General features: G+C 61.5%; 105 protein-coding genes (2 of these 105 only partly in view). 67 read left to right on the forward strand and 38 right to left on the reverse strand.

Features of this window, described 5'->3' with window-relative positions; all coding sequences use genetic code 11:
• The 3 genes from N5A93_RS03165 to N5A93_RS03175 form a co-directional block, all read left to right on the forward strand.
• Nucleotides 1-1,086, forward strand: partial view of a type I secretion system permease/ATPase gene (locus N5A93_RS03165; protein ID WP_268953610.1) — the 3' portion only. It extends 654 nt beyond the left edge of the window; the window shows 1,086 of its 1,740 coding nt (coding positions 655-1,740); its start codon lies beyond the left edge, outside the window; its stop codon occupies nt 1,084-1,086.
• On the forward strand, nt 1,083-2,396 hold the full coding sequence (locus N5A93_RS03170; RefSeq protein ID WP_268953611.1) for an HlyD family type I secretion periplasmic adaptor subunit: 1,314 nt from the start codon (nt 1,083-1,085) through the stop codon (nt 2,394-2,396). The genes N5A93_RS03165 and N5A93_RS03170 overlap by 4 nt, the downstream gene beginning before the upstream one ends.
• A gap of 171 nt (nt 2,397-2,567) precedes the next feature.
• Complete coding sequence (locus tag N5A93_RS03175; protein WP_268953612.1) at nt 2,568-3,971, forward strand: efflux transporter outer membrane subunit; 1,404 nt, start codon at nt 2,568-2,570, stop codon at nt 3,969-3,971.
• A 17-nt stretch (nt 3,972-3,988) separates the two neighbouring features.
• Here N5A93_RS03175 and N5A93_RS03180 read toward each other — a convergent pair whose 3' ends face one another.
• The 3 genes from N5A93_RS03180 to N5A93_RS03190 form a co-directional block, all read right to left on the reverse strand.
• Entirely contained in the window at nt 3,989-4,651 is a 663-nt protein-coding gene (locus N5A93_RS03180) for a rhomboid family intramembrane serine protease (protein ID WP_268953613.1), read from the reverse strand.
• Between the two features lie 84 nt (nt 4,652-4,735).
• Nucleotides 4,736-6,040: a hypothetical protein gene (locus tag N5A93_RS03185; RefSeq protein WP_268953614.1), complete on the reverse strand. Its 1,305-nt coding sequence runs from the start codon at nt 6,038-6,040 to the stop codon at nt 4,736-4,738.
• Nucleotides 6,041-6,152: 112 nt separating this feature from the next.
• Nucleotides 6,153-6,767, reverse strand: coding sequence for a polysaccharide biosynthesis/export family protein (locus tag N5A93_RS03190; protein WP_268953615.1), 615 nt, complete (start codon nt 6,765-6,767; stop codon nt 6,153-6,155).
• 314 nt (nt 6,768-7,081) lie between these two features.
• On the opposite strand from N5A93_RS03190, the gene N5A93_RS03195 reads away from it, so the two are divergent.
• On the forward strand, nt 7,082-7,306 hold the full coding sequence (locus N5A93_RS03195) for a hypothetical protein (RefSeq protein WP_268953616.1): 225 nt from the start codon (nt 7,082-7,084) through the stop codon (nt 7,304-7,306).
• A 347-nt stretch (nt 7,307-7,653) separates the two neighbouring features.
• Complete coding sequence (locus N5A93_RS03200) at nt 7,654-8,304, forward strand: VPLPA-CTERM sorting domain-containing protein (protein ID WP_268953617.1); 651 nt, start codon at nt 7,654-7,656, stop codon at nt 8,302-8,304.
• Nucleotides 8,305-8,627: 323 nt separating this feature from the next.
• Here the strand turns inward: N5A93_RS03200 and N5A93_RS03205 are convergent, their stop codons facing one another.
• On the reverse strand, nt 8,628-11,042 hold the full coding sequence (locus N5A93_RS03205; RefSeq protein ID WP_268953618.1) for a tetratricopeptide repeat protein: 2,415 nt from the start codon (nt 11,040-11,042) through the stop codon (nt 8,628-8,630).
• Between the two features lie 165 nt (nt 11,043-11,207).
• Nucleotides 11,208-11,936, reverse strand: coding sequence for a sugar transferase (locus N5A93_RS03210; protein WP_268953619.1), 729 nt, complete (start codon nt 11,934-11,936; stop codon nt 11,208-11,210).
• A gap of 494 nt (nt 11,937-12,430) precedes the next feature.
• Between N5A93_RS03210 and N5A93_RS03215 the strand changes: the two genes are divergently transcribed.
• The 3 genes from N5A93_RS03215 to N5A93_RS03225 are packed head-to-tail and all read left to right on the forward strand — an operon-like array spanning nt 12,431 to nt 16,072.
• Entirely contained in the window at nt 12,431-13,630 is a 1,200-nt protein-coding gene (locus N5A93_RS03215; protein WP_268953620.1) for an ExeA family protein, read from the forward strand.
• Entirely contained in the window at nt 13,630-15,189 is a 1,560-nt protein-coding gene (locus tag N5A93_RS03220) for a GumC family protein (protein ID WP_268953621.1), read from the forward strand. Before N5A93_RS03215 ends, N5A93_RS03220 begins: the two co-directional genes overlap by 1 nt.
• Nucleotides 15,190-15,205: 16 nt before the next feature.
• Nucleotides 15,206-16,072 carry a CpsD/CapB family tyrosine-protein kinase gene (locus tag N5A93_RS03225; protein ID WP_268953622.1) on the forward strand — a complete coding sequence of 289 codons (867 nt, stop codon included), beginning with the start codon at nt 15,206-15,208 and terminating at the stop codon, nt 16,070-16,072.
• Between the two features lie 3 nt (nt 16,073-16,075).
• On the opposite strand, the gene N5A93_RS03230 is transcribed toward N5A93_RS03225, so the two are convergent.
• The 3 genes from N5A93_RS03230 to N5A93_RS03240 all read right to left on the reverse strand — a co-directional run bounded on the left by N5A93_RS03230 (nt 16,076) and on the right by N5A93_RS03240 (nt 18,933).
• Entirely contained in the window at nt 16,076-16,687 is a 612-nt protein-coding gene (locus N5A93_RS03230; protein WP_268953623.1) for a sulfotransferase family protein, read from the reverse strand.
• Nucleotides 16,688-16,772: 85 nt separating this feature from the next.
• On the reverse strand, nt 16,773-18,350 hold the full coding sequence (locus N5A93_RS03235; protein WP_268953624.1) for a hypothetical protein: 1,578 nt from the start codon (nt 18,348-18,350) through the stop codon (nt 16,773-16,775).
• A 55-nt stretch (nt 18,351-18,405) separates the two neighbouring features.
• Nucleotides 18,406-18,933, reverse strand: a complete 528-nt coding sequence (locus N5A93_RS03240) for a serine O-acetyltransferase (protein WP_268953625.1) — start codon at nt 18,931-18,933, stop codon at nt 18,406-18,408.
• A gap of 273 nt (nt 18,934-19,206) precedes the next feature.
• Here N5A93_RS03240 and N5A93_RS03245 point away from each other — a divergent pair, with 273 nt between their 5' ends.
• Entirely contained in the window at nt 19,207-20,985 is a 1,779-nt protein-coding gene (locus N5A93_RS03245; RefSeq protein ID WP_268953626.1) for an ABC transporter ATP-binding protein, read from the forward strand.
• An 11-nt stretch (nt 20,986-20,996) separates the two neighbouring features.
• Here N5A93_RS03245 and N5A93_RS03250 read toward each other — a convergent pair whose 3' ends face one another.
• From N5A93_RS03250 to N5A93_RS03260, 3 genes are all read right to left on the reverse strand, one after another.
• The gene (locus N5A93_RS03250) at nt 20,997-21,743 is read right to left on the reverse strand and encodes a WecB/TagA/CpsF family glycosyltransferase (RefSeq protein ID WP_268953627.1); all 747 of its coding nucleotides are present in this window, start codon (nt 21,741-21,743) and stop codon (nt 20,997-20,999) included.
• A gap of 257 nt (nt 21,744-22,000) precedes the next feature.
• Complete coding sequence (locus tag N5A93_RS03255; RefSeq protein WP_268953628.1) at nt 22,001-23,023, reverse strand: glycosyltransferase family 61 protein; 1,023 nt, start codon at nt 23,021-23,023, stop codon at nt 22,001-22,003.
• A gap of 7 nt (nt 23,024-23,030) precedes the next feature.
• Entirely contained in the window at nt 23,031-24,587 is a 1,557-nt protein-coding gene (locus N5A93_RS03260; protein ID WP_268953629.1) for a hypothetical protein, read from the reverse strand.
• 265 nt (nt 24,588-24,852) lie between these two features.
• Here N5A93_RS03260 and N5A93_RS03265 point away from each other — a divergent pair, with 265 nt between their 5' ends.
• From N5A93_RS03265 to N5A93_RS03280, 4 genes are all read left to right on the forward strand, one after another.
• Nucleotides 24,853-25,842, forward strand: coding sequence for a glycosyltransferase family 2 protein (locus N5A93_RS03265; RefSeq protein ID WP_268953630.1), 990 nt, complete (start codon nt 24,853-24,855; stop codon nt 25,840-25,842).
• Nucleotides 25,843-25,845: 3 nt separating this feature from the next.
• Nucleotides 25,846-26,697, forward strand: coding sequence for a sulfotransferase domain-containing protein (locus N5A93_RS03270; protein ID WP_268953631.1), 852 nt, complete (start codon nt 25,846-25,848; stop codon nt 26,695-26,697).
• Nucleotides 26,687-27,664 (forward strand): glycosyltransferase family 2 protein, encoded by a 978-nt coding sequence (locus N5A93_RS03275; protein ID WP_268953632.1) that lies wholly within the window; start codon nt 26,687-26,689, stop codon nt 27,662-27,664. Before N5A93_RS03270 ends, N5A93_RS03275 begins: the two co-directional genes overlap by 11 nt.
• Nucleotides 27,665-27,944: 280 nt before the next feature.
• Nucleotides 27,945-28,736, forward strand: coding sequence for a glycosyltransferase (locus N5A93_RS03280; protein ID WP_268953633.1), 792 nt, complete (start codon nt 27,945-27,947; stop codon nt 28,734-28,736).
• 1 nt (nt 28,737) lies between these two features.
• On the opposite strand, the gene N5A93_RS03285 is transcribed toward N5A93_RS03280, so the two are convergent.
• Entirely contained in the window at nt 28,738-29,535 is a 798-nt protein-coding gene (locus N5A93_RS03285; protein WP_268953634.1) for a sulfotransferase family 2 domain-containing protein, read from the reverse strand.
• Complete coding sequence (locus N5A93_RS03290; RefSeq protein ID WP_268953635.1) at nt 29,517-30,392, reverse strand: glycosyltransferase family 2 protein; 876 nt, start codon at nt 30,390-30,392, stop codon at nt 29,517-29,519. Before N5A93_RS03290 ends, N5A93_RS03285 begins: the two co-directional genes overlap by 19 nt.
• Before the next feature lie 256 nt (nt 30,393-30,648).
• Here N5A93_RS03290 and N5A93_RS03295 point away from each other — a divergent pair, with 256 nt between their 5' ends.
• Genes N5A93_RS03295 through N5A93_RS03310 form a run of 4 tightly spaced genes read left to right on the forward strand, consistent with a single transcriptional unit; the run spans nt 30,649 to nt 35,203 of the window.
• Entirely contained in the window at nt 30,649-31,788 is a 1,140-nt protein-coding gene (locus N5A93_RS03295; RefSeq protein WP_268953636.1) for a Gfo/Idh/MocA family protein, read from the forward strand.
• Nucleotide 31,789: 1 nt separating this feature from the next.
• Nucleotides 31,790-32,854, forward strand: coding sequence for a Gfo/Idh/MocA family protein (locus tag N5A93_RS03300; RefSeq protein WP_268953637.1), 1,065 nt, complete (start codon nt 31,790-31,792; stop codon nt 32,852-32,854).
• A 4-nt stretch (nt 32,855-32,858) separates the two neighbouring features.
• On the forward strand, nt 32,859-34,121 hold the full coding sequence (locus tag N5A93_RS03305; RefSeq protein ID WP_268953638.1) for a glycosyltransferase family 4 protein: 1,263 nt from the start codon (nt 32,859-32,861) through the stop codon (nt 34,119-34,121).
• On the forward strand, nt 34,118-35,203 hold the full coding sequence (locus tag N5A93_RS03310; RefSeq protein ID WP_268953639.1) for a glycosyltransferase family 4 protein: 1,086 nt from the start codon (nt 34,118-34,120) through the stop codon (nt 35,201-35,203). Before N5A93_RS03305 ends, N5A93_RS03310 begins: the two co-directional genes overlap by 4 nt.
• 9 nt (nt 35,204-35,212) lie before the next feature.
• Here N5A93_RS03310 and N5A93_RS03315 read toward each other — a convergent pair whose 3' ends face one another.
• Entirely contained in the window at nt 35,213-37,822 is a 2,610-nt protein-coding gene (locus N5A93_RS03315; protein WP_268953640.1) for an AMP-binding protein, read from the reverse strand.
• A gap of 130 nt (nt 37,823-37,952) precedes the next feature.
• Between N5A93_RS03315 and N5A93_RS03320 the strand changes: the two genes are divergently transcribed.
• From N5A93_RS03320 to N5A93_RS03330, 3 genes are all read left to right on the forward strand, one after another.
• Nucleotides 37,953-39,257 (forward strand): glycosyltransferase family 4 protein, encoded by a 1,305-nt coding sequence (locus N5A93_RS03320; protein WP_268953641.1) that lies wholly within the window; start codon nt 37,953-37,955, stop codon nt 39,255-39,257.
• 174 nt (nt 39,258-39,431) lie between these two features.
• On the forward strand, nt 39,432-39,689 hold the full coding sequence (locus N5A93_RS03325; protein WP_268953642.1) for a hypothetical protein: 258 nt from the start codon (nt 39,432-39,434) through the stop codon (nt 39,687-39,689).
• Between the two features lie 558 nt (nt 39,690-40,247).
• Nucleotides 40,248-43,670, forward strand: a complete 3,423-nt coding sequence (locus N5A93_RS03330; RefSeq protein WP_268953643.1) for a G8 domain-containing protein — start codon at nt 40,248-40,250, stop codon at nt 43,668-43,670.
• A 52-nt stretch (nt 43,671-43,722) separates the two neighbouring features.
• On the opposite strand, the gene N5A93_RS03335 is transcribed toward N5A93_RS03330, so the two are convergent.
• From N5A93_RS03335 to N5A93_RS03355, 5 genes are all read right to left on the reverse strand, one after another.
• Complete coding sequence (locus N5A93_RS03335; RefSeq protein ID WP_268953644.1) at nt 43,723-44,655, reverse strand: sulfotransferase family protein; 933 nt, start codon at nt 44,653-44,655, stop codon at nt 43,723-43,725.
• A 26-nt stretch (nt 44,656-44,681) separates the two neighbouring features.
• Entirely contained in the window at nt 44,682-46,283 is a 1,602-nt protein-coding gene (gene xrtD, locus N5A93_RS03340; RefSeq protein WP_268953645.1) for a VPLPA-CTERM-specific exosortase XrtD, read from the reverse strand.
• A gap of 261 nt (nt 46,284-46,544) precedes the next feature.
• A complete protein-coding gene (locus N5A93_RS03345) occupies nt 46,545-47,174 on the reverse strand; it encodes a VPLPA-CTERM sorting domain-containing protein (RefSeq protein WP_268953646.1) in 630 nt (209 codons plus the stop codon).
• A gap of 399 nt (nt 47,175-47,573) precedes the next feature.
• Nucleotides 47,574-48,125, reverse strand: coding sequence for an ActR/PrrA/RegA family redox response regulator transcription factor (locus N5A93_RS03350; protein WP_268953647.1), 552 nt, complete (start codon nt 48,123-48,125; stop codon nt 47,574-47,576).
• Nucleotides 48,126-48,207: 82 nt separating this feature from the next.
• Nucleotides 48,208-48,834: an SCO family protein gene (locus N5A93_RS03355; RefSeq protein WP_268953648.1), complete on the reverse strand. Its 627-nt coding sequence runs from the start codon at nt 48,832-48,834 to the stop codon at nt 48,208-48,210.
• Nucleotides 48,835-48,924: 90 nt separating this feature from the next.
• Here N5A93_RS03355 and regB point away from each other — a divergent pair, with 90 nt between their 5' ends.
• From regB to N5A93_RS03430, 15 genes are all read left to right on the forward strand, one after another.
• Complete coding sequence (regB, locus tag N5A93_RS03360; protein ID WP_268953649.1) at nt 48,925-50,319, forward strand: sensor histidine kinase RegB; 1,395 nt, start codon at nt 48,925-48,927, stop codon at nt 50,317-50,319.
• Nucleotides 50,320-50,390: 71 nt separating this feature from the next.
• Nucleotides 50,391-51,920, forward strand: coding sequence for a PAS-domain containing protein (locus tag N5A93_RS03365; RefSeq protein ID WP_268953650.1), 1,530 nt, complete (start codon nt 50,391-50,393; stop codon nt 51,918-51,920).
• Nucleotides 51,921-51,960: 40 nt separating this feature from the next.
• On the forward strand, nt 51,961-52,449 hold the full coding sequence (tsaE, locus tag N5A93_RS03370; RefSeq protein WP_268953651.1) for a tRNA (adenosine(37)-N6)-threonylcarbamoyltransferase complex ATPase subunit type 1 TsaE: 489 nt from the start codon (nt 51,961-51,963) through the stop codon (nt 52,447-52,449).
• Nucleotides 52,442-53,467, forward strand: coding sequence for an aminoglycoside phosphotransferase family protein (locus tag N5A93_RS03375; protein ID WP_268953652.1), 1,026 nt, complete (start codon nt 52,442-52,444; stop codon nt 53,465-53,467). Before tsaE ends, N5A93_RS03375 begins: the two co-directional genes overlap by 8 nt.
• Nucleotides 53,443-54,135, forward strand: coding sequence for a nucleotidyltransferase family protein (locus N5A93_RS03380; RefSeq protein ID WP_268953653.1), 693 nt, complete (start codon nt 53,443-53,445; stop codon nt 54,133-54,135). Before N5A93_RS03375 ends, N5A93_RS03380 begins: the two co-directional genes overlap by 25 nt.
• Nucleotides 54,128-57,064, forward strand: a complete 2,937-nt coding sequence (gene addB / locus N5A93_RS03385; protein ID WP_268953654.1) for a double-strand break repair protein AddB — start codon at nt 54,128-54,130, stop codon at nt 57,062-57,064. The genes N5A93_RS03380 and addB overlap by 8 nt, the downstream gene beginning before the upstream one ends.
• Nucleotides 57,064-60,429 carry a double-strand break repair helicase AddA gene (gene addA / locus N5A93_RS03390; RefSeq protein WP_440590569.1) on the forward strand — a complete coding sequence of 1,122 codons (3,366 nt, stop codon included), beginning with the start codon at nt 57,064-57,066 and terminating at the stop codon, nt 60,427-60,429. Before addB ends, addA begins: the two co-directional genes overlap by 1 nt.
• A 58-nt stretch (nt 60,430-60,487) precedes the next feature.
• Nucleotides 60,488-60,808, forward strand: a complete 321-nt coding sequence (gene trxA / locus N5A93_RS03395; RefSeq protein WP_268953655.1) for a thioredoxin — start codon at nt 60,488-60,490, stop codon at nt 60,806-60,808.
• A 79-nt stretch (nt 60,809-60,887) separates the two neighbouring features.
• Entirely contained in the window at nt 60,888-62,036 is a 1,149-nt protein-coding gene (locus N5A93_RS03400; RefSeq protein WP_268953656.1) for an amidohydrolase, read from the forward strand.
• Nucleotides 62,037-62,096: 60 nt separating this feature from the next.
• On the forward strand, nt 62,097-62,651 hold the full coding sequence (gene hslV, locus N5A93_RS03405; RefSeq protein WP_268953657.1) for an ATP-dependent protease subunit HslV: 555 nt from the start codon (nt 62,097-62,099) through the stop codon (nt 62,649-62,651).
• Nucleotides 62,648-63,955 (forward strand): ATP-dependent protease ATPase subunit HslU, encoded by a 1,308-nt coding sequence (hslU, locus tag N5A93_RS03410; protein ID WP_268953658.1) that lies wholly within the window; start codon nt 62,648-62,650, stop codon nt 63,953-63,955. The genes hslV and hslU overlap by 4 nt, the downstream gene beginning before the upstream one ends.
• Nucleotides 63,956-64,444: 489 nt before the next feature.
• The gene (locus N5A93_RS03415; protein WP_268953659.1) at nt 64,445-65,272 is read left to right on the forward strand and encodes a hypothetical protein; all 828 of its coding nucleotides are present in this window, start codon (nt 64,445-64,447) and stop codon (nt 65,270-65,272) included.
• A 384-nt stretch (nt 65,273-65,656) separates the two neighbouring features.
• Entirely contained in the window at nt 65,657-66,346 is a 690-nt protein-coding gene (locus N5A93_RS03420; RefSeq protein ID WP_268953660.1) for a phosphatidylserine decarboxylase, read from the forward strand.
• Nucleotides 66,343-67,095, forward strand: coding sequence for a CDP-diacylglycerol--serine O-phosphatidyltransferase (gene pssA, locus N5A93_RS03425; RefSeq protein ID WP_268953661.1), 753 nt, complete (start codon nt 66,343-66,345; stop codon nt 67,093-67,095). The genes N5A93_RS03420 and pssA overlap by 4 nt, the downstream gene beginning before the upstream one ends.
• A gap of 3 nt (nt 67,096-67,098) precedes the next feature.
• A complete protein-coding gene (locus N5A93_RS03430) occupies nt 67,099-67,719 on the forward strand; it encodes a class I SAM-dependent methyltransferase (RefSeq protein ID WP_268953662.1) in 621 nt (206 codons plus the stop codon).
• A gap of 3 nt (nt 67,720-67,722) precedes the next feature.
• Here N5A93_RS03430 and N5A93_RS03435 read toward each other — a convergent pair whose 3' ends face one another.
• The 3 genes from N5A93_RS03435 to N5A93_RS03445 are packed head-to-tail and all read right to left on the reverse strand — an operon-like array spanning nt 67,723 to nt 70,012.
• The gene (locus tag N5A93_RS03435) at nt 67,723-68,319 is read right to left on the reverse strand and encodes a Smr/MutS family protein (protein WP_268953663.1); all 597 of its coding nucleotides are present in this window, start codon (nt 68,317-68,319) and stop codon (nt 67,723-67,725) included.
• On the reverse strand, nt 68,316-69,353 hold the full coding sequence (mltA, locus tag N5A93_RS03440; RefSeq protein WP_268953664.1) for a murein transglycosylase A: 1,038 nt from the start codon (nt 69,351-69,353) through the stop codon (nt 68,316-68,318). The genes N5A93_RS03435 and mltA overlap by 4 nt, the downstream gene beginning before the upstream one ends.
• Complete coding sequence (locus tag N5A93_RS03445; RefSeq protein WP_268953665.1) at nt 69,350-70,012, reverse strand: Tim44/TimA family putative adaptor protein; 663 nt, start codon at nt 70,010-70,012, stop codon at nt 69,350-69,352. The genes mltA and N5A93_RS03445 overlap by 4 nt, the downstream gene beginning before the upstream one ends.
• Nucleotides 70,013-70,119: 107 nt before the next feature.
• Here N5A93_RS03445 and N5A93_RS03450 point away from each other — a divergent pair, with 107 nt between their 5' ends.
• Both N5A93_RS03450 and secB read left to right on the forward strand, forming a co-directional pair.
• Nucleotides 70,120-70,611 carry an FxsA family protein gene (locus N5A93_RS03450; protein ID WP_268953666.1) on the forward strand — a complete coding sequence of 164 codons (492 nt, stop codon included), beginning with the start codon at nt 70,120-70,122 and terminating at the stop codon, nt 70,609-70,611.
• Between the two features lie 60 nt (nt 70,612-70,671).
• On the forward strand, nt 70,672-71,175 hold the full coding sequence (secB, locus tag N5A93_RS03455) for a protein-export chaperone SecB (protein WP_268953667.1): 504 nt from the start codon (nt 70,672-70,674) through the stop codon (nt 71,173-71,175).
• Here secB and dnaQ read toward each other — a convergent pair whose 3' ends face one another.
• From dnaQ to N5A93_RS03475, 4 genes are read right to left on the reverse strand one after another with little or no spacing between them, the layout of a single operon-like run.
• Complete coding sequence (dnaQ, locus tag N5A93_RS03460) at nt 71,176-71,910, reverse strand: DNA polymerase III subunit epsilon (RefSeq protein ID WP_268953668.1); 735 nt, start codon at nt 71,908-71,910, stop codon at nt 71,176-71,178.
• Nucleotides 71,903-72,496, reverse strand: a complete 594-nt coding sequence (coaE, locus tag N5A93_RS03465; RefSeq protein ID WP_268953669.1) for a dephospho-CoA kinase — start codon at nt 72,494-72,496, stop codon at nt 71,903-71,905. Before coaE ends, dnaQ begins: the two co-directional genes overlap by 8 nt.
• Complete coding sequence (locus N5A93_RS03470) at nt 72,493-73,326, reverse strand: shikimate dehydrogenase (protein ID WP_268953670.1); 834 nt, start codon at nt 73,324-73,326, stop codon at nt 72,493-72,495. Before N5A93_RS03470 ends, coaE begins: the two co-directional genes overlap by 4 nt.
• Entirely contained in the window at nt 73,323-73,919 is a 597-nt protein-coding gene (locus tag N5A93_RS03475; RefSeq protein WP_268953671.1) for a Maf family protein, read from the reverse strand. Before N5A93_RS03475 ends, N5A93_RS03470 begins: the two co-directional genes overlap by 4 nt.
• 409 nt (nt 73,920-74,328) lie before the next feature.
• Here N5A93_RS03475 and hemJ point away from each other — a divergent pair, with 409 nt between their 5' ends.
• The 7 genes from hemJ (at nt 74,329) to N5A93_RS03510 (ending at nt 81,703) form a co-directional block, all read left to right on the forward strand.
• Complete coding sequence (gene hemJ / locus N5A93_RS03480; RefSeq protein WP_268953672.1) at nt 74,329-74,778, forward strand: protoporphyrinogen oxidase HemJ; 450 nt, start codon at nt 74,329-74,331, stop codon at nt 74,776-74,778.
• Nucleotides 74,779-74,911: 133 nt separating this feature from the next.
• Nucleotides 74,912-76,183, forward strand: a complete 1,272-nt coding sequence (rho, locus tag N5A93_RS03485; RefSeq protein WP_268953673.1) for a transcription termination factor Rho — start codon at nt 74,912-74,914, stop codon at nt 76,181-76,183.
• Nucleotides 76,184-76,208: 25 nt separating this feature from the next.
• Entirely contained in the window at nt 76,209-77,495 is a 1,287-nt protein-coding gene (gene mnmE, locus N5A93_RS03490; protein WP_268953674.1) for a tRNA uridine-5-carboxymethylaminomethyl(34) synthesis GTPase MnmE, read from the forward strand.
• A gap of 12 nt (nt 77,496-77,507) precedes the next feature.
• Nucleotides 77,508-79,370 carry a tRNA uridine-5-carboxymethylaminomethyl(34) synthesis enzyme MnmG gene (mnmG, locus tag N5A93_RS03495; RefSeq protein ID WP_268953675.1) on the forward strand — a complete coding sequence of 621 codons (1,863 nt, stop codon included), beginning with the start codon at nt 77,508-77,510 and terminating at the stop codon, nt 79,368-79,370.
• Nucleotides 79,367-79,978, forward strand: a complete 612-nt coding sequence (gene rsmG, locus N5A93_RS03500) for a 16S rRNA (guanine(527)-N(7))-methyltransferase RsmG (protein ID WP_268953676.1) — start codon at nt 79,367-79,369, stop codon at nt 79,976-79,978. The genes mnmG and rsmG overlap by 4 nt, the downstream gene beginning before the upstream one ends.
• Nucleotides 79,971-80,780, forward strand: coding sequence for a ParA family protein (locus tag N5A93_RS03505; RefSeq protein WP_268953677.1), 810 nt, complete (start codon nt 79,971-79,973; stop codon nt 80,778-80,780). The genes rsmG and N5A93_RS03505 overlap by 8 nt, the downstream gene beginning before the upstream one ends.
• Nucleotides 80,781-80,791: 11 nt before the next feature.
• Complete coding sequence (locus tag N5A93_RS03510) at nt 80,792-81,703, forward strand: ParB/RepB/Spo0J family partition protein (protein WP_268953678.1); 912 nt, start codon at nt 80,792-80,794, stop codon at nt 81,701-81,703.
• Here the strand turns inward: N5A93_RS03510 and N5A93_RS03515 are convergent.
• From N5A93_RS03515 to rph, 4 genes are read right to left on the reverse strand one after another with little or no spacing between them, the layout of a single operon-like run.
• Nucleotides 81,687-82,040: a YbaN family protein gene (locus N5A93_RS03515; protein WP_268953679.1), complete on the reverse strand. Its 354-nt coding sequence runs from the start codon at nt 82,038-82,040 to the stop codon at nt 81,687-81,689. The two genes, N5A93_RS03510 and N5A93_RS03515, sit on opposite strands and share 17 nt — an antisense overlap.
• A gap of 3 nt (nt 82,041-82,043) precedes the next feature.
• Nucleotides 82,044-83,231, reverse strand: coding sequence for a radical SAM family heme chaperone HemW (hemW, locus tag N5A93_RS03520; protein ID WP_268953680.1), 1,188 nt, complete (start codon nt 83,229-83,231; stop codon nt 82,044-82,046).
• Nucleotides 83,194-83,802, reverse strand: coding sequence for an RdgB/HAM1 family non-canonical purine NTP pyrophosphatase (gene rdgB, locus N5A93_RS03525; RefSeq protein ID WP_268953681.1), 609 nt, complete (start codon nt 83,800-83,802; stop codon nt 83,194-83,196). Before rdgB ends, hemW begins: the two co-directional genes overlap by 38 nt.
• Entirely contained in the window at nt 83,795-84,511 is a 717-nt protein-coding gene (gene rph, locus N5A93_RS03530) for a ribonuclease PH (protein ID WP_268953682.1), read from the reverse strand. Before rph ends, rdgB begins: the two co-directional genes overlap by 8 nt.
• 119 nt (nt 84,512-84,630) lie before the next feature.
• Here rph and hrcA point away from each other — a divergent pair, with 119 nt between their 5' ends.
• Together hrcA and N5A93_RS03540 are read left to right on the forward strand one after the other, a co-directional pair.
• Nucleotides 84,631-85,695: a heat-inducible transcriptional repressor HrcA gene (hrcA, locus tag N5A93_RS03535; RefSeq protein WP_268953683.1), complete on the forward strand. Its 1,065-nt coding sequence runs from the start codon at nt 84,631-84,633 to the stop codon at nt 85,693-85,695.
• A gap of 9 nt (nt 85,696-85,704) precedes the next feature.
• Nucleotides 85,705-86,265 (forward strand): nucleotide exchange factor GrpE, encoded by a 561-nt coding sequence (locus N5A93_RS03540; RefSeq protein ID WP_268953684.1) that lies wholly within the window; start codon nt 85,705-85,707, stop codon nt 86,263-86,265.
• An 80-nt stretch (nt 86,266-86,345) separates the two neighbouring features.
• Here N5A93_RS03540 and mutS read toward each other — a convergent pair whose 3' ends face one another.
• Entirely contained in the window at nt 86,346-88,958 is a 2,613-nt protein-coding gene (gene mutS, locus N5A93_RS03545; protein WP_268953962.1) for a DNA mismatch repair protein MutS, read from the reverse strand.
• 179 nt (nt 88,959-89,137) lie between these two features.
• On the opposite strand from mutS, the gene N5A93_RS03550 reads away from it, so the two are divergent.
• Nucleotides 89,138-91,393, forward strand: a complete 2,256-nt coding sequence (locus tag N5A93_RS03550; RefSeq protein WP_268953685.1) for an NADP-dependent malic enzyme — start codon at nt 89,138-89,140, stop codon at nt 91,391-91,393.
• A 7-nt stretch (nt 91,394-91,400) separates the two neighbouring features.
• Here N5A93_RS03550 and msrA read toward each other — a convergent pair whose 3' ends face one another.
• Nucleotides 91,401-92,063 carry a peptide-methionine (S)-S-oxide reductase MsrA gene (msrA, locus tag N5A93_RS03555; RefSeq protein ID WP_268953686.1) on the reverse strand — a complete coding sequence of 221 codons (663 nt, stop codon included), beginning with the start codon at nt 92,061-92,063 and terminating at the stop codon, nt 91,401-91,403.
• Between the two features lie 156 nt (nt 92,064-92,219).
• Between msrA and N5A93_RS03560 the strand changes: the two genes are divergently transcribed.
• Nucleotides 92,220-93,128: a D-amino acid aminotransferase gene (locus tag N5A93_RS03560; protein WP_268953687.1), complete on the forward strand. Its 909-nt coding sequence runs from the start codon at nt 92,220-92,222 to the stop codon at nt 93,126-93,128.
• Nucleotides 93,128-93,841, forward strand: a complete 714-nt coding sequence (locus N5A93_RS03565; RefSeq protein WP_268953688.1) for a sulfotransferase-like domain-containing protein — start codon at nt 93,128-93,130, stop codon at nt 93,839-93,841. Before N5A93_RS03560 ends, N5A93_RS03565 begins: the two co-directional genes overlap by 1 nt.
• A gap of 89 nt (nt 93,842-93,930) precedes the next feature.
• Here N5A93_RS03565 and N5A93_RS03570 read toward each other — a convergent pair whose 3' ends face one another.
• Nucleotides 93,931-95,157 (reverse strand): argininosuccinate synthase, encoded by a 1,227-nt coding sequence (locus N5A93_RS03570; RefSeq protein WP_268953689.1) that lies wholly within the window; start codon nt 95,155-95,157, stop codon nt 93,931-93,933.
• Nucleotides 95,158-95,300: 143 nt separating this feature from the next.
• On the opposite strand from N5A93_RS03570, the gene ilvA reads away from it, so the two are divergent.
• Nucleotides 95,301-96,539, forward strand: a complete 1,239-nt coding sequence (gene ilvA, locus N5A93_RS03575) for a threonine ammonia-lyase IlvA (protein WP_268953690.1) — start codon at nt 95,301-95,303, stop codon at nt 96,537-96,539.
• Here the strand turns inward: ilvA and N5A93_RS03580 are convergent.
• On the reverse strand, nt 96,536-96,871 hold the full coding sequence (locus tag N5A93_RS03580) for an Hpt domain-containing protein (RefSeq protein WP_268953691.1): 336 nt from the start codon (nt 96,869-96,871) through the stop codon (nt 96,536-96,538). The genes ilvA and N5A93_RS03580 overlap by 4 nt on opposite strands.
• A 151-nt stretch (nt 96,872-97,022) precedes the next feature.
• Here N5A93_RS03580 and N5A93_RS03585 point away from each other — a divergent pair, with 151 nt between their 5' ends.
• The 6 genes from N5A93_RS03585 (at nt 97,023) to N5A93_RS03610 (ending at nt 102,930) form a co-directional block, all read left to right on the forward strand.
• Nucleotides 97,023-98,300: a PP2C family protein-serine/threonine phosphatase gene (locus N5A93_RS03585; protein ID WP_268953692.1), complete on the forward strand. Its 1,278-nt coding sequence runs from the start codon at nt 97,023-97,025 to the stop codon at nt 98,298-98,300.
• Nucleotides 98,301-98,401: 101 nt separating this feature from the next.
• Complete coding sequence (gene hslO / locus N5A93_RS03590) at nt 98,402-99,379, forward strand: Hsp33 family molecular chaperone HslO (protein WP_268953693.1); 978 nt, start codon at nt 98,402-98,404, stop codon at nt 99,377-99,379.
• Nucleotides 99,372-99,971: a CoA pyrophosphatase gene (locus tag N5A93_RS03595; RefSeq protein WP_268953963.1), complete on the forward strand. Its 600-nt coding sequence runs from the start codon at nt 99,372-99,374 to the stop codon at nt 99,969-99,971. Before hslO ends, N5A93_RS03595 begins: the two co-directional genes overlap by 8 nt.
• Complete coding sequence (locus N5A93_RS03600; RefSeq protein WP_268953694.1) at nt 99,968-101,119, forward strand: CCA tRNA nucleotidyltransferase; 1,152 nt, start codon at nt 99,968-99,970, stop codon at nt 101,117-101,119. The genes N5A93_RS03595 and N5A93_RS03600 overlap by 4 nt, the downstream gene beginning before the upstream one ends.
• A 9-nt stretch (nt 101,120-101,128) precedes the next feature.
• Complete coding sequence (locus N5A93_RS03605) at nt 101,129-102,349, forward strand: class I SAM-dependent RNA methyltransferase (RefSeq protein ID WP_268953695.1); 1,221 nt, start codon at nt 101,129-101,131, stop codon at nt 102,347-102,349.
• Nucleotides 102,350-102,432: 83 nt separating this feature from the next.
• Nucleotides 102,433-102,930 (forward strand): L,D-transpeptidase family protein, encoded by a 498-nt coding sequence (locus N5A93_RS03610; RefSeq protein WP_268953696.1) that lies wholly within the window; start codon nt 102,433-102,435, stop codon nt 102,928-102,930.
• Between the two features lie 10 nt (nt 102,931-102,940).
• Here N5A93_RS03610 and dalA read toward each other — a convergent pair whose 3' ends face one another.
• Nucleotides 102,941-103,456, reverse strand: a complete 516-nt coding sequence (gene dalA, locus N5A93_RS03615) for a divisome-associated lipoprotein DalA (RefSeq protein ID WP_268953697.1) — start codon at nt 103,454-103,456, stop codon at nt 102,941-102,943.
• 167 nt (nt 103,457-103,623) lie between these two features.
• Here dalA and N5A93_RS03620 point away from each other — a divergent pair, with 167 nt between their 5' ends.
• Both N5A93_RS03620 and N5A93_RS03625 read left to right on the forward strand, forming a co-directional pair.
• Nucleotides 103,624-104,226 (forward strand): L,D-transpeptidase, encoded by a 603-nt coding sequence (locus tag N5A93_RS03620; protein ID WP_268953698.1) that lies wholly within the window; start codon nt 103,624-103,626, stop codon nt 104,224-104,226.
• Between the two features lie 142 nt (nt 104,227-104,368).
• Nucleotides 104,369-104,560, forward strand: a complete 192-nt coding sequence (locus N5A93_RS03625) for a hypothetical protein (protein ID WP_268953699.1) — start codon at nt 104,369-104,371, stop codon at nt 104,558-104,560.
• Nucleotides 104,561-104,647: 87 nt separating this feature from the next.
• Here the strand turns inward: N5A93_RS03625 and hemH are convergent, their stop codons facing one another.
• On the reverse strand, nt 104,648-105,709 hold the full coding sequence (gene hemH / locus N5A93_RS03630; RefSeq protein WP_268953700.1) for a ferrochelatase: 1,062 nt from the start codon (nt 105,707-105,709) through the stop codon (nt 104,648-104,650).
• 55 nt (nt 105,710-105,764) lie between these two features.
• Entirely contained in the window at nt 105,765-106,577 is an 813-nt protein-coding gene (locus tag N5A93_RS03635) for a class I SAM-dependent methyltransferase (RefSeq protein WP_268953964.1), read from the reverse strand.
• A gap of 18 nt (nt 106,578-106,595) precedes the next feature.
• Between N5A93_RS03635 and N5A93_RS03640 the strand changes: the two genes are divergently transcribed.
• From N5A93_RS03640 to N5A93_RS03655, 4 genes are read left to right on the forward strand one after another with little or no spacing between them, the layout of a single operon-like run.
• A complete protein-coding gene (locus N5A93_RS03640) occupies nt 106,596-107,327 on the forward strand; it encodes a ComF family protein (protein ID WP_268953701.1) in 732 nt (243 codons plus the stop codon).
• Between the two features lie 33 nt (nt 107,328-107,360).
• Complete coding sequence (grxC, locus tag N5A93_RS03645; RefSeq protein ID WP_268953702.1) at nt 107,361-107,618, forward strand: glutaredoxin 3; 258 nt, start codon at nt 107,361-107,363, stop codon at nt 107,616-107,618.
• Nucleotides 107,619-107,623: 5 nt separating this feature from the next.
• Nucleotides 107,624-108,454 (forward strand): carbon-nitrogen hydrolase family protein, encoded by an 831-nt coding sequence (locus tag N5A93_RS03650; protein WP_268953703.1) that lies wholly within the window; start codon nt 107,624-107,626, stop codon nt 108,452-108,454.
• On the forward strand, nt 108,455-108,898 hold the full coding sequence (locus N5A93_RS03655) for a MarR family winged helix-turn-helix transcriptional regulator (protein ID WP_268953704.1): 444 nt from the start codon (nt 108,455-108,457) through the stop codon (nt 108,896-108,898). It abuts the gene before it with no gap.
• Nucleotides 108,899-108,905: 7 nt separating this feature from the next.
• On the opposite strand, the gene ubiG is transcribed toward N5A93_RS03655, so the two are convergent.
• A complete protein-coding gene (ubiG, locus tag N5A93_RS03660) occupies nt 108,906-109,652 on the reverse strand; it encodes a bifunctional 2-polyprenyl-6-hydroxyphenol methylase/3-demethylubiquinol 3-O-methyltransferase UbiG (RefSeq protein ID WP_268953705.1) in 747 nt (248 codons plus the stop codon).
• Between the two features lie 50 nt (nt 109,653-109,702).
• Between ubiG and pip the strand changes: the two genes are divergently transcribed.
• From pip to infB, 5 genes are all read left to right on the forward strand, one after another.
• A complete protein-coding gene (gene pip, locus N5A93_RS03665) occupies nt 109,703-110,677 on the forward strand; it encodes a prolyl aminopeptidase (RefSeq protein ID WP_268953706.1) in 975 nt (324 codons plus the stop codon).
• A gap of 256 nt (nt 110,678-110,933) precedes the next feature.
• Nucleotides 110,934-111,506: a ribosome maturation factor RimP gene (rimP, locus tag N5A93_RS03670; RefSeq protein ID WP_268953707.1), complete on the forward strand. Its 573-nt coding sequence runs from the start codon at nt 110,934-110,936 to the stop codon at nt 111,504-111,506.
• 2 nt (nt 111,507-111,508) lie between these two features.
• The gene (nusA, locus tag N5A93_RS03675; RefSeq protein WP_268953708.1) at nt 111,509-113,140 is read left to right on the forward strand and encodes a transcription termination factor NusA; all 1,632 of its coding nucleotides are present in this window, start codon (nt 111,509-111,511) and stop codon (nt 113,138-113,140) included.
• 24 nt (nt 113,141-113,164) lie between these two features.
• Nucleotides 113,165-113,797 (forward strand): RNA-binding protein, encoded by a 633-nt coding sequence (locus tag N5A93_RS03680; RefSeq protein WP_268953709.1) that lies wholly within the window; start codon nt 113,165-113,167, stop codon nt 113,795-113,797.
• Nucleotides 113,794-115,343 carry the 5' portion of a translation initiation factor IF-2 gene (infB, locus tag N5A93_RS03685; protein WP_268953710.1) on the forward strand. 952 nt of this gene lie beyond the right edge of the window, so 1,550 of the gene's 2,502 nt are visible here — the first part of the coding sequence; the start codon lies at nt 113,794-113,796; the stop codon falls past the right edge of the window. The genes N5A93_RS03680 and infB overlap by 4 nt, the downstream gene beginning before the upstream one ends.

Here is a 115,343-nt window from a genome sequence, read left to right on the forward strand (position 1 = left end):
CAAACCCGCTACAAGAGGCTGCGGAACCTGGCACTGAAACAGACCATGCGGGCCAATGACTGGACCGGTGTGTTCACCTCGCTCACCAAGGCATTCCGGCTGTTCCTGCAATCCGCGATCCTCGGCCTTGGCGCCTATTTCGTGATCCAGGGAGAGTTGACCCCCGGCTCGATGATCGCCGGTTCGATCCTTCTTGGTCGCGCGCTGGCCCCGGTTGAGCAGGCCATGGGCAACTGGCCCGTGTTTCAACGCGCCCGCGCGGGCTGGAAGACGCTTGAGAAATTCCTTGCCTCGGTGCCGTTCCAGGAAGAGCGCACCGAACTGCCGGTGCCCGAGGCGCGCCTGCGCGCGTCGGCCCTGACCATCGTGCCACCAAGGGCGAAGCGGCCCACGGTGCGCAACGTCAATTTCCTGCTCGAGCCGGGCCAGGCGCTTGGCGTGATCGGCAAAAGCGGCTCGGGCAAATCGACACTGGCGCGGGTGCTGTCCGGCTACTGGCCACCGGCCGCGGGCGAGGTGCGTCTGGGCGGGGCGACCCTGGATCAATACGATCCCATGCATCTGGGCGCTCATATCGGCTATCTGCCCCAAACCGTCAGCCTGTTCGGCGGCACCATCGCCGAGAATATCCGGCGCATGACGCTGGAAACGGATGCCAAAGGCGTCGTGGCCGCGGCGAAACAGGCCAATGCGCATGACATGATCATGCAATTGCCCAATGGCTATGACACCTATCTGGACGGTAACGAGAACATGCTGTCAGGCGGGCAACGACAGAGGATCGCCCTTGCCCGCGCGCTTTACGGCGAACCCGTGTTGCTGATCCTGGACGAACCCAACTCGATGCTGGATGCCGAAGGCTCGGACGCGCTGAACCAGACCGTGAAAAGCTTCAAGGAAAAGAACAAGTCGGTGATCGTGATGACTCACCGGCCCACCGCGATCGCCGAATGCGATCTGCTGATGGTATTGGACAAGGGCAACGTGCTGGCCTTTGGGCCGCGCGACGAGGTGCTTGAAAAGACCGTGATGGACCCGCGCAAGCCGCGCCTTGCCACGGCGACATCAAACAAGGTGGCGATGTGAGCGAGGCCTCCGAAGACAAGGACCCGAACTGGAGCGGCACCTTGCCGCTGATGGCGGGAATTCTCGCGCTGATCGCCTTGGTCGGTGGGCTTGGTTTCTGGGCAGTGCGCGCCGAATTGTCGGGGGCCGTCGTGGCACCGGGCCAGGTCACTGTTGAATCCAACCGGCAGGTTATCCAGCACCCCGAAGGCGGTGTCGTGGGTGAGATACTGGTCAAAGACAGTGACCGGGTCGAAAAGGGCGATATCCTGATCCGGCTTGACGGGCGCCGCCAGCGCAATGAACTGAGCATTATCGAAGGCCAGCTGCGCGAATTGTCGGTACGCAAGTCGCGCCTTCAGACCGAACGCGATGATGCCGAGGTGATCTCGTTCGACCCCGATCTTGTGGCCGCCGCCAATGACGCGCCCATAATCGCCAATCTCATGCAAGGCGAGCGGACCCTGTTCCAGTCCCGCAAGGAATCACTAGAGCAGGAAATCAGCCTTTTGAACGAGCAGAACCGGCAGATCGAGAACCGGATCGGTGGGCTGAAGGCGCAGCTTGATGCGCTTAACGAACAGGTGGCGCTGGTCGATACCGATCTTGTATCCGAACGCGAACTACTGACCCAGAACCTGACTCGCGCCGCAAGGGTCAGTGACCTGATGCGTGAACTTGCCGGGTTGAAGGGACAGGTCGGACGGATCGAGGCGGAAATGGCGGAACTGCGTGGGCAGAAGGCAAGCAACGGCATTGCTCTTTTACAACTCAAGACGCAGCGCCGCGAGAATGCCGTCTCACGCCTGCGCGACCTGGAGTTCCGCGAGATCGAGCTGATCGCGCGCCGCAACAGCCTGCACGAAACGATATCGCGGCTCGACATCCGCGCGCCGGTGGATGGTATCGTTTACGGACTTCAGGTCTTTGCGGTGCAATCGGTGGTGCAGGCCGCCGAGCCGCTGATGTATATCGTTCCGCAGGATCAGCCACTTGTGGTGTCGGCCCGCGTCGACACGATCAACATCGACGAAGTCTATGCAGGCCAGGAGGCTTCGCTTCAGTTTTCGGCCTTCGATCAACGCAAGATCCCTGAGCTCAAGGGTCAGGTGCAGCGCATCTCGGCCGATGCCTTGCAGGATCAGGCGACCGGCCAGCCCTATTATTCCGTCGAGATCCTGCCAAACAGCGACGAAATTGAAAAGCTGCAGGGTCACAGCCTGCTACCCGGGATGCCGGTGCAATCCTTCATCCAGACCGGCGCGCGCTCTCCGCTGGTTTACCTGATCGAGCCGATGGCAGGGTTTTTCAACCGGGCGTTCCGGGAATAGGCTTGCCGTGGCGTGACGCAAAAGCGCAACACTCGAACCGAACATGTCACTGATCCCCGCGGCTCTGGAAAATTTGACCGGATTCTGCTAGGATTTCCGGATGGGCCAATAATGACACATGAAAACATGTGCGGATAAGGGGCCCGAGAGGCAGAGAACGAGCATATTTCAATGCGTATTTTTCTATACGTTTGCGCGGGGCTGTTTTTGTCGGCCTGCACGGTCGGCCCGCTCTACAAGCATCCGGAAATGGAGCTGCCCGACCGCTATTCGCTGTTGGCCCCGGTCAGCAAGGCCAGCAGCAGCGATCTCTATTGGTGGCGCGATTTCAGTGATCCCGTTCTCAATCAGCTGGTCGGCGCGGGCATGCAGGGCAACCTGAGCGTCGCCGAGGCGCGCGAACGGGTTGGGGAAGCCGAGGCATTGCTGCGGCGCGACAGCGTCACCCCGACTGGTGACGGCTCGCTCACGGGGCGCGGAAATACCAATGGCGCGAATACGGGTTCGGCCGAACTGGAGGCCGAGATCGGCCTGGCAGGGCGAACTCAATGGGCCAGTCGCGCGGCACGCCAGCGTCTTGAAGCCGCCCGGCTGGGCGAGGGCGAAGCCCGCCGCCTGCTGTTGTCGGAGCTTAGCAAGACCTATGTGCAAATGCGCTTTTTGCAGCGCAGCTACGAAACCCGCCAGCAGGATCTGGCTTCGCGGCGACGTACCCTGCGCGATCTTCAAACCCAGCTTGACGCCGGCGCCGCAACACAGCTTGACGTATTGCGGGCGCGCGCGCTGATATCGGAAACGCAGGCCGAAATGCCAGGCACCGAGGCCGAGATCATTCGGCAGCGCAATCGTATCTCGACGCTTCTGGGCCAGCCGGTCGGGCAACTAGGCATCGACCTTGGCTACAAGGGGCAGCAGCCGCGCCCGATTGGTGGCGCAGAGACCGGTGTCCCGGCGGATCTGCTGCGCGCCCGGCCCGACATCCGCGTCGCCGAGCGGCGCTATGCCGCCGCAGTCTCGGATATGGGCGTGGCTCAAGCCTCCCGCTATCCCAGCCTGACTCTGAGCGGGCTGGTCACGGCACCGCTCAAAAGCGGGTCCTGGAACGAGAGCCTTGTCGCCGGTCTGACAGTGCCGGTCTTCTCGCAGCCAGCGCTTGCGGCCTCGGAGGATGCCGCCGAGTCGCGCGCACAGCAAGCCTATCTGCAATGGCGCAAGGCTGTTCTGGGCGCGGTGGAAGAGGTCGAGAACGCTTTGGCCGCTCTGAAGGCGGCCAGACAATCGGTCGGTTCCGCCCGCGAACTCGTCAACCTCAACGAACGGTCCCTGAACCTGTCTCGGCGCCTGATCGTGGAGGGTGGCGACGCCACGGTCCTCGACGTGATCGACCGCGAACGCTCACTGTCATCAGCCCGCTTCACCCTGGCGCGCACGCTGCGGGATCTGGCACTGGCCTATATTGATCTGCGCGTCGCGCTCGGCATGGGACACGACGTGGTCGTCGACGATTCAGGCCTTGTCACCCGCGCCGATGTCGCAAACGCAGCCGCTGGGCTGACCGCGCCCGCCACGGAATAGATCAGGCGAGGTGGTCGCTACGCGCGTCGGCCACCTCCGCGCGAGGACATTGGCAGCGCGATCACGGCGCCAGCCAGGAAACCGCCCAGGTGGGTCTCCCAAGCGACCGCACCATCGGTTCCGACATACATCAGGATATTGAGCACCGTCAGAATTCCCAGCGGCCAAGCGATCGTCGCTGCTGCCCGCATGAACCCGGGACGCCGGCGAATGGTAAAAAGGCTGTTCCAGACGATCAGTGCACCGGCCAGCCCGAAAAGCGCGCCCGACGCACCCACCATGGGGCGAAACCCGCTTGACGCAAGCAGAGCAAAGACAGCACCACCCAGAATGCTGGCACCAGCGTAGATCACCAGGAAACGCCGCTGTCCGACTTGGGCGATCACTGCGCCGCCAAGAGATACGAGCGTGATCATGTTGACAAGCAGATGCACCAGCCCACCATGCAGGAACGCATATGACATGAACATAAGCCAAGGCTGTGCGCCGAAGTTTGGTCGCCATCCCGACAGAAGGCCGGGCCAGAACGCGCCGAACTGGTAGGCCAGCGCACGCCAGCGCGGCTCGCCCCACAGACCGTGATCCGCCCCCTGCAGCGCCAGCTCGACACAGACGCAAGGCAGGATCAGCAGCACAAGCGCCAATGGCCAGCGGCCCATATGGGACAGGATGCGCATCATACCAACCGATAATCAGGTCGCGTCGGCGATGGCAAGTCGCGGCGCTTCATTGCCGCTGTGTCCGGCTGGCGCAGATGGGGCGTATCACCGGAACAGGGTGAAGTCGCGCCCGATGCGCACAAAGACAGACGTCGAGTCCGAAGTGCCGATAAGGTCCTCGTCGCGAACGCGATAGGCGACTCCGGTCCTGAGCGACCAATCGGGCGTCAGTGCATAATTGTAGCTGGCGGTCAGATCCGTGCGCCGGGTGTCGTTCGACGTCGCCTCGTCTTCCGAGAGGCCAAAGGACGCATCAAAGCCGAGGCTTGAAACGGCATTGATATCATACACATAGCCAAAATTCGCCGTGGTGGTGATTCGCTCATCGTCATCTTCATTGACGGATACATCGCGGGTCGCACTTAAGGTGATACGACCGGTGGGCAGATCACGTTGCCAGTTGATTCCACCGATCAGCTTGGGATCCCCGCTTTCCTTTTGCGTCGCGCCGATATTGAAGCTCAGCGCACCAAGGGGCAGATCCAACGCGCGGCCAACGCGAACGAACTGGCGGGCGCCGCTCTGATCGCGTGTGACCCGGTAGGACGTGTTGAGAGAACCGTTCGGCATTTCCAGGTCATAGACAACACGACCGATCAGGCCGTCTTCCTTGTCGGTGATGCCGAATTCTTCCTCGTCAGTCTCGCTATATCCGATCGCGGCCTCGAGTGTGGCACGCTCCGAAAGTTGCTGCAGGATGCCGACTTCGAGGGCATTGGTATCACGCTCTGTATCTGCGATGTCGTCGGCTTCATAATGGCTGAAATCATAGCCGACAAAAGCTGTCGAGACCGGCGAAAGGCGCAACCGGGATTCGATCCCGTAAGCGTAACGGAACGAGTCGTCATTGGTGGCCCCGGCGCCATCCGAATATGTGACCCCGCCAACGCTGGCGTCAAAGACGAAACCCACGGGCGCGTCGATTCCGGTCTCAACCTGCGTGCTGAAACTGTAGTTCTGCCGCGTCCCGGTATTGCGCTGATCCTCGAAATTCGTAGGCAGCACGATCTGGCCGGTTTCATCGGCAAAACTTGAAAGGGGCTCGAAGAACGCTGCGTCGGTTTCCCTGTAGTCGCCCGATACCGACAGACGCGAATTGGCGCCCTCGCGCGAATAGGACAGGTTCGCACTGGGCTCGACGAACCCGCTGCTGATATCGCTATTGCTTGGAATCTCTCCGAACCGCAGCTTTCCCGCGATGCCGAAGGCAAGCGTCTGGGTGCTGGTTTCCGACAGAAGACCCAGCGACAGGGTGGTCGTCGACAGCGCGGTCGTCCCCTCCTCGGGGTTCTCGAGCGCCAGGTTATCGCCGGCCTCGATTTCCTGATCGACGCCCAATATCACGCGCATCCCAGTCGCTGCATCCTGCGCGACCGCAGGCACAACGGCACAGGCGAGTCCGCCTGAGACCACGGCCTGGACTAATCTCGTTTTTTTCAACACTGCCCCCTCGAAAACAGGGTTATTCAAAGAGTCGTCTTTGCGGCACGATGATCACGTCGCCCGAAGCGAGGACAGTCGTGCCGATGCTGGTCTTGCCTTGAAGAATTGCGTCATAGTTGACGTTGTAAATCCGCTCGGCACGCGACTTGTCCGTGCGGCGCAGTTGAATGCGTTTTGTTGCGGCGAATTTCGAGAACCCGCCAACCGCCGCCAGTGCCTGCAACAGGGTTGTGCCCTGCTCCAGCTTGACAGCGCCGGGGCTGGCAACTTCGCCCAGAACGTAGATCGTGTCTGTCGGCGGGGCCGCGGCAGCGCTCGATGCCTTGGGTGCCGCAAGACTGCTCAGGGTCACGAACACCGTCGGGTCGGCCGCGAAGTTCGGAGCCAGCTTGCTGCTGACTTCGCTGCGGACCTGCTCGATCGTGCGACCGCCTGCCGTGACGGTTCCGGCCATCGGAAGCGAGATGCGGCCATCGGGCAGCACAAGGGTATCCCGGTTGATGCTTGAATCCTCAAGTACCTCGACGCGCACGACATCGCCCGGCTTGATCCGGTAGCTGTCCTGAGCGTTTGCGGTAAGGCTCATCAGCGGTGCCATGAGCAGAGCGGCGAATAGGGTGATAATACGTTTCATGCCGGACTCTCGAATTTGATGACGTTTAATTAGCTTTATTGAAAACTACGCGTCAAAAGCTGGTTTCGGAAGGGAATTCTCGGATTCTGCCGAGAAATCAAGCAAACGGTACGCAAGCCGTGCCACCAATGCAACAAGCTGCACCCGTGGTCTCTATGTTGCCACAATTGAGGCGGGTTAACGGAAGGTTGATCTTTTTTGTGCCCCTTTTCGGCCAAAGATCGGTAAGATTCGTGTGTGCATACTCAGGATGACGCGTCAGATCGCGACGCGCGAAGAACAGATTGCAACCGAACCGCAAGGAACCCGCATTGATGCTCGCCTTCATCCTGATAGCAGCAGCCACCGGAATGCTCGCGTCGATCGCGGCATTGCTCGCAGGGTCGTCGGTCTGGGCCGCGCTGGCGCTCTATGTCGGTGCCGGGGTGGGCGCGCTGCTTCTGGTGCTGCTGCGGGCCTTGATCTGCGATATGCTGCAGGAGGCTGGGTTGGCCGGCAAGGATGCAGGCACAAAGCCCAAGACGAACCACAGCGTTTGATCCCAATCTCCAAGCTGACAGAAAGACACGCACGACCTTGATTTGCGAATCATGCTCGTTTTCGTGACACGCATGCCGTTTTACGTATGTTTGCGCGGTGCACATTTCTCGTTTCTTGAAGCAAATGTCACCTGACAGGAAACAATACGAGGTGATCACGCCGGACTTCGAGAGCGCTGGTCATTCCACTTGTTTGATTTCGCGCCAGAAGGTCGGGGATTCATGAATGTGGCGATTAGAAGGCTTTTTTTTGAACGCCATTTGGTGTAAATTTGAAGTCGGAACTGGGGTTTCGGAAAACCCGTTGGGGGGAGTTCGTTGCCAGTTTATGTATATAGGAGATTGAAATGAAATTTAGAGTTGCAATTAGCGCAGCTATCGCATCGGTCATGATGGTTTCGGCCGCTGCAGCTGCATCGTTGTCGATTAGCGGTGGTACGTCGTTCGTACTTGGATCCGATGAACTGCATGATCCGAATTATGGGGATCCAACCATCGCGCCCAGCGTCGGAAACGGAGATTCCGTTCTGGCATTCGGCGACGGCTTCACGGATTTCGACGGAAGCAACGGCCTCAAGTTGAGTGATAATTCCATCATCCAGGTCACTTTCCTGGGCAAGGAAGCGAACGCAACCAACGTCGCCATGAACTACGGCACGGGTTCGATTACCAACAATGATCTCGCCGGCAGCTTCTTCCGCACGAATGATGATCCTGACTGGGTCGAACTGGTCTTTGAAACCTTCGACCGGGACGGAGACAGCCTGGGCACGATCGAGAACAACACCGCAGGTCAGACCTACGACGGCCTTTCGATGGCATTCTACCAGGAGAATTCCAAGAACGTCATCGCCTTCTTCGGCGACGGTCGGGGCGACACGGATTTCGACGACATGGTCGTTCGGATCTCGATCGTTCCGCTGCCGGCAGGTGGTGTTCTTCTGCTGACCGCTCTTGGTGGGCTCGCCGTCGCGCGCCGCAAGAAGAAAGCGGCCTGAACCGGAAACCAACGGTTCGAGTGAACGCATTGGGGGGCCTTTCGGCCCCCCATTCTTTTTGTCCTTGATAAGCCTGCCCAATAAGAGAAGCACCATCCGGGTCCGTCGTCCCAAGTAAGATACGCAACGGGCCTGCGCTTTACGCGGGCAGCCGGCATTCCGGAAACAGCGATATGCATCAATCGACGCCTTGGATCAGGTCAATCACAAGGCGCACGCGTGAGCCGGTAAGGACCGTCTTGAATGCGCCAAAACAGTGGCAGGCCCCCGAAGGGCCTGTCACTGTCAAAATTTGGGTGGGGTGGACGCCTGGATCCCAGCACTCACTCTGTCGAGTCAGTGCTTCCCTCGCCATCCTGAATGGTCTTCAGCAGCTCATGGGCTTCCTGGATCTGAGGCAGCGGGTTGTCACCCGACAGTTCGATCGCCTTTTGCAAGGTCTTGCGGGCGTCATCCAGACGATCAAGCTCCAGATAGGTCCGGCCCAAGTGATATTGCACGAGCGGATCCGTGGGCAGCCCCTCAGCAGCCGGTTCCAGATGCGTGAGCGCCTCGTTCAAGTCACCCCTGCGGAAGGCGATCCAGCCATAGGTATCCTGCAATGGCGGCACTTCGATTCCACGAAGACGACGGGCGACGGCATAAGCGCGCTCGAGACTTTCGTCGTCGTTGCGGTGGGTGCTGATCAGGCTGGCAAGATTGTTGGCAACGACAATGTTGTTGCTGTTCTCCTCGTAAAGCGCCTCATAGATCGCGATGGCGCCGTCAAAATCGCGGTCCTGCTCCAGAAGCTCGGCCTTGAGCATACGGACATTGAACGCCTCGGGCGCCCGCTCTATCTGTTCGTCCAAGATCGCGCGCGCGTCATCCAGTCGATCCTCGGCCCGAAGCAGCGTATAAAGCGACCGAATGGCCGCATCATTACCCGGATATTCATCCAGCAACGCGCGATAAATCGTTTCGGCCTGGCCGCGTTCATCGGAAATAACATGCAGCCCCGCGCGCAAGAAGCGCAAGGCGGGATCGTCGGGCGACTCGGCCAGCTTCTCGTCCACGGTTTCAATCGCCGCATCGGTGTTCCCGGCGCGCATCTGGGTCTGAACCAGCGCAGTGATCGCCTGTGCATCCCCTGATGTTTCGGACAGTTCTTCCAGGAAAGCGACCGTATCGTCGAGCCGGTCTTGCTGAAGCATCATCTCGGCCTCGAGACCATTGGCGGCAGCCGTCGCCTCGGGTGTTTCAAACGAGCGGAGCTTCCAGATGACGCGCTGCACCTCGTTCCAGTCCTGGTTGCGGATCTGAAGCGTTCCGCTGGCCTGAAGCAGTTCGAGATTGTCGGGCGACTTGTTGAGCGCTTCTGTCAGAAGCGCGCTGGCCGCCTCGTTACGATTCTCGGCGGAAAGAAACCGCGCATAGCGCAACGATTCCTCGGGTGCGCCTTCAGAAAGTTCGACCGCAAGCGCATATCTTTCACCAGCGAGGGATCTGTCGCCCGCCCGTTCATGGGCACGCGCCATCAAGGTCATGACCTCAGGGTCGCGGGGCGCTTGAGAAAGGGCGGTGCGCAGATCGATGATCGCCGCGCCGGGCTTGTCCTCTTCGATCAGCCAATTGGCGCGCGCCTTGAGCGCCTGTACGTTGCCGGGATCATCTGCGAGAATTTCCTCGATCCGGGCGCGGGCGCCGACATGGTTGCCGGTTGCCGCCAACATCCGAGCCAGCAGGAATTTTGACCTGTTGCTGTCGGAGGTCGCTTCCTCGATCCCGTCTAAAAGTTCTTCAAGCGTCGCGATCGCCTCGTCGCGCCTGCCCTCGTCAAAATTCATCGATGCAAGAATGGCGATATAGGTGGTCGGATCCTCTTCGCTTTCGATCAGGCTCTCCAACTCGGCGCGTGCAGCGTCATCGCCCTTGGTACGGCGCAGGAATTGCACGACGGCCAGCTTCGCGCCGTCCTCGGCCTCGGGCCGCTGCGCGAGTTCGCGCAGGAAACGCTCGGCGCCCTCCATGTCACCCCGTTCGATATACCAGGTGATCAGCATCCGGCGGGCTTCTTCATCGTCGGGGAAGGCCTCGACCATCTTTTCGAGGGTTTCCCCGACCGCATCCATATCGCCGGCCTGCACATTGGCGCTCAGCTTGATCCGGTGCAGTTCGTAGCTTTCGGGCCGCTGGTCGAGGCCCTCATTTATGACTGGAAGCGCCTCGCTCATCTTGCCGCTGTTGGCCAGGTAATCAATAACAACCATCCGGGCGATGAAATTGTCCGGCGCTTCTTCAAGCCGGTTGCGGGCATCCTCGGCGGCGTCGGCGCGGGCGCCGGCATTCTCGCTGCGGGTTGCATCGCCATAGGCCAGGGCGGTTTCGATCACCTTGACGCGCGGATCCTCGGGCGCCAGCTTGATCGCGGCCTCGCCGTGGCGGCGCGCCTCTTCCCAGTTGCGGCCATTGATGGCCATCTCGGCCAGCGCGATACGTGCTTCGATCGTGTCGGGATACTGTTCCACCACGCGCAGGAACTGGCCATAAGCCTCGGACACATCGCCACGTTCCATTTGAGTGCGCGCATAGGCCATGCGCGCGTCCTTGTGCTGCGGATCGAGCTTGAACACATTTCGGAACTCGACGAATGCGCGGCTGAAATCTCCCTCCGAGAGAAGCTCCATCGCGGTCTCGAAATGCCGCTGGGCACGCTCCTCAGAGGTTTCGCATCCGGACAGCGTGAGCGCAGCTGTCAATACAAGGGCTGTCAATGTAGCGGAACGTCGGCGCATTGGGTGTTCCATTTTCAGAAGGGTTTTTGATTTCTGCCAACTCAAACTGGCAATTTAGAGGCATTTAACAGCGTAAGACCGCTTGCGTCGATTTCGCAAACGGTCTTGTTGTTCCTTCCGGGAGGCTTGTCAGCATCCCGTTCCACGCAGCACGACCGTGACAGTCGACGCGAGAACCGTCAGGTCAGTACCAAGGCTCACGTCTTCAAAGTAGCGATCATCGAAATCGGCGCGCGCGGCGAAAGTCGTCTCGTTGCGGTCCGAAATCTGCCAGTAACCGGTAATACCCGGTCGCATGGAGTAGTAGGTGACTCCGGGATAAAGGGCCTTCTGATCGGGCATCATCGGGCGCGGCCCCACAAGGCTCATATCACCGATAAAAACATTCCATAGCTGCGGCAGCTCGTCCAGGGATGTCTTGCGCAGGATGCGCCCAAGCCGCGTGACCCGCGGATCATGTGTCAGCTTCTGTTTATGATCCCACTCGGCACGGGCCTCGGCATCGGCCTCAAGATGCGCGTTCAGCCGCGTATCGGCATCATGCACCATGCTGCGCAGCTTCCACATGTGGAACAGGCGTCCATCCTTGCCGATCCGGGCCTGCTTGTAGAAAGGGTTCCGGCCATCCAGCGAAATTGCGATGGCAAGGATGGCAATGAAAGGAACGACAATCGGCGCCGCCACGATCACGAGAGCGATATCAAGGACACTTTTGAAAAACCGGCGATAAAGATTGGAGTGGCGCTTATGAGAGCCGGTAATGCGAGGGCGAATTCTGATAACGCTCAGATCCGTGGAAAAGTTCTTTTCCTGAATTGTCATAACAATAGGCTTCCTCAAAATAGCTTCGGACCTCAAACGCGGTCCTTGGCGAAAGGTTCAATAGCCTGCTCGAACTAGAATTTTTGGCTCGGAAGGCAGAAAGACCGAGAATTATAAGTATTTGAAAACGGGGCAGCACTCGTGAATGAACACAGGCTAGCACCCGAGGAAGAGTCGCGCAAAGGATTAACGGAGGAATACATCCACAGGGCTGAGTGCGGCACCCGCCCCGACAACCTCAAGTGTATTATTGTTCAACACTTGTGACAAATACAAGCGTGAGCCGGGATTGTGTCGTGAATGTGGCGAGTTGCGATCATCAATATGGCCAAATTCAGGCGCGCAGGTCCGAATCATGTCAGCATTTCCACGAACCATCCGCGTGCGTCCCTGACAGCGACATGAAATCACCGCAGAGCCGGCCTTTTATGGACAAAGCGGCGATATAGGAGTTGAATCGTATTGTATCAGTTTTCCGGTCTGCGCCAGTAGCTTGGCCGAAAGTGTTTTATTCAGTTTAAAGGATCGCCATGTATAGCGACGACACTTCGACACGACAGATTGGCAAACCTTTGGTAGAGGCGGGATCGCGCATCCGCGTGCGTATCAAGGAACGCGTCATGGCATTGAAGGATCGCAAGCGCGCTCCTGCCCCGACACAGCATCAATCGCAACCCCGGATGCCACATTCCGACGTCGCGCTACTGTTTCGAAGCGTCCGCAAGGCTTGCAACGGGACTCTGCGCAATGCCGGCGCGCGGCAGCGCAGCAATCTTTCGGCGGTCAAAGCCCCGGTTGATCGTGGCGTATCGGATCAACACGGTTTCAAATCGGTGGATGGAACAGGTGATTCAAGTTACATGGGCGACATGAACGGCGCGCTGAATATTTATACAAGCCATTTTGGCCTCACGGCCCGTCCCTTTACCCTGGTGCCGGACCCTGACTTCCTTTTCTGGTCAGCGGCGCACACACGCGCCTACACCATGCTTGAATATGGCACGCTGACGGGATCCCCGATCACCCTGATCACCGGCGAGGTTGGGGCAGGCAAGACCACGCTCTTGCACAAGTTTCTCAAGGGGATCAGCGATGATGTGAAAATCGGCCTCGTGTCCAATGCCAGCGGCTCGCGCGGCGAGTTGCTGCGCTGGGTGCTGATGGCGCTGGACCAACCAGCCGACAGGAACGCCACCTATGTCGATCTGTTCGATGCCTTCCAGCGATATCTGATCGAGGAATATTCTCATGGCCACCGGGTGATCCTGATCATCGACGAGGCCCAGAATCTGAGCATCGAGTCCCTTGAAGAACTTCGGATGTTCACCAACATCAATTCCAACAAGGACGAGTTGCTGCAACTGGTGCTGGTCGGACAGCCCGAACTGCGTGACACGATCCGCCGCCCGGACCTCAAGCAGTTCGCACAGCGAATCGCCGCCAGTTTTCATTTGAACGCGATGAACGAGAAAACCGTTATTTCCTATATCGCGCACAGGCTGCGCGTTGCGGGGGCAAGCCGAAATCTTTTTGCCGAAGCCGCCTGCAAGCTTATTCACCAGCAAAGCGGCGGAGTGCCGCGTCTGGTCAACCAGTTGTGCGACCTTTCAATGGTTTATGCCTTTACCAAGGATCAGAAGACGGTAACTCTGGCAACCGTCCAGGAAGTTCTTGATGATGGCACTTTTTTTGCGGCCGGTTCCATTTCTGACAATGACGAGAGGGCTTGATGCTCCCTGATTTCAAATTCTTGTTTTCGCTCTTTCTGCGACGACTTCATTACTTCTTGATCGTTGCGCTGGCGGTCGCCGCTTTCGGCTTGACCGTGGCCTACACATTGCCGCCCAGCTACAGCGCCCGCGCGACACTTCTGGTCGAGTCGCCGCAGATTCCCGATGACATGGCCGAGTCCACGGTCCGGGCCGGAACCGACGAGGTCTTGCAGATCATCGCCCAGCGCATCCAGACCCGTGCCAAACTACTGGATATCGCGCGCGAGTTCGATGTCTACAGCGATCGGCCGGATATCAGCGCTGATGACCTCGTCAACGACATGCGAAGCCGCATCGCCATCGACCTGCCAAGGCGGCGCGATGCGGCCTCGTTCGTCTACGTGTCTTTCAGATCGGATTCCGGTCAAATGTCAGCCGAGGTCACCAACGAGCTGGTGACTCGCATTCTGGATGAGAACCGGCGTCTGCGGACCTCGGTCACAGGCCAGACGCTCGAATTCTTCAAGCAGGAAGTCGCTCGGCTGGATCAGGAAATGTCGGAACAGGGCGCCAAGATTCTTAAATTCAAGAGGAATAATCAGGGCGCACTGCCCGACAGCCTTGATTTCAGACGCAGCCGTCAGGCGTCGGTGCAGGAACGCGTCCTGCAAATGGAGCGTGAACTTTCGGCACTGCGCGATCGCCGCGCTCGGCTGACCGATCTTTATGAGCGCACTGGCGAGGTAGCGACAGACGCCGAGGACCTGACGCCGGAAGAAACTCGTCTCCAGGAGCTCAGAAACCAGCTGGCATCGGCCCTCGTCCTCTATTCGGACCAGAACCCGCGGGTCAAGGCGCTGCGCGCGCAGGTCGAAGCAGCCGAAAAGATCGTGATGGAACAGCGTCGCCGGAAAGGCGAAGGTAACGAGGCTCTATCGGCCTACGAAATCCAGCTGGCCGATCTCGACGCCCAGATGGAATATATCCTCGAGGAGAAAGCGTCGCTGGTTGAGGAGCTGACAGCCCTCGAGGAATCCATCGACGCGACGCCGCAGAACGCTATTTTCCTCGGCACCCTGGAACGGAATTACGAGAATCTCCAAGTGCAGTACCAGCAGGCCACACGTGATCTGGCCGCGGCCCGCACCGGTGACCAGATCGAGGCGCAGTCGCGGGGTCAACGGATTGCAGTCGTCGAACAGGCGACGGTTCCGCGAGCGCCTACCAGCCCGCCGCGGAAAAAAATCGCAGCGGCAGGCGTGGCAGGTGGTATAGGTCTCGGCGCGGCCTTCGTGGTCCTCATCGAGATGCTGAACCGTTCCGTCCGCCGCCCAGCGGATCTGACGAACCGGCTGGGCATCACGCCCTTCGTGTCGATCCCCTACATTCGCACACGACGTCAGACGATCATCCGTCGGACCATTATCATTACCGCATTGATCATCGTCACGGTGGGGATCCCCGTTGGGCTCTACCTCGTTCATTTATTGTATTTGCCGATGGATCTCCTGATCGAGAAGGGCCTCGAGAAAACCGGCCTTTCAGACATCGTCGAGCAGATCCGAAGCGCATTCTAGGCAAGGTAAGAACCCAATGGAACGTATTCAGGCAGCGTTGAAGAAGGCTCGCGAGAGCCGTACCGAGCAGGGTCGCGAGAAACCGGACACGCAAGTCAAATCGCGCGGCGACAGCAAGAACAACGACACACTGATCCTTCACGAGGACATGGCTCTTGGCGACCGCGATGAGACCTGGAAGGCGATTAAATCGTTCCAGCCCTCTGAGCGCTTGCTGAACCGCAACCGCATCATCAGTTTCCGTGCTTGCCCCGAAAGCGTGCCCTATGACGTCATGCGCACCAAGCTGCTGCAAAAGATGCGCAGCAAGAACTGGACGCGCATCGCGATCACCTCGCCAACGGCTGGGGCAGGCAAGACGATGACATGCATCAATCTGGCATTCAGCCTGTCGCGGCAAAGCGATATTCATTCGATGCTGCTAGAGCTCGACATGCGCCGCCCCAGCATGGCGCGAATGCTGGGACTGAAAGGTTCTTGCCAGCTCGCCCGCGCACTTGCTGGCGATGAGGCGCCCGAGAAACACATGCGCCGTTATGGAAAGAACCTCATCTTCGGCAGCAACCGCGCCCCCGAACGCAACCCGGCCGAGCTCTTGCAGGGCTCGCGCTCGGCTCATGTAGTGGACGAGATCGAAGCGCAGTTCAGGCCCGATATCATGATCTTCGACACACCACCGCTCTTTGCCGGCGACGACACGATGGCTTTCCTTGACCAGGTAGATTGCGCGCTGCTGATTGCCGAGGCCGAGAAATCAACGATCGAGGATATCGACAAAAGCGAACAGGAACTGGCCGCGCGGACCAATGTTCTGGGTGTCGTCCTCAATAAATGCCGCTACCTGAGCCGACATGAGGAATATGGCAAGGAATACGGGTATTGAGAATCAGGCTTTTAGCCCGAGCTTGCCCAGCAGCTTGTAGTATCTCATCTTCAGTCGCTTGACCCGGCGCGTATTCGCATGCGGCCAGGCGATGCCGGGATCTGGCGCGTTCAGGAAGCGGCACAGGTTGTCCCAGTTCACGTCGCCCTGATTCATGTCGAGCGAGATGAAGTCGTCGGGGCGGTCGGTGAAATAGGCCTTTACCTCGGCATTATGACGATCGTAGCGCGCCAACCATGTCTCTTCGTGCCCCACCGGGCAGGGACTGCCATAGATCAGGTTATGGATCGCGTTTGGATAGTGCGCGAAATCCTTCACGGCACTGTTGATCCATGCATCGCGATCACGGGTGATCAGGATGAAGCGCGCGCCGGGAAACGCGGCATCGAGTTCACGATAGAGCAACGGCCAGGGCGTATCTTGCGCCGCGTCATATCTCTTTGCGGTCTCAAGGGCGCGCCCGGTGATCTCGTTCCAGGTGACATCGTCCTTATGGGCAAGATCGCGAAACTGGTAGTAACCCGCGACCTTGTAGCCAAGCTTTTCAAGCGCAAGGCCAAGCGATGACGTTCCGGTTTTCTGAAACCCCAGGCAAAAGACTTTCCGCGATTTCATGGCTGCGTGGTTCCCCGCATCATCATATTGAATGCCGCACAATATGCGGCTCAGTGTTTCACAGCCCGGATGCGGGAACAATCCTTCACTCGGTCGGCGTGACCTGCATCGAAAGTATGCGGTCCTGTTTATCGCGCTCAAGCGTATAGGTGACGGTGCGGCCATCCTGGATGCGGCCACGTCCCGAAAGCTCAAGAACACCGTCCCGCGTTTCGCGCAGCAATTCCGTGACCTCGCCGGTATCATCATAGCGGATCATATCTTTCCAGGGTGCCGACCAGTGCAACAGCGGATCATAGGCGGCCCCGCGGGCCTTGGCGTCATAATCGACCGATGTCAGTCTCATGCCGGTGTCATCGGGCGAGGACTCATACTCGCGTCTCTGGTGATTGGGAAAGCTGATCGAGATGATCGCAGGCGCGCTTTCATGCACACCGTTCCAGGCAAAGACACCGATATCCACACGGTCGGTCGTACGCGCCTCGTCCGGATCTGCCTTGAACCTGTCATGCCAGTCTATGCTGATCTGTGCGCGCGCGGCACCGGGCGCCTCGGGCGTGATGCGCACGCGCGCAGGATCGCCCTGAAGCAGAACCCAGGAGAACTCCAGATCGCGACCGTTGGGGTCCTCCGTATCGGCGGCCGATACCACCATGAGCCTCGAGTATCCCGGCCCGCGCCAGATGCGCGCAATCGAAGACGGCGTATTGAACAACTGCTCCGGCATTCCCGCAAGCCCTGCCTTGGCGCGGAAATCCTCTTCTTCGACCCTGAGCCGGACCATGGGGGGAATCTCGTCTGGCTTCAGGGAAGCCGCCAAAGCGACCATACGCTCTGGGGCAAGCCGGTCCTTGGCAAAAACGGCGCGGTGCGCCTGCCCGGCCTTGTAGGCATCGCGCGAGTAGATACCTGGTTGTGACCGGCGCATCACCATCTGGAGGGTAGGCACCACCAAAGATTCTTCGCGCAGCCGATCGCGCGTTTCGGGCGCGAGCGCCGCGACGCTCATCAGGAACGCCCTCATGAACGGCTTGTCGGAATGCGAAGACCCCTCCGAGATGACCGTGTAGGGCCAGTTGACCGGGAACCGGTCATGTCCGTCGTAGTCGCGGTGCTCCGGGTAAATATAGAGATGGTTGCTGACATAGCTGAGGAAAGCGTGCCGGCTATATTCCGGAACCGTCATGGCAAGGCGCGCCTGACTTCGCGGGATTTCGCCACCCGTGATCGCGGTCGAGGAATTGCCGATCACGATGGCGGGCAGCACGATCTGACCGGCGACTCCGTAATCCATGTTCTGCTTGCGCAGCTCCGGGCCGAATTCCAGCCGGATCAGCCGCGGGAACATGTCGGCCGGCACCAGGGAATGGCCGCGATCACGATTGTCGTAAAGCACGCCGTCGAACCCGGCGGCCTTGCCTGCATTGTCCAGCCGCCGCAGCAGCGCCGCCTCGGGCGAGTTGTCCGCCGCTTCGATGATGGGCAGCGCCGTTTCGGGTCTGGGCATATCGAGGCCGGTGGCGACCCATCCGATACCCCCCAACTGCATCAGGTCTCCGGCCTCAAGCAGGATGGATTCCGCCCGTGCGGTCAGGGGCAGGGTCGACGCCATTCCGGCAATCAGCGTCGCGCAAAGATAAAGGGATTTTTGCAAATGCAGCATGGCGCAAGTGTTGCCCATGGTACGCCACGCTGCCAAGCCTTTTCTTGCGATCAGGCTACCATCTCTTAGCGATCACGCGCGCCGGGATGCCCACGGCGATCGCCGCCTCGGGAATGTCATGGGTCACCACGGCATTGGCGCCGATGATCGCGTGATCCCCGATCTTGACCGAGCCAAGAACCCGCGCGCCCGCGCCCAGCTCAACGCCGCCACCAATCTCCGGCACCCCGGAGCGGGTCGACGAGGTGCCAAGCGTCACCTGTTGAAAGATGATGCAATTCGGCCCGATGCGTGCACCCGGATGAATGACCACGCCATTCGGATGGGGCAGCTTCAGGCCACCCCCGATCTCGCAATTGAGCGGGATTTCGGCCTGCGTGACAAGCGACCAGAAGCGGTGCTGAAGCGCCCGCCATTTACGCAGCCATTTCGCGGTGAGTCCCGATCTCGCCCTGGCGGCCTGATAGCGCCGCTGGCACTGCAAGAGCCTGCGCGAAGGATCCCAGAGCGCCCGTGGACGTTCCCGCGTCCAGTCGGGCATGTCGGCGCGAACCGCCGGTGTCTCGCTCTGCGTGTCATTCATGGGTGGCCCTGCGGCGGTTCCGGATCAAATCAAGCTTTTCACAGTATTCATTTGGGTCCAAGCTACTAGTGTATTCTGCCCGCGTTCAAGTTATGGGCAGGGCATGATGACAAAGCCGATTGTTCCCGCAAATTTCCTGCGGAGGAAAAATGTTTCACCCTGCCTCGCGCTTACATGAATGGGTCAAGAAATCGCCCAATCCCCGCCATGCCTTGCCGATAGTGCTCAGGGCAATTGTGGGACGCTGTTATGACTGATGTATTCAAGAAAATAATGACTCTTCTCAGCCGCCGTGAGCGGCGGCGGTTCTACGTTCTTGTCGGGATCATGATCTTTGTCGCCTTTGCCGAGGTGTTCGGGATTTCGGGATTCCTGCTCCTTCTGCGGATTCTCGCCGAGCCACAGAGGATCTTCGAGAATCCCTATCTGTCGTGGGGTTACAACACTGTCGGTATCGAAGATCCTTTTACTTTCCAGGTCGTGATGGCCGTCGCGGTCTTTCTGGTGATGGCTCTCAGCCTTGTGATCAAGGCGGGTGGCAACTACGCGATCATCCGCTTTTCCACGATGCGCGGCTACACGATCTCCAGCCGCCTGCTTCAGGCCTATCTGCACCAGCCCTATGCCTGGTTCCTGCAACGCAATAGTGCAGATGTGGCGAAAAGCGTGCTCGGCGAGGTGCAGAACGTGGTCAACAAGATCATCACCCCCGGCGGGCAGCTTCTGGCTAATGCGATCCTGACCGTCACCATCATCGGCTTCCTGATCGCGGTCGATCCGGTCATCGCCGTGATGGCGGCCTTGCTGCTGGGCGGCGCCTATACAGGGATATATTTCTGGCTGAGAGCCAAGCTGCTGGTGATCGGCGAGGGGTTGCTCAAGGCCAATACCGAGCGGTTTCGCCTGACCAACGAGGCAACGGGTGGCTTCAAGGAGGTCAAGCTGATGTCGCTGGAGAACCGCTATGTTGAGCGGTTCCGCGAACCGGCGCAGGCACTGGCCAGGAACGCCGCGCTTTCGCAAGTGATGAACCAGATTCCAAGATTCGCGCTGGAAGGTCTGACATTCGCAGTTCTTTTTGGCATCATCCTCGTGATGTTGCTGCGCAGCGGTGGCAATCTTTCCGCTGCCATCCCGGTGCTTGGGGTCTTCGGTATTTCGGCAATGCGGCTATTGCCCGCCATGCAGCAGGTCTATGGCGCCTTTGCAAATATCCGTTCGGCAAAACCGGTGCTCGACAATATCTACCGCGATTACACAGATGCGATTGCCCACGGGACCAACCCCCCGCGCGGCTCGGGAGATGACGCCGATCTTTCGCTTGACCGCAGTCTGGTCCTCAAAGGGGTCGGATTTTCCTATGCAAGTGGTGACAGGCCGGCGGTTCACAACGTGGATATGGAGATCCCCGCTTTGAGCACGATCGGAATCGTCGGTGGAACCGGGGCGGGAAAGACCACATTGGTCGATCTGATTCTCGGACTTCTGATGCCGGATACCGGCCAGATCATTGTCGATGGCGAACCCTTGACCTCAGACAACATGCACCGTTGGCGCCGCTCGATCGGATACGTGCCGCAAACGATCTACCTGACCGACTCCTCGGTCGCTCAGAACATCGCCTTCGGCGTTCCCAAAGAGGCGATAGATCCCGAAGCCATGGAGCGCGCCGCACGCGCTGCCGCCCTGCATGACTTCGTGATGGAAGAGATGCCTCAGCAGTATGACACGATCGTGGGCGAACGCGGCGTGCGCCTGTCGGGCGGTCAGCGCCAGCGCATCGGCATCGCGCGGGCGCTCTATCACGATCCGTCGCTTCTGATCTTCGACGAGGCGACATCGGCGCTGGATAATCTGACCGAGCGCGCGGTGATGGATGCGGTGCAACGCATTCGTAATACCAAGACCGTCATCATGATCGCCCACCGGCTGAGCACGATCCGCAACTGCGATCGGATCTTTCTGCTGGAGCACGGCACGGTTCAGGCCTCGGGCAGCTACGAGGAACTGGTTGATGAGAACGAGACATTCCGCAAGATGGCGGCAGTCTGAACTTTGCGCCATCAACCCTTGTTGAGCGGATCCCGATAGAGTCCCAGCTTCTGCTTGAGAACGTCAAACAGGAATGGCGGATCCTGAAGCAGGTAACGCCGCCAGCGTTGCCGGGGCTCCTTGATCAGACGATAGAACCATTCAAGGCCCATGCCCGTGACCCAGGGCGCGGGCCGCTGCAATGTCCCCGCCTCGTAATCAATCGTTCCGCCCAGCGGCAGAAACAGTTTCACATCGGGTAGCCGGTCACGGTATCTGAAAATGAATTTCTCTTGCCGCCCGCCTCCGAGCCCCACCAGGAGCGCCTTGGCGCCGGAACTGTTCACGAGGCTCAGCATATGCTCGATTTCGTCGGGCCGATCCTCGAAATCAAAGGACGGGGCGTATGTGCCGCAAACGAATTTCCGCCCGACCTTTGTATTGATCCGCTCTGCTGCGATGTCGGCAATCCCGGGCTTGCCGCCCAGCATGAACAAGTTCATCTCGGGGTTATCCCTGTGATGCTGGTAGAAACGCGGAAAGAAATCCGACCCTGAAACGCGTTCGCTCACCGGTGTACCCAGGAACTTCAGCGCGAAATACATGATCTGGCTGTCGCAGGTCACCAGATCGAACCGGCGAAGCAAATCGTAAAATTCGCGATCTTTCCGGAGCTTTATCATCATGTCGACATGCAAGGTCAGCATCACGCCACGCTCGAAATGCTCCACCACTTGGTTCATCGTGACATCGTGAACGAAAGCATTCAGCAACGGCACCTCACGGAGCCGGACAAGCGGCGCCCCTACAGGCGGGTTCTGCTCAGCATCATGAGCCGGTTGCGCATGCATCGCTTCATCATCCATGACAGAAATTTTAGCACCTATCGGGTTTCTGTGTTCTGTTTCGGTTCAGGCCGGTTTGAAGGGCCGGGCCGGGAACAACATTCTTCTCGGTTTTTTGTGTCTGAATTTTGGCACGAAATAATCGTTTCGGAGAAACCCCATCATTGTCAGGTTCGCGGCGATGTTGCGCATCAGACCATCTCCATCGCCACTTCCAGGGATTGCAGGTCGATCTCAAAAGACTGTAACGAATACTTCAGGAACGGTTTTGTCAGATCATAGGCCGGTCGGACATGCTCGGGTTTGATCTTGCCACGCACCCCAATCCACTTGCAGCCGACCTGATGACACATGACGCGATAGACGTCCGTCATGTGCCCGCATGGGAAAAGCTCGATCAGGCTCTCCAGCCGCGATGCGCGCGAGCGATACAAAAGCGGCGCAAGGGCGGCGCCGTGGATCGAAACGATCTGCTCGGCCTGCTCGAACAGCTTGAACTGGTCGGAGACAGACAATTCCTCTGGATAGACCTTTGTGAATCCGCGCTGCGTCAGGAAGGCTTCGACCGTGGCTTCGTTCTCAAGGCGGCGCGTCTTGCGCCGCGAGATAAAGGCCTTTTCGGGCAATGCGCCCTGCACTCCATCGCGGATACCAGCACTGTCCAGAGCCACACCGACAAAGGGCAGGCGCGCCCATTCACTGCGGATGGCCCGGATTCCCGTCCAAGGCGAAACTTCAAAGTCGAAGGCCCCGCCCTGCACTGCCGTATCCGTACAAAGCGTTTCAATCCCGAACAATTCCGCGGCGCGGCAGATATGATCAGGCGTGCTTCCGGGCAGGACGACAAGAATCTGCGAAGGATCAAACCCGCCGTGCTGCGCGATGACGAACAGGATCGGCAGGTGATTGTTCAGGAAATGCGCCCAGTTCTGGGGGACGTTGCGACGAAAGTCGATGAAGGTCTTCTCTGTGCGCTGTTGCTTTACCGTGGCGGGACGAAACGAGAGAAAGCGGCGCCTCGGGCGATTGGGGGGCCGCGCCACCAACGGCTTCTTTTCAAAAGACACCGATCCGCCGCCCACGTGCTTTGCGGGAAGCGTGATGCGCTCGCAATCCGGCACGAAACGATCGACAAGATGCGAACACGCCGTGATCAGGCGACCCTCGGGGCATTCGTAAGGGTCGAACGTGACCTTCCCGGAAATCTGATTCACGCTGCGCTCATCCTTCCCTCGGACGCCGCACATGGGCCGGGTATCGCGCTGCTTCGCGCTCGGGCCTCATCGCCGGAACACCTTGGGGTTGCGCATCCTCCCCGGGCATTTCAGCCCCGGCGCGCGCCAGCCTCGGGTTTACCGCTTTCGCTGCTGCCACAGCGGTCTGATAGCGCCCCATCAGCGCCCCGGCCAGCAGCCAGACCACTGGTGATATAGTGGCATTGGGAATAAGGTCGATCAGCGCCGCCGCCAGAACAACCGTTAACCCCACGGTAGACGGCGTCAGGTTCAGACGGCTCTTGTTGAACGCCAGCAGAACCGGCGCCGCCGCAAGCAAGCCGAACTGCGCGATATAACCCAGCCACCCGTAAACCCCGATCACGATCACCCAATATCCATCCGTCGCGGTCGCATCTACACCCTTCTCGTTGCTGACGCGGTTTCTGCCCCAGCTCCCCCATCCAGCGAGTGGCTTCTGGTTCGCCCGTTCAAGAAGCAGGTCCTCGGCATTGAACCTGTATCGCAGCGTGCTGGCCCTGTCGGGATCTATCTTTGCGAAAGCCGCCTCAATCCGATCGGTCGGAATCAGGTCAGCGCCGCGCAGGGTCGGATAGGTCATGACCGTTGCCGCGATCACAGCGGCGGTCAGGAGCTGCAAGCGCGACCCGAAAAACATCATTACAGGCAAGAGCAGAAATGCGATGGCGATGGCGCCGACAGATTTGCACAGGATCAACACCCCCAAAAGCCAGAGCGAGGCCAAGAGCCATTTCCCTGCCGATCCTTTGGTAAGATGATGGCGCCACAGCGCCGCCGAGGCCAGCACGCCAAGCGCAAACAGAATGGCCACCCAGATCCCGTGGTTCAGGAAAAGGATCGGACGATACCCGCCATAGCGGACATGCATTGACCAGCTATGACCGAAGAAGCCGTAGATCTCACGGTTCAACCGCGGGCTCATCCGCACCTCCCAAAGCGCCAGCAGCGAATAGGCCAGACAGGCGATCGCCAGAACCTTGAGCAAGACCACATGGCTTTCCGGGCTGGCCAGGAAACGGCGCGCCAGAAAGAACGGTAACAAGGATACAAGCAGATCGAGATTCAGTGAGAAGCTGTCGTAAAGGCGCATTCCCGAGATGAAGCGGATGCCCTCCGACACCGGTTCGCGGTTGGTTATCGCGGTGATAAATGGCGATCCGAACAGCAAAAGCAGCAGCGCCCAGAACAGAACCCGGCCGCGCCGCACGGTGAAATCGTCGATCGCCAGTTTCTTTTGCATGCCGCGTCGTGGGGCCGGCGCGCGCGCCGGCGCTGGCCCTGCGGACTGCGCCTTGTGCATCTGAAGAAGCGAATAGCACATGATCGCCGCAAACAGACTTGGCACAAGAGGCTTGTCCCAGGCCGGCAGAAGCGGCAGGTCAAAGGCGGTGATTTGGGGCAGCAGCATATAGCCTGCGATGATCGACCAGGCGAGCGCCTCGTTCACGGGACGCTTTGCAAACAGGACGAAGACGACGACCGGCCAGAGGAACAGGACAAGATATGCGAAATTCGATGGCATTGGTGTCTATTCGTTTCTCGTCGCGGAACTGCGATCGCCTGAAATTGGCTTCTGTTCCAGTCTTACGCGGTTTCGTCCGCGCGCGAAACATCCGGATTGGGGATATGCCGGGTTGGCAGGCATTTCCGGCCAACAATTCGGATTTGCCTTGCCTGATTGTTTCCCTATATGTTGCAGGTCTTTACGAAACCGGTGCCGCCTACCTATAGTCCAGCATGAGCCCGCCGGATTATCCCGCGCCTGAATTTCTGAACCGGACCCTGACGTGACGGAGACTGGCATTTCCTCTGCGCCATCACACAGACTCGTTGTCTCGATCATCAATTATCGGACCGCAGAGATGACCATTCGCTGCGTCCGCTCGGTGCTTGATGACATGCAGGGGATCGACGCGCATGTGGCCGTGGTCGACAACCTGTCGGGCGACGGATCGGCCGAAGAGATCGAAGCCTGGATCGCCAGCCTGCCAGCCGATGCGCCGGTCAGCCTGATCCGTTCCGATACCAACTCCGGCTTTTCGGGTGGGCACAATCAGGGCATCGGGGCGCGCAAGGCGGAATTCTACCTTGTCCTCAATTCCGATACGGTTGTGCGGCCTGGCTTCCTTGCGACGATCCTGAACGCCGCTGATGCCAACCCTGATGCCGGGTTCCTGGCGCCATGCATAGAATATGACGATGGCGGGCAGCAGGTCAGCTGCTTTCGCTTCCCGTCACCCGCAAGCGAACTGATACGCGGTGCGTGCAGCGGCCCGGTCAGCCTTCTTCTCGCTTCGCGCGACGTGTCGCTCAACATGCCGCCCCAGCGCGACCAGATCGACTGGGCCAGTTTCGCCTGCATCCTGCTGCGCGAACGGATGATCCGGCAGGTCGGCCCGATGGACGAAGGCTATTTTCTCTACTTCGAGGATGTCGAGTATTGCTGGCGCGCGCGGCGCGCGGGCTGGCGGATCACCTATGTCCCGGAGGCCCGCGTCGTGCATTTCCGCGGCGGCAGCGGCCCGGTCAAGGCGCTTGCAAGCGAGCGCAAACGCCTGCCTGCCTATTACTACGCCTCGCGCACCCGCCTGTTTCGCCAGCTTCACGGGCCGCTTGGCCCCTTGCGGGCGAATGCCGCCTGGCTTCTCGGACGCATGATCGCGCGGCTGCGGGTGCTTGCAGGCAAGGGCATCCCGCCCAGCAACGCGGGCGAAGTGCGTGACATCTGGACCAACTTCCTGTCGCCGCTCGGCGACCGCCATGCACGGGAGGGCTAGGCCATGGCCCGACCCGATTTCATTATCATCGGCGCGATGAAATGCGGCACCAGCACGCTGGCCGCGCAGCTCGGCCTGCAACCCGGCATCTTCATGACCAACCCGAAAGAGCCGAACTTCTTTTCCAACGACGCGGTCTTTGCCCAAGGTCAGGAATGGTATGAGACCCTTTTCGCCGATGCCGCCGATGGCGACATCAAGGGCGAGGCCAGCACGCATTACACCAAGCTGCCGACACATCCCCAAACGCTGGCACGGATGTCGCAGATGCTGCAGTCGCCAAAGCTGATCTACCTGATCCGCGACCCGGTCGCGCGGGCGGTCTCGCATTACATTCACGAATGGTCGATGGGCGTGATGTCGGGAGACATCGACAAGGCCTTCGCACAGCACGATGCGCTGGTCGACTATAGCCTCTACGCCATGCAGATCGCGCCCTATGTGAAGCAATTCGGCAAGGCCAACGTGTTGATCCTCAGCCTCGAGCGGATGAAGCAGGCCCCACCGGCGACGCTGGATCAGGTCTGTGAATTTCTGGGATATGACGGCACCGCCCAATGGCGCGAAGAAAGCGCCCAGGTCAACGCCTCGGCCGAACGCACCAGGCGCTTTCCCATGCACAAGTTGATCTTCGACAACCCCGTCGCCACGCGGCTGCGCCGCGCGCTGATCCCCCAGGCCCTGCGCGACCGGATCAAGGCGGCGCGCCAGATGCAGGAGCGACCCGAACTGTCCGCCGGATTGCGCGCCAGCCTGGAACAGCGTTTTGCACAGGATTACGATCAGCTGCGCCAGATTTTCCCAGAGCGCGATGACCTGCGCGCCAGCTACCCATTCGTGACCGATGACCGCTGATCCACATATCGGCGCGGTCGTCATCGGCCGCAACGAAGGGGCACGGCTGATCCGCTGCCTCGACTCGGTGCTCGGGCGGGTGGCGCATGTGGTCTACGTCGATTCAGGATCAAGCGACGGCAGCGTCGACGCGGCCAGATCGCGTGGCGCCACGGTGGTCGAACTGGACCTCGATACGCCTTTCACTGCGGCACGCGCCCGCAATGCCGGGCTTCAGGCGCTTTTGGCGGGTGCCGACGTGGATCATGTGCAGTTCATCGACGGCGATTGCGAGCTTCGCGAGGGCTGGATCGAAACCGCGCATGCCTTCCTGAAACAGGCCGATGACGTTGCAGTGGCATTCGGGCGCAGGCGCGAACGCTTCCCGGAGGCGTCGGTCTATAACCGCCTTTGCGATTGGGAATGGGACACGCCCATCGGCGAATCCGGTGCCTGCGGAGGGGATGCGTTGATGCGTGTGCGCGCCCTGCAGGAGGTTGGCGGCTTCAATCCGGGGCTGATCGCCGGAGAGGAACCCGATCTCTGCGTGCGCCTGCGCGGGCGCGGCTGGCGGATCTGGCGGCTGGATCACGAAATGACTCTGCATGATGCCGCGATGACGCGTTTTGGCCAGTGGTGGAAACGCACCCGCCGCGCAGGACATGCTTTTGCCGAAGGCGCGGCGATGCACGGCGCCGGGCCTTCAGGACATTGGCGGCGCGAAACCCGCAAGGCGCTGGCCTGGGGCGCGGCCCTGCCAATTGGGATCGTGATCGCCGGACTCGCCCTTGGCCCTGCTGCATTTCTCGCTGTCCTGATCTATCCCGCTCAGATTCTTCGCCTGGCCATCCGCGAAGGCTTCGACCGGACGGCATGGGAGCGCGCCGTTTTCCTGGTTCTCGGAAAATTCCCCGAAGCCCTCGGCGCCCTTGCATACTGGCGCGACCGCCTTCTCGGCCGCCATGGGGGCTTGATCGAGTATAAGTAGAGACGAATCCCGAGGAACGACGTTTGAATCTGATCAGGATATTGGAGTCAGCAGGTTGCATTTCATCAACACAGCCGATCTTGTAAGCCACGATTGGACATTTCTTCAGCCCTATTGCCAAGATCCCTCGATCAGTTGGGAATTTCACATAGGCCGCCCGCGAACGCGGATGGAACGGATCGTCAGGAAACCTGATCTCGCGCGGTGGCGCGCGGCCTTTCAATCCACCAGGCGCGCGACGCAAAACGACCGGGCGGTTCTCGTATCGCACCTCCCGCGAATGAGCGCGGCAACCAATCTTTTTCGTAAGCGGTTCTGCCCGCAGGTTCCGCAGATCGCCTTCGCTTTCAACTTCACCGACTTACCGGTCGGGATGGACTACAGGCGCCTGCGCGCCTCGCTGGCGGGGATCGACGAGTTTGTCGTTTTCTCACAATATGAGCGCCGTCTCTATTCCGAGTATTTCGGCTTTCGCCCTGAGCGTTTTCGCTTTCTTCCCTGGGCGATGGACGCACCGCAACCGGGGCCGGATAACCCCGTAAGCGGGCCGGAATCCTACTTCTGCTCCGTTGGCGGGGAAGGGCGTGACTACACATTGCTCGCTGACGCGATGCGCGCGCTTCCCGATATTTCGATGGTTGTTGTCGCTAGGCCGCACAGTATCCGGGGCATTGATTTTCCCCCGAATGTGAAGGTCTTTACAAATCTGCCCGCGCCACAGACCTGGCGCATCGTTCAGGACAGCGCGGGCGTTGCGATACCCCTTCGGAGCGACAAGACCACCTGCGGGCATATCACTCTTGTCGGCTCAATGTTGCTTGGTCGCGCAATGGTCATCACGGATTCACTTGGCGTAAGCGACTATGTCGAGGATGGCGTGAACGCGCATCTGGTTCCGGCAGGTGACACAGAGGCGATGATCGCCGCTTTGCAAGGCTTGGCGCACAATACCGCCACGAGTCGCGACCTCGGGTCGCGCGCGGTATTGCGAGCGAAAGAGAAGCACGCGCTGGCGGGTTGGGTTTCCTATTTCATCGAGAAAAGCGCCCAATACGAAGCGCGCCTGCCATAGCCTAACGCAGCCACCTGCTGCGTTGACGTGCAACCAGCGCCATCGCCACCGGCGCCGCAAGGATCGAACGCATGGCAGCGAATCTATCATCCGACAAGCCTTCCAGATTGGGTCGGTCGTATCCAAATCGCCTGTAATCCTCCGCATAGAATTCGTGCACAAGATCAAGATCCTGTCTGAACAGCTGCGGCCTTGGCTTTGGTCGCTTCAGAAGATGACGGATTTCGGCATCGGAGTCCGCGGGTCCGAAAAGCGCGTCCAGCCGCTGGATCACCGGCTGAAAGCCGTCCTCGAAGCGAAAAATCTCCGCTTCTTCGGGGACAAGATCGCATTGCGGCCGGATATGGTTGTCATAGACGCGCGGATCCCGCCTTGCCGCTGACAAGACGATCCTGAGCCAGGTCGAGAACCCGAGCCCGCTCGCTTTCGATATGCCGGACTGGAACCGATATTCGCTGACGATACGCTCCACCGGGTCTCTCACGATCGCGAAACAATAGTGTATCTCGGGTGGCAACAGCAGCTGAAGCTCGCGCGCTGTCAGGTGTTGCAGGGGCTGTATCACGTCGCGCTGGCGAGCCGTGCCGCGCGCCCCGGCATCCTCCAGCAGGCTTATCCTGCCGAACCGCTTGATCAAATAATCTTCAACACTCGTGCCGCCCGTCTTCGGAACATGCGCGAAGAAAATATGACCCTTTGAAGATGTGACGAGCGGCATGGAATGACTTTCGATAACTTCTTTGATCGTTAAGCATCTGTCGTGCGGATTTCCAGCACCTCCTATCGCCCGCGCGCCCAATCGCTGCGGGATTTGCGCAGGCGCACGGCGATATGAACCGATGCATAGACCATGAAGGCCAGTGGCATCCTTGCCAACAGTCCAAGAATGTCGGCGCGGCTCAGTGTTGCCTTTCCCTCTCGGGCGGGCAGGTCGGGATAAAGGTGGTGGATCTCGTTGACGCCGTCATCCTGTCGGCGCCGCACACGCACCAGTCTGCGAAACCCTTCCACCATCGGCCAATGATAGCGGGCGGGCACCTCGGCGCGCTCATCGCGTGTGAATTGCAGGCGTACGAAGGTATCGTCCGAGATAATCTCAGGAAATGCGCCCCAACGCTTGCGGCCGGTGCGATTCACCGCGAAAAGCCCCGCCCCTACGGCCCCGCCCTGAACAAAGGGCAAGGCCTGCCAAAGGCGCGCATATTGGCGCGTGACCCATGTCCGCGCCGGCGCGACCCGCAACGTCCCTGTGGCATAGCGTGGCGCATCACCGGCCAGCGCGACACGCAACTGACCCAGCATCGGCGGGTCGAGGCGGATATCGGCATCCAGGAAGACCAGCACGTCGCCCGAGGCGGCGCTGTCACCCGCGTTGAGCGCATTCACCTTGCCGGGCGCGGGCACATCGAGGATCTGCAAGTGCCAGCCGCGCGCCTCGATGGCCGGGGCGAAGGATTCGGCAACGCCGACCGTGTCATCGGTGCAGGCATTGGCGGCCAGAATCACCTCGATCCGCCCTGCCGCTTCGTCCTGATCGAGGAGCGATTGCAGGCAGGCCCCGATATAGGCTTCCTCGTTGCGCGCAGCAATGATGACCGACAGGGTGTCGTCCGGCCCGTGTTCATCCGTTCCATGCCGATTGGCCTGCGCCGCCATATCCAAGAATTCCTTTGCCCGCTTTTGACGCGGAAAATTTTACGTGGTCAGATCGTTAGCCGGTTCCGGCCTCCCTTGTCGATGTTTTACACCGTTTTGCCCGCCGGTAGCGAAATGTTGGACGGGCCAGCGGTGCTGGTCTACAAAACGGGCAGCCCACTTCCGGGCAGTCTACAGGTTTCACCGTGATTTTTAAGAACGAGCATTTCCCCATTGCGGCCACAGTCCTGACAAGGCCCCTGTGCAGAACGTCCACATGACCAGGATCGGCATCATCGGCACCGGCTTCGTGGCGGATCTCTATATGCGCTCGCTGGCCACGCTTGAAGGAATCGACCTGATCGGCGCGCATGATATGCGTGGCGAGCGGCTTTCCACCTTCTGCGCCTATTGGAAGGTGACCGCCTTTACCGCTCGCGACGATCTGCTGGACGCGCTCGGCCCCGGCGGGATCGTTCTCAACCTCACGAATCCTTCCGCGCATTTCGAAATCAGCACGGCGGCGCTTGAATCAGGCTGTCACGTCTATTCCGAAAAGCCGCTGGCCATGCGGATCAAGGATGCGCAGGTGCTCCATGCACTGGCAGCACGGAAGGGGCTTATGCTGGCTTCGGCGCCGTGCAGTTTCCTTGGCGAAGCGGCACAGACGGTCGCGGCAGCTGTTCGGGCCGAGGTAGCGGGCAAGGTCCGCCTGATCTATGCGGAACTCGACGATGATTTCATCCCCCAGGCGCCCTATTCCAAATGGTTGAGCGAGAGCGGCGCGCCCTGGCCTGCCGCCGACGAGTTCAAGGTCGGCTGCACGCTGGAACATGCGGGGTATTACCTGACCTGGCTTATCGCGATTTTCGGGTCGGTGCGCACGGTGGTGGCGGCGTCGGCCTCGCTGGTATCAGACCAGCTGCCGGTGGACGATCCCGCGCCCGATGTCTCGGTGGCAACTCTGTTCTTCGATTGCGGGGTGGTGGCGCGGCTGACCTGTTCGATCATCGCGCCGCATGATCACGGGCTGCGCATTATCGGCGACAAGGGCGTGATCGAACTGGATGAGGCCTGGAACAACGCGGCCAAAGTCCGCTTCCGCCGCCGCTTCACGCTGCGCCGAAGGCTTGTGAATGCGCCGATCGCGCGGCGTCTGCGGTTGCCTGGCGAAACCCATCCCAAAGTGGGTCGCTGGGGCGCGGCCTCGATGAACTTCATGCTGGGTATCTCGGAAATGGCCGATGCGCTGGCCGCCGGGCGGCGCTCGCGCATCTCCGCCGACCTGGCCTTGCACCTGACCGAGGTGACGCTCGCCATCCAGAACGCCGGCGAAACAACGGGCGCGCAGACCATGCAGACCCGTTGCGACCCTGTCGCGCCGATGCCCTGGGCACAGAACCTGAAGGGGGCCTGAGATGACACAACCGATCCGATTGGGCATTGCAGGGACCGGGCGCATGGCGGCACGGATGGTTCAGGCTCTGACGCATGCCCCCGACATCACCGTGGCGGCCATCGCCTCGGGAGATGGTGCGCGCGCACGCTGGTTTGCCGATCAGTGCGGTGTCGCCGATGCGACGGGCGATCTTGCCGACATGGTGCAAAACGGACGGGTCGATGCGGTCTATGTCGCCGGACGCACCCGCGACCATGCCGCCGCCGCGCTGCAATCGGTGCAGGCCAGCAAGCCGGTGCTGGTCGAGAAACCGCTTGCCCTGACCCCCGGTGAAGCGCGCAGGCTTGCCGAGGCGGCACGCGAAAGCGACTGCCTCGTGATGGAGAATCTCTGGTGCCTCGCGCTGCCCGCCTATCGCGCCTTGTGCGATCAGCTATCGGGCGGCGCCTATGGCAGCCCTGTCCATCTGCATTTCGATTTCGGCTATCCGGTGAAGCCGGAAAGCCATGCTTCGCTGTTCGACCCCGAAGACGGCGGCGTGATCCTTGACCGCGCGGTATATGGCGTGGCGCTGGCGCTGAATCTGCTCGGGCCGGTGACAGATGTGGATTGCAGCGCGCAACGGAATGACGCGGGTGTCGACGTGATGGCCGACCTTCGCCTGCGCCATCAATCCGGCGCGCTCTCGCATGTGGCTGTGGCGCTCAATGCCCTGATGTCGAATACCGCATCGCTGGCCTGCACCCATGGCCATCTGGGCCTCGGCACGCCCGTCATCGGTTCCGAGATCCTGACCGCTTGTCAGATGCTCCCGCAGGCCGCGGCAGAAGCCCGGCCCGGCGCGCAGGCAGGGCTGAAGGATCGCATCCGCGCATGGCCCCGCGCCCGAAAATTCAAGCGCAAGCGCGATATGTCGGCGGGGCGGTTTCTTGGCTACGGGACAGATCCCTATCTGCCTGTGCTGACGCATTTCGTCGAGCTGATCCGGGACGGTCAGGGCGAAAGCGGTCTCATCCCGCTCGATCTGTCGATCAGGACACTCGAAATCCTGCAACACTCACGCGGCCGGATCGGGGAGAGCTAGAGAGATGCGGATCGGATACCTGATGAACGCCTACCCGATGACCAGCACGACCTTCATCCGGCGCGAGATTCACGCGCTTGAATCCAGCGGAGTCAGCATCGCGCGCTATGCGATCCGCCCCTGGTCCGAACCACTGGTCGACGATCAGGACAAGGCCGAACAGCACAAGACCTTCTATCTTCTGGTCGGGCGCCTGCCCGCCTTGCTGGCGGATTTCGCCGCCGAGACCCTGGCCAATCCCAAGGGGCTCTGGCGTGCGCTTCGGGGCTGGTGGCGGCTCTGGCGCAATGCCGGGGGCGGCCTCGTGCCGCATGTCGCTTACCTGCTCGAGGCCGTGTCGCTCAAACGGCGGGCGATGCGCGATCGGATCACCCATCTGCATACGCATTTCTCGACCAATTCCGCGGCTGTCGCCATGCTGTGCCATCGGCTTGGCGGACCCGGATACAGTTTCACCGCCCACGGCCCTGACGAGTTCGTCTATTGGGGCCGTTCCTCGCTGGCGCTCAAGGTGAGCGAGGCGCGCTTCGTCGTCGCGATATCGGAATATTGCCGGGTCCAACTGGCCCGCGCCGCGGGCATGGCGCATTGGGACAAGATCCAGATCGTCCGCTGCGGCATCGACCTCTCCGAATTCGCGCCCTCCAACGCGCCCAGCGATGCAAAGGCGCCTTTCGTCACGGTCGGGCGGCTCTGCCCGCAAAAGGCCCAGACGCTGATCGTTGAGGCGGCCGCACAGGTGGTCGCCCGTCACCCCGATCTGCGCATCGTCCTGATCGGCGATGGCGAGACCCGCGGCGCAATCGAAGCCGCCATCGCAAGGCACGGGCTTCAGGGCAATCTCACGCTGCTTGGCTGGCGCGACAATGCCGAGGTGCGCCGCCATCTCGAAGCCGCCCGCGCCCTTTTGCTCCCCAGCTTCGCGGAAGGCCTGCCCGTGGTGATCATGGAGGCGCTCGCGCTGGGGCGGCCCGCGATCTCGACCTATATCGCAGGCATTCCCGAACTGGTGGATGACTCCTGCGGCTGGATCATCCCTGCCGGGTCCATCGACGCCATCGCCGCCGCGATGGATGACGCACTCGACGCCCCACCTGAAACCCTGGCCCGGAAGGGCGCCGAAGGCCGCCGCCGCATCCAAGCACAGCACGATGTCAACAAGAACGCCCGGCAGCTCAAAGCGCTTTTCAACGCGAACGAAGGAAACCCCGCAAATGGCAAGCCTTCGCCGGATTGTCGTGATGCCCTGAAGGAACCTGCACAGTGAAGATCACCTTCGTCTGCACCCCTCCCAACCTGTCAGGCGGCGACCGCGTCATCGCGATCTACGCCGACCTGCTGACCGAAATGGGTCATGACGTGACGATCGTGGCACAGCCCCATCCCTATTTCAGCTGGAAGCAAACGCTGAAGCGGTTGCTGAAGGGGCGAAGGCCTCGGCCCCGCCCCGAGAAAAGCCATTTTGACGGCATAAAGGCGCGCTTGCATCTGACCCGGAACGCCGAACAGATCACCGATGAAGACGTGCCCGACGCCGACGTTGTGATCGCGACCTTCTGGACCACGGCCTACATGGTCGCGAACCTGTCCGCTTCTAAGGGCCGGAAGTTCTATTTCGTGCAACACCATGAGGTCCACAACCCTCCCTATGCCAAGCAGGGCGCGGCCTCCTATCGTCTGCCACTCAGGAAGATCGCCGTTTCAAGCTGGCTGCGGGACGTGATGGAATCCGAATATGGCGACAAAGATGTGCCGGTCGTGCCCAATGCCGTGGATCACGATCAGTTCCAGTTTCAGCCGCGCAGCAAGCGCGATGCGCCCACCGTGAGCCTGATGTACTCCGGCAAACTGTTCAAAGGCGTGGATACCAGCCTAAAGGCGCTCGACATCGTGCAGGCGCGCCTGCCCGATCTTTCGGTACTTGCTTTCGGCACCATCGACCCTCTCGGCCGCCTGCCATTGCCTGATTATACGACCTACCTTAAATCGCCCCCACAGGACGAAATCCCCCGAATCTACGCCGCCAGCGATGTCTACCTTTTCGGCAGCAACTCGGAAGGGTTCGGCCTTCCCGTGCTCGAGGCGATGGCCTGCGGCTGCCCGGTTGTCGCCACGCGCACCGGTTGCGCCCCCGACGTGATCGAAGATGGCGTCAGCGGCTATGTTGTCGATATCGACGATGCCGAAGCCCTGGCAGACCGTATCATCAAGGTGCTGAGCGCCGAACCGGACGACTGGAAAACCATGTCGCGCAATGCCGCAAAGGCGGTCGAGTCCTACTCCTGGAGCGATTGCGCGCGCGCCTTCGCCGCCTGTCTCGAAGCGCCCGCAGCCAAAGACGGCGCATGATTCAGCCGCTCAGCCGAAATACATCCGCCTGAGCCGCCACCCAAGATAGATCATCACCGCAATGAATGCCCCTATGGGAAGGACCAAGGCGACAGCGCCGGGCAACCCGGCGATCAGCAGGATATCCTTGAGCGGTATGACGATCCCATGAAACGCATAAATCGGAAGCGCCAGCCCCCCCGTCACGATCAGGATCTGCAGGACGGCACGGGTGGTGCGACCGAGCCCGTTCCAATGCCTGAGTAACAGATCGAATATCCCGACCAGAAACACCGTCGCGAAGAAATAGAAGACATAGCCCAGCAGGCTCAGGAAGAACGGCGAGCTGCCGGTCGCAAAGGAATTGGGCGGCAGCACATCCAGCCCGACGGTCATCGACAAGGCCATTCCGCAGCCCCCGGCCACCGCCAGCGCCTTGCTTGCCGCGCAAAGATCATCCTGCCTCGAATACCAGTGGCCAATGGCGATCCCGCCGAAGACCAACGCCGATAGCTGAAAGTAACTGTAGCCCGCCACCGCCATCAGCCGGGGCCATTCCAGGATGCTGTTCAACTGTTGATCCGGCAGGATCGCCCGCATGGCCCAGGTCACCGGCAAGGCCAGCACGACGACAACCAGCGCCCGGAAAATCACGCTCTGTCCGCCGTTCAGATAGCGCAGCCAGATCGCCGCCGTGGCGAAGGCCAGTACGTAATATGCCAGGATGTTATAGAACGCCCGCGCGACGCTGAGGCCGGTGATCGCCTGTCCTTCGATCATCAGCAGCACAAGATGCACAGCCCCCAGCAGCCCCAGCCCTGACAACACCAAAAGAAACGAGATGCGCAACCGCTTGTGTACCGACGCCGGGTCGCTGCCATAGGCGGGCAGGAAAAAGAACCCGAGCCCGACGCCAAAGACCGTGGCGAAGCCCTCGGTGCCCATACGCATGAACCCGCCGAGGTAATAATTCACCTCCTGCGCGATACCCAGTCTTTCAAAGAACCCCGGCCCCCAATGCGCGAACAGCACGGCAATGGCCATGATCGCGCGGGTGATGTTGATCGACCAGGTTGCCGTGGTTCTTTCCGGCAGCGCCGCTGTGGCGGGTGCGCCCGTCGCATCCCCCGTGCCCGCGGCGTCCTCGGTTGCCGCGACCTCGCTCAGCGTCCGCCCTTCCAGCGTGGCACGTACTGTGCCGCGGTCGAACTGCCGCTCCATCACAAGCCCGATCTGAACGGCACTCAGGGAATCCCCGCCCACGTCGTAGAAGGTGTCATCTCGGGTGATCGCACGCGCACCGGCCACCTTGCGCCAGGCTTCGGCCACCTTCGCTTCCGACGGGGTCAATGTCCGGTCATCATGCGCTTCGCGACCACTCGCAGCGGGTATCACTTCGCCTTGCGCCGCGTAAAGCGCGCGCAGCTTGCGCCGCTGGATCTTGCCCGTCCCTGTCACCGGGATCGCATCCACCGCGAATATCCTGACACAACCGCTCTGATCGACTCCGGATGCCTTCAACGCCAGCTCGGCCGCCTTTTCGATCAAGGGCGCTCTTTCGGCGATGCGGTCATCGACTGCGATCAGGGCGGCGTCACCGCGCAGCGGATCGGATACCGAGCCGACCGCGATCCTGCCCTCACAGCCGCACAGCTCGATGATCGCGCGCTCCAGGTTCTCTGCGTTCACATTGACCCCGGCGATGTTCATCTGGTCGTCCAATCGCCCAAGGTAATAGAGCGCTCCGTCACGGATCGCGCCCTTGTCCTTGGTATGCAGCCAACCATCACTGTCCGAGATCGCGTCGATCCCCCCGGCATCGTTCAGAACGCCCAGCGCCACGTGATCGCCCCGGATGCAGATCTCGCCTTTGCTTCCGATCCTGACCTCGCTTGGCGGACTTGCTGTTCCCACGCTTTCAAGCAACGCATCATCGCTGCGAGACACGTTTAGGAACGTGCTGCGCGACGCCTCGGTCAGGCCGTAATGCTGCACGATGCGCGCATTGGGAAACAGCGCTTTCAGCGCCAGCTTCTCGTCGCCCGACATGTATTGGCTGCCGATCTCGATCCATTTCACCGCCTGGCCTGCATCGCCGATCGCATCCGGCGCGCCCAGCACGATCCGCCAGAGGGTCGGCACGGCCGAGATGGCGTTGATCTCGCCCCGCTCCAGCATCTCGCGGATTTCGACGGGGTCGAAACGCTCGGGCAGGAAAAAACGCCCGCCCACCGCCGATACGGCCCGCACGCGCCCCAACCCGAATGAATAGGTCACCGGAACGCCGATATATTCGCGGATGGTCTCATCCGGCTGCATCGCCGCATTCAACCGCGTCACGACATCCGAAATGTTGCGCTGGCTCAGCACTATGGGCTTCGGGCGCCCCTCGGTGCCCGACGAAAACAGGATCTGCGCAGGCGCATCCGACATCCCCCGCGTGAAAGCGTGCTGCCCCCAGCCACCGCCAGGGAACGTCGCCAGCCGCTCGGTGATCTCGAGGCCAGGATAATGAGACAGATCGAGTCCTGCGCGTTGTACCGTGAACGGCGCGCCGCTTTCGTAAAGGCGAAAGGCATGTTTCAGGAAATCCAGCGAGTTGCTGGCCTCGATCGCGACCGTCTTCAGCGCTGCCGTCATTCTGGAAACGCGGTCTGTTCGGAAAAAGAACTAAAAAACGCCATTGGAAAAACGCTTGCCTCTCGTAAGGTTCGATTTGAGCCCACAATGGGACCGATCATTTTCAAATTCATAAGACAGTGCCGATTTTATGGACCAAAAACCATCTTGCGAGAACCCCGTTTCACTGACGCCGGATTACCGACCCAAGGTTCTGATCGTTGCGCAGAACGCCTCGGCTCGCATGGGTGGCGAAGCGTTCCTGCCGCTCAAGTATTTCGAGATCCTCAAGCAGCGCGGCACCCCGGCGACCCTGATCGCCCATAGCCGCAACCGCCACGAGCTGACCGAGGCGCTGCCTGATTTCGCCCACGACATGCATTTCATCGAGGATACCCGCCTGCACCGTGCCACCTGGACTATCGGCAAGCGCCTTCCGGTCGCGCTGCGCCCGGTGCTGATCGGCAACTTGCTTAATCAGATCAACGAATATTACCAGGCGCGTCTGATCCGCCGGCTCGTCGGCGAAGGTTGCGTCGACATCATCCATCAACCGATCCCCGTATCCCCGCGCGCGCCCTCGCGCATTCACGGCTTTGGCGTGCCGGTGGTCATCGGGCCGATGAATGGCAACATGTCCTACCCCGAAGGCTATGAAGATTACGAAAGCCGCATGACGCGGCTCCTGATCCCGGCGGCGCGCGCGCTGGGCATGCTCGCCAACCTTGCGATCCCCGGAAAGCGGCGCGCCGATGTCCTGCTGGTCGCCAATGAGCGCACCCGCGACGGGCTGCCCGTGCCCAATCGCGCCCGCGCCGAAGTGCTGGTCGAGAACGGCGTCGATCTCGCGGTCTGGTCCACAGGCGACACGCCGCGCACACCAGCGCCACCAGGGCGGCTGCGGCTGGTCTTCATGGGCCGTCTGATCCCGCTCAAGGGGCTGGACTTCACCATCGAGGCCATCCGCCTCGCACGTGAAAGCGGCGCTGATGTTACCCTCGATGTGTTGGGCGACGGCCCCGAACGCGCCGTACTCGAGGATCAGGCCGGCACGGCCGGCCTTGCAGATCACGTCACTTTCCACGGGTTCAGACCGCAACGCGACTGTGCCGAGGTGCTGCGCGCATCGGATGCACTGATCCTCAATTCGCTGCGTGAATGCGGCGGGGCCGTGGTGCTTGAAGCCATGAGCATGGGCCGCCCGGTCATCGCGGCCGATTGGGGTGGCCCTGCGGATTACATCGACCCGTCCTGCGGAATCCTGGTGGCACCCACCCCTCGGCGGGATTTCCCCCATCGCTTGTCTAAGGCGATTTTAACCTTGGCCAACGACCCCGAAACGCGGCACAATATGGGCGAGGCAGGAATACAGAAGACAAAAAGCCAGTTCGACTGGCACAAAAAGATCGATCGGATCCTGGAAATCTATCACGAGGCGCTGGCGTCACATCGCTGAACCGGCGCCCGCATCGGCGAGGAGCAGTTGCCGCATGACACCCGGACTCAATGCATCGAGACGTCGCGGCGTCCCGTGTCGCGCCCTTTTTTTGCCAATTTTATATGTTTTTTCTGACTCGACCGCCGGATACCCTCTGGCGCTGACTGTCGGGACGAGACAATGAACCAGGCCGTGCGATCGAACAGAGTGCCCGAACACCTGATGGGAACCCGTCAGGGGTTGTTCTTTCTCCTCACATCCGGCGCCTGTCCACCGGTCGAGGACCGCCCCGCGACCCAGGACCTGCCCAAAGCCGCGCCCGTGACCTCGCCTGCCCGGGCGTCTGCACCTGTCGAAAAGCCTCATCTTCAGCCGGTCCCCTCACCTGAGCGCGACGGCTCGATCCTGAACGAGCTTCTGGCCTCGGACGATTTCCGCTTCAACCTCTGAAGACGCCGACGTCTGCAATGGACGGCTGAGGTCTGGCAACCTAGCCGGACGGATAGGGACCGGCAAAAAACCCCCACATGTAGCCCGCTCTGGGCATAAATGCGCCAGTTTTAGTCGTGCATCCCAAATATGATTGTCGCCTGCACATGCCTCGGATACGCGATAGGTACAAAAATGTCGGGACGAAGAATGCCCGATACGAGGTGGCGGTGAGTTCAATACCTGAAAATCCTATTTGCCCGGAGTCGGGATGCCTTCTGACTCCCCGCCCCGATTGCGGCCTGCGCTGATCTGCGCCGCGCTCAAAATGTGCGGTCTAACCCGCTTGAAAGAGGACACATTTATGAGACTTGTATCTTTTTTTGACCCACGGCCCGCCCAGAAATGGTCACGAAAGTCGGTCAGGCATCTTGGGGCGCCAGATACGCCCTTATTACAGGAGCATCGAAAATGTATTTCGGTGATAACAGCCAGAACGATTTCTTCGGAACGAGCTTCAAGTCAGTTTCATTCACTCCCGCCAATTCCTGGAGTGTCGGTGGCTGGTCAGGAAACAGCATGTCTTTGCTAGCACCCGTGACCAACATCTTTCAGCCCAGCTTCTTCAGCACCGCTTCGTTCTTCGATTTCGGGAACTTCAGCTTCGTTCGTGCCGGGGTCAATGAGAAGAAGTCCAAGAAACCCGCCAAAGACAAAGATGAAAAGTCCCCACGCAAGGACGTTCCCGCGGCTGATGATGGCGATGATCTCGCCGAAGGCGCCGGACTTCTCGCAGACTATTTCATCCTTGAATCGAGTGTCAGCGCATTGTCGCAGATCGATTTCGATGCGGCACCCGACTCGACTGGAACGGTTGATGCGCTCAACATGACGCGATCGGACAACCCGTTCTGGAAGGGTGGCCCGACCAACAATTTCGCTGCACGTTACAGCGGCGAACTGAGCGTTGAAAAGGCGGGCGCTTACACCTTCTACCTGACATCCGATGACGGTTCGGCGCTCTATATTGACGGTGTCCGGGTCATCGACAACGACAATCCCCATGGCGATGTTCTGGAAGTTGTCGAGCTCAATCTTGAGCCCGGCGATCATTCGATCGAAGTGCGCTATTTCGAAAATGGCGGTGAACAGACCCTGGAACTGGATTGGTCGGGTCCGGACACCGATGGTGCACGCGCCACGATCGACGCCCGGAACCTCACACAGGCACCACCTGAGCCCATCACCGATGATAACGTCGATACCGTGGATGAAGATACCGCCACCGATACCGGGGATTCCGGTTCCGATTCCGATGGCATGACCGATCATGACGATGGGATGGCCCATGACGACGGCGTGACCGATGACGACGGCACGGATGCAAGCGATGGCGATGACACGCAGGATGGTGATCACGTCCATGACGATACCGATGCGACCAACGATGATTCGGTGTATGATCAACCCATGACAGCCGAAGAAGAAGATGCCTTCGTCGCGGCCGTGAAAAGTGAGCCGGATCACGCTGGCCATACAGCCCATGCCGACGACGAGATGAAAGCCACGGAGCACGGCCAGCTTCTCGACCTCGTGCCGCGCTCCGAGGCGACCCATGTCGCCGTGCGCGACGGTGACTGGTTCGATCCCGATACATGGCATGAGGGCCGCATCCCGGATGCGGGCGCCAAGGTATTGGTCCCCAAGGGCGTTTCGGTGCGCTATGACGGCGAAAGCGATGAGTCGCTGTTCACCGTCCGCGTCGACGGCGAACTGTCCTTCGCCACCGATACCGACACAAGGATGCTTCTGGACACGATGGTCGTATCATCGTCGGGTGTTCTTGAAATCGGTACCGAGGACAATCCGGTTCAGGGAGATGTCAAAGCCGAGATCATTATCGCCAACAACGGCGATATCGATGTCGGCTGGGATCCGGCCCTGCTGTCACGCGGCATTATTTCCCACGGGCAGGCCGAAATCCACGGCGCCGAGAAAACCGCCTATACAAAGGTCTCGGATGCACCCATGGCCGGGGATACCGAAATCCGCCTTGCCGAAACCCCCGACAACTGGTCGGTGGGCGACACGATCGTGCTGACCGGCACCCACAAGACCGGCTGGACTTGGAACGGCCAGGAAAGGGAACATATCGAGAGCCAGGACGAAGAGGTGGTGATCACCGCGATCAACGGCAGCACCGTCAGTATCGACCGCGCCCTGCAATACGATCATGATGCCCCGCGCGATGACCTGTCGGCCTATGTGGCCAACATGTCGCGCAACATCACCTTCTCCAGCGAAGATGGCGAGGCCACCGAGGTTCACCATCGCGGCCATGTCATGTTCATGCATAATGACGATGTCGATGTGCGCTATGCCGCTTTCGACGATCTGGGCCGCACCGACAAGTCCGAACCGGCCTTTCAGGTCGAGTCGCTCGACAGCGTTCAGGCTGATTCCAATGTTCAGGGGCGCTATTCGTTCCATTTCCACAGGACCGGAACCGAGGATCAGGACAATCCCGCCATCGCCTTCGGCAATGCTGTCAGTGGATCGCCCGGCTGGGGTTTTGTCCACCATTCCAGCCATGCCGAGTTCGTCCAGAACACGGCCTTCGATGTCTTCGGCGCGGCTTTCGTTGCCGAGGACGGCGATGAAACCGGCCTCTGGTGGGAAAACATGGCCATCAGGACCGAGGGCATCGGCTTTGGCGACGCGAAAACGAAATCCGGCGACGACGTGCATCGCGACGATATCGGGCGCACCGGCGACGGGTTCTTCTTCGGCGGCCGCGCGGTGGAAGCGGGCCACAACATCGCGGCGAACACCACCCATGGCTATGTCTGGATGCTTCGCGCCTCCGATGCCAATCCGACAGCCGAACAGCTTGATCACCCGGATGCCTATTATGGCCGCGAACCGAAAGGTAACGACCAGATTCCGATTCAGGGTTTCCATGACAACGAGGCGTTCGGCACCCAGGTCGGCATGATCGTCGTCAAGAGCAGCACCTGGCAGGGCCACGAGGTCCGCACCGTGATGGACGGTTTCACGAACTGGGAGACATCAGAAGGGGTGAACCTCACCTATACCTCGCATTACACGCTGAAGGACTTCGACCTGATCGGAACCACGAATACGGACAAGATCTCAAGCGCTGGAACCGGTTTCAAATTCGGCGGATTGACCTTCGATCTGGTTCTGAACGGGTTCAAGGCCGAAGGCTTCGAACTCGGGATAGAGCTCGATCAACGCGCCGGAGACACCTGGACCGACGCTGATTACGGCCATGTCATCATCGACGCTGAATTCGCCAACAATGTGGTCGACGTCAATGGTTTCAATCCCGATCGCCACATGTGGCTTACATCTGATGACCTGGTGGAGGGGCGTCTTTCCTTCGACATGCAGGGTTCGACCAGTCTCGAGGTCGTTGCCGGAGAGAGCCTTTACCTCGACGGGATCAAGACGGACTCCATCGGATCCCGCGATCGCCAGTTCGTGAATGACGAGCAAAAGATCTGGCTGACCCCGATGTTGAAAAAGGACGGGTATTACGAGACCGAAAGCGGTGACTATGTCATGCTGGTCAAGGATTACGTGGCCGACCGCGCGACCGGTGACTTGCTCAAGCTCACGCATGTGGTCACCATTGAAACGAGCCGTGAACGTCTCGACATAATCGGTGCCGTCAACAACGGGTTCATCGACCTCGACAGCCAGGCGCCGGTCACGCAGGACGATCATTTCACCACGACCATGGGCTCCTCGATCCTGATCGATCCGATGGCCAATGACTTCGACCCGGAAGGCGCCGCCCTCGAGATCGACGGTTTCACCAACCCGTTCCATGCCAACCTGACCCTTCAGGACGATGGCATGCTGCTTTATGAGCCGCATGAGAACAAGGTCGGTTCCGAAAGCTTCGACTACTGGGTCGCCGATGATAACGGCGTTCTCTCCAAGGGCACGGTTTTCGTCGACATCTTCGATATCTGAACCTCGGTCAGCAGCTTCGCGGGCGCGGCACTCCTCAGGGGCCGCGCCCGTTTCATTTCAGGATCGCGATGTCATGCTGGTGCATCCGCGCGCGGCACCTGCTGTGAAGCCGGCCAAGACCCAGACGCCGGGTCAGTTTCTCCAGAGCGAACAGCGCAAAGCCATACCGTCCGATGGCGACCCGCCAGGTATGCGCCCTGTTGCGCAGCATCAATCCGGCCTTCTCGAACATTCCGGGATAATGCGGTGCCCCGGCTGGCTCATAGCCACGCGCCCGCATCATTGCCGCGACGCGGCCCTCGACAAGGGCGACCTCATGGGGCGAAGACTTGCGCTTCCATTGGGCGATCAGCGCGGGGTCCGGCGCGCCATAGGTGGTGTCTTTGTGATAGCTCAGCATCGCTTCATCGAAATCCACACCCAGGAAATCGCAGATCCGACCAAGGCAGCCGGGCGTATCGGCGATCAGCGCCTCATATGTCAGTTCAAGCGCCTGCCCATCCGCAAGCCGCGCACGGGCCTCGTCCCATTCGGTCTCCGTGAAGATCCATTGCTGGACCCCGTGGAACAAAGTCCCGGCCCATCCCATGCCGATGCATGAACGCGCCACGTCGCGCGGGTCGCGCAGCACGTGAATAACGGGCGCACCCGGCAGAACCTCGAGCGCGCGGTCAATATTGCGGTGAATGTTCAGCGTCAGGCAGGCCGGGTTGCGCTCCCGGTATTGCGTCAGGAAGTCCGCCAAAAGGTCCAGCCCGTCGCGCCCCGGCGGTATCCGCAGGCCCGACGCCCGGAAGATCCGGTTTTCGCTCAGCGCCTTCAGATCGTATCGCCACCCGTCCGCGCGCCCCGGATCCCGCCGCAGGCAATCGAACAGGAAATCCACTTCACCCGGATTGTTCAGCAAGGGATGCGCGTTCAGCATCAGCCGGAACACCGTGGTGCCCGACCTCAGCGCACCGAATACCAGCACAGGCGGTTTCACCTCGCATGCCATCCCGTCGACCGCCATCAGGTTCCCGGGATGAATCGCGGCAGCTTGTCCAGCAGCGCCTGCATGCTGTCCTGCAGACGGATTTCGGCCTCCTGCGCGGATTCGTCTTCACCGATGGGCGTGATCAGGCGCACGATGGCGCTGTCGTCGCGCCCGTCGCGCAGCTTGCCCATCATCAGGTGCATCTTGGCCGCATACATCGACGCGGTGCGCTCGCCCTGCTGCTCATACCAGTAATAGACCAGCATCCGGTTCACGCCCTTCTGAATGATCGCGCGGTTCAGCGTAAAGGGCGCTTCCGGCCTGCCATCCGCTGCCATCTCGATCTGTTCCAGCTTGGCGATCTCCCAGCCCGCGCCAGGCAGGCAGACTTCGGGCGAATGCACGCCGCCGGTGCTCTGGTCCCCGTACCAGGCGATGAACAGCTCGACATTCTGTTCCATCCCCGCCTGCGCCAAGGTCGCCGACAGGTAATCATCCGCATTCAGGGCATTCTCGACCGCCGGGTCCAGCGCCCCATGCGGGCTTGCCGTCCAGTCCCCCACGTTTGGCGGGAACAACACCAGCGGATCGCGCTCCACGACAGCCGCCTCGCGCTTGGGCAATGCCTCCCATCCGGCTGCCAGCCCGCCGACCAGCACCGCCGCGAAGATCAGCGCCACGGAGGGGCGCACCAGCCCGATACGTTTCGCCTGCGTGCCCAGACCTTCGGTTTCCAGGTCCAGCGCCTGGATCAGGCCGATCCGGTCGCGCCGCAGTTTCACCAGTACCCATGCGAAGACGAACAGGATCAGCACGCAGGAGATGAAGATCACCCAGCCCTCGAAGAAATGCGAGAACCCCTCGACATGCTCGATCCCGTAATTGTTGACAATCCACCCCGCGATCGCGATCCGCACCGAGTTCATGAACACCGTGATCGGCGCCGCCGACACCAGCAGCAGCGCCTTGTGCCACATCGGCCCCTGGTAAAGCACCGCGAAGATGTAGGAAAAGCTGAGGATCGGGAACAGGTAGCGCAGCCCCGAACAGGCCTCGGCGACCTGCAGCTTGAAGACGCCTAGGTCGATGATGTTGCCTTCCAGGTAAACGGGCACCCGCATCAGCTGAAGGAAATAGACCCCAAGTTCGGATGAAATCCCCTGCAAATAGGTGGACAGGCCATAATAGATCGCGCCAGGCAGGGGCAGCATGAACACCAGATGCACCACCGGCGGCCAGAAATGCTTGCCCGTTTTCCAGCCAAAACTGATCAGCAGCACCGCACCGACCCACAGGATCAGGGCATAGGCCACGATGTCGGGGATATCGATCATCTTGCCCGCCGCACCCAGCAGCACCGCCACGATCAGCAGGACCACACCCGGCCAGCGGTCATGCACCGGCCCGTCATTGACCGGCACGGTCTTGAGCTGGCGCAGGAACAGCAGCCCCGACAGAACCGGAATCAACGGGCCGTGGCTGTATTCGGGCATCTTCCAGGCCGCCAGCAACTCGGCGATGCCTTCCCAGTAGAAAAGACCCGCCGCCAATGTCGCCAGCAACAGCCACAGGCTGCCCCAATGGAAATAATCGCCCGAAACCCTGTTGAAACGCGAAATGGAGCCGGTATCAGCCATGAATGAACCCTGAATAAATGAATCGAATGAAAACAGGACACATGGGAGCAAATAAACGCCCCCGTAATAGCATCGATTTTTACTTTATATCGGCTTGAAAAGCCATGCCAAACCAACCCTCGGGCCGTTCACGAATCCGCCGATTTTCCCGTCTCCGCATACAATGGCGATGCCTCGGCGGCTTTGGCGGGGATTCGAAAACGCAAAGGGCGCTCATACCGAGCGCCCTTTGGAATTTGTATTCTCAGGGTCTTGTAGCTGTCAGGCAGCCTTGAGCGTCTTACTGCGCTTGAGAGCCGCGAGGCCGCCGATGCCGCATAGCAGGAGCCAGCCCGCTGCGGGTAGAGGGATAGGAGCTGTCGGAATGCCATACAAAGTGGCATGCGAAACAGAACCGCCTTGCTTGGGATCAACCGTGTAGTTGAAATACCCATTTCCGTCGGCGCCAACTTCCACTTCAAATACGACGGATGTTGGATCGATATTGTCGCCTGCCTTGAGCCCGACGAACAGCCGATCATAGAAACCGGACAGCCCGACTATCGAAAGAAGACCTTCAATAATGCCGTCTTTCCCACTTGTCTCCTGGTCGCTGTAGCTCATGACGCCATACTCAAGTAGAGAGGCCTGTTGCCCCCCATCGGCATCAGTGTAATCGAGCCACTCCAGGCCCGAGAGAGCCGCCAACTCAGGAACAGCACCCGGAGCAACCAAATTTGCATCGTACTCCGCAAAGCATGAGATCGCTGCGTCGCCGGGCGAAGAAGGAGAGGTGCTTGCGGTCATGGTCCAAACCGTCGTACCACCGCTACACGTCGCTGCCGAGGCGCCTCCGGCAAGTGCAACAAACGCACTTGTCGCGATCACCGTGAAATTAAATAATTGTTTCATCATAATCTCCTTAAACCGAACCGCCTTTGAGCATCGCTGTTAATCTCTGCTCGACGGTATGGCATGCGCGACAAGCGAGTCTCGGACCATGCGCCCGAAAATCTGCCGCCAAAATCCGCTTCCTCGTAAAAGCATTCATCGAATATTGCGCCATCTACAAAGTGGCCAGAACGATGAACGCGGTTAAATCGCTACTCCAACAGCCTTTGAGCTTGCCACATTTCCGCCACATTCCCGAATCTTTCCTTTCGGGACAGACGATTTTGCAATTTCAGGTGGATATATGTCCGTCAAGGTTGCCGGTTGACCCGGCGCAACACAACTTCTGCAAGAAATCTCCATCGCGACCCAGCGAATCGGTGCCTTCAGGTTCCATGAATGCGAAGGCGCGCCAATCGCCTATCGCGGCGAGCGTTTCGCCAGGATGCGCTGCAATGTCCTGCGATGCATGTTCAGCCGCCGCGCCGTTTCCGACACGTTGCGGTCGCACAGCTCATAAACCCGCTGGATATGTTCCCAGCGTACGCGGTCCGCGCTCATCGGGTTTTCGGGCGGCGGCGGCAGTTCATCTGCGGTCGCCAGCAGGGCGTTGGTGATATCCGTGGCGTCGGCAGGCTTGGACAGGTAATCGGTCGCGCCGATCTTCACCGCAGCCACCGCCGTTGCAATGGCGCCATAGCCGGTCAGCACCACGACGCGGCTGTCGGGGCGGCGCTCGCGGATCACTTCGACCACGTCCAGCCCGTTGCCATCCTCCAGCCGCAGGTCGCAGACCGCATATGCCGGGGGCCGGGCTGTTGCGATGGCCTTGCCGGCGGTCACGGAATCCGCGGTCTCGACTTCGAAACCACGTCTTTCCATCGCCTTTGCAAGCCTGCGCAGGAACGGTTCGTCATCGTCAACGAGAAGAAGCGACCTGTCGCCCCCGATCTCGCGCAAATCGCCGGTCATGCCGACCCTCCTCTCGTTCGCGCACACTGGTATACGACAGTTCTAGCCTCGACCGGTGGGGCCGTCAAACTCTGGCGCTTCGTCACATCGCGTCCATGAAACATTCCACCCGGTCCGCCATCCGGTCAGGTCCGATATCACGCCGGAAAAACTCCACAAAGCCGATTTCGGGCAGGACGAGATATGTGAAGGTCGAATGGTCCACCAAATAATAGTCCTCGTCGCCCTCCTCGGGCTCCTGTTTCTGGTAATAGGTCCGATAGGCCTGACTGGCCGCGCGGATCTGTTCGGGCGATCCCGTCAGCCCCAACAGGCGCGGATGCAGGTTGTCGGTGAAATCGGTCAGCATCTCGGGCGTGTCGCGCTCGGGGTCGATCGAGATGAAGACCGGCTTCACCATGCGGCCCCGTTCTTCCAGAACCTCGACAGCCTCGACATTGCGCGACATGTCCAGCGGGCAGACATCCGGGCAGAAGGTATAGCCGAAATAGATCAGCGCGGGCTTGTCGATCACATCCTGATCGGTGACCGTCTCGCCATTCTCGTCAACCAGCGTGAACGGCCCGCCGATCTCTGCGCCGCCGCCGACCTTGCCCTCCCGGCACTGCGCGAAGCGATCATCGCTCCCCGACCCGACGGTCAGGAAATAAAGCGCCGCCAGCGCCACTACCAATACCGCCGCTGCGGCAATCGCGAGTGTCCGTGTCATCGGGAGATCCTCATTGTTCTGGGCATCTTTCGCGCGCTGTGGCACATCTAACACCACATACGGAACTTGCAACGGGACCCAAGCGCGCAGATGTCCGAAATCCCGCCCGGAACCTTCAAATCACGCAGCCGCGGCAACTGGATCCGCCTGCGCACGCTGGTCTTGCTGCGATGGTGGGCGATCGCCGGACAGGTCACCGCCCTGATCGTGGCCCAGCGCCTCTATAACCTCAACCTCGAAATCGGGCTTTGCTTCCTCGTGATCGGGGTGTCCGTCGTCTCCAATCTGGTGGCCGCGTTCATCTATCCCGAGAACAAGCGCCTTTCCGAGAACGAGACCCTTCTGGTCGTGCTTTTCGACATGCTTCAGCTGGGCCTGTTGCTGTATCTGACCGGCGGTCTCAACAACCCGTTCTCGATTCTCATCGTCGGGCCGGTCACGGTGTCGGCCTCGGCGATCTCGTCGCGCTCGACGATGTTCCTCGGCCTGACCGCGATCCTGACGGTGTCGATCCTGACCCAGTTCCACCTGCCATTGCGCACCGAGCAGGGTTTCGTCCTGCGCATGCCGGATGTCTTCCTGTTCGGGAACTGGACCGCCATCGTGATCGCCATCGTCTTCCTCGGGGTCTATTCACGCTGGATCGTCTCCGAGATGGACGCCATGTCCGATGCGCTTCAGGCGACCCAGATGGCGCTGGCGCGCGAACAGAAACTGACCGATCTGGGCGGTGTCGTCGCCGCCGCCGCACATGAGCTTGGCACGCCGCTGGCCACGATCAAGCTGACCAGCGCCGAACTTGCCGAGGAGCTCTCGGATCAGGCCGAGCTGCGCGACGATGCCCTGCTGATCCGCCAGCAGGCGGATCGCTGCCGTGATATCCTGCGCTCGATGGGGCGCGCGGGAAAGGACGACCTGCACCTGCGCACGGCACCGCTGACCGCCATTCTGGATGAGGCGGCCGAACCCCATCTCGACCGCGGCAAGCACATCCACTTCGCCCACGGTTCGCCCGCCGGACCACTGGAAAGCCAGCCCATCATCTATCGCCGCCCCGAGGTCGTCCACGGGTTGCGCAACCTGATCCAGAACGCCGTCGATTTCGCCCGCGCCAATGTCTGGATCGAAAGCTGGTGGGACGACACAAGGATCACGGTGCGCATCATGGATGACGGGCGCGGGTATTCACACCATGTCCTCAGCCGCATCGGGGAACCCTTCATGCGCCGCCGTGGCGCGCGCGACGATCCGCGCCGGCCCGGCTATGAAGGCATGGGCCTGGGGCTGTTCATCGCCAAGACGCTTCTCGAACGCTCCGGCGCGGATCTCAGCTTTGCCAACGCCTCGGATGCGACCAGTGACGAGGGCCACCATCCCGACGCCATCGGCGCGGTGGTCGAACTGTCATGGCTGCGCGCGCAGATCGAGGCCGAAACCCCCGATGCCCGCCGCCCCAGCGGCGAGAACCTGCCCTTCCACGCCTGAGTCCGTTAACCGGCGATTAACCACTTCCGGCCAACCTGTGCGGGACCGACAGGATACCGGAAAGGATTGTCATGACGATTCCCGCTTTCGGGTGGCTTCTGCTGCCCCTTCTGTCGGGTGTGATCGCCTTTGGCGTGGTCTGGCTGATCGGCCGCTTTGCCCCTGCGCGTGCCCCTGTCACCGCGACTGCCGCCGCCGATCCGGGCACCGCCCGCTTCCTGTTCACCAATGGCATTCTTTCGGATCACGATCTGCCCGAACGCCACCTGCCTCCGGGCCTGACGGATTGGACCGCGCTGCACGCCTGGCTTGCCTTTCGCTTTCCCGATCTTCCCGAAACGCCCGACGATATGCCCGGTCGCGACGCTGGCGAACGCCTGACGCTGCGCTCGGTCCTGCCCGACGATACCGCCACGCTATGCCTGCAACGGATCGGATCGGCCTGTCACATCACCCTTCAGGATCCGGCACCGGGGGACTTTGCCGAGAACCATGACCGCCGCCGACTTGGCACGCGGCTTGGCAACTGGGACAGCGCATTGCGCAACGCCCCTTTCGGGCTGTGCATCAGCGATGGCGCCGGGCAGACGCGCTGGGACAACACGTTTTTCGCCACCCTGCCCGCCGCCACCCGCGCCCGGCTCTTGCCGGATGCCGACAAGGTCGGGCATGACGGCACCACCCTGACCGAGCGCATATCGGTAAAGGGCGACAGCGCCAGCCCGCCCCGCTGGTTCGAAGTCGGATCGGCGCGCATCGGCGCGGACCTGTTTCACCATGTCACCGACATCACCAAGGTCGTTCAGGCCGATACCGTCCGGCGCGAATTCGTCCAGACGCTGACCAAGACCTTCGCCAATCTCACCACCGGCCTGGCCGTGTTCGATCGCAACCACCGGCTTGCGCTGTTCAACCCCGCGCTGGTCGATCTGACGGGGCTTGGCGCGGAATTCCTCAGCGCGCAGCCCGATCTGATCAGCGTCTTCGACAACCTGCGCGACCGTCAGGTGATGCCCGAACCGAAGAATTACGCCAATTGGCGCAAGGAGATCGGCAAGATGGTCGCCACCGCCTCGGGCGGGTTCTTCCAGGATACCTGGAGCCTCTCTTCGGGCCTGACCTTCCGCGTCACCGGGCGGCCCCATCCCGATGGCGCCATCGCTTTCCTGTTCGAGGATATCTCCGACGAGGTCTCCTTGACGCGCCGCTTTCGCGCGCAGCTCGACCTGCGACATGCGGTGCTCGAAAACCTGAACGAAGCCGTCGCGGTGATCTCTGCCAGCAACCTTCTGCTCTTGTGTAACGCGCGCTGTTCGGCGCTGCTCGGGGTCGATCCCGATGAAAGCCTGGCCGAGATCAGCACCGCCAGCTTCATTCGGATCTGCGCCGATTTGCTGCCGCAGGACGCGTTCTGGTCCGAGGTGGAAACACGGCTGCACGATCACGCGCTTTCAGCACCCATGCAGACCGTCATCCAGCACGGCGCAGGGCCGGATACGCTCTGCCGGCTGGTCCCGCTGCCCGGCGGCGCGACCATGATGACACTGGCGGCGAAACCCGTCGGCCTCACCCTGTCGCGGCGGCAAAAGGCGGCTGGCTGATGCCGCTTGCAGGCGCGCGCGGGGCGTGTAGTGTCGCCACATGTCAGACAGGGCCGCGACACTGCATATCGCCAATCCGGAACGGACCTGCGCCATCGCGCAGGCGCTCGCGCCGCGGCTTAGGCCGGGCGATGTCATACTGCTCGACGGCCAGATCGGCGCGGGCAAGTCGCATTTCGCCCGCTGCCTGATCCTCGCCTCGCTCGATCAGCCCGAGGACGTGCCCTCGCCCACCTACACGCTTGTCCAAAGCTATCCGGGCCGCCATGGCGAAATCTGGCATGCCGATCTCTATCGCCTGGGCGATATTTCCGAAATCGAGGAGCTGGGTCTGATCCAGGCCTTCTCCGCTGCCATCTGCCTTGTGGAATGGCCTGCGCGGCTGGGCGATCTGGCGCCGCCCGGCGCGCTGCATCTCTCGCTTGAGACACCGGCTGAGACACCGGCGCAGGATGATACACGCATCATGCACCTGACATGGAGCGACCCGGCCTGGGACAAGAAGCTCGAGGACTTAACCGATGACTGAGCGCGACGCGCTGATCCGCGCCTTCATCGACGCCGGCGACTGGGCGGGCGGGCGCATCGCGCCGCTGGCCGGGGATGCCTCGAACCGGCGCTACCTGCGCCTGCGCGATCCCGCCAGCGGCGACACCGCCGTGCTGATGGACGCGCCCCCCGACCGCGGCGAGGATGTCCGCCCCTTCGTCGAGATCGCGCATTATCTGCGCGGCATCGGCCTCAGCGCCCCGCGCATCCTTGATGCCGACATGGAGGCGGGGCTGCTTCTGCTCGAGGATCTCGGCGATGACCTCTTCGCCAATGTGATCCCCCGCGATCCCGCGCTGGAAAACAGTCTCTACTGCGCCGCAACCGACCTTCTTGGCACGTTACACGACCATCCCCCGCCACCCGGTCTTGCGCCCTATTCCCCGGCGCTGATGGCCGATCTGGCGATGCTGGCCTTCGACTGGTACCGCGCCGCGCTGGCCGATCCCGCGCCCGATGCACGCGCCAGCACACAGGCCGCGATCCTCGCGGCTCTGCACACCCATGCCAGCGACGCCGACGTCCTGATCCAGCGCGATTATCACGCCCAGAACCTGCTCTGGATGCCCGACCGCCAGGGCGACGCGCGCGTCGGGCTGCTGGATTTCCAGGACGCCATGCTGGGCCACCGCGCCTATGACCTCGTCTCGCTGCTTCAGGATGCCCGCCGCGACGTGCCCCGCGCGGTCGAAGACGCCATGCTGACCCGCTATATCGACCGCAACGGTATGGACAGCGCCAGCTTTCGCACCGCCTATCACGCGCTGGGCGCACAGCGGAACCTGCGCATCATCGGCGTCTTCGCCCGCCTTTGCATCCGCGACGGCAAGCCCCATTACGTCGACCTGATCCCGCGCGTCTGGGACCACCTTCAAAGCGACCTTGCAGATCCCGCCCTCGCGCCGCTCGCGCGCATCCTTGAAAACAGCCTGCCCAGCCCATCCCCGGCCAGTCTCGCAAAGGTAAAAGCGCAATGCCCGACAGCCCCCGTTCGGTAATGCTGTTCGCGGCCGGGTTCGGCACGCGGATGGGCGCGCTCACCGCCGAGCGCCCCAAACCCATGATCGAGGTCGCGGGCAGGCCGCTGATCGACCACGCGCTTTCGCTGGTGCGCGCACACCGACCTGACCGCATCGTCGCCAATGTCCATTACCGCCCCGACCCCCTGATCCGCCACCTGGAGGGCAGCGAGGTCATCATCTCGCACGAAACCCCCGATATCCTCGAAACCGGCGGCGGGCTGCGCGCCGCCCTGCCGCATCTGGGCGAGGGGCCGGTCTTTACCATGAATACCGATGCCGTCTGGTCCGGGCCGAACCCTCTCGATCTGCTCTTCGACCTCTGGCAGCCTGCGCGCATGGATGCGCTTCTGCTTTGCGTGCCGCGCCAGAACGCCATAGGGCATGGCGGTCAGGGCGATTTCGTCGTGCGCGGCGACGCCCCCGCGCGCCGTGGTCCGGGGCAGATCTATACCGGGCTTCAGATCCTCAGAACCGACGTCTTGAATGATATTCCCAACCGCGCCTTCTCGCTCAATGTGCTGTGGGACAGGATGCTGACCCGCAAACGCCTGTTTGCCGCCAGCTATCCCGGCAGATGGTGCGATGTGGGCCGCCCCGAGGGTATCGCCCTTGCCGAAGAGATGCTTGGATACCGCCATGTTTGACCCCTGCGATCATCCCCGCGTCTTCGGCGTGCCCCTCGGGGTCGATTTCCCCCGTGCGCTGGTCGACGGGCTGACCGCCCGCCACGCGCATATGCCCCCTGAATCGCTGGCGCGCGTGCAGATCATCGTCAACACCCGCCGCATGGCGCGCCGCATCCGCACCCTGTTCGACCAGGGGCCGGCCCGCCTTCTGCCGCACGTCGATCTGCTGACCGACCTTGGCGAGCATTGGGACATGGCCCATATCCCCGACCCGGTGCCGCGCCTGCGCCGTCGGCTGGAACTGACACAGCTTGTCTCGACCCTGCTCGACCGCCAGCCCGATATCGCGCCGCGCTCCTCGCTTTACGCTCTGTCCGACAGCCTGGCCGGGCTGATGGACGAAATGCATGGCGAAGGCGTCCCGCCCAGCGCGATCGACCAGCTCGACATCACCGACCAATCCGGCCACTGGGATCGGATCACGGCGTTTTTGGGCATTGTCAGACACTATTTCGAAACCGGAACCGACCGTCCAGATACCGAAACAAGACAGCGGATGGTGATCGAACATCTTGTGCATAAATGGCAGGACGCGCCCCCCGATCATCCCGTCATTGTCGCCGGGTCCACCGGCTCGCGCGGGGCGACCAGGCTGCTGATGCAGGCCGTCTCACGGCTTCCCCAAGGCGCCGTGATCCTGCCGGGTTTCGATTTCGACATGCCGCCCGATGTCTGGGGCGCGATGAATGACGCCATGCTCCACGAGGATCACCCGCAATACCGCTTTGCGGATCTGATGCAGAGGCTCGGCCTTTCGCCCGGCCAGATCGCCCGCTGGGGCGATGACGCCCCCGCCAACAGCGCGCGCAACCGGCTTTTGTCCTTGGCGCTGCGGCCCGCGCCGGTCACCGACCAATGGCTGACCGACGGTCCCGCCCTCAGCGACCTTGACCGCGCCACCGCTGACATCACCCTGCTCGAAGCCCCCTCGACCCGTGCCGAGGCGCTGAGCATCGCGATGCGCCTGCGCCAGGCCGCCGAAGATGGCAGGGCGGCGGCCCTCATCACCCCTGACCGCACCCTTTCGCGGCAGGTGACTGCCGCGCTGGACCGCTGGGGCATCCTGCCCGATGACAGCGCCGGGATACCGCTGCACCTCTCGCCACCGGGGCGCTTTCTGCGCCATGTGGCCGACCTGCTGCGCGAGAAACTGACCGCCGAATTGCTGCTGACGCTGCTCAAGCACCCGCTGACCAATAGCGGCCCCGCCCGCGGGCCGCATCTGCGCCTGACTCGCGAACTTGAACTGCACCTGCGCCGGCATGGTCCACCCTATCCCGAGGGTGATCAATTGATTGCATGGGCCAAGGCGCTCGATGATGAGGGCGCGCTGGTCTGGGCGCATTGGATCAGTGACTGTTTCTGCGCAAAAGCACTTTCCGAGGACATACTGCTCACCGATCTCGTGGCGCTGCACCTCGATCTGGCCACGCGCATAGCCCAAGGCCCCGATACCGGTTCCGCCCATGGTCTCTGGCAGGAAGACGCGGGCGAAGAGGCCTGGAAAGCCGTCACCGCGCTCAGCGACAACGCCGGACATGGCGGGCAGATCGGCGCGACCGATTACACCAGCCTGTTTCACAGCATCCTGACAACCCACGACGTGCGCCGCCCCGACACGCCGCATGCGCAGATCCTGATCTGGGGCACGCTCGAAGCCCGCGTGCAGGGCGCCGATCTGCTGATTCTCGCAGGGCTCAATGAAGGCAGCTGGCCCGAGGCCCCCAAGCCCGACCCCTGGCTGAACCGCGCGCTGCGCCATCGTGCGGGGCTTTTGCTGCCCGAGCGGCGGATCGGCCTTTCGGCGCATGATTTCCAGCAAGCCGCCAGCGCGCCAGAGGTCTGGCTGACACGTTCGATCCGCTCGGACGATGCCGAAACGGTGCCGTCGCGCTGGCTCAACCGGATCAAGAACCTTCTGGCCGGTCTCCCCGATCAGGGCGGCAAGGCGGCGCTCGATGCCATGATGGGGCGCGGGCGGCACTGGCTTGCGCTGACCGAGGCGCTCGAAGAACCCGGCCAGACCGCGCCCGAAAAGCGGCCCGCGCCCGCGCCGCCCGTCGCCGCACGCCCCCGCGCCCTCTCTGTCACCGAAATCAAGCGCCTGATCCGCGACCCCTACGCGATCTACGCGCGCCATGTGCTGCGCCTGCGCCCCCTTGATCCGCTGATGAAACTGCCCGACGCCCTGTTGCGCGGCACCGTCCTGCACGAGATCCTCGAAGCGTTCATCAAGGGCACGCTTGGCGATCCCTCGCTTTGCACCCGCGCGGCGCTCATGGCGAAAACAGAGACTGTTCTTGCCCAAAAAGTCCCTTGGGCCGAGGCCCGCGTGATCTGGTATGCGCGTATGGAGCGCATCGCCGACTGGTTCATCGAGACCGAGCTCGCCCGCCGCCAGATCGCCACGCCTGCCGAACTCGAAGCGCGCGGCGCGGCCTCTCTCTCCGATCCGGATTTCACGCTCAGGACCATGGCCGACCGGGTCGATATCGACGCGTCGGGCGCGCTGCATATCTTTGATTACAAGACTGGCGCGCCGCCCACCAAGGACCAGCAACTGCATTTCGACCGCCAGCTTCTTCTGGAAGCGGCCATCGCCGAACGCGCCGGTTTCGACGGGATCGCCCCCGCGCCCGTCGCCCGCGCCACTTTCATCGGGCTGGGCAGCGGCGGCAAGCTGGTCGATGCACCCTTGTCCGAGGCCCCGCCTGCGCAAGTCTGGGAGGAGCTCCGGACCCTGATCCGTGCCTATATGGAGCCTGATCGCGGCTATCCCTCGCGCCGCGCCATGCATATGAAAAGCGACCGGGGCGATTACGACCAGCTCGCCCGCTTCGGCGAATGGGACATCACCGACACAGCCGACACCCAGGGAGTCGGCTGATGGCGCGAAATGAGGCCACCCAGCGCCAGATCGACGCGGCCCATCCCGGCCGCTCTACCTGGCTGTCGGCCAATGCCGGTTCGGGCAAGACCCGCGTGCTGACCGACCGCGTCGCGCGGCTCCTGCTCGACAAGGTCGATCCCCAGCACGTCCTTTGCCTCACCTACACCAAGGCCGCCGCCAGCGAGATGCAGAACCGCCTGTTCCGCCGCCTCGGCGAATGGGCAATGCTCCCCGATGCGGCGCTGACCCGCCAGCTTGACGAACTGGGCTACGCGGGCACCATCGACGCCGCCGCCCTGCGCGATGCCCGCCGCCTCTTCGCCTGCGCCATCGAAACGCCGGGGGGCCTCAAGATCCAGACGATCCACTCCTTCTGCGCCGGCCTGTTGCGCCGCTTCCCGCTCGAGGCCGGAGTCAGCCCGCAATTCACCGAGATGGAAGACCGCACCGCCGGCCTGCTGCGCGCCGAGATCGTCAACCAGATCGCCACCGGCCCCGATGCCCCCGCCCTTCGCGCCATCGCCCGCCATCACGGGGGCGAAACCCTGGACGACATCACATCCGAAATCGTCCGCCAGCGCAGTCTGTTCGACAGCCCGCCGAGTGACGCGCGGATCGCCGCCATCTTCAACCAGCCCGCCACCCTTTCGCCTGAATCCATCGCCTCCGGCGTCTTTCTGGGCGGCGAGCGCGCGCTCCTTGACCGGCTCGTTCCCGCCCTTCTGGCCAGCGGCACGAATGATTCCAAGGCAGGCGCGAAACTTCAGGCGCTCGGCGCGCTCGACCTCTCGGCGCTGCCGGTGCTCGAAAGCGTCTTTCTGACCGGCGCTGGCGCGAAAAACCCGTTCTGCGCCAAAACAGGGTCTTTCCCTACCAAGGCCTGCCGCCAACAGCTTGCCCCGGTCCTCGATGAACTTGACCAGTTCATGAGCCGCATCGAATCCGCCCGCGACGCCCGCCTTGCGCTTGCCGCGATGAACAAGGCCCGCGCGCTCAACGACTTCGCCGCGATCTTCCTGCCCGCCTATGAACGGGCCAAGGCGCTGCGCGGGCTTCTTGATTTCGACGATCTGATCCTGCGCGCACGCCAGCTTCTGACAGACCGCGCCGTCGCGGCCTGGGTTCTCTTCCGCCTCGATGGCGGGATCGACCACATCCTCGTGGACGAGGCCCAGGATACCAGCCCGGTCCAATGGCAGGTGATCGAACGCCTCGCGCAGGAATTCACCAGCGGCGAGGGCACGCGCCCCGATATCACCCGCACGATCTTCGTGGTCGGCGACAAGAAGCAGTCGATCTATTCCTTCCAGGGCGCCGACCCCCGCGAATTCGACCGCATGAAAGCCGATTTCGCCACCCGCCTTCACGCCACTGGCCAGCCGCTTCAGGACATGGAGATGGAATATTCCTTCCGCTCCTCGCGCGCCATTCTGGAGCTTGTGGATCATTGCTTTGCGGGTAGCCGCGAAAGCGGCTTTACGCCGGAACAGGGTCACAAAGCGTTCAAATCCGACCTGCCCGGCCGGGTTGACCTCTGGCCACTGATCGAAAAGCCCGAGCGCGACGACACCCACGAATGGCACGATCCGGTCGATGTAAAGGCCCCCAACGATCCCGCCACGCTGCTGGCGCGGCAGGTGGCGCGCTCGATCCGGCGGATGGTGGACGAAAAACAACCCATCCCCGACGAGGACGGCACGATGCGCCCCTTGCGCCCCGGCGACGTGATGATCCTGGTGCAGCGCCGCGCCGACCTGTTCCACGAGATCATCCGCGAATGCAAGGCGCAGGGCCTGCCCATCGCCGGGGCCGACCGGCTCAAGGTCGGCGCTGAACTGGCGGTCAAGGACCTGGCCGCGCTGCTGTCCTTCCTCTCGACCCCCGAAGACAACCTGTCGCTGGCCACCGCGCTGCGCTCGCCGCTTTTTGGCTGGTCCGAGGGCGATCTTTACCACCTCGCCGCTGGCCGCGAGCGGAAATATCTCTGGGCCGAGCTGCGCGCGCAGGGCGCGCACCACCCCGAAACGATGGCGGTGCTCAATGACCTGCGCGACAAGGCCGAATTCCTGCGCCCCTATGACCTGATCGAACGCATCCTCACCCGCCACGATGGCCGCCGCAAACTGCTGGCGCGCCTTGGCCCCGAGGCCGAAGACGGTATCGACGCACTGCTGACACAGGCGATGGCCTATGAACAACGCGCGGTGGACAGCCTCACGGGTTTCCTTGTCTGGATGGAAACCGACGACCTCGAGATCAAGCGCCAGATGGACAGCGCCGGGGATCGCGTGCGCGTCATGACGGTGCATGGCGCCAAGGGGCTTGAATCGCCGCTGGTGATCTTGCCCGACACCGGCAAGCGCGATATTCGCATCCGCAACCAGATCGCCGTGGCCGATGGCACTGCCCTTTGGCGCACGCCCGCCGGAGAATCGCCGCACGCCATCGGCGAGGCCAACGACGCCGCCCGCGAGGCCGAGCGCGCCGAGCGCGAGCGACTGCTTTACGTCGCCATGACCCGTGCCGAGAAATGGCTGATCGTCGCCGCCGCGGGCGATCTGGGGTCATCCGGCGATGCCTGGTATGACAAGGTGCGCAGCGGGCTTGAGGCAGCAGGCGCGCAGCCATGCGATTTCGACAGCGGCGCGGGGCTTCGGCTGGAACATGGGAATTGGGCCAAAACAGGCTCTGTTTCTCCGCCTCCGTCGCGGCGCTCCACCGTCGTCCTGCCCGCCCATTTCCGCCAACCCGCGCCACGGCTTGCGCCCATGCCGGAAACGCTCAGCCCCTCGCAGCTTGGCGGAGCCAAGGCGCTGCCCGGCGATGCCGGGCTTGACGAAGACGCCGCAACGCGGCGCGGTCGCCAGATCCACCGCCTGCTCGAATACCTCCCCGACGCCCCGCAAGCCGACTGGGCCGACATGGCCGCGCGGCTCCTCGCCTCCGGCCCCGACGCCGCCGGGGGCGACGCCCTTGCCGGGCTCCTTGCCGAGGCGCAAACGGTTCTGAACACACCTGAGCTGCAACCGCTTTTCTCGCCGCTGGCCCTGGCCGAAGTGCCCGTGACCGCCACGCTGGCCGCGCTGCAAGACCGGCGCATTCATGGCACGATCGACCGGCTGATCGTCTCGCCCAACCATGTGCTTGCCGTCGATTTCAAGACCAACGCCACCGTGCCGGAGACGCCCGAGGCCACGCCTGACGGGCTGTTGCGCCAGATGGGCGCCTATGCCCATGCCCTTGGCGAAATCTACCCGGATCGCCGCATTGAAACCGCTTTGCTCTGGACCCGTAGCGCCATCTTGATGCGCCTTCCGCACGATCTCGTGACGCGCGCGCTCTGCGACACCCCTATCGCTTGACGCGTCCCGCCCGCCTACCTAGGTTCGTGCCAACCACACCCCTTCAGGAGAATTGATCATGGGCACCGTTGCCGTAACCGACGAAACATTCGACGCCGAAGTAAAGAATTCCGATATCCCCGTCGTGGTGGATTTCTGGGCCGAATGGTGCGGCCCCTGCAAACAGATCGGCCCGGCCCTCGAAGAGCTGGCATCCGAAATGGATGGCAAGATCAAGGTCGCCAAGGTCGATGTCGACAGCAACCCCAACGCCGCCGCCGCGATGGGCGTGCGCGGCATCCCGGCACTGTTCATCTTCAAGAACGGCGAAGTCGTCTCCAACCGCGCAGGCGCCGCCCCCAAGGCCGCGCTGCAAAGCTGGATCGAAGACAGCATCTGATCGCTTCAGGCGCGATGATCGCAAGGGGCCGCCACCGCGCGGCCCTTTTCTTTTGCGTGAAACTGCGGAACATGGGCGCATGACGCTTTCCAACTCCGATATCGCCGAGCTCACGGCCTTCCGCCACGAATTGCACCGCCACCCCGAACTCTCGGGCGAAGAATCTGAAACCGCGCGGCGGATTCTTGCGGCGCTTGCGCCGCTCGCGCCTGACAGGGTTCTTTCGGGCCTTGGCGGGCACGGGATCGCCGCCGTTTTTTCGGGTGCCGCACCGGGGCCGACGGTTCTTTTTCGCGCCGAGCTCGACGCGCTCCCGATAGAAGAGCTTTCCGATGCGCCGCACCGCTCCGGCACACCGGGCAAGGCGCATCTTTGCGGCCATGACGGGCACAGCGCGATCCTGATGGGGCTGGCGCGGCTCTTGTCTCGCCGTCGTCCGGCGCGCGGGCGCGTCGTGCTGATGTTCCAACCGGCCGAGGAAACCGGGGCCGGGGCCGCCGCCGTGATCGCCGATCCCGGATTCGAGCCTGTTTCACCCGATATCGCCTTTTCCCTGCATAACATGCCGGGACTGCCGCTGGGCCATGTCGGGCTGGTCTCCGGCCCGGTCAATTGCGCCTCGCGTGGGCTTTCGATGCGCTTCACCGGCAAACCCGCCCATGCTTCCGAACCCGAAAACGGCACCTCGCCGATGGGCGCGCTATCTGATCTCATGCCCGCGCTGACCGCCCTCAGCCAGGGCAGCACGCAAGATCGCGATTTCACCCTCGTCACCGTGACCCATGCGTCGATGGGTGCGCCCGCCTTCGGCATCGCACCGGGCGAGGCGACTCTCTACGCCACGCTGCGCACTCTCACCGATGACCGCATGTCGGCGCTCTGTGACACCGCGCTCAGGCTCATGCAGGACACCGCCGCGCGCCACGGGCTGGCGGTCGATCATGATTTCCACGATGTTTTCGTCCATTGCGACAACCACCCCGACGCCACCGCGCATCTTCAGGCGGCGCTCGATGCCCTTGACATCCCGCATGACGGCTCCGGCCTGCCGATGCGCGCCTCCGAGGATTTCGGCCGCTTCGGCCACGGCGCCCAATCCGCCATGCTGTTCCTTGGCGCGGGCCGCGCCCATGCGGCTCTGCATAACCCCGATTACGACTTTCCCGACGATCTGATCCCGATCGGCACGCGCATCTTTTCCCAGGTCGCCCGCGATCTTCTGGGCTGACGCGCCCCTTGCACCCCGATCCCCGCCCTTCCATATAGGCGGGAACCGAATGGAGGCCCCATGAGCAACGAATTCCCCGGCTGGCACGGCACCACCATCGTCGGCGTCAGGAAAGGCGGCAAGGTGGTGATCGCCGGCGACGGTCAGGTCAGCCTTGGCAACACCGTCATCAAGGGCAGCGCCCGCAAGGTGCGCCGCCTCTCGCCCGGCGGCTATGACGTGGTCGCCGGTTTCGCCGGGTCCACCGCCGATGCGTTCTCGCTTCTCGAGCGGCTGGAATCCAAGCTCGAAGCCACCCCCGGCCAGCTGCAACGCGCCTGCGTCGAACTGGCCAAGGACTGGCGCACCGACAAGTATCTCCAGAAACTCGAGGCCATGCTGCTCGTCACCGATGGCGACCAGCTTTACGTGATCACCGGCGCGGGCGACGTGCTGGAACCCGAACATGACTGCACCGCCATCGGCTCGGGGGGCAACTACGCGCTCGCCGCCGCCCGCGCCATGATGGACAGCGACCGCAGCGCCGAACAGATCGCCCGCGACTCCATGGCCATTGCCGCCGATATCTGCGTCTTCACCAACGGCAACCTGACCGTAGAAAGCATCTCCAAATGACCGACCTGACCCCGCGCGAGATCGTCTCGGAACTCGACCGTTTCATCATCGGCCAGAAAGAGGCCAAGCGCGCCACCGCCGTCGCCCTGCGCAACCGCTGGCGGCGCAAGCAACTATCCGACGACCTGCGCGACGAGGTCTACCCCAAGAACATCCTGATGATCGGCCCCACCGGCGTCGGCAAGACCGAGATTTCCCGCCGCCTCGCCAAACTCGCCCGCGCGCCCTTCATCAAGGTCGAGGCCACCAAGTTCACCGAAGTGGGCTATGTCGGCCGCGATGTCGAACAGATCATCCGCGATCTCGTGGATTCCGCCATCGCCCAGACCCGCGACTTCATGCGCGAGGACGTGAAAGCGACCGCCCACGCCAATGCCGAGGAGCGCGTCATCGCCGCCATCGCCGGCGAGGATGCCCGCGAAGCCACCCGCGAGATGTTCCGCAAGAAACTGCGCGACGGGCTGCTTGACGACACCATGATCGAACTCGATGTCGCCGACAGCTCGAACCCGATGGGCATGATGGACATTCCCGGCCAGCCCGGCGGCCAGATGGGGATGATGAATCTCGGCGATCTCTTCGGCAAGGCCTTCGGCGGGCGCACCGTGCGCAAGAAGATGACCGTCGCCGAAAGCTACCAGGCGCTGATCGGCGAAGAGGCCGACAAGCTCCTTGATGACGAGGCCGTCGCCAAGACCGCGCTGGAATCCGTCGAACAGAACGGCATCGTCTTCCTTGATGAGATCGACAAGGTCTGCGCCAAGTCCGAAACCCGTGGCGGCGATGTCTCGCGCGAGGGGGTGCAGCGTGACCTGCTGCCGCTGATCGAAGGCACCACCGTGTCCACCAAGCACGGCCCGGTCAAGACCGACCATATCCTGTTCATCGCCTCGGGCGCCTTCCATATCGCCAAGCCGTCGGACCTTCTGCCCGAATTGCAGGGCCGCCTGCCCATCCGCGTCGAACTGCGCGCGCTCACCGAAGAGGATTTCGTGCGCATCCTGACCGAGACGGACAACGCCCTCACCCGTCAATATACCGCCCTCATGGGCACCGAGAATGTGACCGTCACCTTTACCGAGGACGGCATCGCGTCCCTCGCCCGCATCGCCGCCGAGGTGAACCACTCGGTCGAGAATATCGGCGCCCGCCGCCTCTATACCGTGATGGAACGCGTGTTCGAGGAGCTGAGCTTCACCGCCCCCGACCGCACCGGCGACAGCGTGACGGTGGATGCCGGTTTCGTCGATGACAACCTGGGCGAGCTGATGAAATCCGCCGACCTCTCGCGCTATGTGCTTTAGGGGGTTCGGGGCGCTCTGAACGGGCGCCCCTCAAAGCCGCGTATCACCGGGCCGCGCGCTGCGCCAACCACGCCAAAGCCGCGCATCATCGGGCCGCGGTGCGGCGATCCAACGCCGGTTCTGCGCACTTTATCCCGGCCCAATCCGAGAAACCTCAGAACGGAGCGCCCACCTCACCCAATCGCCGTGCCGGGGGGCGGCGTCATGCCGTAGGCATGCCTCTGGCATGACGATGCGCGGCGGCCTGACGGCCGCTATTTCGCGCTGGGGGTATCAGCTCAAAGTTGTCGCTTAATGGTTTCATCGAGAATATCAGTTTCACTCGGTAAAGACCCTAAAAAGACGATTGAGGCCATAAAGCAATGTTGCTTGGGCGTGGGTAAGGCACGGCGTATTCTACAATTGGAGGAGGTTGCCGTTGTACGCTACCCCGCCTAAGCTCGTTCCAGCGTCAGAAACTGAAGATCGAGCAACGAGATGACTCCAGTCTTGAAGTATTTTCAAGCGCGCGAAGAGCTCCAGATTGCTTTGAAATCGCTGGAGAAAATATATGATCGTTTAGACCCGAAAAGGCCGCGTTTGCGCACAAGGCTGGTCTCGCTTGCAAATGATTTGGTTGTATCGAGCGAGATGTGTTTTGAGGCGTTCTGTAGTTGTATGCCCTTCTCGTTTCACCATGCATCAATAATGTCGCAACCAGAGTATGTTGCGGTAAAGTTATCTCAGTTTGAGTCTGAGAGATATCAAGAGCTATTCATAGAGAAGAAGTGTCTCGGGCATGAGCTTACAAAAAGCGAAGAAGGTGAGTTAGCCGTAATTCAAAATAAGCTTAATCGGTATGGCGAGCTTTGCAATGTGCTCTTTGGCCCTGATGTCCCCAGAGAAATGGAATTGACAAGAAAGCGAGCGGAAGATCGATTGAAAGCTTCGTCTCGGGCATTCCTATTTTCATGTCGCGCGTTCCAAGATGCTCTATATGCACTGATGTTGGTGTCCCAAGATCAAAATCCTGGAAAGCATTCTTCAATGAGTGATGGCGTTAAAGAGAATGGCGTAGCTCGAAAGGTCCTCGGAGAAGAAAGCCCATATTATGATTGGTTCATAAAATTTAAGGGCTTGCGGGACCTAGCTAAAGATGGCGCTACATGCAGCGTTGGATTGGGAAATATTAACGTTGGTGTGTCTTTTGATGACGCTAGAAACAATGAATTCGTAAAAGTGGGCGGCAATAGGTTTCGCCTATCAGACCTCGCGGTAGCGATGCATATGACCGCTATAGCAATTGAAAAAACGGTCTCTGAGCCACACCGAAGTTAATTGAATTAAGCACCCAGATCTCCTGCGAATCTCGCGTGCTCTTCGATGATGACGCGGATGAGCATCCGATTGCCAGAGTTCAGCGTATCTGCAGAGTAAGCCTTGGTTCCAGGCTTAGCGAACTTCCTCACCCCCCGTACAAAACCCACCCCCCTTCCGTACAAACTCCCACCGCGCGCTGCGTTAACCCGGCCCCATTCGGTGCGCGGCACCGACGTGATACCGACGTGATGCATATGCGATACCGAAGGGGGTTTTGGTATATTAACCAAAGGGTTGAGGGGTGATTCCCTCCCCGCGATGCCCGCCCCGCCGGGATGCTCTATGCAAGGCCCGGATTTTGGCGTATCTCCGCGTGATCGTAATTCAGCCGGGGCCGTTGCCATGAACATGATGTCCACCTTCATCAAGCCGATGCATCCCGAGGGGCATAAATTCGTCGCCATCTTCGCGGCGATCACCCTTGTTTTGTTCCTGATCTGGGATGTTCTCGGCTGGGCGGGCGTCGGCCTGACAATCTGGTGCTACTACTTCTTCCGCGACCCCGAGCGCGTCACCCCGGACCGCCCCGGCCTGATCGTCAGCCCGGCGGATGGCATCGTCTCCCTGATCGAACCCGCCATTCCCCCCGCCGAACTCGGCCTCCCCGACGAACCCCTGACCCGCGTCAGCGTCTTCATGTCCGTCTTCAACTGCCACATCAACCGCGCCCCCACCACCGGCGAGGTCACCGCCATCGCCTATCGCCCCGGCAAATTCTTCAACGCCTCGCTCGACAAGGCCAGCGCCGATAACGAGCGCAACAGCCTGCTGATCCGCATGGAGGATGGGCGCGATCTTGCCGTGGTGCAGATCGCCGGGCTGGTCGCCCGGCGGATTGTCTGTTTCGTCAAGGGCGGCGATCATGTAGGTACTGGGGAACGGTTCGGGCTGATCCGCTTCGGATCACGGCTCGATGTCTACCTTCCCGACGGGGTCAGCCCCCTTGTCCGGGTCGGTCAGACCATGATCGGGGGTGAGACCATCCTCGCCGAAACCGGCGCCGCCGCGCCTCAACAGACCACGGAGCAATGACGCAACTGCCTGGAAAATCCATCACCGATCTGACGCTGGTCAGACTGCTGCCCAACATGATGACGCTGGGCGCGATCTGTGCGGGAATGACCGCGATCCGCTTTGCGGTGCTCGAGAATTACACAGCCGCAGTCTCGCTTATCCTGCTGGCCGCGATCCTTGACGGGCTCGATGGCCGCGTGGCGCGCATGGTGGGCAGTGACAGCCAGTTCGGCCTCGAGCTTGACTCGCTGGGGGATTTCCTGAATTTCGGCGTCGCACCGGCGGTGATCGTCTATTTCTGGAGCCTTCAGGAGATGGGCGCCTTCGGCTGGAGCACCGCGCTGGCCTTCGCCATCTGCTGCGTGCTGCGGCTGGCCCGGTTCAACGTGATGGCGCGCCGCCCCGAAACACCCGGGCCTTGCACGCATTTCACCGGAGTGCCCGCGCCTGCCGGGGCATTCCTGGCGCTGGCGCCGATGTTCCTTGCCTTCGCCTTTGTCGATCGCCCGGCGCTGCCGCCGCTGCTGGTGTGCTTCTGCCTGCTCGGTGTCGGCCTGCTGATGGTCAGCCGCGTGCCCACCCCCTCTATGAAGGGGCTCAGGATCCCGCAGGAAAGCCGCGTTCCGATGGCGTTCGGCGGGTTGCTGCTTGTCGTGGCGCTGATCGCCTTCGAATGGATCACACTTCTGGCCATGAGCACCGTCTACCTGATGATGGTGCTCCGCTCCTTTATCATCGAATGGCGAAAAACCTCTGAAACCGAGTGAGACATGGACCCCAAAGCGATTGAATCTTCCTATGCCCGCTGGGCACCCATCTACGATGCCACCTTCGGCGCGGTCACAAGTATCGGTCGCCGTCGCGCCGTCGCGGCGGTGAACAAACGCCCCGGCCGCGTGCTCGAGGTGGGCGTCGGTACCGGCCTTGCACTGCCGCTCTATAACGCCGACTGCGCGGTGACCGGCATCGACTTCAGCCACGACATGCTCGCCAAGGCCCGTCGCCGGGTCGAGGAGCGGGGCCTTGATCACGTCAGCGAACTGCGTCAGATGGATGCCCGCAAGCTGGATTTTCCCGATAACAGCTTCGATACGATCGTGGCCATGCATGTGCTTTCAGTGGTGCCCGAGCCCGAAAAGGTCATGGCCGAAATCGCCCGCGTCTGCGCGCCCGGCGGGCGCGTCATCATCACCAACCACTTCGTGCGCAAGCGCGGCGTGCTGGCGTTCCTCGAGCGCATCACCGCGCCCTTTGCGAATGTACTCGGGTGGCATTCGGATTTCAGGATCGAAACCGTGCTGCGCGACGATCTGTCCGTGGCCCAGCAATCTTCGCTGCCGCCTGCCGGGATGATGACCTTCCTGATGCTGGAAAAGCCGCGCCTGTCCTGAAGCCTAACGCTGGCGGCGAAGATAGACGTAATAGGCCCCGGTTCCCCCGTGGCTGACATGCGCCTCGGTCACCTGAAGAACGATTTGCGCCAAAGGCGGCGATGACAGCCATTGCGGCACATTATGGCGCAGGATGCCGCGCCGCACCGGGATCGGCCCGGTATCGGCGCCGCTCTTGCCCTTGCCCGTAATCACCAGCACCAGCCGTTTTCCCTGTGCATGGGCACGCAGGATGAAGCCCATCAAGGCCGGATGCGCCCTGTCCAAAGTCATGCCATGCAGGTCAATGCGTGCCTCGGGCACCATCTTGCCGCGCTTCAGCTTGCCATGTGCCTTCTTGTCCATCCTGACGGGCTGGCCGCCGATGCGCTCGGGAAGGGCCGGCTGCAGATCATGCCCCGGCGCCCGCCGCGCTGCCTTTTCGCCGACGTTGAAGCCCTTGATCCTTGATCTGGCGGGCGTTTCTTCCTTGCGCCCGGATACCTGTGGTCCCGGCAGAGGCGCTTCGACGCGGGTGCGTTCGGGGTTCAGGCGCTCGGTTGTCTTGGCGACCTTGCGCCAGAGTTCCAGTTCCTCGGGCTTCAGCCGTCTGCGTGTCACTGCAACGACTCCGACAGCATCGCAAAGGCGCGCTGGATCGGCATCAGGACGACCATCCGACCCGGATCACGCAGCTTGCCAGCAGCGCGCCCGGCCGCATCGCCGGTGCCGAAAAAGATATCGGCCCGCTGCGGCCCCTTGATCGCCGATCCGGTATCCTGCGCCACCATCAGACGGCGCATCGGGCTCTCGCCCTCCTTCTCGACCCAGACCGGCGCGCCCAATGGCACAAAGGCCGGATCAACGGCGATAGAGCGCCCCGGCGTGACGGATCGGTTCATCGCACCCAACGGGCCGGCCGCCGCCGGGATCTTGTCGACTATGCGGAAAAATACATAGGACGGATTGTGGAACAGCAGCTCGCGCCCGGCTTCGGGATTGCGCCGCACCCAGTTCTTGATCACCTCCGCCGAAACCTGGTGAACCTTGTAGATCCCGCGGCGCACCATCTCGACCCCGACCGAGCGATATTCATGCCCGTTTTTCCCGCCATAACCGACACGGATCACGCTGCCATCAGTCAGCCGGATTCGGCCTGAACCCTGAATCTGAAGAAAAAACAGCTCAACAGGATCATCGACCCAGGCGATCTCAAGCCCTCGGCCCCGCATCGCGTCGCCGGTCTCGATCTCGCGACGGCTCAGCCAGGGGCTCGAGCGGCGTGCTTCGGGGGGCTGGCGATAGACGGGGTGTCGGAATCGCTCGGATGGGCGCAGCGCGCCGTTCAACTCTGGCTCGAAATAGCCGGTGAACAAAGCCTTCTTGCCGTTCTCGATCAGGACGGGGCGAAAGAAAAGCTCGAAAAATGCCTTCGCATCGGGCTTCTGACCGGCAAGCGCGCAAAGCGCATTCCAGTCGGGATCGACCATGTCGGGGCAGGTTTCAAGAAAGACCGCAAGCGCGTTGGCATGGTCATCCTCCTGCCAGCCGTCGAGATCCTCGAATTCGACGATGCTATGGGTGGCCTCATCCGCCCAAAGACCGCCTGCAAGAGACAGCCAGACGGATACGGCAACCCACAGCGCGCGCGTCATTCGCCCGTGGCAACAAGCCGCCAGTTCGGGTCATCCGATCCCATCACGCGCTCGAAGGTCCAACTGTCCTTCTGGCGCCTGGGCTGGCGTGGGTCGCCCTCGACAACTTCGCCGTTGCTGTCGCGCACGACCGAGGTCAGCTCGGCGACGAAACGCACGGTGATCGCAGCGCGGTTGTCGACCTCGTCGAGTGTCGCTTCGGTCAGTTTCGTTTCACGCAGGCCAAGGAACTCGGCCTCGACGCTCAGCCCTTGTTCCTCGCGCGCATCGAGAACCTGGGCAAAGGCCTCATAGACGTCTTCCTCGAGGAGCGGCGCGACATCGTCCAACTGGCCGCGTTCAAAGGCCAGCAGAATCATCTCGTAGGCGCCGCGCGCGCCTTGCAGGAATTCGGTCACATTGAAGGCCGGTTCGATCCGCTTCATCTCGGCCAGCGCCTTGGCGCTGTCGGACTCTTCGGGGACGTTGTCGATGATGTCGTAATCCGGTCCGCCTTCGATCACCTCGAAGGAGTCGCGACGTTGTGGCGCACCCGGCGCTTGCTGGCTGCGCGGCGGTCCCTCGAACCCGTCTCGGGTGCCAAGAACGCTTTTCAATCGCAGGATCAGAAAAATCGCGATTCCGGCAAGCACCAGAAGCTGAAGGATAGCAGAATTCATTGGCACCTCATGTCCTGCGGCATGGCATCATGCACGCCTCGCACTTATGTAGGTGACAGTCGCCCCCAAGTCCACCTTGCAAGCGCCAGTGAGAAGGGAGTTTCATCATGTGGCTGTTTCTGGCCTTTCTGTCGGTTCCACTGATCGAGATCGCCCTGTTCATTCAGGTCGGCGGAGCGATCGGGCTTTGGCCGACCCTCGGGATCGTCGTCCTGACCGCCATTCTGGGCACATTTCTGGTACGCAACCAGGGTCTCATGGCCATGGGCAAGCTGCGGCGTTCCTTCTCCGAGCTCGATGATCCGACCGAGCCTCTGGCACATGGGGCAATGATCCTCGTGGCCGGAGCGCTGCTTCTGACGCCGGGCTTCTTCACCGATGCGGTCGGGTTTGCGCTGCTGATGCCGCCGGTACGCCGCGCTGCCTTCGATTATCTGCGCAAACGTGTCCATGTTCAGCGCTTCGAGATGGGTCCTGACGGCCCACAGGGCCCGAGGCGCCCGCGCGACCCCGGCGTGATCGAAGGCGACTACCAAGAGGTCGACCCGGCCAATTCGTCCGAAAGGCCGGGCCGCTCGGGCTGGACCACAAGGCATTGAGGCCTCCCCGCCTTCCTGCTAATCCTCTGCCCAACTTTCAGCCTTATTTGGAGAAGCGTTATGGCCGAACAGGAAAACGGCGCGGCAGATCAGCAACAGCCGCAGGTCAAGATGAGCACCCTCACGCAGTTCATACGCGACCTTTCATTCGAAAACGTCCTGTCACAGCGCGGCTCGGGCGGTGAAGTGACGCCTGACGTTCAGGTCTCGGTCAATCTCGATGCCAAGAAACGCACGCCCGACCATCAGTACGAGGTCATCGTCAAGATGCGCGTCGATTCCAAGAACAAGGGCACCGAAGACGCGCTCTTCGTTCTCGAGATGGAATATGCCGGGGTGTTCCACATCGAAAACGTCCCCGAGGACCAGATGCACCCCTTCCTTTTGATCGAATGCCCACGGATGCTGTTCCCCTTCATCCGCCGCATCGTCAGCGACGTGACCCGCGACGGCGGCTTCCCGCCGCTCAACCTGGAAAACATTGATTTCGTGCAGCTTTATCGCAACGAGATCGCCCGCCGCCAGCAGGCACAGGACGCCCGGAAAGAAAAGCCTGACGCCTGATCAGCGTAGCTTGTTCCAAAGCGCGCCGCCGCCCATGCCCTCAACGAAAGCGGCATGGGCGGCGGCTTCTTTTTCGCTCAGCCTTGAGGGCAACGGCTCGGGGCGCGGATAGGCCCGCCATTCCGATGCACCGCCAGCCACGCCCGCGCCGCCTGTCGGCCCGGCCGACAGCGCGAAATCCGGCTGACGCCCGCCGATCAGCTCCAGGTAAACTTCGGCCAGGATCTCGGAATCCAACAGCGCGCCATGCAGCGTGCGCGCCGCGTTGTCGATCGCGAACCGCCGGCACAGCGCATCCAGCGACGCAGGCGAGCCGGGAAATTTCTTGCGTGCGATCGCCAGCGTATCAATGGCCTGTTCCCAGGGCAGCACCGGCAGTTTCACCCAGCCCAGTTCGGCATTGAGAAACTTCATGTCGAAGGCGGCATTGTGGATGACCAGCTTGGCATCACCCACGAATTCGACAAATGCCTGCGCCACGTCACGAAAGACCGGCTTGTCCCTCAGCGTGACCTCGCCATCGCGCGGCGGGCGCGGCGCAGCCAACAGGTCAGGTCCGATGCCATGCACGCCGAATGCCTCGTCGGGCATGCCCCGCTCAGGGTTGATATATTCGTGAAAACTGCGCCCCGTGGGCATGTGATTATAAAGCTCGAGCGCCCCGATCTCGACGATCCGGTCGCCCTGCTCGGGGTCGAAGCCGGTGGTTTCCGTGTCCAGAACGATCTCACGCATTCTTCAGCCTGTCCCTTATATCTCTGACCACATCCTGAACCTGCCGGCGGGCATTCTCAAGGGTGTCGGTCTCGATCACGTAATCGGCGCGGCGGCATTTTTCCGCATTGGGCATCTGGCGCGCGCGGATGTCCTCGAAGGCTTGCGCGCTCATCGTGCCGCGGTCCAGCACCCTTTGGCGCTGAATCTCGGGGGCGATGGTCACGCAGGCCACCGCATCCATCCCGGCATCCGCCCCGGTCTCATAAAGCAGCGGGATATCCAGCACCACGATATCCGCCCCGGCCTTTTCGATGAACGCCGCGCGATCCGCAGCGACCAACGGGTGAACGATGGCCTCGATCCGTTGCAGGGCATCCGAGTCCCGCGCAATCACCGCCTTCAGCCGGTCCCGCGAGACCGCGCCGCCCTCTATCGCTTCTGGAAAGGCCGCGCCCATGGGCTCCACCGCCGCGCCGCCTTCGGCATAAAGGCGATGCACCGCCGCATCCGCATCCCATATGGCGCAGCCCTCGTCGGCGAACATCTGCGCCGTGGTGGATTTCCCCATCCCGATCGAACCCGTCAGGCCAAGCAGAAAACTCATCTTAAGGCTGCCGCCCGCGCCGCGCTGTCAACCTCGGGGCGCACACCGAACCAACGCTCGAAACCCGGCACCGCCTGAAACAGCAGCATCCCGAGCCCATCGACGGTGACACAACCCGCCGCTTCGGCCTCTGCCAGAAGCCGGGTTTTCAATGGCGCATAGACCAGGTCCGTGACCACCGCGCCCCGGCGCAGCCCATCCAGTGGCACCCGCAAGGGCGGCTTGCCGATCATGCCAAGGGATGTCGTGTTCACCACCGTCACCGCATCATCCAGCATGTTGCCCGCCTGAACCCAATCGACCACATGCAGGCGATTGCCGAAATCCGCCTTCAACGCGTCGGCGCGCACCCTGGTGCGGTTCGAAATCAGAATCTCGGGAACACCCGCGTCCAGCAATGACGCCACAACCGCCCTTGCGGCGCCGCCCGCGCCCAGCACTGCAGCCGGTCCGCCCTTCGGGTCCCAGCCCGGCGCATTGTGGCGCAGGTTCTGGATGAAGCCGTAACCATCCGTATTGTCCGCGTGTATGCGGCCATCCTTGCGAAAGATCAGCGTATTCGCCGCCCCGATCAGCGTTGCGCGATCCGTCACCAGATCGGCCAGTTCCATTACCTTTTCCTTATGCGGCACGGTCACGTTGATCCCCACGAATCCCGCCTTGGGCAGGGTGCGCAGAACAACCTCCAGATCGTCAGGGGCCACATCCATCGGGATGTAGAAACCCTTGAGTCCGTTCACCCTCAGCCAATGGCCATGAAGCTGTGGCGACTTGGAATGCGCGATGGGCGAGCCGATCACACCGGCCAATGGAATTTTCTCCTGACTCATCCGTCCAGGTCCCCCCTCAGCGTCAGATAGGACAACAGCTCAAGCAGCGGCAATCCAAGAACCGTAAAGTAATCGCCCTGCACCTGCGCGAAAAGCCGCACGCCTTCTTCTTCCAGCTTATAGGCCCCGACAGAATGACGGATGCTGTCCCAGTTCCGCGCGATATAGGAATCCAGATAGGCCTCGGAGAACGCCCGCATTGTCAGGCGCACATTGCCCACTTGCCTCCAGACCGGTTTGCCCGCCTCGCAGATCACGGCAGCCGACAACAGCTCATGCCGCTTGCCACGCAACTGCAACAGTTGCTCGCGGGCGTGTTCCTTACTTTCGGGTTTGGACAACAACGCGCCTTGCAGGTTCAGCACCTGATCGCAGCCGATCACCAATGCCTCTGGGTGCCTGGCGCTCACTTTCTGCGCCTTCATCTCGGCCAGTGCATCGGCGATATCGCGCGCACTTGCGCCTTCCGCCAACATGCCGTCGCGCATTGCTTCTTCATCGACGCGCGCCACCACCGCGCGAAATTCGACGCCCGCATTTCGCAAAAGCGTCTGCCGGATTCGTGAACCGGACGCGAGGATGATCTCGGTCATGTTGTGGACAACCCCTTGGATATCTTGCCCAGTGTTTAAGAACAGATTTGCGGAAAATCCATCCCGATCAAGGGATCCACAAATTCACGCTCATTCCACGCCGGTTCAGGGAAATTTTCCTCCGGTGGATTTGAACAAGTGGCCCCTCTGTATAACCCGAGTATTCGTGCTTTCAGACAGGGTCGCTGGTTCCGTAGGACATTTTCTAAGTTTTTGAGAAATAACGTAATTATTCGGTACACTGCTTTTCTTCGCGATTCCTGAACAGGCTTCTCCACAGAATGATCCACCTGTCGATAACACGCTGACAAATCGATAATCCACAGGTTCTGCCGTCCCTATCAAAAACAACTTCCTTTCTAATATATATTTTTATTTATAGAGATGGCCGTGAACAGTGAGGGCCACGATGACGGATATCCTGATCACGCTTTACCCTTGGGCCAAGTCATTTCATATCATGTCGGTGATTTCATGGATGGCGGGTCTGTTTTATCTGCCTCGCCTGTTCGTCTATCACGTCGAACAGTCCAGCCCCGGTGACAGCCGCGATGAAGTGTTCCAGACCATGGAGCAGAAATTACTGCGCGTCATCATGACCCCGGCCATGATCGCGACCTGGCTCTTCGGGCTGATGCTGGTCTTCACGCCCGGAATTGTCGACTGGGGCTCTGTCTGGCCTTATGTCAAAGGTGCCGGTGTGATTGCGATGAGCTGGTTTCATGGCTGGCTCGGCGCGCGACGCAAGGATTTCATGTCCGGCTCCAATCACCTGACCGGCCGGCAGTTCCGCATGATGAACGAGGTGCCCACCGTTCTGATGGTTCTGATCGTTCTGGCTGTGGTCCTCAAGTTCTGAGGATCGTTGACTCGCGTCGCCCGGATGCGTATGTAGCGCTCCAAGCCCCTGTCCTGGTGGCCCGTTTTTCCAATCCTGACCGACGACACGAAGATGCGCCATAGCCGCGCGCCGCTGTCAAAAGGAACTTTCCATGTCCGACGACCGTCTCAACCTGTCCGATCTCAAGGCTCATGCCGCCAAGGATCTTCTCTCCATGGCCGAGGAGCTCGAGATCGAGAATGCCTCGACCATGCGCAAGGGCGAGATGATGTTCCAGATTCTTCGCGAACGCGCCGAGGAGGGTTGGACCGTCTTTGGTGATGGCGTGCTCGAGGTTCTTCAGGACGGGTTCGGCTTTCTGCGCTCGCCCGAGGCCAATTACCTGCCCGGCCCTGATGACATTTACGTGTCGCCCGACATGATCCGCCAGTATTCGCTGCGCACCGGGGATACGATCGAAGGAGAAATTCAGCAGCCGGATGAAAATGAAAGCTATTTTGCACTCACCAGCGTGAAGCAGATCAATTTCGAAGATCCCGAACGTGCCCGCCACAAGATCGCTTTCGATAACCTGACACCGCTCTATCCTGATGAGCGCTTCAATCTCGAAGTCGATGACCCCACGGTCAAGGACCGCTCGGCGCGGGTGATCGACCTTGTAGCGCCGATCGGCAAGGGACAGCGCTCGCTGATCGTCGCGCCGCCGCGGACGGGTAAGACCGTGCTGCTTCAGAATATCGCCAGCAGCATCGAGAAGAACCATCCCGAATGCTACCTGATCGTCCTTCTGATCGACGAACGCCCCGAGGAAGTCACCGACATGCAGCGCTCGGTCAAGGGCGAGGTCGTCAGCTCGACCTTCGACGAACCCGCAGGCCGCCACGTCGCCGTCGCTGAAATGGTGATCGAGAAAGCCAAACGCTTGGTCGAACATAAACGAGATGTTGTTATTCTTCTCGACTCGATCACAAGACTTGGTAGGGCTTACAACACTGTTGTCCCTTCCTCGGGTAAGGTTCTCACCGGTGGCGTGGATGCTAACGCGTTGCAGCGCCCCAAGCGTTTCTTCGGCGCTGCGCGAAATATCGAGGAAGGCGGCTCACTGACCATCATCTCGACCGCACTGATCGATACCGGAAGCCGCATGGACGAGGTGATCTTCGAGGAATTCAAGGGCACCGGCAACTCCGAGATCATCCTTGACCGCAAGATCGCCGACAAGCGCGTCTACCCGGCCATCGACATCCTCAAATCCGGCACCCGCAAAGAGGACTTGCTGATCGACAAGGTCGACCTTCAGAAAACCTTTGTCCTGCGCCGTATTCTCAACCCGATGGGCACGACCGATGCCATCGAGTTCCTGCTCTCGAAGCTCAAGCAAACCAAAACCAATGCCGAGTTCTTCGATTCCATGAACACCTGACGCGGCCAGTCGCGGGGGCAACCCTATGGACACGATCTATGCTCTTTCGACGGCGCAGGGCAAGGCTGGCGTCGCGGTGATCCGCGTGTCGGGGCCGCTGGCCTTTGATACCTGCCGCGCGCTTGCCGGTGACGTGCCGCCGCCGCGCATTGCATCGCTGCGGGATCTGCGTGACGGCACCGGCACCCGCCTTGACCAGGCGCTTGTGCTGATCTTCAGCGAAAACCACAGCTTCACCGGCGAAAGCACCGTAGAATTCCAGACCCATGGCAGTACCGCCGTCGTCGCCGCGCTGCTCGATGCGCTCAGCGGGATTGACGGGCTGCGCGCTGCGGAGCCGGGTGAATTCACCCGCCGCGCCCTCGAGAACGGACAGCTCGATCTGGCGCAAGTCGAAGGACTCGCCGATCTGATCGACGCCGAAACCGAATCCCAACGCCGTCAGGCGCTTCGCGTTCTTTCGGGTGATCTGGGGCGGCGCGCGGAAACATGGCGGCAAAGCCTGATCCGCGCTGCCGCGCTGATTGAAGCGACGATTGATTTCGCTGACGAAGACGTTCCTGTAGATGTTGCCCCCGAGGTCACCGCACTGGTCGAGGGCGTCATCACCGACCTCACCCGCGAGATCGCGGGTGTGGGCACCGCCGAACGGATCCGCTCCGGGTTCGAGGTCGCGATCGTCGGCGCGCCAAATGTGGGTAAATCCACCCTTCTCAACGCGTTGGCGGGGCGCGACGCAGCGATCACCTCGGAATATGCCGGAACTACCCGCGACGTGATCGAGGTGCGGATGGACCTGGCCGGGCTTCCCGTCACTCTGCTCGATACTGCGGGGTTACGTGATACCGACGACGCGGTCGAATCCATCGGGATCGAGCGCGCGCGCAGCCGCGCAGCGCTCGCGGATCTTCGCGTTTTCCTTGTTGAGGATGGTACGTCCCCCGAGATCCCGCCCGAGATCGACGATATCGTCCTGCGTGCCAAGGGCGATCGCCTTACCGACCCCAGCGATGCGATTTCGGGGAAGACCGGCCTTGGTCTTTCTGATCTTATCGCCAGGATCACCCGAGTACTTTCGGCGCGCGCGTCGAATGCCGGGATCGCCACCCGCAACCGCCACAAGCAGGCGATGGAGCGGGGCCTCGCCGCGCTTGAGGCCGCGCTCTCTCTTCTTCCGCAGGGCGAAGATACCGCCGAGCTTGCCGCCGAGGAGCTCCGTACCGCTATTCGTGCCCTTGATTCTCTGGTAGGACGCATAGATATCGAAAACGTCCTGGATGAAATCTTCGCAAGCTTCTGCCTTGGGAAATGAGGAGTGTTTCACGTGAAACATTTTGATGTCGTTGTCATTGGCGGAGGCCACGCGGGCGCGGATGCCGCGCATGCTTCGGCGCGCGTAGGGGCATCCACTGCCTTGGTGACGCTGAACAAATCCGGCATCGGTGTCATGTCCTGCAACCCGGCGATCGGCGGCCTGGGCAAAGGTCATCTGGTGCGTGAGATCGACGCGCTTGATGGCGTCATGGGCCGCGTTGCCGACAAATCCGGGATTCAGTTCCGGTTGCTCAACCGCCGTAAGGGGCCTGCCGTTCAGGGGCCGCGCGCGCAGGCGGATCGCAAGATCTACCGCGAATCCATGCTTTCCGAAGTAGAATCGCAGCCGGGTCTCACGATCATCGAAGGAGAAGCCGCCGATTTCCTCATGTCCGGCGACCGCGTTATCAGCGTGATCTTGGCCGATGGCAGTGAAATTGCGGCAGGCGCGGTGGTCCTGACCACCGGAACCTTTCTGCGCGGCGTGATCCATATCGGCGACGTTTCCCGCCCCGGTGGCCGGATGGGCGACAAGCCCTCGATCAAGTTGGCAGAGCGCATAGATTCCTTTGACCTTGATCTCGGCCGCCTCAAGACCGGCACGCCTCCGCGCCTCGACGGCGCCACCATCGCCTGGGACACCCTCGAGGAGCAGCCCGGCGATGACGACCCGGTGCTGTTCTCCTTCATGTCCGCCGGTGTGTCCGCGCGTCAGGTCAGCTGCGGGATCACTCACACCAACGAGAAAACCCATCAGATCATCCGCGAGAACCTTGATCGCTCCGCGATGTATGGCGGCCATATCGACGGGATCGGCCCGCGCTATTGCCCGTCCATCGAGGACAAGATCGTGCGCTTTGCTGACAAGACCTCGCATCAGATATTCCTTGAACCCGAAAGCCTCTCGGACAATGTCGTTTATCCGAACGGCATCTCCACCTCCCTGCCCGAAGAGGTGCAATACGATTATGTTCGTTCGATCCGTGGGCTCGAGGATGCCGTGATCCTGCAACCCGGCTATGCCATCGAATATGATTACATCGATCCGCGCGCGCTGGATGCTACCCTCGCCGTCAAGTCCGTGCCGGGGCTTTATCTCGCGGGGCAGATCAATGGAACCACCGGTTATGAAGAGGCCGCTGCGCAAGGGCTTGTGGCGGGGCTGAATGCGGCGCTCGCGGTCAAGGGCCGTGATCCGGCCACTTTCAGCCGCTCCGACAGCTATATCGGGGTGATGATCGACGATCTGATTACCCGTGGCGTCAGCGAGCCCTACCGCATGTTCACCTCGCGCGCCGAATTTCGCCTGTCGCTGCGCGCCGATAACGCTGATCAACGCCTGACGCCCATGGGAATTGCCCTTGGCTGCGTTGGCCCCGCGCGTCAACGTGCCTTTGAAAGCAAGATGGACCGCCTGAGCGCCGCCCGCGCGCGCCTCGAATCCCAAAGCTACACGCCACGTCAGCTTGTGAATATCGGCCTCAAGGTCAATCAGGATGGCTCTCGCCGCACAGGGTTTCAGCTTCTGGCCTTCCCGGATATCGATTTTGCGCGCCTGATCGAACTTGACGCGACGCTTGCGGATGTCGATGCGCTTTCGCGCGCGCAGCTTGAGAAAGACGCGCTTTATGCCAACTACATCGCGCGGCAGGAGCGTGACGTTCAGATGATGAAGCGCGACGAGGCGCAAGATATTCCCGGTGATTTCGACTTTCAGGCGGTCGATGGGCTGTCCAATGAGTTGAAGACGAAACTTACCGCTTCCCGCCCCACCAATCTGGCGCAGGCCGGGCGTATTGACGGGATGACCCCGGCGGCCCTGACGCTCATCCTCGCGCGGCTTCGCATGGCTCGGCGCGAGAAATCCGCATGAGCGGCGGCAACGCGCTTGATGTTTCACGTGAAACAATCGAGCGCCTGAAGACTTATGAGGTGCTGCTGCGCAAGTGGACGCAAAAGATCAACCTGGTTGCCCGCCCCACCCTTGATGACCTCTGGACCCGTCATTTTATCGATTCTGCCCAGACATATCGCCTTGCCCCACACCCTGTCGGGCATTGGGTCGACCTCGGGTCCGGCGGCGGCTTTCCGGGGCTCGTGATCGCAATCATGGCGATGGAGCATGGCTCCCCCGCCCGCGTCACGCTGGTGGAAAGCGATTCGCGCAAATCTGCTTTCCTGCGCACAGTGATTCGTGAGACCGGCGCGCCCGCAAGGGTCGTGAATGCCCGGATCGAGGAAACGTCGCCGCTCGAGGCCGACGTGATCTCGGCCCGCGCATTGACCGATCTTGATGGACTTCTGGGCTTTTGCGCCCGCCATTTACGCAGCGGTGGCACCGCGATCTTCCCCAAGGGCGAATCTTGGCGGAAAGAGCTGGAGACCGCGCAAAGAACATGGAACTTCAGCCATCAACTTGCTACAAGCGAAACCGAAACAGGCCCCGTCATTCTGACCATCACAGGAGTCGCCCGTGTCTGATCCCACCCGCCCACGCGGTCCCAAGATCATCGCTGTCGCCAACCAGAAGGGCGGCGTCGGCAAGACCACGACCACCATCAACCTTGGCGCCGCCTTGGCCGAGGCCGGTCAGAAGGTTCTGATCGTCGATCTCGATCCCCAGGGGAATGCCTCTACAGGACTAGGTATTGCGCCGTCCGAACGTGAATATACCACATATGAACTTTTGCTTGAGGAAATCGAGCTGAACGAGGTGGTCCGCAAAACCGCGCTCGAAAATCTTCTGATCGTCCCCGCAACCGTCGATCTCAGCTCGGCCGACATGGAGCTGATCGCCAGTGAGAAGCGCAGTTTCCTGCTGCACGACGCCCTGCGCCAGAACGCGATGGATGTTTACGGGCTTGATTACATCCTGATCGACTGCCCGCCATCGCTGAACCTTCTGACTGTCAACGCCATGGTCGCGGCGCATTCCGTTCTGGTGCCGCTGCAAAGCGAGTTTTTCGCGCTCGAAGGGCTGTCGCAGCTCATGCTGACCATTCGCGAGGTGCGCCAATCCGCCAATCCGGGCCTGCGCATCGAGGGTATCGTTCTGACCATGTTCGATTCGCGCAACAACCTGTCGGCACAGGTCGAACAGGACGCGCGCGACAACCTTGGCCCGATGGTGTTCAATACGCGCATTCCCCGCAATGTCCGGGTCAGCGAGGCGCCGTCCTATTCCTTGCCCGTGCTGCAGTATGACTCCACCTCAAAGGGCGCGCTGGCTTATCGCGATCTGGCCAGGGAACTGATGTCCAACCAATCGCGGGCAGCCGCATAAAGGAGCCTCCGATGGCCGACAAGAAAAGCAAGCAACGCGGTCTTGGTCGGGGGCTGTCTGCCCTGATGGCCGATGTGAACGACGATAGCACCGCCAGCAGCGAGGCGTCAAAACCCGCCGACCGCAGCGTGCCGATCGAAAAGATCAACCCGAATCCGGATCAGCCGCGCCGCAGCTTTGACAAGCAGCAGCTCGAGGATCTGGCGAACTCGATCAAGGAAAAGGGCATCATCCAGCCGCTGATCGTGCGGCCCGCCCCCGGTAAGCCCGATTCCTTTGAAATCGTCGCCGGGGAGCGCCGTTGGCGTGCCGCGCAGATCGCAAAGCTGCACGAAATCCCTGTTCTCGTACGCGATTTCAATGATACCGAGGTGCTGGAAGTCGCCATTATCGAGAATATCCAACGCGCCGACCTCAACCCGGTCGAAGAAGCCGCCGGGTACAGCCAACTGATGGAGAAATTCGGCCACACGCAGGAAAAGCTGTCCGAGGTTCTTGGCAAAAGCCGCAGCCATATCGCCAATTGCGTCCGCCTTCTGGGCCTGCCCGACGAGGTGCTGACTTATTTGAGCGACGGCAAGCTCTCATCGGGCCATGCCCGCGCGCTGATCACCGCCGACGATCCCGCCGCGCTGGCGCGCGAGGTCATCAAAAAGGGCCTGTCGGTGCGCGAAACCGAGAAATTGGCCAAAAAGCCTGTTGGAAACATCTTTTCCGATGGCGCCAAGCCCAAGCAGCGCCAGAACCCCGAGAAGGACGCCGACACCAAGGCGCTCGAAGGCGATCTGTCGGCCAATCTGGGCATGAAAGTCGCCCTGAACCACAAGCCGGGGCAGGAAAAAGGCCAGATCACCATTAGCTACGAATCACTTGATGAACTTGACACCCTGTGCCGCATTCTCAGCGTCAGTAACCCGGCCTAGTCCAGATGAACAGCATCACACAGGCCAGAACCGCGCCTTGAATCGCCAAGAGCAACGGTTTCAGCCCGATGATCAACGAAATAGCGAACACCGCTAAAATCGCGACGGTCGAGACCCGCTTGACCCGCGGGTTGATCGCCCCGCGCTCACGCCAATCCAGGATGGCAGGGCCAAAACGCGGATGGGTGATAAGCCAGTTATGCAGGCGCTCGGACGAGCGCGAAAAGCAATATGCCGCCAGCAACATGAAGGGCACCGTCGGCAAGAGCGGCAGCACCGCCCCCAACAAGCCCAATGCGACACTGATCAAGCCCAAAGTGGCCCAGAGCGCCCGCACCCCCTAGCCTCCGATCAGGGCGCGGATAATCGCGTTCAGCACTGGCCGCCCCTTGGCTGTGGTGCGCAAATGGCCTGTATCGGTCTCGATCATTCCAAGATCCCGTAATTCATCCAGCCGCTCCTTTGCCAGCGGTTTGCCCGCCAGTGCCGTGTGGCGATCAAGGTCGATTCCGTCACGCAGACGCAATCCCATCATAAGGTATTCATCGGCCTGATCGGTGGGCGAAATGCCTGCCTGCGCCTTTTCGGCGCAACCGCGCCCAACGGCGCCGAGCCATTTTTCCGGGTTCGACCAGGCTTCGGTCGCGCGGCGCTGGCCGTCCAATGTGATGCGCCCATGCGCGCCCGGCCCGATCCCGGCATAGTCGCCATAGCGCCAATATATCCGGTTATGGCGAGATTCCGCGCCGGGTCGCGCATGATTCGAAATCTCATAGGCGCCCATGCCCGCGGCCTCGCACAGCTCTTGGGTGGCGTCATACATATCGGCGCTCAGATCGTCCTCGGGCAGGCCCCGCAGCCCGCCCTTGGCAAAGCGGTCGCCAAAGGCGGTGCCGGGTTCGATGGTCAACTGGTAAAGCGACAGGTGATCCACCGCCATCGACAGCGCCTCACGCAGCTCCGCCTGCCAGGCGCGTAAATCCTGGTCTTGCCTGGCATAGATCAGGTCAAAGCTGACACGATCAAAGTTTTGTCGTGCAATATCAAAGGCTTGTATTGCTTCGGCCCTGCTGTGAATACGCCCGAGCCGCCGCAGGTCCGCATCGTTCAGCGCCTGAATGCCCATGGATACGCGCGAAACCCCTGCGTCGGCATAGCCCCGAAACCGCCCTGCCTCGACCGAGCCGGGATTGGCCTCCAACGTGACCTCAAGATCATTCGCCACCGGCCAGGCCCGCCGCACCCGTTCAAGAATCGCGCCGACCACCTCGGGGTCCATCAGGCTGGGCGTCCCGCCGCCGAAAAAAACCGTTTTCAGCACTCGCCCCGGCAACAGGGCCGCATATCTGTCAATCTCGGATAAATAGGCTCTGAGCCAGCGGGATTGGTCGATTTCCCTGCGCACATGGCTGTTGAAATCGCAATAGGGGCACTTGGCCTCGCAGAATGGCCAGTGAACATAAAGGCCAAAGCCCCCGTGTTCCCAATCCTCAGCCAAAACAACCCTGGACCAGCTTGGCAAAGGCATCGGCGCGATGACTGATACGGTTCTTTGCCCAGCGATCCATCTCGCCAAAGGTCTGATCATGTCCGTCGGGCTGGAAGATCGGGTCATACCCATGCCCCTCATGGCCACGCATCGGCCAGACAATCCGCCCTTCGACGATACCGGGGAAAACCTCGTCATGGCCATCGGGCCATGCCAGGACCAGCGTGCAGCAGAACCGCGCGCGCCAGGGCTGTGGCGCGCCGCTTTCCAGCAGCCGGTCATGCGCCTTGCCCATCGCCATGATGAAATCGCGCCCATTGCCGGTTTCCGCCCAATTGGCAGTAAACACCCCCGGCGCACCGTCAAGCGCGTCGATCTCGATTCCCGAATCATCCGAAAGCGCGGGCAGCCCGGTGGCGCGGGCCGCCGCATGGGCCTTGATCCGGGCGTTCCCGACGAAACTCGTCTCGGTTTCCTCGGGCTCGCCCAGCCCTTTTTCGGCGGCACCCACCACCGCAACGCCGAATGGCGCGATCAGGTTCGCGATCTCTTCCAGCTTGCCCGCGTTATGCGTCGCCACCAGCAGGGTATCGCCATCGAACTTACGCATTCACGGCCGCCTTTTGCGCCGATACCAGCTCGTTCACGCCTTTTTCGGCCAGGTCCATCAGCTGATTCATCTGCTCCCGGCTATATGTCGCCCCCTCGGCGCTCATCTGTACCTCGATCAGCTGGCCTGACCCGGTCATGATGAAATTGCCATCAACGCCGGCCTCGCTGTCCTCGGGATAATCCAGATCCAGCACTGGTTGGCCCGCATAGATGCCGCAGGACACGGCGGCCACCGGATCAACCAGCGGATCGCTGATGATGTCGCCGACCTTCAGCAGCTTGTTCACCGCCAGCCGCAGCGCGATCCAGCCGCCGGTGATCGACGCGCATCGCGTGCCGCCATCGGCCTGGATCACATCGCAATCCACCGTGATCTGCCTTTCGCCAAGTGCAACCCGGTCCACGCCCGCGCGCAGCGACCGCCCGATCAGGCGCTGGATTTCCACGGTGCGCCCGCCTTGCTTGCCCGCCGTCGCCTCGCGCCGCATCCGCGACGACGTGGAGCGCGGCAGCATCCCGTATTCTGCCGTCACCCAGCCCAGGCCAGAGCCCTTGATGAACGGCGGCACCCGGTCTTCCAGGCTGGCTGTGCACAGAACATGGGTGTCCCCCATGCGGATCATGCAAGACCCTTCGGCATGTTTCGTGACACCCGTATCGATTGAAACGGCGCGCATCTCACTTAAGTCTCTACCTGAAGGCCGCATGATGTCATTCCTTTTTGAACTGAAGCCGGGGATACAGCCCGCGCCAACCAGATAGCAACCCCGATTGACCTTTTCCACCGCCCGCCTTTAATGGCAGATCAGAGCAGATAGCCCGAGACATGACCGACAGCGGAAAGATACTCGAAGAGATGAACGAACGCTCGCGCGAAGTGTTTCGCCGAGTGGTCGAATCCTATCTTCTGTCGGGCGCGCCCATCGGGTCGCGGACCCTGACCCGGGACCTCAGCGAAAAGGTCAGCGCGGCCACGATCCGCAACGTGATGCAGGATCTGGAATATCTCGGCCTTCTTGAAAGCCCCCATGTCAGTGCCGGGCGCGTGCCGACGCAGGAGGGGCTGCGCATGTTCGTCGATGGCCTGCTCGAGGTGGGGGACCTTCAGAACACCGACCGCGAGATGATCGACGCGACCCTTGGCAGCAACTCGCAGGACGTGACCGGCATGCTTGACCGCATCGGCTCGGCTCTCTCGGGCGTCACGCAGGGCGCCTCCCTTGTGCTCGCGCCCAAGCACGAGGCCCCGATCAAGCATATCGAATTCGTCAGCCTCGCCCATGACCGCGCGCTGGTGGTGCTGGTCTTTGGCGACGGTCATGTGGAGAACCGGATATTCACGCCCCCGCCGGGCCAGACGCCAAGCTCGATGCGCGAGGCGGCCAATTTCCTCAACGCCCTGGCCGAGGGCCGCACGCTCAGCGAATTGCAGCGCGTCATCGCCAGCCAGATCAGCGAACGGCGCCAGGAAATCGACACGCTGGCGCAGGATCTCGTGGAAAGCGGCCTTGCCGTCTGGGATGGAGATGGCGACAGCTATGAGCGCCTGATCGTGCGCGGCCAGGCGAATCTGCTGGAAAGCGGCACAGAGCAGGACGATTTCGAGCGCATCCGCACGCTGTTTGACGACCTGGAACGCAAGCGCGACATCGCCGAATTCCTGGAACTCGCCGATGAAGGCGACGGTGTGCGCATTTTTATCGGCTCCGAGAACAAACTTTTCTCACTTTCGGGTTCCTCTCTGGTGGTCTCTCCATATATGAACGCAGACCGAAAGATCATTGGTGCGGTGGGCGTCATTGGCCCCACCCGCCTGAATTATGGACGCATCGTGCCGATCGTGGACTACACGGCGCAACTGGTTGGCAAACTGATCGCGGACCGTAGCTAGAGGTGAGACATGGCAGAGCCGAAGAACGACGACTTTCTTGACGATATCGAAGATGCGGAGGCCGAGGAGCACGCTCTTGCCGAGCAGGAGATTTCCGACACCGAGGCCGAGCTCGAATCGCTGCGCGCCGAACGTGCCGAGCTGCATGACAAGTTCATGCGTGCCCTGGCCGATGCCGAAAACGCGCGCAAACGCTCCGAGAAAGACCGCCGCGAGGCCGAGAATTACGGCGGCTCCAAGCTGTCGCGCGACATGCTGCCGATCTATGACAACATGAAACGCGCGCTCGAAGCCGCCACCGACGAGCAAAAAGAGGTGTCCGCCGCGCTGATCGAAGGGATCGAGCTGACAATGCGTGAACTGCTGAACGTATTCGCCAAGCACGGCATCACGCGGATTTCACCCCAGATCGGCGACAAGTTCGACCCCCAGCATCACGAAGCCATGTTCGAAGCCCCCGTACCCGGCACCAAGGCCGGCGAGATCATCCAGGTTTCGACCGAAGGCTTCCTGCTGCATGACCGCATCTTGCGCCCCGCGCAGGTCGGCGTCTCGTCAAACCGCGGCTGAACCATCCCGTAGGCCGGGCATCCTGCCCGGCCCACCCCCGTTTTCGACGCGAACATACCGGAAAACCGGACGCCCCCGGCTCACCCCCGCGTCAACGCCTTCAGCTCGTAAATCAGATCCAACGCTTCGCGCGGGGTCAGTTCATCGGGCAGAATATCCGCCAGCCGCTGCTCAACACCGGAGTCCCGCGTCGCGGGCGGTGGCGCAGGCGGCGGGGTCGCGGAAAACAGTGGCAGATCGTCGATCAGCGCCTTTTGCGCGGTGCCGCCCTCGCGCTCGCCTTTTTCCAGCGCATCCAGAACCACCCGCGCCCGCTCGACCACCGCGTCGGGCAGCCCGGCCAGCTTGGCGACCTGCACGCCGTAACTGCGATCGGCCGCGCCGCGCCGCACCTCGTGCAGGAAAATCACCTCGCCATCATGTTCCTTGACGCTGACCGTTGCGTTCTCGACCCGCTCCAGCTTGTCGCTCAGATTGGTCAGCTCGTGATAATGCGTCGCGAACAGCGCCCGCGATCCGTTGACGCCGTGCAGATGCTCCAGCGTTGCCCAGGCAATCGACAGCCCGTCATAAGTGGCCGTGCCGCGCCCGATCTCGTCCAGGATCACCAGCGCATGATCGTCCGCCTGATTAAGGATCGCGGCGGTTTCCACCATCTCGACCATGAAGGTCGACCGCCCCCGCGCCAGATCGTCGGATGCCCCGACCCGGCTGAACAACTGGCTGACCATGCCGATATGCGCCTTGCGCGCAGGCACGAAACTGCCCGCCTGCGCCAACAGCGCGATCAGCGCGTTCTGGCGCAGAAAGGTGGATTTACCGGCCATGTTCGGGCCGGTCAGCAGCCAGATATCGCTTTCGCCGCCCAGATGGCAGTCATTGGCGATAAAGGGCGCGCCGTCGCGGCGCAGCGCCTGTTCCACGACAGGATGGCGCCCCGCCTCGATCTCCAGCGCGCGGCTGTCATCCACCTTGGGGCGGCACCAATCCTCGCCGCGCGCCAGATCGGCCAGCGCCGTGGCCAGATCCAGTTCCGCCAGCGCGCGCGCGGCCTGCGAAACCCCGGCGGATTGGTCCAGAATGGCCGCTTTCAGGCTGTCATAGAGCCGCTTTTCGATCTCAAGCGCCCGCCCGCCCGCGTTCAGGATACGGGTTTCCATCTCGCTCAGCGGCACCGTGGTAAAGCGCACTTGGTTCGCGGTGGTCTGGCGGTGCTTGAATGTTTCGTTCAGCGGCGCCGACAGCATCTTGTCGGCATGGGTCGCCGTGACCTCGACGAAATAGCCCAGCACATTGTTGTGCTTGACTTTCAGGCTCTGAATCCCGGTCAGCTCCTGATATTCGCTCTGCATCGCCGCGATCACGCCCCGCCCCTCGTCGCGCAGCTTGCGCGCCTCGTCCAGTTCGGCGTCATATTCGGGTGCGATAAAGCCGCCATCGCGCGCCAATAACGGCGGCTCCGCCACAAGTGCCCGGTCCAGAAGGTCCAACAGGTCATCATGCCCCGTCAGATCACCCGCCGCTGCGGCCAGCAGGCCCGGCAAATCCTGATCCGCGACGATCCCGGCTATTTCTTCGGCCTGCGCCAGCCCGTTGCGGATCGCCGCAAGGTCCCGCGGCCCGCCCCTGTCCAGCCCCAGCCGTGACAGCGCACGGTCAAGGTCCGGCACCTTGCGCAGCGCGTCGCGCAGGGTCTCGCTCAATCGACCCTGTTCCACCGCAAAAGCCACGGAATCCAGCCGCTCCTGCACGACATCGCGCATCCGGCTGGGGCTTGATAGCCGCCGCTCCAAAAGCCGCGCGCCGCCTGCGGTCATGGTGCGATCCACCGCCGCCAGCAGCGACCCGGCCTTGCCGCCGCTCATCGAGTGGGTGATCTCGAGGTTCCGGCGCGTGGCGGCGTCGATCTGCATCACCCGCGTTTGTGCTTCGCGCTGGGGCGCTTGCAGCAGCGGCAGATTGCCCTTCTGCGTGATCTCGAGGTATTCGACGATCGCGCCCATCGCGCCCAGTTCGGGCCGCGTGAACGTGCCGAACGCATCCAGCGTGCCCACCTTGAACAGATCGCAAAGCCGCTTTTCGCCGCCCGCGCTGTCAAAGGCCGCGCGCCCCAGTTCGCTGTTGGACGCACCTGATTCAGTCACGATTTCACCCAGATCGGCACTATCGCCCTCGGCCAGGATGACTTCGCTCGGCGCCAGCCGCGCCAGTTCCGGCCCAAGCCGGATTTCCGGCAGGGGCATGACATGAAAACTGCCGGTCGAAATATCCACCCAGGCCAGCGCGCCTTCGCCGCGCACCCTTGCAAAGGCCGCCAGGTAATTATGCCGCCGCGCTTCCAGCAGGCTTTCTTCGGTCAGGGTTCCCGGCGTGACCAGCCGCACCACCTCGCGCCGCACCACCGATTTTGCGCCACGCTTGCGGGCCTCTTCGGGGCTTTCCATCTGCTCGCAGACCGCCACGCGAAACCCCTTGCGGATCAGCGTCAGCAAATAGCCCTCGGCTGAATGCACCGGCACGCCGCACATCGGAATATCGTCGCCCAGATGCTTGCCGCGCTTTGTCAGGGCGATATCCAGCGCCTCGGCCGCCGCCACCGCGTCGTCGAAAAAAAGCTCGTAGAAATCGCCCATCCGGTAGAACAGCAATGCCCCCGGATAACCGGCCTTGATCTCAAGATACTGCGCCATCATCGGCGTCACGGCGGATTGCGCTGATGTCACTTCGACCCCCGTCTGATTGGCGTGAACCTTACAAAGGCGCGGCACGGGCGGAAACCCGAAATCCGGCTAGCAGTTGAGGCGGCGGCAAACCATCGCTATGGAGGATCGAACCAGAACGAACGACCGACGGAATTGCATAAGGCCGCCCCATGTCCAGACCCAGATTCACCCGCGAAGAGGCACTGACCTTCCACCTCGAACCCTCGCCCGGCAAGTTCGAGATTCAGGCCACCGTGCCCATGACCACGCAGCGGGATCTGTCGCTGGCCTATTCTCCCGGCGTCGCCGTCCCCTGCGAGGAGATCGCCGCCAATCCCGAACTGGCCTATGATTACACCAACAAAGGCAATCTGGTCGCGGTCATCTCGAACGGCACCGCCGTTCTGGGTCTTGGCAACCTCGGCGCGCTGGGCTCCAAGCCGGTGATGGAGGGCAAGGCCGTCCTCTTCAAGCGCTTCGCCGACGTGAACTCGATCGACATCGAACTCGACACCGAAGACCCCGACGAATTCATCAACGCCGTGCGCCTGATGGGGCCGACCTTCGGCGGTATCAACCTCGAAGACATCAAGGCGCCCGAATGTTTCATCATCGAGCAGACGCTCAAGGAACAGATGGACATCCCCGTCTTTCACGACGACCAGCACGGCACGGCGGTGATCTGCGCCGCCGGCCTGATCAACGCGCTGCACATCTCGGGCAAGAAACTGGCGGATTGCCGTATCGTGCTCAACGGCGCGGGCGCGGCGGGCATCGCCTGTATCGAACTGTTGAAATCCATGGGCGCGCGCCCCGAAAACTGCATCGCCTGCGACACCAAGGGCGTGATCTACCAGGGCCGCACCGATGGCATGAACCAGTGGAAATCGGCCCATGCCGTCAAGACCGGCCTGCGCACCCTCGAAGAGGCGATGAAGGATGCCGACGTGTTCATCGGCGTCTCGGTGAAAGGCGCGGTGACCCAGGACATGGTCGCCAGCATGGCCGACAACCCGGTGATCTTCGCCATGGCCAATCCCGACCCCGAAATCACCCCCGAAGAGGCCCACGAGGTGCGCGTCGACGCCATCGTCGCCACCGGCCGTTCGGATTATCCCAATCAGGTCAACAACGTGCTGGGCTTTCCCTACCTCTTCCGCGGCGCGCTCGATGTCCATGCCCGCGCGATCAACGACGAGATGAAGATCGCCTGCGCCGAGGCCCTCGCCAGCCTGGCGCGCGCCGATGTGCCCGATGAGGTCGCGGTTGCCTATGGCCGGAAACTGGCCTTCGGGCGCGATTACATCATCCCGACACCGTTTGACCCGCGCCTCATTCACACCGTTCCGCCCGCCGTGGCGCGGGCCTGCATGGATACCGGCGCGGCACGGCGTCCCATCGTCGACATGGAAGCCTATGAACAATCGCTCAAGGCGCGGCTTGACCCGACCGCCAGCATCCTGCGCTCGATCAACGCCCGCGCCCGCAACGCCCAGGCCCGGATGATCTTTGCCGAGGGCGACGACCCCCGCGTGCTGCGCGCCGCCGTTCAATATCAGCGCACCGGTCTGGGCAAGGCGATCGTGGTGGGCCGCGACGACGACGTGAAGGCCAAGCTGGAGGCCGCGGGCCTTGGCGATGCCGTCCGCGAGATCGAAGTCACCAACGCCGCCAAAAGCGACCAGCTCGAGGACTACAAGGAATTTCTCTATACCCGCCTGCAACGCAAGGGCCATGACCGCCAGGACATCCACCGCATGGCCGCCCGCGACCGGCATGTCTACTCCGCGCTGATGCTGGCGCATGGGCATGGCGACGGGCTTGTCACCGGCGCCACCCGCAAATCCGCCCATGTGATGGAACGCATCAACCACGTCTTCGACGCCGATGCCGAACATGGCGTCGCTGGCGTCACGGCGCTTTTGCACAAGGGGCGGATCGTCCTGATCGCCGATACGCTGGTGCATGAATGGCCCGACGAAGAGGACCTCGCCAATATCGCCACCCGCGCTGCGGATGTCGCCCGCCATCTCGGGCTGGAGCCGCGCGTCGCCTTCGTCAGCTTCTCTACCTTCGGCTATCCGAAATCCGAGCGCGCCGAAAAGATGCATCTCGCGCCGGATGTACTGGCGCGTCGCGGCGTCGATTTCGAGTATGAGGGCGAGATGACCGTCGATGTGGCGCTCAACAGGCTGGCGCAGGACGCCTATCCGTTCCAGCGCCTGACCGGTCCGGCCAATGTGCTGGTGGTTCCGGCGCGGCATTCGGCGTCGATCTCGGTCAAGCTGATGCAGGAAATGGCCGGCGCCACGGTGATCGGCCCGATTCTCGCCGGGCTCGACAGCTCGATTCAGATCTGCTCGACCACCGCCACCGCCAGCGATATCCTGAACATGGCGGTTCTGTCGGCCTGCAAGGTCGGCTGAGCCCGGATCAGTTCACGAAAGGCGCGTCCTGTCCCCACAGGTTGCGCACCCGTTCGTCCCGCTGGCAGGCATCGCGATAGCGTTCATAGGCCGTCGCCTGGGTTTTCGGCCCGAACCGCGTCAGGATCAGCTTTTCGCCCTTGTAATAATCCTGGTGATAATCCTCGGCCTCATAAAACGTCCCGGCCTTCAGGATCGGGGTCACGACCTTCTTGCCAAGCACCGTCTCGGCCTGGGCCTTGGCTGCTTCCGCGGCCTCCTTTTGCGCCGTGTCAGAGACGAAAATCGCCGTTCGATAGCTTTCTCCACGGTCACAGAACTGCCCGCCCGCATCCAGCGGATCGACCGAGCGGAAGAACAGGTCGTATAGCTGGCGCGCCGATACTTTCGCCGGATCATAGGCGATCTCGACCGCCTCGTAATGCCCGGTGCCGCCGCGCGTGACCTCCTTGTAGGTGGGATTCTTCACATGGCCGCCGGTATAGCCCGACACGGCCTCGATCACGCCTTCGACCTTCTCGAAATCCGCCTCGACACACCAGAAGCAGCCCCCGGCCACGGTCACCACCTCGGTTTGCGCGGCGCGCGCTTCGCCACGCTCGATTCCAAGGCCGATCACGATCAGCATCGCCAGGACCCCGGCCTTGATGGTTCTTGTACGGTTTCCCATGATGGTACCCTCCATTTGCGCCCAATCTGACCCAAGTCAGCGCGCGCGCCAATTCACGCCCCCGTGTCCTCACGGCTTGGTGATCGCCATTTTGCCCTTGGAAGCCGTGCGCGCCCCCCGTAGCGTCAGATCGAAACCCGTGAACCCGAGGGCCACATGCCAGAACACCAGACCACCCATCAGGCCGAACAGGACGCCCGCAACGAAAAGATTGGCATCTGGCTGAATGGCCGGATCGTCCCGCGCCACGAGGCCGTTGTCAGCGTCTATGACAGCGGCTTCATGCTGGGCGACGGCATATGGGAGGGGCTTCGCCTCTATAACGGAACCTGGGCCTTCATCGACGAACATCTCGACCGGCTGTTCGAGGCCGCGAAAGCTATTGATCTCGACATCGGCATGACCCGCGAACAGATGTTTCAGGCTGTGTCAGAGACACAAAAGGCCAATAACATGCAGACCGATGCCCATGCCCGCCTGATGGTGACGCGTGGCCCCAAGACCCGGCCTTTCCAGCATCCTGCGCTCAGCCAGCAGGGACCGACCATCGCCATCATCATGGAACATTCCAGGCCAAGCATTGCGCGGCCGATCCATCTGGCGACCGTGCCTCATATCCGCGGCCTGCCGATGACCCAGGATCCCAAGCTCAACTCCCATTCCAAGCTCAATTGCATCCTGGCCTGCATCGCCGCCGAAAAGGCCGGTGCCGACGAGGGGCTGATGCTGGATGTGCATGGTTTCGTGAACACGACCAACGCCTGCAACTTCTTCATCGTGCGCAAGGGCGAGGTCTGGACCAGCACCGGCGACTACTGCATGAACGGTATCACCCGGCAAAAGGTGATCGACCTGTGCCGCGCAAATGACATCCCGGTTTACGAGCGCAATTTCTCGTTGGTCGATACCTATGGCGCCGATGAGGCGTTTCTGACAGGCACATTCGGCGCGCAGACCCCTGTCGGCCAGATCGACGGACGCCCGGTCGGCGATGCCGCGCCGGGGCCGGTGACGAAACGCCTGCAAGACCTGTATAAGGCTCTGATCCAGCGGGAAACGGCCTGATGCGGATCGCCATGTGGTCCGGCCCGCGCAATCTTTCGACCGCGATGATGTATGCGTTCGGGGCGCGATCCGATTTCGCCGTGACGGATGAACCCTTTTATGCCGCCTATCTGGCAAAAACCGGCCTGCCCCACCCGATGCGCGACCAGATCATCGCATCCCAGCCCACCGATCCAGACGTGGTCGCGGCGCGGCTTCTGGGGCCGGTGCCTGGCGGCAAGGCGCATTTCTATCAAAAGCACATGACCCAGCACATGATCCCCGGCATCCCGCGTGACTGGATGTCCGATGTGGTCAACGTGTTTCTCATTCGTCACCCCGCGCGTGTCGCTGCCAGTTTCTCGGCCAAATATGAAAACCCGGCCCTTGCCGAGATCGGGTTCATACAACAGCAAGAGCTTTACCAAACGCTTACCTCGGCGGGCGCTGCCCCGGTGGTGATCGATTCATCGGATATCAGGCGCGACCCGGAAACCATGCTGCGCCGCCTTTGCGATGCGATCGGGTTGCAGTGGGATGAGGCGATGCTCTCATGGCCCGCCGGTGGCCACGCTTCGGACGGGGTCTGGGCCGCGCATTGGTATGGCGCGGTTCACCGCTCGACCGGCTTTGCCCCGGCCGAAGGTCCGCTTCCCGATCTGGAGGGTCCGGCGGCCACCCTGGCGCGCGATGCGATGCCCGCCTATGAGGCCCTTCGCGCCGTCGCCATCTGAGCCGTTTTTCGCGTTTTGTACCAAACGCCCGGCGCATTGGCCGGGGTTGGTACAAAAGCGCCGTACAAAACGGACGTTTTGTACAGGGTTCAGCCTTTCAGGCGGCGCTCCCGCGCGGCCAGCAGTTTCAGCCGCAGCGCGTTCAACTGGATGAACCCCGCCGCGTCCTTCTGGTCATAGGCGCCCGCATCATCCTCGAAGGTCACATGCGCCTCGGAATAAAGGCTGTGTTCCGACCAGCGCCCGACCGTCCGCGCCAATCCCTTGTAGAGCTTCAGGCGCACGGTCCCTGTCACATGATGTTGTGATTTGTCGATGGCGGCCTGCAACATGTCGCGTTCAGGGCTGTACCAGAACCCGTTATAGATCAGCTCCGCATAACGCGGCATCAGCTCGTCTTTCAGGTGCGCGGCGCCCCGGTCCAGCGTGATCTGCTCGATCCCCCGATGCGCCTCCAGCAACACCGTGCCGCCCGGCGTCTCATAGATCCCGCGCGACTTCATGCCCACAAAGCGCCCCTCGACCAGGTCAAGCCGCCCGATCCCGTGCTTGCCACCCAATTCATTTAGCTTTGTCAATATGTTAGCAGGGCTCATCGCCTCGCCGTTTATACTGACGGCGTCGCCTTTTTCGAACCCGATCTCGATGAATTCCGGCGTATCCGGCGCATCCTCGGGGTGCACTGTGCGCTGATAAACATAGTCCGGCGCGTCCACCGCCGGGTCCTCCAGCACCTTGCCTTCACTCGATGTGTGCAACAGGTTCGCATCCACCGAGAACGGCGCCTCGCCGCGCTTGTCTTTGGCGATGGGGATTTGGTTTTTTTCAGCAAAATCAATCAGTTTGCTGCGGCTTGTCAGGTCCCATTCGCGCCAGGGGGCGATCACCTTGATGTCAGGATTAAGCGCATAGGCCGCCAGTTCGAAACGCACCTGATCATTGCCCTTGCCCGTTGCCCCATGCGCCACCGCATCCGCGCCGGTTTCCTCGGCAATCTCCACAAGACGCTTTGAAATCAAGGGCCTGGCGATCGACGTGCCCAGCAGGTATTGCCCCTCATAGACCGCATTCGCGCGAAACATCGGAAAGACGAAATCTCGCACGAACTCTTCCCGGACATCCTCGATGAAGATGTTTTCCGGTTTGATTCCAAGAAGTTCCGCCTTCTGGCGCGCCGGGTCCAGTTCTTCTCCCTGACCCAGATCGGCGGTAAAGGTCACCACCTCGCAACCATATTCGGATTGCAGCCATTTCAGGATGATCGAGGTATCAAGCCCCCCGGAATAGGCCAGCACGACTTTCTTGGGCGCGGACATCGCTTTTCCTTCCGTCAAATACGCGCTCGGCGCTTAGCCGGTTTTGCCCGCAGGGGCAAGACGCCGCCCCGCGCGCCGGTATTCCCTCGTATGCTTTGCGCCCCACCCTTGCCAGCGCGCAAACATTACGCCAAGCAAGGATCATGACAGATTTCCGCACCCTTGCCCAAGCCGCCGAAACCGCGATGCGCGACGTGTTCGAACCCACGCCCCTTCAGCGCAATGACCACCTGTCCGAGCGTTACCATGCAAACATCCTGCTCAAGCGCGAAGACCTCTCGCCGGTGCGTTCCTACAAGCTGCGCGGCGCCTTCAACGCGATGCGCAAATGCCTGGCCAAGGATTCGGATATTTCGCAATTCGTGTGCGCAAGTGCGGGAAACCATGCGCAGGGAGTCGCCTTCATGTGCAGGCATTTCGGGGTGAAGGGCGTCATTTTCATGCCGGTCACGACGCCCCAGCAAAAGGTCGGCAAGACCGAGAAATTCGGCGGAGATGCCGTGTCGATCCGCCTGACCGGCGATTACTTCGACGATACATTGGCAGCGGCTCAAGCCTACTGTGCTGAAATCAAGGGGCATTTTCTGTCGCCCTTCGATGATGAGGATGTCATCGAGGGTCAGGCGTCGGTCGGGGTCGAGATCGAATCCCAGCTGGATTCAATGCCGGATCGCATCATTATGCCGGTTGGCGGCGGCGGGCTTTCCGCCGGTGTGCGCAGCTATATCGGTGACCGCGCCGCGCTGACTCTGGTAGAGCCATGGGGCGGCGCCTGTCTTGGGGCCGCCCTTCGCGCCGGGCAGCCAACGCGGCTTGGCCATGTAGACAGTTTCGCCGATGGCGCTGCGGTGGCGCAGATCGGCGAGAAGACCTTTGCCCGCCTCTCGGGAATCGACCCGCAGGATGTTCTGAGTGTCAGCGAAGACCGGCTTTGCACGACCATGCTTGAGATGCTCAATGTCGAGGGGATTGTTCTTGAGCCCGCGGGCGCGCTGGCCGTCGATGTGCTCAAGGACCTCGCGGATGTGATCCGCGGCGAGACCGTCGTTTGCGTGACGTCGGGCGGCAATTTCGATTTCGAGCGTTTGCCCGAAGTGAAAGAGCGCGCACAGCGCTATTCGGGGGTCAAGAAATACTTCATCCTGCGGATGCCGCAGCGGCCCGGAGCGCTGAAGGATTTCTTGACGATCCTGGGGCCGGAGGACGATATCGCGCGCTTCGAATACCTTAAGAAATCGGCCCGGAATTTCGGCTCCGTCCTGATCGGGATCGAAACAACCCGGCCGGAGAACTTCGCGCATATCCAGCGCAAGCTGGAGGCCGCGGGCTTTGATTATCGCGATATCACCGACGATCAGGTTCTTGCAGAGTTCCTTATCTAGGTCGTGCTGTTCGCTTCTTGGCATCCGGCAACAAAGGCCGCGCGGGACTGCTCATAGCTTCTGATGATCTCTCGCAGGTCGACATGATCGGACCGCCCCTGCGCCGCGGCGCTTTCGCCCGACTGGCACAGTCCCGCGAAATCCGAGAAGCCCAGGTTCAGTGCGCTCCCCTTGAGAAAATGCAACTGTGCCTCGAGTTTGTCGTGGCCCGATCCGTGCCGCAGGCTGGCGATTTCGGTTTCCACCTCTTCCAGGAAGAGGCCGACGATCTCGTCGAATTCATCGGCACCGATATCGGACTGTAATTCGCTGATTCTGTTCCAGTCGATCATTAAACTATCCGTTCTGCGGGCCAGCCCAGAATGCAGGCTAAACGGTTAACGACGGGCAAAGATCGGCGGCAGGACGGGCACAATTTTAGCATTCACTCCGCGTTAAATGGCGGTGCGATACCTAGAATCCGCAAGGTAAAAGGTGGCGCAGTTGGGCGAGTCCGTCGAAACGATCGAAGATATTGAAAACAGCGCACAAGCCATCCGGCGGATCCTTGTCGTGGATGACAGCCGCGTTCAGCGCAAGATCGTCAGCGCGTCGCTCAGGCGCTGGGGCTTCAGCGTGACCGAGGCGGATTCCGCCGCCAACGCGCTTGAATCGTGCCGCACGGAACCACCTGACCTTGTGCTGAGCGATTGGATGATGCCGGGCATGACCGGGTTGGAATTCTGCCGCGAATTTCGTGCTCTCCCGCGTGAGGATTATGGCTATTTCATCCTTCTGACATCGAAAAGCGAAAAGGAAGAGATCGCGCGCGGTCTGGATGCGGGCGCCGATGACTTCCTGACAAAGCCGGTCAATGCCGCCGAACTACGCGCCCGGATCAAAGCGGGTGACCGTATCCTGAGGATGGAGCGAGAGCTGATCGACAAGAACCGATTGATCGCTTCGACCCTCGGAGAATTGCAAAAGCTCTATGATTCACTCGACAGCGACCTGATCGAGGCGCGCAAGCTGCAGCAATCCCTTGTCAGTGACAGGTATCGCGACCTGGGCGTAGCCGAGGCGTCGCTTCTTCTGCGCTCCAGCGGACATGTTGGCGGGGATCTCGTGGGGATGTTCCCGGTCGGGCAATCCAGGATCGGCCTATATGGAATCGATGTGTCCGGGCATGGGATCAGCTCTGCCCTGATGACAGCACGGCTTGCCGGGTACCTCTCGGCCAACGCGCCGGATCAGAATGTCTCGCTGTTTCGAACTGCCGAGGGCGCCTATGGCATGCGCCCGCCCGCTGACACCATTGCTGCTCTGAACCGGCTGATTCTGGATGAAATGGATACCGAGCATTACTTCACGATGGTTCTTGCAGATGTGGATCTTGCCCGTGGCGAAGTGATCCTTGCCCAGGCCGGGCATCCGCACCCTGCCGTGCAACGTCGCAACGGCAAAATTTGCATGGTGGGACGTGGCGGTCTTCCTGTCGGGCTGTTGCGGGATGCCGAGTATGATCAGGTGAAATTCCACATGGCGCCGGGCGAGCGGCTGCTGATCCATTCGGATGGAATCGTGGAATGTGCCGATACGCAGGGGCGCCTGCTTGGCGATGACGGGCTCGAAACCATCATGCGCGACATGCGACATACGCATGGCCCCGCGTTTCTGGAGGCGCTGATCTGGACGCTGACCGAGTACGCGGGCGTGGAGGATTTCAAAGACGATGTCTCGGCGGTCCTGCTGGAATTCAAGCCGCCGCTGGCTGGTCACTGAGGTCGGCAATCCCCCTCACGCGTCCGTGCCGTCCCCTTGGACGACGAGTTGCCCTGCCTATATAGACGCGATATGCCACCTTCGGCACACAAGGAAATTCCATGACACTTGGACAGAAAATCGCGTGGGACGACACGATCCTGCCGTTCCAGTTGGACAATGCGGATATCCGCGGACGCGTCGCGCGGCTTGACGGGGTTCTGGACGGAATCCTGAAGCAGCATGACTACCCTGCTCCGGTCGAGGCGCTGGTCGCGGAGATGGCGCTTTTGACCGCGCTGATCGGCCAGACGATCAAGCTGCGTTGGAAGCTGTCCCTTCAGGTTCAGTCGAAAGGCCCGGTGCGCATGATCGCGACCGATTATTTCGCGCCCGAGGTCGACGGCGATCCTGCAAGGATACGTGCCTATGCCAGCTTTGACCGTGATCGCATCACCGAAACCGCGCCTTATTCGCAAGTCGGCGAGGGGTATTTCGCTGTGCTGATCGATCAGGGCAAGGGCACCGAACCCTATCAGGGAATCACCGCGCTTGCCGGTGACGGGCTGAGCGCCTGCGCCGAGTCTTATTTCGAACAGTCCGAGCAGCTGCCGACCCGGTTCGAGCTGTCATTCGGGAAATCGACCGAGGCTGACAGCGCCGAACACTGGCGCGCAGGCGGGGTCATGCTTCAGCACATGCCACAGATATCGCCGCATAATCAGGGCGACGAGGACGGTATGACGTACATTGTGGACGAGGATGACGAAGAGAACTGGGATCGCGTCAACATGCTGCTCGACACGGTGGACGATCTTGAGCTGATCGGCCCTTCGGTTGCGCCCACGGATCTTCTGGTGCGGCTCTTTCACGAAGAGATGCCCCGTGTTTTTGACCTTCAGGCACTGCGCTTTGGATGCACCTGTTCCGAAGAGCGGGTCCGCAACAGCCTTTCGATCTATTCCGCCAAGGATATCGCCAGAATGACCACTGAAGACGGGATCGTGACCGCTGACTGCCAGTTCTGTGGGGCGCATTACCGGCTGAACCCCGAGACGCTGGGGTTCGAGGCCGAAGAGGCACCAGGTGACAATGCATGATCCGCTAAGGCTGGTTCACGACGCGCTCGAGCGTGCCCGCAAGGCATCATCGGATTATGACCTCAATCCCGAAACGGTGCTGCCGCCTGGGCGCAAGCTGCGTCCTGCGGGTGTTCTGGTGCCAATCCTGTGCGATGGTGCTTCGGCGCGCATCTACCTGACCAAGCGGTCGTCTGCGCTCAAGCATCACCCGGGCCAGATTGCCTTTCCCGGCGGCAAGCAGGATGAGGCCGACGCGGATATCGTCACGGCGGCGCTGCGTGAAGCCCATGAGGAAATCGGACTGGCTCCCGCGAATGTCGAGGTTCTCGGCCAGATGCCTTCGCATGAAACCGTAACGGGGTTCATGGTCACGCCCGTGGTTGCCCGCGTCAAGGCGCCGTTTGAGCCCCGGCCCGAGCCTGGCGAGGTCGAAGAGATCTTCGAGGTGCCGTTGATGCATCTTCTGGATTGCGCGCAATTCAGTATTCAGGCGCGGCGCTGGCGGGGGAACTGGCGAAAGTACTATACGGTTCCCTTCGGACCCTATTACATCTGGGGGGCAACCGCGCGAATCTTGCGGGTGATGGCCGATGCTGCGGAGGCACAATGAAGCTGACCGGCGACTGGATTGAACGACCCGCCACGCAGGCCGTGTGCCGGGCGATCGAACAGGGGGGGCATCAGGCTTTGTTCGTTGGCGGCTGCGTGCGCAACGCGATCTTGGGCGCGCCGGTCCATGACATCGACATCGCCACGGACGCCCACCCGGAAACGATCATGGCCCTCGCTGAAGGGGCTGGAATGAAGCCCGTTCCCACCGGGCTGGAGCATGGCACGGTCACCGTGGTTTCGGATCATATCCCGCATGAAGTGACCACCTTTCGCCGGGATGTCGAAACCTATGGGCGGCATGCGGTGGTTGCCTATTCCGGCGATGTGGCCGAGGACGCACGGCGGCGAGATTTTACCATGAATGCGCTCTACGCGCGCCCGGACGGCACAGTGATCGATCCTTTGGACGGGTTGAAGGATCTGAAGGCGCGTTATGTCCGGTTCATCGACGATCCCGCGCAGCGCATTCACGAGGATTATCTCAGGATTCTCCGGTTTTTTCGTTTTCATGCGTGGTATGGTGATCCGCAGGCGGGACTGGACGCCGATGGGCTGGCGGCTGTGGCTGCGCATCTCGACGGGTTGTCGGGGCTCTCGCGCGAACGGGTCGGCGCCGAGATCGTGAAACTGCTGAATGCCGCGGACCCGGCGCCTTCAGTGGCGGCGATGCGAGCGTGTGGTGTGCTGGCAATCGTTTTGCCCGGATCGGATGACAAAGCGCTGGCGCCACTTGTCTACCTTGAGCAACAGGCCGGAATCGCGCCTGAGCCGATGCGCCGTCTGGCGGCGCTTGGCGGTGATGGCGTGTCTGGCCGCCTGCGCCTGGGTAAGGCGCAATCCAAGCGGCTGAGCCTGCTGAGGCAGGAGGCATCCAAAGTCATGACCGCAGAGGAGCTGGGTTACCGCCACGGTGCCGAGATGGGCGTTGATGTTCTGCTTTTGCGGTCCGCGCTGCTGGAGGTTCCGCTCGATCCTGCGCTTTGCGACGTTGTCGCCGAGTCGGCACAGGCGACACTGCCTGTCACACCGCATGACCTGATGCCCGAATATAGCGGCCCTGCGCTTGGGGCGCGACTGGCAGAGCTGGAGCGACTCTGGATCGACTCGGGGTTTCGGCTGACCCGTGATGAACTGCTTGCAAGGTGAGGCGTCGGGATGAAACGAATTCAGATCAATCGGCTGGGTCATCACGGCGACGGCATTGGCAGCGGGCCGGTCTATGCGCCGCGGACCCTGCCCGGTGAAGTTATCGAGGCTGGCGGCGACGATGGCCGCTTGTGCGATATCCGTATCGTCGAGCCCTCGTCTGACCGTGTCGCCCCGCCTTGTCGGCATTTCAAGTCCTGCGGTGGCTGCCAGTTACAACATGCGTCGGATGATTTTCTGGCCGGATGGAAACAGGACGTGGTGCGCGCCGCTCTGGATGCCAATGGCCTTGCGGCGACCGAGTTCCTGCCGATTGCCACGTCTCCGCCACGCTCGCGTCGCCGTGCCACCCTTGCGGCGCGGCGTACCAAAAAGGGCGCGATGGTGGGGTTTCATGCGCGCGGTTCGGATGTGATCGTCGAGATCCCGGATTGCCAGTTGCTGCATCCTGATCTGATGCGGGCCTTGCCGCTGGTCGAGATGCTGGCCTGCGTCGGCGCAAGCCGCAAGCATAGCCTGGCGGTGGCGGTGACGCTTTCGCGTAATGGGCTTGACGTGTCGGTCACCGGGGGCAAAGCGCTTGACGGGCAGCTGCGCCTCGAGCTGGCGGCGCTTGCCGGGCAGCACGACTTGGTGCGCTTGTCCTGGGAGGATGAGGTGATCGCGACTCGTCTGCCCCCGGAGCAGCATTTCGACGGGCTGGCGGTGGTGCCGGCGCCCGGTGCATTTCTTCAGGCCACGCAGGAGGGCGAAGACATCTTGCGAGAGGATGTGGCCGAGATCGTCGGCGCGGCGAAGAAGGTTGCGGATCTTTTTGCCGGCTGTGGAACATTCGCACTGCCCTTGGCGCGCCGCGCCGCTGTGCACGCGGTCGAGGGCGACAAGGCGATGGTCGCGGCACTTGATATGGGGTGGCGCAAGAACGAAGGGCTGAAGGCGGTCACACATGAAGCACGTGATCTTTTCCGCAGACCACTGATGCCAGACGAACTTGCCCCCTTCGATGCCGTCGTGATCGACCCGCCCCGCGCGGGTGCGCAGGCGCAAGTCGCCGAGCTGTGCGCCGCGTCGGTGCCGGCGATCGCCTATGTCTCGTGTAGCCCCGCCAGCTTTGCGAGGGATGCCAAAACGCTCGTAGAAGAAGGGTTTCAGCTTGATACGATCCGCGTTGTCGATCAGTTTCGATGGTCCGCGCATATCGAACTGGTTGCGGCATTCCGGCGCCATTGAGCCGGACACCAAAACGGTGCTTTGAAAAAAACCAAGATGCGTTAAAATTGCCCGCGAGCAGGCAAGACAGGCGAAACAAGAAAATGAACGTCATCCGTTTGATTGCTGGCGGGCTTCTGTTGGCGGCACTGGCCAGTTGCGGCGCGTCCAAGTTCAAGACCTATCACGGCCCCGAGGTGACAAGGATCGTTGTCAACAAGAGCGACCGCAGAATGTATCTGTTGCATCACGAACAGGTGCTGAAGGCTTATGATGTGGATCTCGGCTTTGCGCCCGATGGCCACAAGGAAGTCGAGGGCGACGGGCGAACGCCCGAGGGCGACTATCTTATCGACCGGCGCAATCCCGACAGCAGCTACCACCTGTCGCTTGGAATCTCATATCCGAACGAGATAGATGTATCGCGGGCCGCTGCGGTGGGCATGAGCCCGGGTGGAGACATCTTCATTCACGGCGGGCCGCGGAATTCGCTGACAAGACGCCCTGACTGGACTGAGGGTTGTATTTCGGTCACGGATGCCGAAATGGAGGATATCTACGCGATGGTTCGCGACGGAACGCTGATCTCGATCTACCCCTGATGAGGGCGGATTACTGGCCCATGACCAGGGTCCACCAGATCTTTCCGCTGTCTTCCTGAAGCCATGAGAATCCCATCTGCCTGGCGTCAGGCGCAAGAATGACGTCCCGCGTTGTCGGTTCCTCCATCCACGCCGCAAGGGTTTCCACCTCGGTTTCGTAGGTTTCCGAGATATTCTCGCCGATCAGTTCGTCCTCGTATCCGACGCGGCGCACCCGGTCGATCGGGGACGACCCGTCCGATCCGAAATGCCAGGGCCGGTTCTGGATCGACATATCGCGCGAATGTGTCGCCGCTGCCGCGTTGAGTTTCGAGTTGAGCTCCACGGGCTGCCGATCTGCGGCCTGCCGCAGAGAATTAACTGAATCTAGCATGCGATATTGAATCTGTGCGGTCTGGTTGTCGCGGATGCGATAGACCTTGGGGAGTGGTTTGCCATCCGGGCCGAGCTGTGGCTCGGGGGGTGGCGCGGCACAGGCCGAAAGCGCCAGAAGTGCGGAGAGGAGCAATATAAAAACGCGCACCATGATCGTCATCCTGCCTGATTTCGGTTCTCAAGCTCTAGCGCGGGTCGCGCCGTGTTTCAAACCCACATCCCACATGATTTGCGAAATCGCGCCGGATTGAATTGCGACTGCGGCCCGCGCGCAATATATTCTCGAGTCTAATATAGAATCCAAGCCGGAGTTTAGACATGGCTTCCAAGTTCGCAAAGTCGCTAAACCGCCGCATGTTTCTTGCTGGAAGCGCAGCAGTAGCAGGGGTGCCCGCCTTCGCGCAGAGCCTTGATGGTGACGACACTGTCGAGATTGAGGAAAGCGTAAAACATGCGGTTCGCCGCAATATTTCGAGTTTCCGGTCGCTTGATTGGCAGCCCTATTTCTCGAACCTGAATAACGGCGCGATCCTGGTCGACATATCCTCGCGCGCCTTGCATTACTGGTCGGAAGGTGGGCAAACCTACAAGCTCTACCCGTCGAGCGTTCCCCTGTCAGAGGATCTGACTCGCCGTGGTCGCACCAGTGTCGTGCGCAAGGTCGAGGGACCAAGCTGGCGGCCCACCCCGGCAATGCTCAAGCGCAATCCGGAATGGCCGGAATATGTGGGTCCGGGTCCTGATAATCCGCTTGGCACGCACGCGCTGTACCTAGGCTGGACCTATTATCGAATTCACGGAACACACGATACGCGCAAGATCGGGCGTCGCTCTTCCAATGGCTGCATCGGCCTTTATAACGAGCATATTTCCGAACTTTTCAAGTTGGCGAAGATTGGCACGCAAGTGTTGCTAATTTGACGAAATGAGTCCCCTCTTTTTCTATTAAGGGCAATGTTGCGTTTGCAAATTAACTAGATTGCTGCATAGAGAATTTCACGAGGTTAGACTTGGGTGCTTGGTGCCATAATAAACGGCAGCAAGCCAATATCAGGAGGATAAAATGAAGAAACTCGTTCTCGCCGCTGCATTGACCGCCGCTGCTTCGACCGCTTTTGCCGGCAACATGCAAGAGCCCGTCATGGAGGCTCCGGTTGTTGTTGAAGAAACCACTGCAAGCTCGTCCGCAGCTGGTGTGTGGATTCCGCTGACGATCCTGGCGATCATCGCGGCCGCAGTTGCAGCTGACGCCTGATTTCATCAGACACGGCTAAGAAACGCGAAAAGGCAGTGGTTGATCCACTGCCTTTTTGTTTGTCGACCCGTCAGATCGGGCGGAATTTCAGTCAAGCCAGCCCTTGAGGTTGGTTTCCACCACCGAGGCAAGCGCCTTGATATGCGCTTCATTGTCGTTGAGGCAGGGAATATAGGTGAATTGCTCACCGCCCGCCTCTTCGAAACTTTCCCGGATCTCTTCGTTGATCTCTTCCAGCGTTTCGATGCAATCCGCAGAGAAGGCCGGCGCGATGACCGCGATCTTCTTCTTGCCTTGCTTGGCCAGTTCGGCGACGTGCTCAACCGTGTATGGCTTCAGCCACTCTTCCGGGCCGAAAACCGACTGGAAGGTCGTCGTGATCTGGGTATTGTCCCAGCCAAGCCGCTCCTTCAGCAGGCGCGTCGTTTTCTGACATTGGCAATGATAGGGATCCCCCTGTAACAGGTAACGCTTGGGCATCCCGTGATATGAAACCACAAGAATATCCGGTCGGTCGCTGATATTCGAATAGGCATCCTCAACCGATTTCGCCAGGGCCTCGATATATTCCGGCTTGTCGAAGTAGGGCTCTGCGACGCGTGCGATGGGTTGCCATGTTTCGTCCATCAGGGCGCGAAAGAACTGGTCGTTAGCCGTGGCTGAAGTGGCTCCGGCATAGTGTGGATAGAGTGGGAAGAAGAGAATCCGGGTGCAGCCCGCCTTGACCATTTCGCGGACCTTGGATTTCGTGGACGGGTTTCCGTAGCGCATGCAGAAATCCACCATCACCTGATCGCCATAGCGTTGATGCAGCGCCTCGGCCATTCTCGCGGTCTGGTCGCGGGTGATGGTCATCAGAGGACTTTCGTTCTTTTCCTCGTTCCAGATGGATTTGTAGGCTTCGCCGCTGGTAAAGGGGCGCTTGGTCAGGATGATCAATTGCAGAAGGGGCTGCCATTTCCACGGGCTGTAGTCGATCACACGGCGATCCGACAGAAATTCGTTCAGGTAGCGGCGCATCGGCCAGTAGCCATAGTGATCCGGCGTGCCAAGATTGGCGAGAAGAACCCCTGTCTTGGGTTTTGCGATGGCGGGATGATCGGCCGGAGCGTTCTCCGGGCGTGCCGCGTCGGTGCCTGCGTCAAGCATTTCCAGTACCTCGTTGTGGCGGATTTCGCATCAAGATAGCCGCTTAATAGTATCGTCAATCCTTGAGCGCTGTTTCTTTCGTTCCAAGTGCGTCGGCAAGTCGCGCCGAGGCTGAGCCGGGACGCAGGGGTTTTGGCTGGCTTTCATCAGGCGCCCAGCCGGTCAGCACCATTAGATCGAAGGTCGCCGGGATCCGTCCGTCTGAGCCGCCAAAGCTGTTGGTGTAGATATCGCAAGCGCGGCGCATCACGTCGCGGCGCATGGGTTTCCTGGGGCGACTCGCAAGCGCGCTGACCTCTCCCATGGCGCGCAGATCGCGCATGAGCGCAAGCACCGAGGGATATGTCGCCGTCAGCTGCACGTTATCTGCGACTGGCAGCGTGAACCCAGCCCTTTGCATCAAGCCGCCCAGATCACGGATTTCACCCATCGGAGCCACGCGCGGCGAAAGACCGCCGGTTACATCGGATTCCGCCTGTGCGAGCGCGCTGCGCAATTGGTGCAGGGTCGTGCCTCCGAAGAAGATTCCCAGGAACAGACCATCGGGGCGCAGCGCGCGGCGCGACTGAATCAGTTGACCTACGGGATCATTTGCCCAGTGCAGGCACATAGCATGCACCAACAAATCGACACTACCTTCCGAAAGCGCCAGCGTTTCTTCATCCGCATGAAAGCTGGCCTGAGGCAAGTGATTTTCCCAGAAGGAGGAAAAACCGGTGACGACTGCGGTATTCGTAAACGACCTGTTAACCAGAGAGAGGCGATCCTCGATCTCGGCGGCAGCGGCTTCGTGAAGAAAAAACGCCGGCGCCCGCATCGCCCGGTGGCGGTTGCGCACAAGCGCGGCTCGGTCGGTGATCTGGTTCATCATGCAGGAAAGAATAGGATGCGCGGCCAGGCTTTTCAAACCATGTTGCGGCTTCTCTACCCGCCAAGATGCACCATATGCGGTGAGCCCGTCGAAAGTGATTTTGGCCTTTGCGGGCCATGTTGGCGGGATACACCGCTGATTACGGGGTTGTGCTGCGAAACCTGCGGCGTCCCGCTACCGGGCGAGGGTTCGGGGCAGGCCGAGTTCTGTGATGATTGCCTGGCCATCGCCCGCCCCTGGAGCAAGGGGCGCGCTGCGGTGCTTTACCGTGACAACGGGCGCAAGCTGGTTCTTGCGCTCAAGCATGGGGACCGGCACGATATCGTTCGGCCCGCCGCGCATTGGATGGCGGGCGCCGCAAGGCCACTTCTGAGCGAAGACATGACGATTGCACCGATTCCGCTTCACTGGACGCGATTCTTGCGTCGACGATTCAATCAGTCCGCCTTGCTGGCGAAGGCCGTGGCAGAACACCTCAATTTGCTTTATTGTCCCGATTTGCTGGTGCGCAGGCGCCGCACCCGCGTTCTGGACGGGCTGGGCCGGGACGGGCGCCATGAAACATTGTGTGGGGCCATCAAGGCGCATTCCGGTCGTCGACACCATCTCGATGGACGGGTGATCCTATTGGTGGACGACGTGATGACCTCGGGCGCGACGCTGTCAGCGGCGACCGAAGCATGTTTCGCCGCTGGCGCAAGGGATGTGCATGTGCTGGTACTGGCGCGCGTGGCCAAGGATGCATAAGTTCATGCCAAACAGCTTTACGGGAAACGAACCATGCAACCAGTTGAAATCTACACCTCTCCACTTTGCGGATTCTGCCATGCCGCCAAGCGCCTGCTGAACCAAAAGGGCGTCAGCTATAGCGAAGTGAACGTGCTTGCGAATGCGGCAAGCAAGCCCGAGATGATCCAGCGGGCAGGCGGCAAGAGAACGGTGCCGCAGATCTTTATCGGCAGCATCCACGTGGGTGGGTGCGACGAGCTATATGCGCTGGAGCGTGCGGGCAAGCTTGATGCGCTGCTCGCGGCATAAGAGGGATGCGGACCGCCCTTCTTCAGCTGAACAGTAGCGATGACCCCGCAGAGAACCTGCCGGAGACGCAGACGCTGATTGCCGAGGCGAAAGCCGGGGGGGCGGATCTTGTGCTGACGCCCGAGGTGACCAATTGTGTCTCGACCAACCGGACGCGGCAGCAAGAGGTGCTTCAGGCCGAGGATGAGGACATCACGCTGGCCGGCTTGCGGGCGCAGGCGCGCGAGCTGGGGGTCTGGCTGCTGATCGGGTCTCTTGCGCTCAAGACCGACGACAGCGATGGGCGCTTTGCGAACCGCTCGTTCCTGATTGCGCCTGATGGCGGGATCACAGCGCGATACGACAAGATCCACATGTTCGATGTCGAGGTGTCGGAAACCGAGAGCTACCACGAATCAGCTGGCTATCGGCCTGGGCGCAACAGCACTCTCGTCGAGACGCCGCTCGGGCGGATCGGCATGACGATCTGCTACGATATCCGGTTTCCGAATCTCTATCGTGGCCTTGCCCAGGCCGGTGCGGAGATCCTTACGATACCCTCCGCATTTTCCCCTGTGACCGGAGTGGCCCACTGGGAGCCGCTCCTGCGCGCGCGGGCCATCGAAACCGGCGCCTACGTGCTGGCGCCTGCGCAGACCGGACAGCATGCTTCGACGCGCGGCAAGCAGCGCAAGACCTACGGGCATTCCATGGCGGTCGGGCCCTGGGGGGACATTCTGGCCGATGGTGGTGTGGAGCCGGGTGTCGTATACGTTGATCTCGACCTCACGCAGGTGGCACAAGCACGTCAGCGCATCCCGTCGCTACACGCGACATCCGAATTCGACGGCCCTTGAATGAATGACAGCAACAACAATTCCCTTGCCGTGGCCCTGTTCAGTGAGATTCTGACGAACGACCAGTTGATTCGGAACAGGCTGAGCCGGGTTCTGCCCAAGGGGATGGAAATCAGCCATTTCTCTGTTCTCAATCACCTTGCGCGCGCCGGAGACGAGCGCAGCCCCGCACAGCTGGCCAAGAGCTTTCACGTCACGCGCGGTGCGATGACCAATACGCTGAGCAAGCTGGAATGGGCGGGTTATGTGCATATTCGACCCGATTGGGACGACGCCCGCCGCAAGATGGTGGCGATCAGCCCGGCCGGAAGACAGGCGCGCAACGCGGCGATCGCAGCCATCGCGCCTATGATTTCGGAACTCGTGGGCGAACTGGGCGACGAAAAGGTGCGCGCGACGCTACCTGTCCTGCGGGAGCTGCGCGCCAAGCTTGAGACCGGTTGACGTTCGTTCAGGCGGGCTTCACGGATGCGGTGACGTAGTTCACGCTCAAATCGCTTGCAGACAGTGACCAACTCCAAGTGAAAGGGTTGAAGACGAAACCTTTGCGATCCACTGGGTTCAGCCCGGCTTGTTCGAGCAGGCGGAAAAGCTCTTCTGGGGTAATAAACTTGCTCCACTCATGCGTGCCCTTGGGCAACCACCGCATGACATACTCGGCTCCCACGATCGCCATCGCAAAGCTTTTCGCATTGCGATTGATGGTCGAACAAATATGAAGTCCGCCCGGATTCAGAAGAGCCTGACAGGCGCTGACATACGCGAGCGGGTCGGAAACATGCTCGACCACCTCCATATTCAGGACCACGTCGAATCGTTCGCCCGCTTGGGCCAGAGCCTCGGCGGAACTGTGGCGATATTCGATATCGAGCCCTGATTGCTGGGCGTGCACCTGTGCCACCGGGATGTTGCGGGCCGCGGCATCGGCGCCCACGACATCGGCACCAAGTCGCGCCATGGGTTCGGACAACAGCCCGCCACCGCATCCGATGTCCAGAATACGCAGCCCTGCAAAGGGGGCATCGGTTTGAAGGTCCCGGTCGAATTCGGCGGCGATCTGTGAGGTGATATAGTCGAGCCGACAGGGATTGAGCATGTGCAAAGGCTTGAATTTGCCGTTCGGATCCCACCATTCGGCGGCCATCGCTTCGAACTTGGCGACTTCGGCGGGATCGATCGTGGTTTGAGCGGCTTGCATTCTGCTCTCCATATGCTCATCTGTTTCTGCGCCCTCAATATAGGACTCTCATGGATAAATTCTCAGGCCAAAAGAGCGCAGTCCAGTATTTGCATCCACCGATCGATCCGTTTGACCGGAGAATGTTGGATGTTGGCGATGGGCATGAGATCTATGTCGAACAGTCCGGCAAGCGGGACGGCCTGCCGGTTGTGGTGCTGCATGGCGGGCCGGGGGGCGGCAGCAGCCCGGCGATGCGGCGGTATTTCGACCCGAACGTCTATCGGGTCGTGCTGTTCGACCAGCGCGGGTGTGGGCGCTCGCGACCGCATGCCAGCGTCGAGGCCAATACGACATGGCATCTGGTGGCAGATATCGAGCGGATCCGTGAGACGTTGAGGATCGAGGACTGGATCGTTTTCGGCGGCAGTTGGGGGGCTACACTGGCGTTGATCTATGCGCAGGCGCATCCCGATCGTGTCCGGCATCTCGTGCTGCGGGGCGTTTTCACCATGACGCAGGCCGAGCTGGACTGGTTCTATGGCGGTGGCGCTGGGCGGTTTTGGCCGGAGACCTGGCATAAATTTCAAGAGCTTATACCGCTTGAGGAGCGGGGCGATATGATCGCGGCCTATCATCGGCGGCTGTTTTCCGGCGATCAGGCCGAGGAGGTCCGCCACGCGAGGGCCTGGTCGGCATGGGAAAACGCGCTGGCGACGGTGCAGTCCAGCGGTACGGGTGGTGACAGCCCGCCGGACTATGCGCGCGCCTTCGCGCGGCTGGAGAACCATTATTTCATCAATGCCGGCTTTCTGGAATACGACGGACAAATCATTGATCAGGTTGGACAAATTTCTCATATTCCAGGAACGATCGTACAGGGGCGGTATGACATGATCTGCCCGCCTCAGGCGGCTTATGCGCTGGCGAGTGCTTGGACAAAGGCCAGTTTGAGGATGATCCCGGTGGCTGGTCATGCGCTGTCCGAGCCGGGTATCAGCGCAGAGCTCATCAAGGTAATGACCCGCCTGGCGCAGGAAGTTTAACGGCCTGAGTGGGGTTGAAAATGCATGTCGGCTTCGTGTCGGTATGACGTCGGTATCCTGTCGGCGCGCGGCGTGGTGCGGGCCAATGCGTTAAAATAGATGGGACGAATGGCGATTCATTGCCGCGCGCTCTTGCAGACTCGGCGCATGGGGCGTATATGACCTTTCAACAGCGGCGCCTCCGGGTCCAAACCGGCAGGCTCCACCGGACAAGTATGACGGGCCGCGAGCCCGTTTTTTTGTGCCTGAAAGACCGATGAGCAACGACCTGATAGCCAAAACAGCAATCGACCGGCGCCTGGCCGAGATCATTACCCCCGTCATTGAGGATATGGGGTATGCTTTGGTGCGCGTGCGTTTGATGGGGGGCAAGACCCATACCCTTCAGATCATGGCCGAGAAACCCGGTGGCGCCATCGAGGTTGATGACTGTGCCGAGATATCGAACGCCGTAAGCGCGGTGCTGGATGTCGAGGACCCGATCATGGATGCCTACACGCTGGAGGTATCGAGCCCCGGTATCGACCGGCCCCTTACCCGGCTCAAGCATTTCGAAGAGTTCGAGGGTTACGAGGCCAAGCTGGAGACGTCCGAGCTGATTGGCGGGCGCAAGCGGTTCAAAGGTGTTCTGGCGGGGGTCGAGGATGACGAGGTGCTGATCAATATCGACGAAGGCACCGTAGGGCTGAAATTCGACTGGCTGAGCGACGCCAAGCTGGTGCTGACCGATGAGCTGATTAAGGAAATGCTGAAGGCCCGCAAGGCCGCCGGCGAACTGAATGAAGACGCGTTTGATGAGATCGAGACCGAACGGTCTGAGGAGGACTGAAAATGGCAATTACCTCTGCAAACCAGCTTGAGCTGCTGCAAACCGCCGAGGCCGTCGCCCGCGAGAAGATGATTGAACCATCGCTGGTGGTCGAGGCGATGGAAGAAAGCCTCGCGCGTGCAGCCAAGAGCCGCTACGGCGCCGAGATGGACATTCGCGTCAGCATCGACCGCAAGACAGGCAAGGCGACCTTCACGCGTGTGCGCACCGTGGTCGAGGATGATGAGCTTGAGAACTACCAGGCCGAACTGACCGTCGAGCAGGCCAAGCAGTATCTCGAGGATCCCAAGGTCGGCGACCAGCATGTCGAGGAAATCCCGCCCGTCGATCTGGGCCGCATCGCCGCGCAATCCGCCAAGCAGGTGATCCTGCAGAAAGTTCGCGAAGCCGAGCGTGATCGCCAGTTCGAGGAATTCAAGGATCGCGCTGGCACCATCATCAACGGTGTCGTCAAGCGTGAGGAATACGGCAATGTCATCGTCGATGTGGGCCGGGGCGAAGCGATCCTGCGGCGCAACGAAAAGATCGGCCGCGAGAGCTATCGCAATGGTGACCGTATCCGCGCCTATATCAAGGATGTCCGCCGCGAGGCGCGCGGGCCGCAGATATTCCTGAGCCGTACCGCGCCGGATTTCATGGCCGAGCTGTTCAAGATGGAAGTCCCCGAGATTTACGACGGGATTATTGATATCAAGGCCGTCGCCCGCGACCCCGGCAGCCGGGCCAAGATCGCTGTCATCTCGTATGACAATTCGATTGATCCCGTGGGCGCCTGCGTCGGCATGCGCGGCAGCCGCGTGCAGGCGGTGGTGAACGAGCTTCAGGGCGAAAAGATCGACATCATCCCCTGGAATGAAGACCAGCCGACATTCCTTGTGAACGCCCTGCAACCGGCAGAGGTGAGCAAGGTCGTTCTGGACGAAGAGGCTGAGCGGATCGAAGTGGTTGTGCCCGAGGATCAGCTTTCGCTGGCCATTGGCCGTCGTGGTCAGAACGTGCGTCTGGCCAGCCAGCTGACGGGTCTGGACATCGACATCATGACCGAAGCTGAGGATTCCGAGCGCCGCCAGAAGGAATTCGAGGAGCGCACCAGCCTGTTCATGGAAACGCTGGACCTGGACGAGTTCTTCGCCCAGCTTCTGGTTTCGGAAGGGTTCACCAACCTCGACGAGGTCGCCTATGTCGAGCTTGATGAATTGCTGGTGATCGACGGTGTCGATGACGATACTGCCAAGGAGCTTCAGGCGCGCGCGCGCGACGTGCTCGAAGCGCAATCCCGCGAGGCCCTGGAAAAGGCCCGCGCGCTGGGTGCCGAAGACAGCCTTATTGATTTCGAGGGTCTGACACCCCAGATGATTGTTGCGCTGGCCGAGGATGGCGTGAAAACGCTCGACGATTTCGCCACCTGCGCCGATTGGGAGCTGGCAGGCGGATGGACCACCGTGGATGGCGAACGCGTCAAGGATGACGGTGTTCTGGAACCATTCGATGTCTCCCTGGAGGAGGCGCAGAACATGGTGATGACAGCCCGCGTGATGCTGGGCTGGGTTGATCTTGCCGATCTGGAGGCCGAAGTCGAGGGCGAGGCGGGAGATACCGCTGGCCAAGGCGAAGAACAGGAGGCCGAGGCCTGATCCGTCAGGCCTCGGGAGCATCGAATGGGTCGCGCAGGGCAACCCAAGGATCGAAGTGACGGTCCCGAACGCAAGTGCATCGCCACGGGCGAAGCGCAACCTGTCAGCGGGCTGATCCGGTTCGTGGTGGGTCCCGAAGGGCAGATTGCACCGGATATCGCGGGCAAGCTGCCGGGGCGGGGCATTTGGGTATCCGCGGATCGTGCCGCGCTTGAGGCGGCGGTGAAGAAGGGGCTTTTTGCCCGAGCCGCCCGCCAGCCGGTGACAGTGCCCGACGATCTTCCGGCGCTGATCGAGCATCAGCTGGAGCAGCGTGTGGTCAACCTCATCAGTCTGGCCCGCAAGGGCGGCAATGCGGTTGCTGGTTATGAGAAGGTCAAGGATTGGCTTTCAAAGGAACAAGCCACCGTTCTGATTCAGGCAAGTGATGGATCGGAACGGGGCAAAACGAAATTAAGCACGCCTCATCGAGGGTCATTCATCGGCTGGCTGACGGCCTCGGAACTCGGGCGGGCCTTCGGGCGACAAACCGCGATCCATGCAGCACTGGGTGCTGGCGGTTTGGCCCAACGTGTTGTAGATGAGGCGGCAAGGTTGAAGGGCCTGCGCGTCTCGAACGGCGAACAGACCCGCCGGAAAGGAAGTAGAACCAGATGAGCGACAACGACGAGAAAAAGACTTTGGGTGTGCGTGGCGGTCCTCGTTCGGGGAACGTGAAGCAGAGCTTCAGCCATGGGCGGACCAAGAACGTCGTCGTGGAAACCAAGCGCAAGCGGGTCGTCAAGCCCAAGACGGGTGGCGCGGCTGCAAGTGGCTCGGAATCGGCGCGCTCGCAGGCGTTTTCTGGCGATTCGGCCAAGCGTCCCGCAGGGATTTCGGATGCCGAACTGGAGCGCCGGATGAAGGCGTTGCAGGCGGCCAAGGGACGTGAGGCCGAAGAGGCCGCGCGCCGCGACGCCGAGGAAAAACAGCGCGAGGAAGAGCGGCAGCGCCGCCGCGAGGAGGCCGAGGCCAAGGAGCGCGAGCAGCGCGAGGCCGAGGAGCGCGCCCGCGCCAAGGCCGAGGAAGAAGAGCGCAAGCGTCAGGATGCCGAGAAGGCAGCCACGCCCGCAGCCGCGCCCGCCGCGCCCGCCGCGCCGCCGGCAGATGATGCCGCACGCGCCCCGGCCAAGCAGCCGCCGCGCAAGCAGGACAAGGTCGAGAAGGACCGCGACCAGAGCCGCGGACGCGGCAAGGGCCGTGACGACGGCGGTCGCCGCGCCGGCAAGCTGACGCTCAATCAGGCGCTGGCCGGTGGTGAAGGTGGCCGTCAGAAATCGCTCGCCGCGATGAAGCGCAAGCAGGAGCGCGCCCGCCAGAAGGCCATGGGCGGCGCCCAGGAGCGCGAAAAGGTTGTGCGTGACGTGCAGTTGCCCGAAACTATCGTGGTATCGGAACTGGCGAACCGCATGGCCGAGCGCGTGGGCGATGTGGTCAAGGCGCTGATGAACAACGGCATGATGGTCACGCAGAACCAGACGATCGACGCCGATACCGCCGAACTCATCATCGAGGAATTCGGCCATCGCGTCGTGCGGGTCAGCGACTCGGACGTGGAAGACGTGATTGCCCAGATCGACGACTCGCCCGACGCTCTGAAGCCGCGTCCCCCGGTGATCACCGTCATGGGCCATGTGGACCACGGCAAGACATCGCTGCTGGACGCGATCCGCGACGCCAAGGTGGTGTCTGGCGAGGCCGGCGGCATTACGCAGCATATCGGCGCCTATCAGGTCACGACCAGCTCCGGCACGCTTTTGACGTTCCTCGACACGCCGGGCCATGCCGCGTTCACCAGTATGCGCGCACGCGGTGCGCAGGTGACCGACATCGTGGTGCTGGTGGTGGCGGCGGATGACGCCGTGATGCCCCAGACCATCGAGGCGATCAATCACGCCAAGGCCGCGCAGGTGCCGATCATCGTCGCGATCAACAAGTGTGACAAGCCGGAGGCGAACCCCGACAAGGTGCGCACCGATCTGTTGCAGCACGAGGTGATCGTCGAGGCGATGTCGGGCGATGTGCAGGATGTCGAGGTGTCGGCGCAGACCGGGCAGGGGCTTGATGAGCTGCTGGAAGCGATCGCGCTGCAATCCGAGATGCTGGAAATTCAGGCGAACCCGAACCGTGCCGCCGAAGGTGCGGTGATCGAGGCGCAGCTTGA

It is taken from the genome of Roseovarius salincola (assembly GCF_026891095.1).
In the GTDB taxonomy this organism is placed as follows: domain Bacteria; phylum Pseudomonadota; class Alphaproteobacteria; order Rhodobacterales; family Rhodobacteraceae; genus Roseovarius; species Roseovarius salincola.

Bases quoted from the DNA above. Each gene is read 5' to 3' on its own strand.
- N5A93_RS03180 (WP_268953613.1), bottom strand. From the start codon at position 4,651: ATGATGCGCATCCTGTCCCATATGGGCCGCTGGCCATTGGCGCTTGTG.
- N5A93_RS03240 (WP_268953625.1), bottom strand. From the start codon at position 18,933: ATGAATGACACGCAGAGCGAGACACCGGCGGTTCGCGCCGACATGCCC.
- N5A93_RS03200 (WP_268953617.1), top strand. From the start codon at position 7,654: ATGAAATTTAGAGTTGCAATTAGCGCAGCTATCGCATCGGTCATGATG.
- ubiG (WP_268953705.1), bottom strand. From the start codon at position 109,652: ATGCAAGCCGCTCAAACCACGATCGATCCCGCCGAAGTCGCCAAGTTC.
- hrcA (WP_268953683.1), top strand. From the start codon at position 84,631: ATGACCGACAGCGGAAAGATACTCGAAGAGATGAACGAACGCTCGCGC.
- N5A93_RS03680 (WP_268953709.1), top strand. From the start codon at position 113,165: ATGGGTCGCGCAGGGCAACCCAAGGATCGAAGTGACGGTCCCGAACGC.
- N5A93_RS03600 (WP_268953694.1), top strand. From the start codon at position 99,968: ATGAAGCTGACCGGCGACTGGATTGAACGACCCGCCACGCAGGCCGTG.
- N5A93_RS03420 (WP_268953660.1), top strand. From the start codon at position 65,657: ATGAACATGATGTCCACCTTCATCAAGCCGATGCATCCCGAGGGGCAT.
- N5A93_RS03375 (WP_268953652.1), top strand. From the start codon at position 52,442: ATGACTGAGCGCGACGCGCTGATCCGCGCCTTCATCGACGCCGGCGAC.
- N5A93_RS03650 (WP_268953703.1), top strand. From the start codon at position 107,624: ATGCGGACCGCCCTTCTTCAGCTGAACAGTAGCGATGACCCCGCAGAG.
- N5A93_RS03225 (WP_268953622.1), top strand. From the start codon at position 15,206: ATGGAACGTATTCAGGCAGCGTTGAAGAAGGCTCGCGAGAGCCGTACC.
- N5A93_RS03625 (WP_268953699.1), top strand. From the start codon at position 104,369: ATGAAGAAACTCGTTCTCGCCGCTGCATTGACCGCCGCTGCTTCGACC.
- N5A93_RS03320 (WP_268953641.1), top strand. From the start codon at position 37,953: ATGGACCAAAAACCATCTTGCGAGAACCCCGTTTCACTGACGCCGGAT.
- hemJ (WP_268953672.1), top strand. From the start codon at position 74,329: ATGACGGATATCCTGATCACGCTTTACCCTTGGGCCAAGTCATTTCAT.
- N5A93_RS03245 (WP_268953626.1), top strand. From the start codon at position 19,207: ATGACTCTTCTCAGCCGCCGTGAGCGGCGGCGGTTCTACGTTCTTGTC.
- xrtD (WP_268953645.1), bottom strand. From the start codon at position 46,283: ATGGCTGATACCGGCTCCATTTCGCGTTTCAACAGGGTTTCGGGCGAT.
- N5A93_RS03195 (WP_268953616.1), top strand. From the start codon at position 7,082: ATGCTCGCCTTCATCCTGATAGCAGCAGCCACCGGAATGCTCGCGTCG.
- coaE (WP_268953669.1), bottom strand. From the start codon at position 72,496: ATGAGTTTTCTGCTTGGCCTGACGGGTTCGATCGGGATGGGGAAATCC.
- N5A93_RS03300 (WP_268953637.1), top strand. From the start codon at position 31,790: ATGACACAACCGATCCGATTGGGCATTGCAGGGACCGGGCGCATGGCG.
- N5A93_RS03510 (WP_268953678.1), top strand. From the start codon at position 80,792: ATGGCCGACAAGAAAAGCAAGCAACGCGGTCTTGGTCGGGGGCTGTCT.
- regB (WP_268953649.1), top strand. From the start codon at position 48,925: ATGTCCGAAATCCCGCCCGGAACCTTCAAATCACGCAGCCGCGGCAAC.
- rph (WP_268953682.1), bottom strand. From the start codon at position 84,511: ATGCGGCCTTCAGGTAGAGACTTAAGTGAGATGCGCGCCGTTTCAATC.
- N5A93_RS03175 (WP_268953612.1), top strand. From the start codon at position 2,568: ATGCGTATTTTTCTATACGTTTGCGCGGGGCTGTTTTTGTCGGCCTGC.
- nusA (WP_268953708.1), top strand. From the start codon at position 111,509: ATGGCAATTACCTCTGCAAACCAGCTTGAGCTGCTGCAAACCGCCGAG.
- mutS (WP_268953962.1), bottom strand. From the start codon at position 88,958: ATGATGGCGCAGTATCTTGAGATCAAGGCCGGTTATCCGGGGGCATTG.
- N5A93_RS03475 (WP_268953671.1), bottom strand. From the start codon at position 73,919: ATGACCGAGATCATCCTCGCGTCCGGTTCACGAATCCGGCAGACGCTT.
- hslU (WP_268953658.1), top strand. From the start codon at position 62,648: ATGACCGACCTGACCCCGCGCGAGATCGTCTCGGAACTCGACCGTTTC.
- N5A93_RS03280 (WP_268953633.1), top strand. From the start codon at position 27,945: ATGAGCGCGGCAACCAATCTTTTTCGTAAGCGGTTCTGCCCGCAGGTT.
- N5A93_RS03595 (WP_268953963.1), top strand. From the start codon at position 99,372: ATGCATGATCCGCTAAGGCTGGTTCACGACGCGCTCGAGCGTGCCCGC.
- dnaQ (WP_268953668.1), bottom strand. From the start codon at position 71,910: ATGCGTGAGATCGTTCTGGACACGGAAACCACCGGCTTCGACCCCGAG.
- rimP (WP_268953707.1), top strand. From the start codon at position 110,934: ATGAGCAACGACCTGATAGCCAAAACAGCAATCGACCGGCGCCTGGCC.
- N5A93_RS03640 (WP_268953701.1), top strand. From the start codon at position 106,596: ATGCGCGGCCAGGCTTTTCAAACCATGTTGCGGCTTCTCTACCCGCCA.
- N5A93_RS03540 (WP_268953684.1), top strand. From the start codon at position 85,705: ATGGCAGAGCCGAAGAACGACGACTTTCTTGACGATATCGAAGATGCG.
- N5A93_RS03295 (WP_268953636.1), top strand. From the start codon at position 30,649: ATGACCAGGATCGGCATCATCGGCACCGGCTTCGTGGCGGATCTCTAT.
- pssA (WP_268953661.1), top strand. From the start codon at position 66,343: ATGACGCAACTGCCTGGAAAATCCATCACCGATCTGACGCTGGTCAGA.
- N5A93_RS03620 (WP_268953698.1), top strand. From the start codon at position 103,624: ATGGCTTCCAAGTTCGCAAAGTCGCTAAACCGCCGCATGTTTCTTGCT.
- N5A93_RS03355 (WP_268953648.1), bottom strand. From the start codon at position 48,834: ATGACACGGACACTCGCGATTGCCGCAGCGGCGGTATTGGTAGTGGCG.
- N5A93_RS03560 (WP_268953687.1), top strand. From the start codon at position 92,220: ATGCCAGAACACCAGACCACCCATCAGGCCGAACAGGACGCCCGCAAC.
- mnmE (WP_268953674.1), top strand. From the start codon at position 76,209: ATGGACACGATCTATGCTCTTTCGACGGCGCAGGGCAAGGCTGGCGTC.
- N5A93_RS03365 (WP_268953650.1), top strand. From the start codon at position 50,391: ATGACGATTCCCGCTTTCGGGTGGCTTCTGCTGCCCCTTCTGTCGGGT.
- N5A93_RS03345 (WP_268953646.1), bottom strand. From the start codon at position 47,174: ATGAAACAATTATTTAATTTCACGGTGATCGCGACAAGTGCGTTTGTT.
- N5A93_RS03290 (WP_268953635.1), bottom strand. From the start codon at position 30,392: ATGGCGGCGCAGGCCAATCGGCATGGAACGGATGAACACGGGCCGGAC.
- N5A93_RS03220 (WP_268953621.1), top strand. From the start codon at position 13,630: ATGCTCCCTGATTTCAAATTCTTGTTTTCGCTCTTTCTGCGACGACTT.
- N5A93_RS03275 (WP_268953632.1), top strand. From the start codon at position 26,687: ATGACCGCTGATCCACATATCGGCGCGGTCGTCATCGGCCGCAACGAA.
- N5A93_RS03215 (WP_268953620.1), top strand. From the start codon at position 12,431: ATGTATAGCGACGACACTTCGACACGACAGATTGGCAAACCTTTGGTA.
- hslO (WP_268953693.1), top strand. From the start codon at position 98,402: ATGACACTTGGACAGAAAATCGCGTGGGACGACACGATCCTGCCGTTC.
- msrA (WP_268953686.1), bottom strand. From the start codon at position 92,063: ATGGGAAACCGTACAAGAACCATCAAGGCCGGGGTCCTGGCGATGCTG.
- N5A93_RS03330 (WP_268953643.1), top strand. From the start codon at position 40,248: ATGTCTTTGCTAGCACCCGTGACCAACATCTTTCAGCCCAGCTTCTTC.
- N5A93_RS03350 (WP_268953647.1), bottom strand. From the start codon at position 48,125: ATGACCGGCGATTTGCGCGAGATCGGGGGCGACAGGTCGCTTCTTCTC.
- N5A93_RS03400 (WP_268953656.1), top strand. From the start codon at position 60,888: ATGACGCTTTCCAACTCCGATATCGCCGAGCTCACGGCCTTCCGCCAC.
- N5A93_RS03230 (WP_268953623.1), bottom strand. From the start codon at position 16,687: ATGAAATCGCGGAAAGTCTTTTGCCTGGGGTTTCAGAAAACCGGAACG.
- N5A93_RS03315 (WP_268953640.1), bottom strand. From the start codon at position 37,822: ATGACGGCAGCGCTGAAGACGGTCGCGATCGAGGCCAGCAACTCGCTG.
- N5A93_RS03270 (WP_268953631.1), top strand. From the start codon at position 25,846: ATGGCCCGACCCGATTTCATTATCATCGGCGCGATGAAATGCGGCACC.
- N5A93_RS03635 (WP_268953964.1), bottom strand. From the start codon at position 106,577: ATGAACCAGATCACCGACCGAGCCGCGCTTGTGCGCAACCGCCACCGG.
- N5A93_RS03610 (WP_268953696.1), top strand. From the start codon at position 102,433: ATGAACGTCATCCGTTTGATTGCTGGCGGGCTTCTGTTGGCGGCACTG.
- grxC (WP_268953702.1), top strand. From the start codon at position 107,361: ATGCAACCAGTTGAAATCTACACCTCTCCACTTTGCGGATTCTGCCAT.
- ilvA (WP_268953690.1), top strand. From the start codon at position 95,301: ATGACAGATTTCCGCACCCTTGCCCAAGCCGCCGAAACCGCGATGCGC.
- mltA (WP_268953664.1), bottom strand. From the start codon at position 69,353: ATGACGCGCGCGCTGTGGGTTGCCGTATCCGTCTGGCTGTCTCTTGCA.
- N5A93_RS03570 (WP_268953689.1), bottom strand. From the start codon at position 95,157: ATGTCCGCGCCCAAGAAAGTCGTGCTGGCCTATTCCGGGGGGCTTGAT.
- trxA (WP_268953655.1), top strand. From the start codon at position 60,488: ATGGGCACCGTTGCCGTAACCGACGAAACATTCGACGCCGAAGTAAAG.
- N5A93_RS03450 (WP_268953666.1), top strand. From the start codon at position 70,120: ATGTGGCTGTTTCTGGCCTTTCTGTCGGTTCCACTGATCGAGATCGCC.
- rsmG (WP_268953676.1), top strand. From the start codon at position 79,367: ATGAGCGGCGGCAACGCGCTTGATGTTTCACGTGAAACAATCGAGCGC.
- N5A93_RS03605 (WP_268953695.1), top strand. From the start codon at position 101,129: ATGAAACGAATTCAGATCAATCGGCTGGGTCATCACGGCGACGGCATT.
- N5A93_RS03470 (WP_268953670.1), bottom strand. From the start codon at position 73,326: ATGAGTCAGGAGAAAATTCCATTGGCCGGTGTGATCGGCTCGCCCATC.
- N5A93_RS03580 (WP_268953691.1), bottom strand. From the start codon at position 96,871: ATGATCGACTGGAACAGAATCAGCGAATTACAGTCCGATATCGGTGCC.
- hslV (WP_268953657.1), top strand. From the start codon at position 62,097: ATGAGCAACGAATTCCCCGGCTGGCACGGCACCACCATCGTCGGCGTC.
- N5A93_RS03260 (WP_268953629.1), bottom strand. From the start codon at position 24,587: ATGCCATCGAATTTCGCATATCTTGTCCTGTTCCTCTGGCCGGTCGTC.
- N5A93_RS03190 (WP_268953615.1), bottom strand. From the start codon at position 6,767: ATGAAACGTATTATCACCCTATTCGCCGCTCTGCTCATGGCACCGCTG.
- N5A93_RS03655 (WP_268953704.1), top strand. From the start codon at position 108,455: ATGAATGACAGCAACAACAATTCCCTTGCCGTGGCCCTGTTCAGTGAG.
- pip (WP_268953706.1), top strand. From the start codon at position 109,703: ATGGATAAATTCTCAGGCCAAAAGAGCGCAGTCCAGTATTTGCATCCA.
- rdgB (WP_268953681.1), bottom strand. From the start codon at position 83,802: ATGCGTAAGTTCGATGGCGATACCCTGCTGGTGGCGACGCATAACGCG.
- tsaE (WP_268953651.1), top strand. From the start codon at position 51,961: ATGTCAGACAGGGCCGCGACACTGCATATCGCCAATCCGGAACGGACC.
- N5A93_RS03550 (WP_268953685.1), top strand. From the start codon at position 89,138: ATGTCCAGACCCAGATTCACCCGCGAAGAGGCACTGACCTTCCACCTC.
- addB (WP_268953654.1), top strand. From the start codon at position 54,128: ATGTTTGACCCCTGCGATCATCCCCGCGTCTTCGGCGTGCCCCTCGGG.
- N5A93_RS03565 (WP_268953688.1), top strand. From the start codon at position 93,128: ATGCGGATCGCCATGTGGTCCGGCCCGCGCAATCTTTCGACCGCGATG.
- N5A93_RS03430 (WP_268953662.1), top strand. From the start codon at position 67,099: ATGGACCCCAAAGCGATTGAATCTTCCTATGCCCGCTGGGCACCCATC.
- secB (WP_268953667.1), top strand. From the start codon at position 70,672: ATGGCCGAACAGGAAAACGGCGCGGCAGATCAGCAACAGCCGCAGGTC.
- dalA (WP_268953697.1), bottom strand. From the start codon at position 103,456: ATGGTGCGCGTTTTTATATTGCTCCTCTCCGCACTTCTGGCGCTTTCG.
- N5A93_RS03305 (WP_268953638.1), top strand. From the start codon at position 32,859: ATGCGGATCGGATACCTGATGAACGCCTACCCGATGACCAGCACGACC.
- N5A93_RS03185 (WP_268953614.1), bottom strand. From the start codon at position 6,040: ATGCGCGTGATATTGGGCGTCGATCAGGAAATCGAGGCCGGCGATAAC.
- hemH (WP_268953700.1), bottom strand. From the start codon at position 105,709: ATGCTTGACGCAGGCACCGACGCGGCACGCCCGGAGAACGCTCCGGCC.
- N5A93_RS03235 (WP_268953624.1), bottom strand. From the start codon at position 18,350: ATGCTGCATTTGCAAAAATCCCTTTATCTTTGCGCGACGCTGATTGCC.
- rho (WP_268953673.1), top strand. From the start codon at position 74,912: ATGTCCGACGACCGTCTCAACCTGTCCGATCTCAAGGCTCATGCCGCC.
- N5A93_RS03445 (WP_268953665.1), bottom strand. From the start codon at position 70,012: ATGAATTCTGCTATCCTTCAGCTTCTGGTGCTTGCCGGAATCGCGATT.
- hemW (WP_268953680.1), bottom strand. From the start codon at position 83,231: ATGCCTTTGCCAAGCTGGTCCAGGGTTGTTTTGGCTGAGGATTGGGAA.
- N5A93_RS03380 (WP_268953653.1), top strand. From the start codon at position 53,443: ATGCCCGACAGCCCCCGTTCGGTAATGCTGTTCGCGGCCGGGTTCGGC.
- addA (WP_440590569.1), top strand. From the start codon at position 57,064: ATGGCGCGAAATGAGGCCACCCAGCGCCAGATCGACGCGGCCCATCCC.